This window comes from Marinobacter profundi (assembly GCF_002744715.1).
GTDB classification, from domain to species: domain Bacteria; phylum Pseudomonadota; class Gammaproteobacteria; order Pseudomonadales; family Oleiphilaceae; genus Marinobacter; species Marinobacter profundi.
This window is the reverse complement of sequence record NZ_KZ319373.1, coordinates 1-115,343: the sequence shown is the minus strand read 5'-3', so window position 1 is coordinate 115,343 and position 115,343 is coordinate 1. Positions and strand designations below refer to the sequence as shown.

Below are 115,343 nucleotides of genomic sequence, written 5' to 3'. Positions count from 1 at the left end.
GGGGATACCACCCAGGTGGACCTGCCCCGCGGCCAGAACTCCGGCCTGATCCATGCCGCCGGCGTACTAAGCAAGGTATCGGGCATCGGCTTTACCCGCTTCGAGTCGAAAGACGTGGTTCGTCACCCGCTGGTGCAGCGGATCGTCGAAGCCTATGACGCCTTTGACGACGGGAGTTCAACAAGCCGGTGAGCAAACTGACAGTTGACCTTCAGCGTACCCTGGAGGCACCGGGAATCCCGGCAGACAAGGACCTCGAAACCTGGGCAGCAACCGCCTGGCTCGGCGAGCATCCATCGGAAGTGACTATTCGTATTGTGGATACGGAAGAGAGCGCCGACCTCAACAGCCAGTACCGGGGCAAGAACGGGCCAACCAATGTGCTCTCCTTCCCATTTGAGGCGCCAGCCGGTATAACGGTTCCATTGGCCGGAGATCTGGTGATTTGCGCGCCAGTGGTTGAAAAAGAAGCCGCCGAACAGCATAAAGAACTGGCGGCCCACTGGGCCCACATGGTGGTGCACGGCATGTTGCACCTCCAGGGCTATGACCATATTGAAGATGACGATGCCGAGGTGATGGAAGACCTCGAGATCCGGCTGCTTGCGCAACTCGGATACGGCAACCCTTACGAAACAGAGGAAACGGAAAAAGACTCATGAGCGACGATCAGTCGAGTCGCAGTCAGGGCAGTCACAAGTCCTGGCTGGAGCGTATATCACAGGCCTTTTCCAGCGGGCCTGAGTCCCCGGAGGACGTGCTGGAAATCCTGCGTGAAGCGGAAGCGCAGAACATCATCGATGCCGATGCCATGAGCATTATCGAAGGTGCGATGCAGGTGGTCGACATGCGGGTGGATGAAATCATGATCCCCCGCTCCCAGATGGTCACCGTGAAAGCCTCGCAGGATCCGAAAAACTTCCTGAATGACATCATCGAGTCTGCCCACAGCCGTTTCCCCGTCATCGGGGACAGCCAGGATGACGTGATCGGCGTCCTGCTCGCCAAGGACCTGCTGCCCCTGGCGCTCAGCAACGACCTCAACTGGAACCATATCCGCGAGATTCTCCGCCCCCCCACCTTCATTCCCGAGAGCAAGCGGCTCAACCAGCTGCTCAAGGAATTCAAGGAAACCCGCAATCACATGGCCATTGTGGTGGATGAGTACGGCGGTACCGCCGGCCTGATCACCATCGAGGACGTGCTCGAACAGATCGTCGGCGAAATCGAGGACGAACACGATTTCGATGAAGAAACCCACATCAAGGCCCGCGATGACGGCACCTTTGCGGTCAAGGCGGTGACCCCGGTCGAGGACTTCAACGAATTCTTCCGCACCAAGCTGGACGAGGAGGAGTTCGACACCATCGGGGGCGTGGTTCTCAAGGAGTTCGGTCACCTGCCGCGACGGGGCGAATCGGTGGAGTTTGGCGGCTTCAGGTTCACCATCGCCAACGCCGACAACCGGGTGATCCGCCTGCTGCAGGTAGCCCGCAGCGAGTCGTAAAACCAATCGGGAATACCGCTTTGCAATCACCGCTCTCTACCAACCGCTGGCTGCGCGCGGCAACCCTCGTGGTTGCCGGCGCACTGCAAACCCTCACCCTGTCGCCCTTCGAGCTGTGGTGGCTCGGTCCGGTCTCGGTGCTGCTGATCCTGCTGGCCTGTATTCCGCTCGCGCCCGGGAAACTGTTTCGCGCCGGCTGGCTTGCCGGCATCGGTCTGTTCGGCTCCGGAGCCAGCTGGGTCTACGTCAGCATCAGCGAATATGGCAACACCTCGGTGCCCCTGGCGATCCTGCTCACCGTCATCTTTGTGGTCGGCCTTGGTCTGTTCCACGCCCTGGCGTTCTGGGCGTGGGGCAAGCTTGCCAGCACCAGCGCGGTACGACGGCTGATCCTGTTCCCGGCCATCTGGGTGCTCGGCGACTGGGTCCGTAGCTGGCTGCTCACCGGCTTCCCCTGGCTATACCTGGGCAATGCCCATGTGGACGGCCCGCTCGGTGGCTTTGCTCCGGTCATCGGCGTCCACGGTGTGACTTTCCTGGTTGTCGCCAGCGGGGCTGTCCTCTACGGCCTCTGGTGGCTGGTGAAGGAACAGCGCCGCGGTGCAGCGGGAGTCGCCGCCCTGCTCACCGCAACCCTCTGGCTCAGCGGCCCGGCCCTCAACAAGGTGGCCTGGACCACGCTCGACAGCGAGCCCACAACGTTTGCCTCCATGCAGGGCAATATCCCGCAGCAGATCAAGTGGGATCCCGATTTCCTGCGGGACCAGATCGTCATCTACCTGGGCCTGACCGAGGAGTTCTGGGAAACCGACCTGATCCTGTGGCCGGAAACCGCGATTCCCATTCCCCAGGACCAGGCCGGCAAGATCATCGAGTACATCGCCGGCGAACTGGGCGATCACAGCACGCTGATCACGGGCATTCCCTGGTACGGCTTCAGTGACCGCATTGAAGACTTCACTTTTCACAACAGCATCATGGCCATTGGCAACGGCAGCGGCACCTACCACAAGCAGAAACTGGTGCCTTTCGGTGAATACGTGCCGCTACAGCAGTATCTGCGGGGCCTGATTGGCTTCTTTGACCTGCCGATGTCGAGCTTCAGCCGGGGCCCCGAGAACCAGCCACCCCTGCAGGCCAATGGCAACGGCGTGATGCCATTTATCTGTTACGAAGTTGCCTACCCGGATTTCGTCGCCCGCAATGCCCGCAACGCCGGCCTGTTGCTCACCATCAGCAACGATGGCTGGTTCGGGGACTCCATTGGCCCGCTGCAACACCTGCAGATTGCCCGCATGCGGGCACTGGAAACCGGCCGTTACATGCTGCGCGGCACCAACAACGGCGTCACCGCCATCATTGACCAGAAAGGCCGGATTGCCGAAACCATCCCGCAGTTCACCCGCGCTACGCTGCAGGGCGAGGTTTTCTCGGCCTCCGGCAGCACTCCCTACATGCAGTCCGGCTCCTGGCCGGTGCTGACCCTGGCAATGATCCTGATTGTGTTCGTCAGGGAACGGGTCATTCCGCCGCGCGCCTAGACCGCGGCGGAAAGCCGCGGTCTCAGCTCTCCTTGCGGGGCCACTGGCTGGTGACACGCTCGTAGTAGTGGGAGCCGCAGGCCTCGCAGGGCTCAATATGACTGGTGGCGGTCAGGCAGCGCATGTGTCCGCAATTAAGGCACTGGAACATCCCGGCCGTCGCCACCTCGCCACTGATGTACTGGCCGACCTTGTGATCCTCCAGCTTCTGGTTCAGCTCCAGGGTGTCCAGCCGGGTCTGGTCCGCCACCGAGAACAGCATATCCGCCAGCTGATGCTCCAGCAGTGAGATATCCAGCTGCAACCATTCCTTCAGCCCCTCACCGGTTTCATCGACGAAGTGCATCAGGTGCTCCAGATCCCGCCGCAGGTAGGCACCGAGCAGATCGGCCTCCTCGCGAGTCATCTCCTCAAGCTCGTACTCCGCCTCCACGGCCTTATCCACTTCCTCTCGCAATGTATCGAGGCTGGTGTCCTGCATCAGCTTCAAGCGGGCCTGAACCCGCTCAAGCATCCGGTCATAGGCCTTGAGGGCCGTGCCAGACAGGTGATTGCGTTCCGGTTCTGTCATATTTGCTCTCCTGGAGACAACGGGTGACGATACGGGCCGGACCGGGGACAGACCCAAGGTCAGTCCCCGGGAAGCGCGGGCCTTATACTGCAAGTCTGGCACAGCTTGCGCGTTTTCGCAGACTACCTGTTAGGCCCCGTGTGCGTTAGAATGTGCGCCCCGCTCCGGACATCGTTTTGATACAGGGTTCTATTTTCCACACAAGGTAATTTCGGTAATGGCAGGAATGGACGAGCAATACAATCCGCAACAGGTTGAACAGGGTGCCCGCACTTTCTGGGAAGAAAACAACACGTTCACCGTGAAGGAAGAGCCCGGCAAGCCCAAGTACTACTGCCTGTCCATGTTCCCCTACCCCAGCGGCAAGCTGCACATGGGCCACGTCCGCAACTACACCATCGGCGACGTGATCTCCCGCTACCAGCGCATGCAGGGCAAAAACGTGATGCAGCCCATGGGCTGGGATGCGTTCGGCCTGCCCGCCGAGAATGCCGCCATTGCCAACAAGACCGCGCCGGCCAAGTGGACCTACGCCAACATCGAGTACATGAAGAACCAGCTCAAGCAGCTGGGCTTCGGTTATGACTGGAGCCGCGAACTGGCCACCTGCAAACCGGATTACTACCGCTGGGAGCAGTGGTTCTTCGCCCGCCTGTATGAAAAAGGGCTGGTGTACAAGAAGATGTCCACCGTGAACTGGGACCCGGTCGACCAGACCGTACTGGCCAACGAACAGGTGGTAGACGGTCGCGGCTGGCGCTCCGGCGCCCTGGTGGAGCAGAAGAAGATTCCCCAGTGGTTCATCCGCATTACCGATTATGCCGAAGAGCTGCTGAACGACCTGGACACGCTGGAAGACTGGCCGGAACAGGTCAAGACCATGCAGCGCAACTGGATCGGCAAATCCACCGGCGTGGAACTGAACTTCCCGCTGAAAGACCGTGAGGATGCCCTCACCGTGTACACCACCCGCCCGGACACCCTGATGGGGGTGACCTACATGGCGGTGGCGGCGGAGCATCCGTTGGCCAGGGCAGCGGCGGAGCGCTACGTGGAAGTGGCCGAGTTTGTCGACCAGTGCAAGAACAGCAAGGTGGCCGAGGCCGACATGGCCACCATGGAGAAGAAGGGTATCGATACCGGCTTCCGCGCCGTGCATCCGCTGACCCATGAAGAGATTCCGGTCTATGTGGCCAACTTCGTGCTGATGGACTACGGCACCGGTGCCCTGATGGCAGTGCCTGCCCACGACGAGCGCGACCATGAATTCGCCCTCAAGTACCACCTGCCGATCAAGCAGGTGATCGCACCGGCCGAGAACATCGAAGTGGACGTGCAGGAAAAGGCCTACACCGAGAAGGGTGTACTGGTGTCTTCCGGCAAGTACAACGGCCTGACCAGCGAAGATGCATTCAACGACATTGCTGAATACCTGGAAAGCAACGGCATTGGCAAACGAACCGTGAACTACCGCCTGCGGGACTGGGGCGTGTCACGGCAGCGTTACTGGGGTGCGCCCATCCCGATGATGACCCTGGCCGACGGCACCGAGCGTCCGGTTCCCGATGACCAGTTGCCGGTGTCGCTGCCGGAAGATGTGGAAATGGACGGCGTCCAGTCACCGATCAAGGCCGACCCCGAGTGGGCGAAGACCAGCTTCGACGGCCAGCCGGCGACCCTCGAAACCGACACCTTCGACACCTTCATGGAGTCGTCCTGGTACTACGCCCGCTTCTGCAGCCCCAATTACGACAAGGGCATGCTTGACCCGGCCGCGGCCAACTACTGGCTGCCAGTGGACCAGTACATCGGCGGTATCGAGCACGCCATCCTCCACCTGCTGTACGCCCGCTTCTTCCACAAGCTGCTGCGGGACGTGGGCCTGGTGACCAGCTCCGAGCCGTTCAACCGGCTGCTGTGCCAGGGCATGGTGCTCGCCGAAACCTATTACCGTGAAGACGACAAGGGCGGCAAGGTGTGGATTTCGCCCGCCGACGTCACCGTTGAACGGGACGACAAGGGCCAGCCGATCCAGGTGGTCCACAAGGTGGACGGCCAGCCGGTGACGGCCGGTGGCGTCACCAAGATGTCAAAATCCAAGAACAACGGGATCGACCCCCAGGCCATCATCGACCAGCACGGTGCGGATACCGTCCGCCTGTTCATGATGTTCGCGGCACCGCCCGAACAGTCCCTGGAGTGGTCTGACAGTGGCGTGGAAGGCGCCCACCGTTTCCTCAAGCGGCTGTGGCGACTGGTCAGCGAACACACCGCGGGCGGCCCCGCGCCAACCCTGAACATCGCCGAACTGGCTGATAGCCAGAAGGATCTGCGACGCAAGACCCACGAGACCATTGCCAAGGTCAGTGACGACGTCAGCCGCCGCCTGACCTTCAACACCGCCATTGCCGCGGTGATGGAACTGCTCAACGAGGTCAGCAAGCTGGGCGATAGCGAACCCCAGAGCCGCGCCGTGCGCCAGGAAGCCCTGAACGCCGCCGTGCTGATGTTGTCGCCGATCGCGCCCCATATCTGTCACACCCTGTGGCAGGCCCTCGGCCATGAAGAACCGGTGGTCGATGCGCGCTGGCCAGTGGCAGACGAGGCCGCGATGGTGCGCAGCCAGATCCAGGTTGTGCTGCAGGTCAACGGCAAGGTCCGCGCCAAGGCCGACGTACCGGCAGATATCGACAAGGCCGGGCTGGAGAAACTTGCCCTGGAGAACGAGAACGTCATCCGTTTTGTCGAGGACAAGACCGTTCGCAAGGTCATCGTCGTGCCGGGTAAACTGGTCAACGTCGTTGCCAACTAAGAAGCCAACCTGGCCACCAACCGCTGAGTCGCTGATATGACCAGACCGCTCCCGACCACTCGCACCCTGCTCGGCCTGCTCACGCTGGCCGGCCTGGCGGTGGTCGCGGGCTGTGGTTTCCAGCTCCGGGGCTCCGCCCCGGTTCCCGCAGCCCTGCAACCGCTGGCGGTTACCTGTGACAGCCAGGTTCCGGAACTGCTGTGTAACGATGTCCGGGAACAGCTGATCGGCGGTGATGTGGTGGTTGTGGAGCCGGAGCAGGCCGACTATGTGCTGCGGCTGCGGGAATTCCGCGAACAGCGCCGGGCCAGCGCCATCACCCTGCAGGCCTCGGCCGCAGAATACACCATCCGCCAGACCCTGCGGATGGATGTGCTGACCAGCGACCAGGTGCCGCTGATTGCCGACACCGAGCTCTCCAGCATCGAAACCTACCGCTATGACGAAGCCAACGTGCTGGCCAAGCAACGGGAAGAAGAGGCCCTGCGGGAATCCCTCTACCAACAGCTCGCCCAGCAGGTGATCTTCCGCCTGGCACCCCTGAATGCAACCCGGATCGAAGCCATCCGGGCGGCCAGCCGGGAATCCACCGGCGAGGCGGACAGCCGCCGATGAAGACCCAGCCGGCCCAGCTTCCGCAAGTGCTGAAAAAAGGCCTGGCTCCGGTGTACCTGGTGTCCGGTGACGAGCCCCTGCTGGTACAGGAATGCTGCGACCAGATTCGCCAGACCGCCCGGGAAGCAGGCTTCCAGGACCGGCTGACCTTCCATGCCGACCAGCAACTGGACTGGAACCGGGTGGGTGAGGAGTTCGGCGCCATGTCGCTGTTTGCCGAGCGGCGACGCATCGAAATCCACCTGCCCACCGGCAAGCTCGGCGACGGCCGCAACCTGTTGGAACGGGTACTGGCAGATCCCCCCGAAGACATCATCTTGATCCTGATCAGCGCCCGCCTCGACGCCGCCGAAATCCGGCGCAAGTGGTACAAGGAACTGCAGAACCACGGCGTTCACGTCACCGTTTGGCCGGTGGATGCCGACAAGTTCCCCGCCTGGTTGCAGCAACGGGCCCGCAGCCGCGGCCTGACCCTTACCCGCGGCGCCCTGGAGATGCTCACCGAGCGCCTTGAAGGCAACCTGCTGGCCGCGAGCCAGGAGATGGACCGGCTCGCCCTGTTGGCGCCGGGCCAGACGGTGGATGAGGAGATCGTCGAGCAGGCGGTGCAGAACAGCGCCCGTTTCAACAGTTTCGAACTGGTCACCGAACTGCTTACCGGCAATGCCGCCCACGCCAACAAGATCATCGGCGCCCTGGAGCAGGAAGGCGAAAACCCGCTGGGACTGCTCAGCGTGCTGACACGGGATCTCAACCTGGTTCTCGAACTCAAGCAGCTACAGGCCCGTCGCGAACCTTCGGCAAACTTCCTCAAGCAACACGGCGTTCGCCAGCCGCAGCGTGCCCGCGCCCTCGAAAGCGCCTCCCGCAAGCACAGCCGCCAGGCCCTGTACCAGGCGCTGCAGCTCTGCAGTGATACCGACCGGGCGACCAAGGGTTTCGCCGACCACACCCCCTGGTTTGCCCTGCGGGAGATGGCCACCCTGCTGGCAGCGCGCGCAGGAACTTGATCCTGCTCATGTTCTAACCAATCCCCCCTTGACACGTTTTTGCCGACGGGAGCATTGTAGGCTCACCATCAATCAAGGGAGGTGTTTGATATGAGTCTGCAAGAGGACCTGAAAAAACTGGCCGAGAAGGTTAAACAGTACCGCGACGAAGCCAAGGTTCAGTTACATCTGGCCAAGGAGGACGTCAAGGACGAGTGGGATGACCTCGAACAGGGCTGGGAGAAGTTCCGCCAGAAGCTCGACAGCATTGCCCACGACGCCCAGGAAACCTCGCAGGAAGCCGGCAACACCGTCCGTAAACTGGGCGAAGACCTGCGGGAAGGCTACGACCGGATCCGCAAGAAAACCAAGTGAACTGGCCGGTCATCTCCGAACGCCGGAGAAAACCGGAAAGGCCCTGTTAATCAGGGCCTGAGCATCACATTGCTGGGGTCAGCCCTGTTGATGTGTGCCGTAAAGATATGTGCCTTAGAGATATGTGCCATACTGATGAAAGTGTGAAGCTATCGTCACACCTTGCCGCGGATCGGCCCCGCTTCAATTAGCCACTGCTCAGCAAGGGACGCTGTACCTATTCCGCCCGGATGGGCCGGAATCAGTCCGAAAGGGACAAAAGTGAGTGAGACGGGGTAGTTGCCCGATCCGCCAGAGCCTGTCGTAACGATACGGGGTATCTTTGGCGTATGACTATCATGACCCGCTTGTTGCTCGCGTCCGCACTTGTTGCCCTTCCTCTGGCCGGTGCCAGCCAGAATACGCGCTTTTCCGACCCGGATACCGTCATCAAGGAGCAGTTCTGGGGGCAACTCTATCGCTCCGGCGGAACCAGCTTCTTCTGCAACAAGACTTTTACCAGCAAGGGCTTTTTGCTCACTGACGGTTACATCTACCCCCTCTCCCATGTCCGCTCGGCGCTGCGCTGCGGCACTCCCAGCCAGTGCAGCCAGGACCCGCGCTACCAGCAGATTGCCTCGGACCTGCACAACATCGTCCCGGTCCATGCCCGTATCGAACTGCGGCGGCGCAATGCCATTTACGAAGAACTGGATGACGGTATCGAGGTTCGGGAATGTGGTATTCGGGAAAGCGCCCAGTTCATGGAACCACCCGCCGGCGTGAAAGGCGACATTGCGCGGGCGGTCGGGTACATGGTGGATGCCTACAGCCTGCCCTGGGTAGGAGCTGACACAGTGTTCAAGGCTTGGAACGAGCAGGATCCGCCGGATGACCGGGAACTGACCCGCCATCGGCAAATTGTAGAATTGCAGGGTAATGAAAACCGGTTCGTCACCGACCCCGGAAGCCTGGCCAGGCTCTAGGCTCTGACACCGCCGCGGTAGATTGAGGCGGTGTCAGAGTGCTCAGACCGGCGTCAGAACTCTTCCGCGGTCAAGGCCATCATGGCATCGCTGCCACTGCGGATGCTCTCCGCCAGCGACACGGTTTTCGGCAGCAGGCGGTCGAAGTAGAATCGCGCGGTTTTCAGCTTGCCGCTGTAGAAACCGGAGCTGTCTCCCGCGGCCTTGGGCGCCGCCGCCTTGACGACCATCGCCCACATAAAGCCCAGTGCGGTGTAACCGAACAGGTCCAGGTACTCGACAGACGCCGCGCCTACCGCATCGGGGTTGCCTGCAGACTGCCCGATCACATGCTCGGTCACATCGGACAGACGTTCCAGCGCAGCAGCCAGGGACTCCAGGTACGGACGCAGGGTTTCATCGCTGCTGTTCTGCTCGATGAACGACGCCACGTCGGCGGCAAACAGCTCGTACAGCTGGCCCTGGCTGCCCACCACCTTGCGTCCCATCAGATCCAGCGCCTGGATACCGTTGGTGCCTTCGTAGATCTGGGTAATCCGGCAATCACGTACCAGCTGCTCCTGGCCCCACTCCCGGATGAAGCCGTGACCGCCAAACACTTGCTGGCCAATGATGCAGGCCTCGAGGCCGCGATCCGTCAGGAACGCCTTGGCGACCGGTGTCAGCAAGGCGACCATGCCTTCGGCGTGCTTGCGCTGCTCATCGTCCTGGGAGTACTTGGCGATGTCCAGCCAGCGTGCAACGTAGGTTGAGAACGTACGTCCACCTTCGACATAGCCTTTCATGGTCAGCAGCATGCGACGCACGTCCGGATGGACAATGATCGGATCCGCCGCCTTTTCCGGCTGCTGGGCACCGGTGGGCGCCCGGCTCTGGATACGCTCCAGGGCATATTCCCGGGCGCTTTGCAGGGAGGCCTCGGCGGCACCGATACCCTGGATACCCACCCCCAGGCGCTCGTAGTTCATCATGGTGAACATGGCGGCCAGGCCCTTGTTCTCCTCGCCCACCAGCCAGCCCCTGGCACCATCGAAGTTCATTACGCAGGTGGCAGAGCCCTTGATGCCCATCTTCTTCTCGATGGAGCCACAGCTGAAGCTGTTGCGCTCGCCGAGGGAGCCATCGTCAGCCACCATGAACTTGGGCACCAGGAACAGGGAAATGCCCTTCGGGCCCGCCGGAGCATCCGGCAGCTTGGCCAGCACCAGGTGGATGATGTTCTCCGCCATGTCGTGCTCACCCCAGGTAATGAAGATCTTGGTACCGGTGACACTGAAGGACCCGTCGCCATTGGGCTCGGCCTTGGTACGAATGATCCCGAGGTCGGTACCCGCATGGGGCTCAGTCAGATCCATGGCGCCGGACCAGACGCCGGAGTACATGTTAGGCAAATACTTTTCTTTCAGTTCCTGACTGCCGTGGGCATCCAGCGCCAGGCAAGCGCCGGCGGTCAACATCGGCGCCAGTCCGAACGCCATGTTGGCGCCCTGCATCATTTCCTCGAACTGTGCGACCAGGGTCTTCGGCATTCCCATGCCACCAAACTCCGGGTTACCGCCAAGCCCGTTCCAGCCACCTTCCACGATGGTCTGGTACGCTTCCTTGAACCCTTCCGGTGCAGTTACTTCACCGTCATTCCACTTGCTGCCCTGCTCATCGCCCTCGCGGTTCAGGGGTGCCAGCACGCTGCCCGAAATCTTGCCTGCTTCCTCCAGAATCGCATCAGCGGTTTCCGGGTCGACGTTTTCTGCCAGTTTCGGCAGCGAAGCCCACAGGGAAGCAGTATCGAAAACTTCGTTCAGTACAAAACGCATGTCACGTAAAGGCGCCTGATAATCAGCCATCTAAAAACTCTCCAGAGTCCAGTCAATCTTATGGGGTGCCGGGAACAGCCACCCCATCGGCTATGTGTCCGCAAGGAGCAAGGCCACGCCTGCGCCCCCTGATCAGGTTATTTTTATGCCGGCTATTCTACCTGAAAGCGGGCCACAACTCATAAACCCGCCGGAACACAGCTCAGCAAAAAGCCCGCCTCCGGGGAGAGCGGGCTTTCAGGGTTTTCGTCAGCGACCGCCTCAGAGGGCGAACGCTTCCTCGGGCATATCCAGCAGAGTGTCAGCGCCGGCCAGCATGGTTACGGCGTGAGTCCGGGACCGGGGCAGCATGCGGGTGAAGTAGAACCGCGCAGTCTGTACCTTGGCGTTGTAGAACATCTCCTCGCTGGTGCCTTCCGCCATCTTGTCGAGGGCGACCTTGGCCATCCGCGCCCACAGGTAGGCGAAGACCGCGTAGCCGGAGTACATCAGGTAGTCGACCGAGGCAGCACCGACTTCTTCCCGGTTCTTCATGGCGGCCATACCGATTTTGGTGGTCAGCTCGCCCCACTCCTTGTTGATCGCCGCCAGCGGCTCAACGAACTGCTTGAGCTGCTCGTTGTCGGCGTTTTCCTTGCAGAACAGATGAACCTGCTTGGTGAAGCCACGCAGGGACTCGCCCTGGGTCATCAGCACCTTGCGGCCCAACAGATCCAGCGCCTGGATGCCGGTGGTGCCTTCGTAGATCATGCCGATGCGGGCGTCACGCACGTTCTGCTCCATGCCCCACTCGGAGATAAATCCGTGACCGCCGAACACCTGCATACCCAGGTTAGCGGCTTCGTAGCCGATTTCGGTCAGGAATGCCTTGGCAATCGGCGTCAGGAAGCCGAGGGCTTCGTCTGCGGCCTTGCGGGCTTCTTCGGTCTTGCCGCTGTGCACAATGTCAGCCTGCTGGGCGGTCAGGTAGATCAGGGCGCGGGCGCCTTCGGCAACGGCCTTCTGGGTCAGCAGCATACGACGCACGTCAGGATGCACGATGATCGGGTCAGCAATGCCTTCCGGGTTCTTCGGACCACTCAGCGAACGCATGGCCAGACGGTCCTTGGCGTAGGCCAGCGAACCCTGGAAGCCCAGCTCGGCGGCACCCAGCCCCTGGATAGCGGTCCCGATACGGGCGGTGTTCATAAAGGTGAACATGCAGTTCAGGCCCTTGTTCTCCGGCCCGATCAGCCAGCCCTTGGCGCCGTCAAAGTTCATCACACAGGTAGCGTTGCCGTGGATACCCATCTTGTGCTCGATGGAGCCACAGGACACCGCGTTGCGCTCGCCGGCAGAACCGTCTTCGTTGGGCAGGCACTTGGGCACGATAAACAGGGAGATACCCTTGGTACCTTCCGGAGCACCCGGCAAACGGGCCAGCACGATATGGACGATGTTGTCGGCCATGTCATGTTCACCGGCCGAGATGAAAATCTTGGTGCCGGTGATGGCGTAGGTGCCATCGGCGTTGGGCTCGGCCTTGGTGCGCAGGGTACCCAGGTCGGAACCACAGTGCGGCTCGGTCAGGCACATGGTGCCGGTCCACTCGCCGCTGATCAGCTTGGTCAGATAGGTCTGCTTCTGCTCCTCGGTGCCGTGGGCTTCAATAGTGTTGGTGGCACCGTGGCTCAGGCCCGGGTACATACCCCAGGACCAGTTGGAGGTGCCTACCATTTCGCTCATGACCAGACCGAGTGAATGCGGCAGGCCCTGGCCACCGTAGTTGGGGTCGGCGGTCATGGACGGCCAGCCACCCTCGACGTACTGCTGGTAGGCTTCCTTGAACCCGGTCGGGGTCTTCACGCCGTCTTCACTCCAGGTGCAGCCTTCCCGGTCACCCACCTGGTTCAGCGGAGACAATACCTGCTCACAGAACTTGGCACCTTCCTGGATGATGGCGTCCACCATATCCGGAGTCGCATCTTCGGCACCTTCCAGACTGGCGTAGTGCTGTTCGCTGTCCAGCAGCTCGTTCATTACGAATTTGATGTCACGCAGGGGCGCTTTGTAATCAGGCATGGAATCCACCTCAACTGTACGGTCAGGACTGTAACGGGGTTACAGCTCGCTGCCTCGGGGTTTGCTCGGGTTGATCTGACGTTCACTCACCCATCACGGCATGGCGATGCGGCCGCAACGGGAATTAAACACTTGTTTGAAACATACGTTTGTAGGGCAGGGATTGTCAAGAGCCGGAATCAAAATTTGTCCACAGTTGCGACGACGTCACCGGGATGCAATCTGAGTGGGGGTGGCACCGTCAGGTCGGACTGAAGTCCGACCCTGGATGCGTGCTCGAGGGGACTGACCTCGGGGCTGTCCCCGAAATCCAACCTGAGGGGAGAGACAGGATAAGGTCGGACTGAAGTCCGACCCTGGTTGCATGCTCGAGGGGACTGACCTCGGGTCTGTCCCCGGGATGATTCAAACAGAGGTGGTTAGCTGCGATGCGGGGTTCAACGGTCCAGCAAGGGATCCAGCTGCAGGTGTTCCGCCAGTGTCAGCGGATCAGGCGCGGTTTGCCAGGGCAAGACGCCAAGGCACGGTGCCGGCAGGTGATCGACCAGATAGGCGAGGGTTTCCGCCTCACAACTCATCATCTCCTCGCGGGGGCGATTGGCCACCCACCCCGCCAGCGTCAGGCCGTCGTGACGGATCGCTTCTGCCGTCAGCAGGGCGTGATTGATACACCCCAGCTGCAACGGCACCACCAGAATCACGGGCATCTGCAGGGTCGCTGGCACCCGGGCATAGGTTTCCAGCTCGTTGAGCGGAACCCGCCAACCCCCGGCCCCTTCCACCAGCATCAGGTCCGCCGGCTTCAGCTGCAACCCGCGCACAAAGCCCACCAGCCGTTGCGCGCTGAGCTGACGCCCGGCCTGGGCAGCCGCAACGTGAGGTGCAATTGCCGGTTCCAGGGCAATCGGGTTGATCTGCTCGTAACTCAACGGCTCGGACATCGCCGCCTGCAGCATCAGCGCGTCTTCGTTTCGCAGCCCCTGCCCGGTTAGTTCACATCCCGACGCCACCGGCTTCATCCCGACGGTTCTGAGTCCCCGGCTGTTCGCCGCCTGCAGAATCGCCGCAGACACCAGCGTCTTGCCGACGCCGGTATCGGTGCCGGTCACGAAGAAAGTATTCCTTGCCATAGTGTCAACGTGCTCCTGAATCGGTCTGAATGGAATTGGCCGGCTTCCGGCCGATGATGTAACCCGCCGCATAACTCGCTTCGATTCCGCCCCGGGCAGCGCGGGGATAGACCTCGCACATACGCCGGATACGACCCGGAGCAGTCATCGTCGGCCGCCTGCCCTGCCCCTTGAAGCTGGCGCCCAGCGCCTTCAGCTCAGCGAGCAGGGCCGCGGGGCCCGGGTACTCCAGCACCACGGTTTCCCGCTGCAGCAGCGCCCCGGGGAAAGCCCGGCGCAGTGCCTCCTTCAGTACCAGCTCCGGCTCGAAGCGATTGATGTGGGGCTGCCCGGGGTCGGCCACTTCCCAGGCCAGGGCCAGCTCTCGCAGAGTGCCGTCAAGCAGGGTGGAACACAACAGGTGGCCACCGGGGCGCAGTACCCGCAGGCACTCCTCCAGCACCGGAATCGGATCCGGACACCACTGGATCATCAGATTACTGAACACCAGATCGAGGCTGGCGTCGGCAAACGGCAACTGACAGGCATCCGCAACCAGCCAGCGGATAGCCGGACTGCGCTGCCCGCGGGCATGGTCGATCATACCCGGCGAGAGGTCGACCCCGGTCACTCCGGTATCCGTGGGCAGCAGGCCCTGCAGCTGCGCGGTAAAATAACCGGTGCCACATCCCAGATCCACAATGTCAGTCAGATCGCCGGGGGTCGCATCCGCCAACCGCACCAGTAACTGGTGCCCCATGTGGCGCTGCAAACGGGCCGCACTGTCGTAACTGGCCGACGCCTCCCCGAAGTCCCGGGCAATGGTTGCAGAGGTGGTGTGAGTGGCCGGGGTGGTAGCAGCAGCGGAGGTGTGCGGCCACTGGTCGAGCATTGATTGCGGTCGGTTCATCAAACGGCCCCTCCTGGCAAGGTGGCAACAAAATCGGTCAATTCGGTCCGGACCCGGTCGAGGCTGCCCAGGCATGGCCAGTGCGCCATGCCCGATATCACCGCTGCGCGGGCCGTAGGCGGCAGCACCATCTCTGCCATCCGGGCACTCACCACCGGGTCCCGTTCACCGAACAGGTGCAGGGCCGGGATACCAACCTCTCGCCAGAGCTTCCGCTGATCGGTGTGCGCGAGCCACGTCAAACCTTTGTGCAGGGCCTCCGGCCCCAGCAGGCTCCCCCTGTGCAACCAGGGCGTCAGAGCAGCGCGGGCCGCGGACTCCTGACCGTCACCCCGTATCTGCAACCGCAGGAAACGCTGCCAGGCACGCGCCGGATTGTCGGCAAAGTCCGACACAAACTGCCGGAAAAGCGCTGGCTCCATTCCGAACGGCCAATCCGCCGTTTGGACAAAGCAGGGGAACCCCGCCAGCGTAACCAGCGCCCGCACCTGGTCCGGGTGTTGTTGCGCCACCGCCATGGCCACCTGGGCACCCATCGACCACCCCAGCCAGAGCCCGGGACCGGGATACCTCCGGGCGAGGGCGTCCGCCACCGCGCTGACACTGTCGCAGCCCAGCAGCAGCTCCTCGTCGAGGCTTACCACGGTGACCGGCCCCGGCCAGTCGTTCAGTACGGGCGCGACCATGGTCGCCTCCACCGCCCACCCGCCCAGCAGGATCGCCGGTAATTCCCCGGCACCGGCGACGGGCATTATCCGGCGCCCACCCGATCCGGGACTACCGGGGCGGCGGCAACAGACGAACTGTCGAGCAGACCACGGCAAGCGGCCAGTGCCGCCAGCAGTCGATCGAGGTCCTGGTCACTGTGGGCAGCACTGAACGTCACCCGCAACCGGGCCTCGCCTTCCGGAACCGTCGGCGGCCGAATGGCGGTGACCCAGATCCCGCGATCCTCCAGGGCACGGCTGAGCGCCAGGGCACGCCAGTTATCGCCCACCATGATGGGCTGAATGGGGGTTTCCGAAGCCATCAACCGGTAACCGAGGGCCGTCGCTTCCTGCCGGAAGCGGAGCACCAGCTGCTGCAGCCGCTGGCGCCGCACCCCGGCCCCGGCAATCAGATCAAGGCTGGCACAGGTAGCCGCCGCCAGCGCCGGCGGCATGGCGGTGGTGTAGATGTAGGTGCGTGCTTTCTGGACCAGGTAATCGGTCAGCAGCCGCGGGCCCGCAACAAAGGCACCACTGGTACCCACCGCCTTGCCCAGGGTGCCGATCAGCAACGGCACATCGTCTTCGGACAGGCCGAGCGCGGCTACGCTGCCCTGCCCGTCGGGCCCCAGGACCCCGATACCGTGAGCGTCATCGACCACCAGCAAGGCATCATGGGTACGGCAGAGTCGGGCCAGCTCACCCAGCGGAGCAACGTCACCGTCCATGCTGAACACGCCGTCCGTGACTACCAGCTTATGACCACCTGTCTGTGCCAGCATTTCCGCCAGGGCATCAACATCGCCGTGGGGATAACGGCGGACCTTCGCCCGACTGAGCACACAACCATCAATAATGGAGGCGTGATTCAAACGGTCGGAGAAGATGGTGTCGCCGCGTCCTGCCAGGGCAGAGATCACCCCGAGATTGGCCATATAACCGGTAGAGAAAAACAACGCCGAACTGCGACCGGTGAACTCCGCCAACCGCTCCTCCAGCTGATGATGGGCACGATGGTGACCACAGATCAGGTGGGATGACGCCCCCCCCAGCCCGGTGTCCGGCAAGGCCTCGCACAGGGCTCGGGTCAGGTCCGGGTGGCTGGCCAGGCCGAGATAGTCGTTGCTGCAAAACGACAGCAACGGCTTGCCATCGACGGTCAGGCCGGGCTGCTGCGGCCCCTCGACCAGGCGACGGGTACGATAGAGGCCGGCCTGCTTGCGGTCGGCCAGTTCCGCGGCAAAATCACGCAATGTTCATACCTCAATACCAGCAGCGGGCAGCGCCGGGGAATGCTCCGGCCTACCCCGTCATGGGTTACGCAATGGGGTTATGCAATGGGGCTACGCAGATTCACGGCTGGCGTCATAAAACAGGTGCCGGGTCTGCTGGTATTCCACGGCGTCAGCAATCGCCTCCACCTCCTGTTCTTCGGTACGGCACTGCTCCCGCTGCTCGGGCCGGATACCCAGTTTGCGGAACAGCGCCCGGTCCTTGTCAGCCTCCGGGTTCGCCGTGGTCAGCAGTTTCTCGCCATAGAAGATGGAATTCGCCCCGGCCAGGAAGCACAGTGCCTGCATCTGCTCATTCATTGTCTCGCGCCCGGCAGACAACCGCACATGGGATTCCGGCATCATGATCCGCGCCACCGCAATGGTGCGGACAAACTCGAACGGGTCCAGGTCCGCCACGTCTTCCATTGGTGTACCCGCCACCTTCACCAGCATATTGACCGGCACACTCTCCGGATGCTGCGGCAGGCTGGCCAGCTGAACCAGCAGTCCGGCCCGGTCATCGAGATCCTCACCCATGCCCATGATGCCGCCACAGCATACCTTCATGCCGGCGTTGCGAACGTTTTCCAAGGTGTCCAGACGGTCCTGGTAGGTGCGGGTAGTAATGATGTGGTTGTAGTACTTTTCCGAGGTATCGAGGTTGTGGTTGTAGTAATCGAGCCCGGCATCCGCCAGCGCCTGCGCCTGGTCCTCCCGCAGCATGCCGAGGGTCATGCAGGTTTCCAGCCCCAGGGACTTCACCTGTCGCACCATGTCGAGGACGTAGGGCATGTCCTTCTCCGCCGGGCTGCGCCAGGCGGCGCCCATGCAGAAACGGGAGGCCCCCTTGTCTTTCGCGGCCTTCGCCTCGGCCATCACCCGCTCCATTTCCAGCAGCTTTTCCTTCTCCAGGCCGGTGTTGTAATGGCCGCTCTGGGGGCAGTATTTGCAGTCTTCGGGACAGGCGCCGGTCTTGATGGACAACAGGGTGCTTACCTGCACCTCATTGGGATCGAAATGCTGGCGGTGAACAGTCTGGGCCCGGAACAGCAGGTCGTTGAACGGCAGTGCGAACAGGTCGCGGGCCTCTTGCAGGGTCCAGTCGTGACGAACGGGCGAGTGAGCTTGGGTGGCGGTCATGGAAAAGTCCTGTTAACTTGTCGGCTCTTCAAGGTTTACGGATGAACCGAATGATAAAGGGACTGCTTGCGCTGTCAACCTGTTTTCACTTCAAGGTTAACAGCCTTCGGACAACAAACCGGGCGTTGTGCGTTGCCTGCCTTGCCGGCAATGCCAGTTCCGGATTATGCCCGCCTTGCCGCGGGGACCTGCCGGTCAACCTCTGCCATTGCCGCAGCTGCGCCCTGCCCCTGGCCTTCCGTCCGTTCACGGACACCGGCGCCGGACCGCTGTGCGGCGAATGCCAGCAAAGTCCGCCGCCGTTTACCCGCGTGCTCGCTCCCTGGCGTTACCGCTACCCGGTTGACCGGATGATCCAGCGCTACAAATACCATGGTCAGCGGGCCTTTGCCGCGCCGCTGATTGACGGCTTCAACCACTACATTGCAGACCAGCTCAGCCAGCGACTCGCGGCTGCCCCGGACGTCCTGGTGCCTGCCCCCATGCACCCCGCCCGGCGACGCAAACGGGGATTCAACCAGGCCGAAGACCTGGCGGAACAGCTTGCCAGGCATACCGGGATCCGGATGGACAGCACCCTGGTGCAGCGAATCCGCAAGACTTCGGCCCAGTCGGCGTTGAGCCGGGAGCAGCGGCTGGCAAACCTGAGCGGAATCTTCCGGGTAACCGCCATGCCACCGGCACGGGTCGCCATCGTGGACGACGTGGTCACCACCGGAGCGACGGCCCGCGTCCTGACCACGGCGCTGCTCGACGCAGGGGCCCGGGAGGTTGAGGTCTGGGCCCTTGCCAGGACCCCGGGTTAGTTGCCGCAGGACCGGCCCTCAGCGCAGGCGCCGGGCTACCTCATCGGCGATGGCCAGACAGGCGGTAAGCCCGGGGGACTCAATGCCGAACAACTGGACCAGTCCCGGCAGGCCGTGGGTGTGCTCGTCCTGGATGACGAAATCGAAAAACCCGCCCTCCGGCCCCGTCAGCTTCGGCCGGACCCCGGCATAGGCAGGCTGCAGGCGGGCCGGATCCAGTGCCGGCCACCAGCGGCTGACCGCCTCGGCAAAGGCTTTGCCACGGGCCGGGTCAACGGTAAAGTCCGGGGCGTCGATCCACTCCACATCCGGACCGAAGCGGGCCTGGCCGGCAAGATCCAGGGTCAGGTGTACCCCGAGGCCGCCGGGTTCCGGCACCGGGTAGATCAGACTGGTAAACGGATGACGGCCGGAATAGCTGAAGTAAACACCGCGGGCATACCACAAACCCGGACAATGCTGCGGATCATAGCCCTGCCAGTGGCGGGCCAGCGGCACCGCATCCAGCCCGGCGGAGTTGACCACCCGGGTAGCGGCAATTTCACAGGGGCTCGCGCCCCCTACCGCCAGGATGTGACCCTGGCCGTCGCTGCGGGCCCCGGTAACCGGCGCCTGGCACACCAGCTGACCGCCGGCGGCCTCAAGGTCCGCCAGCAAAGCGGTCATCAGGCCATGACTGTCGACAATGCCGGTCTCCGGTGAATACAGGGCGGCCTCTGCCACCACGCCCGGCAGAGCGGCAGCAATATCGCTGCGGTCACGGGGGCTCAGCGGAACCCCGTTCGCGAGCGCCTGGTCAGCCAGGGTCGAAAGTGTTCCGGCCTGGCCGGCATCGGTGGCGATAATCCACTTGCCGGTCTTGCGCACACTGACCTGGCGCTGGCTGCAGTATTCGTAAAGCCGGATGCGCCCCTCCACGCACAGGCGGGCCTTGAGCGAGCCGGTGGGGTAATAGATGCCGGCATGAATCACTTCGCTGTTACGGGAAGACAGGCCCTCGCCAAATCTTGGCCCGGCCTCCAGCACAATTACTTCCTGGCCCTCTGCGGCCAGCGCCCGTGCGGTGGCCAGGCCCACCACTCCGGCTCCGATCACCACGGTGTCGGTTGTCAGTCGTTCTGTCTGCGTCACGGCAATACCCCTGTTTGGCTTGCAGAAAAGTATCGCAAAACTTTGCCGGCAAGGGAAAACCGCCCAACCTGCCGGGGCGGGAAGGTTATTCAGGGGGTACCGAAACCGTTATACTGTCGGCAATGCCGGATGGGTTTCCGGCGACTCCATGGACAAGGCGCGGAGCCTGGGAGACAGCAACGAGATGTCGGACAGAAAGCAGTTCGTGATTGTAATGCTGGTGGCCGCAGTGTTTGTCGGCTGGCTCGGCTGGCGGGGTTTCGAGGTTATTTCCCTCAACCGGACCTTGCAGGAAGACCGTACGGTGGCAAATTATCCCTATCAGCACCGGGTGCTGCGGGTTGAAGGCTCGACCGCAATCATGAGTTCGCTGCGATCCCACGACGTGTCGACCCGGGATGCCCTGATCACGCTCTTTCCCAGCATGCGGGATCTTGGTGAAAGCCACCGGGACTGGCAACGTGCGGAACGGGAACTGGCGCAGGTCCAGGCCCGGGCCGGCGACATCGTACTGCACGCCCCGGGGATCACCCGGATTCGCTGGGAACTTGACGACAACTGGTATCACCTGACCCATATGCAGTCCAATAACAGCCCCCGACGCTGACAGGCCTTTATGACCGAAACATCCAGCCATCCCTACGATGCCCTGACGCCCGACAGCATCCTCGACGCCATGGAAGCCGCCGGCTTCGTAATTAACGGCCGGCTCTTCGCCCTGAACAGTTACGAGAATCGGGTTTACCAGGTCGGTATCGAGGACTCGGTACCGGTGATCGCAAAATTCTACCGCCCGGGCCGCTGGAGCGAAGCCCAGATTCGCGAGGAGCACGATTTCACCCTCGAGCTGCTGGACGGCGATATGCCGGTGGTTGCACCGCTGGTGATGCCATCCGGTGACACCCTGGGCCGCCACGGCGACTTTTTCTTTGCGGTGTTCCCCCAGCGCGGCGGCCAGGCCCCGGACACCAGCACACCCGACACGCTGTACCGCCTGGGCCAGTGGCTCGGCCAGATGCATAACATCGGCGCCAAAAAGCCCTTTGCCAGCCGTTCCACGCTGGACATCCTCGAGGGTATCACCGGGAACAACCGCTACCTGATCGACGGCGGCTGGATACCGAAAGACCTGCAAGCCGCATGGAACAGCCTGATTCCGGACCTGCTGGCACACTGTGCCCGCCGCGTTGATGAAGCCGGCGAGACCGCCCTACTGCGCCTCCACGGTGACTGCCATGCCGGCAATATCCTGGTGCGCGAGGAACAGATGCTGTTTGTCGACCTGGACGACTGCCGCAGCGGGCCCGCCATCCAGGACCTCTGGTTACTGCTCAACGGGGACGAGATTACCCAGGGCCAGCAGTTCGCCGAACTCCTGGAAGGTTACGAGATGTTCCGCGATTTCAATCGCCGCGAGCGCCACCTGATCGAACCACTGCGCTGCTTCCGCCAGATCAACCATTGCGCCTGGCTGGCGCGGCGCTGGGAAGACCCCGCTTTCCCACGGTTCTTCCCCTGGTTTGGCCAGCCACGGTTCTGGTCTGACCAGATCCTGGCGTTGCGGGAGCAGCTTGCCGCCCTGCAGGCGCCACCTATCTCGATCCCCGGCCAGTACTGAGCCGCGGTCTGTCACTTTCAGCAACGGAGACTCCATGAGCCAGAACGAGGTCCGCTTTACCATTCGCAGCCTGCTTGCCACCGCCATCGGCGCCGTCATTGCCACGGTGGCCGTGCTGGAACTCAGTGGCAAGATCAGCCACTCCACAATCAAGGACAACGCAATCGGAGAGTTCACCGCCATCCACGTCGAGCCCGGTGAAACCTTTCGCATGTCGCCCAAGCCCTCGGAGCTCCATGCCGTTTGCGAACATGGCTACCTGGCCATCGCCGCCGACGCCGACCCGGAGTTCCGCGGCGTGCTCGTGGACTACAAGAATCGTGGTGTAAAATGCCAGTGATCGACAGCCCTGAGACCACCGACAGCCCTGAGACCACCGACAGCCCTGAGCCCACCGAGAGACCGGAGCCAGCATGAGCCACAACCCGACACCCCCGCAGCAGGAAACCGACCGACTGTTCGCCACGCCACGGGAGCCGGCGGACTTCCGTTTTGACGCCTCGGTAGCACGGGTGTTTCCGGACATGATCCGGCGCTCGGTGCCCGGCTATACCACCATCATTCCGATGATCGAGGTGATTACCGAGCAGTATGTGCAGCCGGGCAGCCATTGCTACGACCTTGGCTGTTCACTGGGAGCATCCACCCTTGCCATGCGCCACGGCATTCCCTACCGCGACTGCACCCTGGTCGGTGTCGACAACTCCAGCGCGATGATCGAACGCTGCGAGCATTACATTGCCCTGGACGATCACCCGCTACCGGTAACGCTGCTCTGCGAGGACATCCTCGACACCCCGATCCGGGATGCTTCGGTCACAACCCTGAACTTCACCCTGCAATTCGTGGCACCGGAACGGCGGGCGGCACTGCTGAGCCGGATAGCCGAAGGCACCCGCCCCGGCGGCGTGCTGATCCTGTCCGAAAAAATCCGTTTCGAATCGGCGGTGGAGCAAGACATCCAGACCCGCCTCCATCACGAGTTCAAGCGGGCCAATGGCTACTCTGACCTGGAGATCAGCCAGAAGCGCTCGGCCATCGAGCAGGTACTGATCCCCGAAACCCTGGCGGCCCACCGGGAACGCCTGCTGGCCGCCGGCTTCGAGCGGGTGATGGTGTGGTACCAGTGCTTCAACTTTGTCTCGATGCTGGCGATCAAGGCATCCTGATCCCAGAGTTCTGCATTACCGGAAGCTGACATGACGCGATTCGACTGGCAAGGCTGTTATCAAAAACTGTTCGACGAACTGGTTAAAGAAGGCCTGCAAGACTGGGAAGACCTGCTGCACCGGCAACTGGCCCAGCGTTTTGACGAAAACCCCCATGGTGACCTGCCCCGCTGGCTGGGCGCTCTGGCCACACTGCCGGCCCTCGCCAACGTCACCGGCGAAACCGACACCGCCGCCATTACCCTGCGCACCGGCCAACCGCTGTCGGACGCCGATGCGGAAGCGCTGGAGCAGGGTCTGCGAGGGTTGATGCCCTGGCGTAAGGGGCCCTTCGACTTTTTCGGGACCTACATCGATACCGAATGGCATTCCGACTGGAAATGGGACCGGGTGGCGCCCTATGTATCCGATCTCACCGGCCGCAAGGTGCTGGACGTCGGCTGCGGCTCCGGCTACCACTGCTGGCGCATGCACGGCGCCGGTGCCAGCCAGGTGATTGGCGTCGATCCCGGGTTGCTGTTCCTGTTCCAGTTCCTCAGTGTGAAGCAGTACTTGGGTGATGTCCCGGTGGACCTGCTGCCGCTGCGAATGGAAGACCTGCCGCCGGGCCTGAACTGGTTCGACACCACGTTTTCCATGGGTGTGCTTTACCATCGCCGCTCACCCCTCGATCACCTGCTGGAACTGAAAGATACCCTGCGCCCCGGCGGTGAGCTGGTGCTGGAAACTCTGGTGGTGGATGGCCCCGAGGGCTACAGCCTGATGCCGGAGGACCGCTATGGCCAGATGCGTAACGTCTGGTTTCTGCCCAGTTGTGACACGCTGATGCGCTGGCTTGACCGCACCGGCTTCCGTAATGCACGGGTGGTGGACGTGACCGAAACCACGACGGCGGAGCAGCGCACCACCGACTGGATGCGATTCCAGTCACTGCAGGACTTCCTGGACCCGGACGATCCGACAAAAACCATCGAGGGCTATCCGGGGCCGAAGCGGGCCACCGTCATTGCCGAAAAGCCCTGATAGAGAAGAGAAGAAAGCGACGGAAGTCATCTCCCGTCGCTTATTGGCGCCAGCCGTCGGCCAGTGCCGCTCAGCCGCCGAAGGGATGCCGCTTGATGATGGTTTCCACCCGGTCCGGTCCGGTCGAGATAATATCGATCGGCGCCTCGATCTGCTCTTCGATGAAGCGGATATAGGCCTTGGCATTGGCGGGCAGCTGCTCGATGCTGGTCAGGCCAACGGTGCTCTCGCTCCAGCCCGGCAATTCCTCGTAGACCGGCTCGATGTCAGCGTAGCTGTCGCAGCCAATGGGCGGACGGGTCATCTCGCCAGTCGGCGTCTTGTAACCCACACACACCTTGACGGTTTCCAGGCCATCGAGCACATCCAGCTTGGTCAGACAGATGCCGGACACGCTGTTGATCTGGATGGCATGACGCAGGGCTACGGCATCGAACCAGCCACAGCGGCGGGAGCGACCGGTGGTGGTACCCACTTCGTTACCCTTCACTGCCAGGTGGCTGCCCACCTCGTCAAACAGCTCCGTCGGGAACGGGCCGGAGCCCACGCGGGTGGTATAGGCCTTGGTAATGCCCAGCACGTAATCGAGGAACAACGGACCGAAGCCGGAACCGGTTGCGGTACCGCCTGCCGTGGTGTTGGACGAAGTTACGAACGGGTAGGTACCCAGGTCAATATCCAGCAGGGAGCCCTGGGCACCCTCAAACAGGATATGCTCACCACGCTTGCGGAAATCGTGCAGCAGGTCGGTCACATCGGCAGACATCGGCAGGATTTCCTCACCCATCGCCTTCAGGTCCGCAAGGGCCTGGTCCACGTCCACCGCCTCTTCCTTGAAGTACTCGGTCAGTACGAAGTTATGGTAGGACATGATGTCCCGCAGCTTGGCTTCGAAGGTGGCCAGGTTACACAGGTCGCCAACCCGCAGGCCGCGCCGCGACACTTTGTCCTCGTAGGCCGGGCCGATACCACGTCCGGTGGTGCCGATCTTGTCGATGCCCCGGGCACGCTCACGGGCCTGGTCGATGCGAACGTGGGTCGGCAGGATCAGCGGACAGGCCAGGCTGATCTTCAGCCGGTCACGGACTGCCACGCCACTGGCCTCCAGCTCACGGACTTCTTTCAGCAGCGCTTCCGGAGACAGCACCACGCCGTTACCGATCAGGCACTCGACATTCTCCCGCAGAATGCCGGACGGAATCAGGTGCAGCGCCGTCTTCTTGCCTTCAATCACCAGGGTATGGCCGGCATTGTGACCGCCCTGGAAGCGCACCACGGCAGCAACCTGGTCGGTCAGCAGGTCAACAATCTTGCCCTTACCTTCATCACCCCATTGGGTGCCCAGCACTACAACGTTTTTACCCATGTCTCTCTCTCAAAGCGGCCGCGCCCGATTGCACGCTAACGGCACAGTTACGAATTCGTGAATGGTTCCGGGGCCCGCAGGGACCTCAGGAAATTGGTTCCACAACCCATTGCCCGCCCTGCTGGACCAGAACCCGGTCACAGCCGCGGGTCGCGGGGTCGGTTTCGTCATCGGGCAAGGCCTGGATGACGGTATCAGTCAGCCGCAGGCTGGCAATCGCGGACGCCAGGGCCGGATCCTTGCTGACCGGCGCCCAGATTGCCCGGACCGGTTTGCGGGCCCGCTGGCCCAGGGAAACCAGGGCCCGGATGTCCAGGCTGAAACCGGTCGCCGGCCGGGCGCGACCAAAGTCGCCGCCGATAGCATCGTAACGGCCGCCCTTGGCCACCGCGTCACCATGGCCCGGAGCATAGGCGGCAAAAACCAGTCCGGTGTGATAGTTGTAGCCGCGAAGTTCGCAGAAGTCGAAACCGTAACCGACTTCCGGGAAATCCCGGGCCAGCATCGCAGCCACCCGCTCCAGCTGGTCCAGTGCCCGGATCAGGTTATCCGGCGCACCCTGCAGCACCTTGCGGGCCTCTGTCAGCGCTTCCGGGCCGCCGCTGATGCGTGCCAGCTCCCGCAGACGGCCGCCGGCAGAATCCGCCGCGCAGCCGCCCAGCAGCTCATCAAGTTCCGGTACCGACTTGCGGGCCATGGCGTCAAAGATCCGGTCTTCAGTATCACGGTCGAAACCGGCATCACCGATCAGTGACTCGTAGATTGCCACATGGGCGAGATCCAGGTGGATCCGCGGCATACCGGCCACCCGCAGGGCTTCCAGCATCAGGCTGATGACTTCCAGGTCCGCGGATTCGGACGCGCTGCCAAACAGTTCACAGCCGGCCTGGATCGGCGTCCGGCCGGTCAGCATATGGCGGGGCCGGGTATGCAGTACATGACCGGCATAGCACAGGCGGGTGACGCCGTCTTCACGCAGGGTGTGGGCGTCGATGCGGGCGGCCTGGGGCGTCATGTCGGCGCGCACCCCCATCATCCGGCCGGTCAGCTGGTCGGTGAGTTTGAAGGTTTGCAGCTCCAGATCATGGCCGGTGCCGGTAAACAGGGATTCGAGGTATTCGATCAGCGGCGGGATCACCAGCTGGTAGCCCCAGCGTTGGCAGGTGTCCATTACATCCCGGCGCAGTGATTCAATCTGTCCTGCCAGCGGCGGCAGGATATCTTCCACGCCATCCGGCAATAACCAGCGATCAGAAACTGTCATGCGATTCTAGTGTCCGTTTTGACCCCGGCGCTGACGCCAGTGCCGGAAATTCAAAGGATTGAGGGCCAGGCCCGTAGCAGTGCGGAAAAACCAGACCAAAACCGGCGGAATTTTACACTGTTGGCACACACAAAAAAACCGGAATACCCAAGGTATTCCGGTTTGTTTCACCCGCTGCGGTATTTACTGACCGCCCTGGGGGTCGTTCAGGAAGCGCAGGAACTGGCTGTCCGAGTCGATCACCATGATGTCGTCCTTGCTGGAGAACGCCTTCTGGTAAGCCTGCAGGCTCCGGTACAGGCTGTAGAACTCCTCGTCGGCACTGTAGGCGTCCGCATAGGTCCGGGCCGCCTGGCCGTCACCCTCACCGCGGGTTTCCTCGGCCTGGGCAAAGGCATTGGCCAGAACCACGGTGCGCTGACGATCGGCATCGGCACGGATACCCTCGGCCAGCTCGCGGCCACGGGAACGGAATTCCTGGGCCAGCTTCTCCCGCTCAGTGGCCATCCGGCGATAAACGTTCTCGCTTACCTGGCCCGGCAACTCGATGGCCTTCACGCGGATATCCACCACTTCAATACCGAACTCGGTGACCGAAGTTTCGTTCACCCGATCCCGCAGGGTGTGCATCAACTCATCACGCTGTCCGGACACCACCTCATGCATGGTACGGATACCGAACTCGTCCCGCAGACCGTTATCCACCCGGGATGACAGCAGCGACTGGGCACGGAACTCGTCACCACCGGTAGAACGGTAGAACTCATCCACATCGCGGATTTTCCAGGCGATGTAGGAATCCACATCCAGCGGCTTCTTCTCCACCGTCAGGTACTGACGGGACGGCAGATCGGTGGTCAGTACCCGGACATCGAACAGACGCACCTGGTCAACCACCGGCGCCTTGAAGTGGATACCCGCCTGGATGTCGGTCTCGATCAATTCGCCGAACCGCAACAGGACACCGCGGTGGGTTTCCGGAATGATGAACACGCTGGACCACACCAGCAGGACTACAATGAGGGCGCCTGCAAGACCCACTACGCCTTTAGGTCCCATGATTATCTCCCCCTCCGGGCGGTCGTATCCTGTCTGCTCTGCAGCTCACGGATGACCTGGTCAGTCAGTGATTGGATGTCGGGCTGGTCCGTACTGCCGGAACCATCGCTGGTACTGCCGGACTGGGCTGCGCCCTGGCGGTTGACCAGGCGATCAAGCGGCAGGTACATCATATTGTTGCTGCCCTCGGTATCCACCAGCACCTTGCTGGTTCTGGACAGCACACCCTCTACCGCATCCAGGTACATGCGCTCGCGGGTCACGGCGGGCGCTGTCTTGTACACCGCCAGCAGTTCCAGGTAACGGGCCGTCTCACCGCGGGCACGGTCGATCACTTCCTGCTTGTAGGCTTCGGCCTCTTCGATCATGCGCTGGGCGCGACCGCGAGCCTCCGGAACCACCTTGTTGCGGTAGGTTTCCGCCTCTTCCTTCAGCCGCTGCTCGTCCTCGCGGGCCCGCTGTACTTCACGGAACGCGTCCTGCACGGGCGCCGGGGGCTGGGTACTTTCAACGTTCACCCGCACGATTTCGAGGCCGGTGCCGTACTCCTCAAGAAACTTCTGCAGACGCTGCTCCACCCGGACACCGAGTTCGGCACGACCTTCCGTGAGCACCTGGTCGAGCACCGAGCTGCCCACTTCGTGGCGCAGCGCACTGTCGGTGGCAAAGGCCAGCGCCTCGTTGGAATCCCTGACGTTCAGCACGTAGTCCCGGGCGTTGGACACCCGATACTGGACCTGGAGATCCACCGACACCAGGTTTTCATCCTGGGTCAGCATCTGGCCGCGGGACTCCGCATTACGCACACTGGTGACCCGCACCTTGGTGACATCGTCAATCAGCGGCACCTTGAACCGGAGACCGGGATTTTCAGTACGGTTGTACTCGCCGAAGCGCAGCACCACCGCCCGCTCCTGTTCGTCCACTGTGTAGAAGGACTGGAAAATGACATAGCCAACAACAAGGATGCCGGCAATGGCCAGGATGGCCCCGAAGCCGCCACCGCTGCCGGAGGCGCCGTCACCGCCGGAGCCGGACTTGCCGCCCTTGCCGCCGAGGAGCTTGTTGAGCTTGTCGAGACCGCGCTTCAGTGCCTCGTCCAGGTCTGGCGGACCCTGATCATTGCCGCCACGACGACCACCGGTTCCCCAGGGATCGTTATCGTTGCGGTTACCACCCGGTTCATTCCAGGCCATAATTTTCTCCGTTCCAACTTGTTCGAATGGCTGCAAATACTAGGGATTTATCCCCGCCCCGGCAATAGCCGCGGGGTTTATTCGCCCCCGGCCACTTCGTCGGCGCTCAGGCGAATGTCTTCCGGTCTGACCCCGGCACGACTGAGCAGCTGACGCCAGTCCCGGTTCTGCAGACGAACTTCCACCACCGTATCACCGCTGTCGGTATGCCGCTCGCCCAGCACCGACCCGGTCTGATGCAGCAGCGCCCGCAGCTTGCCATCCTGCGGACCGAGCAGGACAAACTGGTGAATCACGTCTTCCGCCAGCCGTTCGACCATGGCGTCGAACAGTTCCGTCATACCGGCACCGCTCACCGCGGAAACCCAGACCCGTACCGGCACCCCGTTCTCGTCCCGGTCGATGCGCGGGGTGAAGTCCTCCAGCAGGTCAATCTTGTTGAACACCTGCATCATCGGCCGCTCGTCGGCGCCGATCTCGTGGAGCACTTCATGAACCTGCTCCATATTCTCATCCCGCCGCTCGTCATGGCAATCAATGACATGGAGCAGCAGTGACGCTTCGGTCGTTTCCTCCAGCGTGGCCCGGAAGGCCTCCACCAGCTTGTGGGGCAGATGGCGAATGAAGCCTACAGTATCGGCCATCACCACCGGCCCGATGTCCGGCAACTCAAGCCGCCGCAAGGTCGGATCGAGGGTCGCGAACAGCTGGTTTGCAGCATATACGCTGGAAGTTGTCATTCGGTTGAACAGGGTGGACTTGCCGGCGTTGGTGTAACCCACCAGGGAGATGGTGGGAATGTCCGCCCGCTGGCGGGCACGGCGCCCCTGATTCCGTTGCCGGCGCACTTTCTCGAGGCGACGGTGAATGGACTTGATGCGCTCACGCAACAACCGGCGGTCGGTCTCGAGCTGGGTCTCACCCGGACCGCGCAGGCCGATACCACCCTTCTGGCGCTCCAGGTGGGTCCAGCCCCGCACCAGACGGGTCGACATGTGCTCGAGCTGAGCCAACTCGACCTGGAGCTTGCCCTCGTGGGTGCGGGCGCGCTGGGCAAAGATATCGAGAATGACCCCGGTCCGGTCCAGCACCCGGCACTTGAGCTCCCGCTCAATGTTACGCTCCTGGCTGGGGCTCAGGGCGTGATTGAACAACACCACGTCTGCCTCATGCTGGATCACCGCCTCGTGGATTTCTTCCAGCTTGCCTTCGCCGACAAACAGCCGTGAGCTGGGCTGGTTGCGTTTGCCGGTAACCATGGCAACCGCTTCCACACCGGCCGAGCTGACCAGCTCGCGAAACTCGCCAGGATCTTCCGATTCATCGTGGGATGAGAAATCGATGTGAACCAGGACCGCCCGTTCACCTACATCTGGACGTTCAAACAAGGGCGCGCAACTCCGCAATTTTGGTGGGTGAATTAAACGCAAAGACCCGCGGGCCCGGCCACTCTGATGAGAGTATGACGGGAACGCGGGCTTCGGGAACTACCTGTAACCGACAATGATCCGCTGGATCAGTCCTCGGCTTCATTTTCTCCGGCCGGATTTTGCTGCGGAATGCGCACATTCCGGGCAGGCACGACGGTGGAGATGGCATGCTTGTATACCATCTGGCTGACAGTGTTCTTCAGCAGGATGACAAACTGGTCAAATGACTCGATCTGGCCCTGGAGCTTGATGCCATTCACGAGAAAGATGGAAACCGGAATGCGTTCCTTGCGCAAGGCGTTGAGGTAAGGGTCTTGTAAAGAGTGCCCTTTTGACATGTGTGTTCTCCTGTTAATTATTAATGCGGATCGTCATTGGTAAAACTAAATGTGGTTGCACGCCTGATAAATTTCAAGGCGGATTCAGCAATTTGCCCGTCACCCGAGTCGAGCCACTGTACATCGGGCCACTTCCGCAACCAGGTCAGCTGGCGCTTGGCCAGTTGCCGGGTCGCTGCAATACCTTGCGCCACAAAGCTGTCGTAGTCACACTCACCGGCCAGGTAGGACCAGGCCTGACGGTAACCAACGCAGCGCATGGAGGGCAGTTCGGGATTCAAGTCTCCCCGCGCCATCAGGGACCGGACTTCGTCCAGGAATCCCTGGTCGAGCATGGCCAGGAAGCGCTGGCGGATCCGGTCATGGAGGATCCGCCGCTCGGCAGGGGCGACTGCAAGCTGCACCACAGTATACGGAAGCGATGACGATTCGTCTGCCTGCCATTGGGTGAAATAGGGGTAATCCTTGATAACACTTTCGGCTACCCCGGACGAAGCCGCCACACCCTCGCCCTGCCAGAACCCGGAAATGGGCTTGCCGGTCAGTCGGATGACCTCCACTGCACGCATCAGGCGCTGGCGGTTGTTGGGATGAATACGGGCCGCAGCGATGGGATCCATGCGGGCCAGCTCGTCATGCAGCGCCTGCCAGCCGCGCTCCCCGGCTTCCGCCTCGATCTGCGCCCGCAATTCGCGACTGGCCGATGGCAGGTCCGACATGCCACTCAACAGGGCCTTGAAGTACATCATGGTGCCGCCCACCAGCAACGGAATACGGCCGGCACGGGTGATTTCCGCCATCTCCCGCAACGCATCGCGGCGAAAGTCCGCCGCGGAGTACCGTTCGGCCGGATCACAGATGTCGATCAGCCGGTGAGGAGCCCGGGCCAGCTCCTCCGCCGTTGGCTTGGCGGTGCCGATGTCCATGCCGCGGTAAATCATCGCGGAATCCACGCTGATGATGTCGCAGGGCAGCCGCTCGCACAGGCGAATGGCCAGATCGGTCTTGCCGGAGGCGGTCGGCCCCATCAGAAAAATGGCTGGTGGCAGCGCATTACCGTCCGCAGGTTTGCCAGCGGTCATCTCAGCGGCCCCGCAGGAACAGTTTGTCGAGCTCGGACAGCGTCACCAGGGTCCAGGTCGGCCGGCCATGGTTACATTGCCCGCTGCGCTCGGTCGCCTCCATGTCCCGCAGCAGCGAATTCATCTCCGGGATGGTGAGCTGGCGATTGGCCCGCACCGAACCGTGGCAGGCCATGGTGCCTAACAGCTCGTGGGTCATTGCCTCCACCCGGTCACTCTGACCATGCTCGATCAGATCCGCCAGCACATCCCGCACCAGCTGCTCGGTGTCTGCCCCTCGCAGCAGCGAGGGCACCTGGCGGACCGCAAGGGTTTCCGGGCCAATACGCTCCACCGCCAGACCGAGGCGCTGGAGCTCATCCTGGCAGGATTCCGCCAGGGCCGCCTCCTTCTGGCTCACCGCCAGCGAAACCGGCACCAGCAAGGGCTGGCTCTTGAGATCCTGGGCAGCCAGCGCGCGCTTCATGCGCTCGTAAGTGATGCGCTCATGGGCAGCATGCATATCCACCACAATCAGCCCCTGGCGGGTCTGGGCCAGGATGTAGATGCCATGGAGCTGGGCGATGGCATAACCCAGCGGCGGCTCCTCATCGCCGGAGACCGGCGGCGTGGGGCTGGCAACGGCGAGATCGGTCGCCGCCGGCATGGCCATGCTGTCGGCACCGGCCGCGCCACCGCCCTGGTTAAGGGACTTATAGAACGCCATCTGGTCCTGCGCCTGCCATTGCGGCTGGGGCGCACTGTAGCCTCCCCCCAGTGCCATCGCCGGCTGACGTGCCGCAGCGAGATCCGGTTGCGAGCCGAAACCGTCCCCCCGGGACGGGGCCTGGTTCTGGCCGGCTTCCCGGCCGAATGACTGGGCGACGGCACCGCGCAGGTGGTCATCCGGCCTTACCTCCGCCAGCGCCCGGTGCAGGGTCCGGAAAATGAAATCGTGCACCAGCCGGCCATCACGGAACCTCACCTCGTGCTTGGTGGGGTGTACATTGACATCCACTGTGGCGGGATCCACTTCCAGGTACAGCACGAACGCCGGGTGCCGATTGTTGTAGAGCACATCGCGATAGGCCTGGCGCACGGCGTGGGCCACCAGCTTGTCGCGGATCACCCGACCGTTGACGAAGAAGTACTGCAGGTCCGCCTGGCTGCGGGAAAATGTCGGCAGGGCCACCCAGCCCCACAACCGCAGGCCGGTAGCCTCGGCGTCGATAACCACGGCATTGTCGATGAACTGCTGGCCGCACAAAGCGCCGATCCGGCGCTCCCGGTCCAGGGGCGTCGCCGCGGGACGCAGGCTCTGTACCACCTTCTGATTGTGACGCAGGGTAAAGCCGGCATCGAAGCGGCTCAGCGCCTGGCGGCGCAGGCATTCTTCGACATGATTGAATTCGGTTTTCTCGGTGCGCAGGAATTTGCGGCGGGCGGGAGTGTTAAAGAACAGGTCCCGCACCTCCACCGTGGTGCCCACCGGATGGGCTGCCGGGGAAATCCGCGCATCCATCTCCCGGCCTTCCACCTCGACCCGGGCTGCAGCTTCCTGCTCCGCCGTCCTGGAGGTCAGCGCCAGCCGGGACACCGAGCTGATACTGGCCAACGCCTCGCCGCGAAAACCCAGGGAGGCCACCGCTTCAAGGTCATCAAGACTGGTGATTTTACTGGTAGCATGGCGGCTCAGTGCCAGCGGCAGATCCGCTTCTTCGATGCCGGAACCGTCATCACGCACCCGGATGAGTTTGGCGCCGCCCTGCTCGATATCAACATCGACCCGGACGGCGCCGGCGTCCAAGGCGTTTTCTACCAGCTCTTTGACCACCGACGCCGGGCGTTCGACTACCTCACCGGCGGCGATCTGGTTGGCAAGACGAGGGGAGAGTAACTTGATGCTGGCCATGGATCAGGGCTGCCTTTGCGCTTGGAGACCGGGTTTGCGAATCAGGATGGCGGTAACGGTTGCCCGCGCCCCGCATTCGCTAGCCCGCCATGATAACAGATGCACAAGCGCGCACTAACCCCGGGCAGCTTGCCGCCCTGACCACTGCCAGTGCAGCGGCATGGACCCGCCTGCAGCAGGCCCGCTCAGGAAGCCGGGATACGAATGGTCTGGCCCACGATAACCTGGTCATCGCTGAGCCCGTTATAGCGCATCAGCTCACTGACCGTGGTCCGGTTTTCCCGGGCCACCGCAGACAGGGTATCGCCGCGCCGGATACGGTACTGGTTAGCCGCGGAGCCATTACCACCCTGGCGTTTCTGCCACGCCAGCAGGGTTCCGGGGGGCGGAGTCTGGCTGAAATGTTCATTGATGCCGTCAAAAACCGCCCTCGCCACTTTCTGTTGATAGCGGCTGCTGGCCAGGTTCTTCTCCTCCTGGGGATTGGAGATGAATCCGGCTTCCACCAGGATGGAGGGGATATCCGGGGACTTCAGCACCACGAACGCTGCCTGTTCCACCCCTGATTTATGCAGGCTGGTCACCCGGCCAAGGCGATTAAGCACATGACCGCCGACACCGATACTGGAATTGATACTGGCGGTCATCGACAGATCCAGCAACACCCCGGCCAGCATGTCGTCCTTGCCATCAAGGGATACGCCACCGGAACCGCCGATCAGGTCCGAACGGTTCTCGCTTTTTGCCAGCCAGCGCGCCGTCTCACTGGTCGCCCCGCGCTGGGACAAGGCAAACACCGAGGCCCCGCGCGGTTGTGGAGTACGGAAGGCATCCGCATGAATCGAGACAAACAGATCGGCGTTGTGCTTGCGCGCCATCAGGGTGCGGCTGCGCAGGTCAATGTAATAATCCCCGGTCCGGGTCAGCTTGGCGGTATAACCCGGCTTCTGGTTAATCAGCTCGGCAATGGTCCTGGCCATGCGCAGCACCACGTCCTTCTCACGGGTGCCGCGAGGACCAATGGCGCCGGGATCTTCACCGCCATGACCGGCATCGATGACCACCACGACGTCACGTTTGCCGGCGTCGTTATCCGACAGCACCGGTTGCGGCGGCCGGACCGCTGCGCCACCGCCGCCCTCTTTGACCAGGTCAACCACCAGGCGGTGGCCATACTGCTGATTAGGCTCGAGCTGGAAACTGCGGGGTTTGATATCCGTTTCCAGGTCCAGCACCACCCGCAGGTCAGACCCGTTGCGGGGTGCACTGCGGATGCGCCTAATAGGACTGCCGGACAGATCAAGACGGTCGAAATCGGCTTTCAGCGAGGCATTGCTGATATCAATGACCAGCCTCGCCGGAGACGACAATGCAAACACCTTGTGATCGACGCTCGCCGAGGTATCCAGCACCAGTCGGGTGTGGTCCGGCGCAGGCCAGATCCGCGCACCTTCAACAGCACTCCCTGCATAGGCCGGCAACGCCAGCGCAACGGCCAGCGCCAGGCTTGTCAGGCAGCCGAGCCATCCTGACCCGCTGCGCCATTTCTTGCTGAACGATCTCATCTCATATACCCGCTCAATCGTGTCTCCTGACTGCCGCCCCGGGGCTCAGCCAGCGCTGTCCGGCGCTGCTGCAGACGCCAGCAAGTCCAGCACCCGCTGACCCGCGGCGGACCCCGCCAGCAACATTGCCTTCCGGCCGCGCCCCTGGCGCTGCAGGCGAACCACCAGGTCCGCCGGCGGCAGAATACCGGCACCCCGTTCTGCCCACTCGATCAGACAGACCGCAGCACCGCTGAAATAATCCCGGATCCCCATGTACTCAAGCTCTTCCGGATCGCCCAGTCGATAAAGATCAAAATGAAACGTGGGCGGCTGCAGGTGTTCGTAAGGCTCAACCAGGGTATAGGTGGGGCTCTTGACCGCCCCCTGATGCCCCAATCCCCGCATGAATCCGCGACTCAGGGTGGTTTTGCCCATCCCCAGGTTACCCTCAAGAAACAGTGTCAGGCCCTGACCGCTGGCAATGACCGCCCGGGCCAGCCGTCCACCCAGGGCAACCGTAGCCGCCTCGTCTGCCAGCTCAAGCTCCATTGCCTGTTCCGCCATAATTGTCACTCTCCGGCTCCCGGGTCGCACTCTGCACCCGCCACTTCCGCTGCAGCGAGCAGGGAAGGTATTGTCTTGATCATGTCCGTTGGCAACAGCCCCATGTACCCCTGCTGTTGCGAGGCCTGGCAGGCCGCCGCCAGATGCAGTGCAGCCGCCATGGCAGCCGCCTCCGGAGCGTCGCCCAGCTGCGCCAGCAGGCTGCCGGCGAGCCCGCTGAGCACATCACCCATCCCGCCCGTTGCCATGCCCGGATTGCTACCACTGATGATGATGGGTAACGCGCCCTCGGTGGCAATCACCGTCCCGGCACCTTTCAGCAGCACCGTACCGCCAAAACGCCGGGCCAGCGCCTGAACCGAGCCCAGCCGATCCGCCTCGATATCCGCCACACTGACGTCCAGCAACCGTGCAGCCTCTCCGGGATGAGGCGTCAACAGGTGATCCGTGGCACGCACCGGAACCCGCCGCGCCATCAGGTTCAGGGCATCGGCATCCAGCACCTGGGGCTTGCCGCTGGCCAGTACCTGCTGGAGCATCTGCTGCCCCCAGGCCCCCTGACCAATGCCCGGCCCACAAACCACGACCGAGGCCTTGTTCAGCAAGGGCGCCAGCTCAGAGCCATGAATCAGCCCCTGCACCATCACCGAGGGACAGCGGACCAGTGCCGCCGTGACATGCTCCGGGCGGGTGGCCAGGGTCACCAAACCGGCGCCGGAGCGCGCAGCAGCCTCGGCAGCCAGCAGCCCGGCACCACCGTAGCCGCGGTCTCCGGCGACAATCAGTACATGACCAAAGCGGCCCTTGTGGGCAGTTGCCGACCGCCGTGGCAGGCCTGCCTGAACACTGGCCCAGTCCAGCCGGCGAGCGACCGGTTGCTGGCCACTGCGACCGATCTGGTCCTCCGTATCCAGCGCCTCGAAGACCACGGCGCCGCAATATTCCGCACCCTGCCCGGTAAACAGACCGGCTTTCAGGGCAATAAACGTTACGGTGACGGACGCCCGCACCACCGCTCCCGGCGCAACTCCGGTGGTGGCATCCAGCCCGGAGGGCAGATCGATCGCCAGCACCGGTTGGCCAGCCAGGTTACAGCGGCGAATCAGCTCATCAAACGGGGCCCTTGGCGCGCCACTGGTACCTGTTCCGAGCATGGCGTCGACCACCAGGCCACAACGGGCAAAAACCGCATCCCGGGCCACCTCGTCAAGGTCGCTCCAGCGCTGCACCATGACGCCGTCAGCGATCGCCTTCTGATAGGCCGCGCGGGCATCCCCCTGTAACCGGTCCGGATCCGAAACCGCCACACAGTCCACTTTCATACCGTGGCGGCGGGCATTGGCCGCCACCAGGTAACCGTCGCCACCGTTGTTACCGGCACCACAAAGCACCAGCAACAAACCGGGCTCAGGCCAGACCCTCACCAGCTGCCGAAACGCCGCACTGGCGGCCCGTTGCATCAGATCGAAGCCGGGAACCCCCACTTGCTCAATGACATAGCGATCCACCGCCCGCACAGCATCGGCTGTGTAGAGCAACTCTGGTAAGCTGTAAACACCAGAACCCAGCATGCAGTGGTAGCCCCGCTACAGAATTCAGTTTAAAAATTATGTCCAGATCTCTGTAAAGCATAGCAAAAGCAGAAAAAAGGTCATAACTTAATCAAATTAAACTTGCCTTAGTTTGCACCATGACCAGACCCGACGACGACCAGCTAACCAATCTTCCCGAACAGATCCACCAATGGGCCCTGGAGCTGGGTTTCAGCGACACCGGCATCACCCTGCCGGACACCGGGCCCTACGCGGACCGCCTGCAGGCATGGCTGGCCAACGGCTTCCACGGTGAAATGTCCTACATGGCGGATCATGGCGACAAGCGCTACACCCCGGAATCACTGGTACCCGGGACGGCCCGGGTCATCAGTGTACGGATGGACTACCTGCCCTCCCCCGACCGGCCCCGGGACACCCTGACCGACCCGCAAAAAGCCTACATCTCACGCTATACCCTGGGGCGGGACTATCACAAGCTGATGCGCAAGCGCCTTGCCAGCCTTGCCCGACAGATCGACGACGCGGTATCCGGGTACGACTACCGGGCGTTCGTGGACAGTGCGCCAGTCCTGGAAAGAGGGCTCGCCCAGCGGGCCGGGCTGGGCTGGATTGGCAAGAACACCATGCTGCTGACCCGCAAGGCCGGCTCGTTTTTCTTTCTCGGGGAGATTTTCACCAGCGCGCCACTACCCCTGAGCGAGCCCTACGACAATGACCATTGCGGCCGCTGCAGCGCCTGCCTCGACCTCTGCCCGACCAACGCCTTTGCCGGCCCCCGGGTGCTGGATGCGCGACGCTGCATCAGTTACCTGACCATCGAGCTGAAGGGCAGCATCCCGGAAGAATTGCGGCCGCTGATGGGCAACCGGGTGTTCGGCTGTGACGACTGCCAGCTGGTGTGCCCGTGGAACCGCTTCAGCAAGCCCACGGCCGAAGCGGACTTCCAGCCCCGCCATGGCCTGGACAACAGCGAGCTGGCAGAGTTGTTCCTGTGGTCCGAGGCTACCTTCCTTAAACGCACGGAAGGCTCAGCCATCCGCCGCACCGGCTACGAAGGCTGGCTGCGCAACCTGGCGGTCGGCCTGGGCAATGCCCCTTCCATCATTCCGGTGATTGAGGCACTCAAGCAGCGGGCCGACTTCCCGTCTGAAATGGTGCGGGAGCACGTCCAATGGGCGCTTGCCCGCCACGGCTTATAACCGGAAGAAGTGCTCGCGATAGTGCTGTAACTCGGCGATGGAATCGCGAATGTCATCCAGCGCCAGATGTGAGCCCTTTTTCCTGACCCCCGCCAGCACGTCCGGCCGCCAGCGCCGGGCCAGCTCCTTAACCGTACTGACATCCAGGTTGCGGTAATGGAAGAAGCCTTCCAGCGCTGGCATGTACTTCACCAGAAAGCGGCGGTCCTGGCCGATGCTGTTACCGCACAGCGGCGACTGCCCGGGCTCGACATGCTGCTGCAGGAACGCCAGGGTCTGCTGCTCGGCTTCGGCCTCGGTAACCTTGCTGTCTTTGACCCGCCGGGTCAGCCCGCTCTCGCCATGGGTGCGGGTACACCATTCGTCCATCGCGTCCAGCAGGCTGTCCGGCTGATGAATGGCAATAACCGGCCCCTCCGCAATAATATTGAGCTCGGCATCGGTGACGATGGTGGCCATTTCGATAATGCGTTCTTTATCCGGATCGAGACCGGTCATTTCCAGGTCAATCCAGACCAGGCGGCTGGCGTCTGCCATGTTTTTCTCCAGGCTTTTCAAATTTGGCGGTGGGCGGCTGCAGGATGCGTTTCCCGGGGCACGCTACAAGCACATCCATGTGCGCTTGAGCTCCGGCCATCCATGGCCTCCGACAGCCCCGGGAAACGCATCCTGCAGCCACCCTGCGAATTTCTGTGCAGCCCGCCAGAGCGTACCAAAAGCAAGCTGCAGTTAAACGGTTAGGGTATGATGTCACACCAATACGCAAGCTGACATCAGGAATCACTGCAGACCTCTATGGCAAAACGGCGACTGAACAAACAGCAACAGTTTCGCATCCGCAAGATCCAGGACGAACGGGCGGCCCGGGCGGCCCGCAAGGAGCGGAAAATTGACGAACAACTGGAAGCCGGAGACCTAGGGGACGAGCAGGCAGGGTTAGTCATCGCTCACTTTGGCCAGCAACTGGACGTCGAAGCGCTGGAGGGCGAACGCAAGGGCCGGGTTGTGCGCTGTTTTGTGCGGGCCAACATCGACAGCCTGGTCACCGGAGACCGGGTCATCTGGCGGCCGGGTTCCGGCGAAACCGGGGTAATCGTGGCCCGCTCCGAGCGCATGTCGCTGCTGCAGCGACCCGACAACTTCGGTCAGCTCAAGCCGGTGGCGGCCAACATCGACCACATCATCCTGGTGATCGCGCCGGAACCGGAACCCCACGACAACCTGATTGACCGCTACCTGGTTGCCGCTGAAAACACCGGCATTCCGGCCGTGCTGCTGCTGAACAAGACCGACCTGATCAATGAATACAACCAACCCCTGATCGACGACCTGCTACAGCGCTATGAGAACCTGGGCTACCTGGTGGTGCGCACCTCTGCCAAAGCCTCCGGCAGCGAACCGGCCAGCGAGGTCCAGGATCTGGTACGTGGTCGCACCAGCGTCTTTGTCGGACAGTCGGGGGTAGGCAAGTCTTCCATCATCCAGACCCTGCTGCCCCATGAGTCCCTCAAGGTCGGCGCATTGTCGGAAAGTACCGGCAAGGGCACCCATACCACCACCACCGCCAAGCTGTTCCACCTCGACTGGGGCGGCGACCTGATCGACTCACCGGGTATCCGGGAGTTCGGCTTGTGGCATATGACGGCGAGGGAGATCGAATACGGCTTTCGCGAGATTCGCGACCTGATCGGGCACTGCAAATTCCGTAACTGCCGCCATCTGGGCGACCCCGGTTGCGCACTGGAAAAAGCCGAGCAGGAAGGCCGGATCAGCGCCGAGCGACTGCACAGCTTTCACCGTATCCTGCAGGATATGACCGAGCAGCAGGCCCGCGGGCTGGGGCCTGGGTGACGAAATACCGCACCTCAGGCCAGTTGCCCGCGTAGTGGATCATTTCAATTCTCCACACCGCCGCCGTTTTGCTAGAATGCCCGCCTTTGAGTCCACAGGATCCTTTGTAATGTTCGACAAGCTGTTTGTAATGAGCCAGTACCTGACACCCCAGCTCACGGTGTCCCGGCTGGCGGGTCGCCTGGCTGACAGTGACCGTTCGCCGGCGATGCTGCAACGGGTGATCCGCTGGTTCATTGGTCGTTACGGGGTAAATATGAGCGAAGCCCTGGAGTCTGATCCGGCCGCCTACAGCAGCTTCAACGCTTTCTTTACCCGTGCGCTCAAGCCCGGCCTGCGCCCGGTGGATCCCGATGCTGCAGTGCTGGTCAGTCCGGTAGATGGCGCAATCAGCCAGCTCGGCACCGTGACCCATGACCGGGTATTCCAGGCCAAGGGCCAGTCATTCAGCCTGGTGGAACTGCTTGGCGGCGACCACCAGCGGGCGGAGGATTTTGCCGAGGGGGAGTTTGCCACTATTTATCTGTCGCCCAAGGACTATCACCGCATCCATATGCCGCTGGCCGGCACCCTGCGGGAGATGGTGTATATCCCCGGCAAACTGTTTTCAGTGAATCCCGCGACTGCGGAAAATGTGCCGGACCTGTTTGCCCGCAACGAGCGGGTGGCAGCGATTTTCGACACCGAATTCGGCCCCATGGCGCTGGTGCTGGTTGGCGCGATGATTGTTGGCAGCGTGGAAACCACCTGGGCCGGCATTGTGGCACCGGGCACCGGCCTGGTCACCTCGACCCGCTACGACAGTGGCGCCGATGCCATCCGGTTTGCCAAGGGTGAGGAAATGGGGCGCTTCCGCCTCGGCTCCACCGTTGTCCTGGTCATGCCGAAGGGTGTGGTTAGCTGGAACGAAGACCAGAAGCCCGGCAAGACCGTACGCATGGGCGAGGCATTCGGCCGCAAAGCGGGCTGAGTTGCCTTATGCCGGCACGGTCGAGGCCGGCATTCGCACAACCCCGATCGGTCAGGCCCGCTCGAACGGAAAGGCGAGTACATCGGCGATATCCCGGGTACCCAACTTGAGCATCAGCAGGCGATCCAGCCCCAGCGCCACGCCGGCGCAGCACGGCATGCCGGCGGCCAGGGCTGCCAACAGGTTCTGGTCTGCAGGCATCTCCACCTTTCCGGCCCGCTTGCGGGCTGCATTATCCGCTGCAAAACGCCGCGCCTGCTCGTCCGGGTCAGTCAGTTCCCAGTAGCCGTTACACAACTCGATCCCGTTGACATAGAGTTCAAAGCGGTGCGCGACGGGATAGCCGTCGCCATCGGTCGAGACCCGCGCCAGCGCCGCCTGACTGGCCGGGTAATGGGTGATGAACGTCGGACCGGAGCGCCGCAAGGCAGGCTCCACGCAGTAACTCATTAACAGGTCCAGATAGCCGTCACGCGCCATGCCCGGAAACTCTGCCGGATCCAGCCACTCTTCGCAGCGACGGGCAATCTCCCGGTCGGTGGCCGCAAACGGATCGATACCGGCATACCGCCGCATCACGTCACGATAGCTGTGGATCTCCGGCCACTCGCACTCCAGCCAGCCGGACACCAGCCGTGCTACTTCGTCCATCAGGTCGCGGTCATCGAAATCCGGACGATACCACTCCAGCAGGGAGAATTCCGGATTGTGCCGGTTACCCCGCTCGCCGTCCCGAAACACCCGGGCCACCTGAAAGATGGGGCCGGAACCGGCAGCCAGCAGCCGCTTCATGTGATACTCAGGAGAGGTTTGCAACCAGGCCGTGGTCGCCGGGGCCGCGGCTACCGGCAACACGCAGGCACGCACGCTGTCGATGTTGAGGTCGGAGGCACCGTGGTGGCCGAGCACCGGCGTTTCCACCTCCAGCACGCCCCGCTGTGCAAAAAAGCCGCGCACCCAGGCAAGCTGGCGTGCACGGCTTTCAAGCGCCTCCCGGCTGGCGGTCGGCCGCCAGGCAGCGACATCGGTCATGGCCGGCGTCAGATCAGGAGCTCTTGACCCGGCTGACGTACTCGCCGGACCGGGTATCTACCTTAAGCACTTCGCCAATGGTGATAAACAATGGCACGCTGACCACAGCACCGGTGGACAGGGTTGCCGGCTTGGAGCCACCCTGGGCAGTGTCGCCTTTCATACCGGGATCGGTGTCTACCACTTCCAGCTCGACGAAGTTGGGCGGAGTGACCGACAGCGGTGCGCCGTTGTACAGGGTGACAGTATAAACGTCCTGCTCTTTCAGCCACTTGACCGCATCGCCAACAGCCTTGGCATCGGCCGCATACTGCTCGAAGGAACCATCCGTCAGCATGAAATGCCAGAATTCACCGTCGGTGTACAGGTACTCCATGTCCTGGTCCATCACATCCGCAGCTTCGAGGGATTCGCCGGACTTGAATGTCCGCTCCCAGACCCGGTTACTCATCAGGTTACGCAGCCTGACCCGGTTGAACGCCTGCCCTTTACCGGGCTTCACGAATTCGTTTTCCAGGATGACGCAGGGATCTCCGTCAAGCAAAACCTTAAGACCGCTGCGGAATTCGTTGGTAGAATATGAAGCCATGAAATTACCACCTGAAAAGATGCGTTATAAATGTCGAAGGTCGCTATGATACAGCGAACTCCTGCCCGTATAGAAGCCCGCCTTGCCAATAACGACAACCGCACCTGGCAACAACTGCTATCGGACTCGGTGACCACTCCGGAAGCGCTGCTGGCCGGACTCGGTCTTGATCCGGCGCGCTGGCTGGGTGGCGCGACCGCCGGCCACCGCCTGTTTCCGGTGCGGGTACCCGGGCCCTGGCTGGCACGGATCCGCCACGGTGACCCGGACGACCCGTTGTTACGCCAGGTGTTACCGCTGCACCAGGAACAGGAGCAGGTACCGGGCTATGTCCGTGATCCGCTGGACGAACTGGCGGCAACCCCCGCCACCGGACTGATCCGGAAATACCGCAGCCGGGCGCTGCTGATGATTACCGGCCAGTGCGCCATCAACTGCCGTTACTGCTTCCGGCGGCACTTCCCCTACGGCGAGCATCGCCTGGCCCCCGAGGAACGGGAACGTGCGCTGGCCGTGCTGCGGGCCGCCCCCGAGATCAACGAAGTCATCTTCAGCGGCGGCGACCCGCTGGCGGTGAGTGACCGCCTGCTGGCGCGCTGGATGGCGGAGCTGTCCGGCATTGCCAGCCTGCAACGGGTGAGAATCCACTCGCGGCTGCCAGTGGTCATTCCCCAGCGGGTATGCGACAGCCTGCTGGCGTGGATCCGGCAGAGCCGACTGCAGGTGGTTATGGTCCTGCACGTCAATCACCCGGCGGAAATTGACGATGAGGTACGGACTGCCCTGGCCCGATTGCGGGCAGCCGGGGTTACGCTGCTGAACCAGAGCGTTTTGCTCCAGGGGGTGAACGATGACGCCGCCCTGTTGGCGACCCTGAGTGAAACCCTGTTTGCCGCCGGCGTCCTGCCCTACTATCTTCATGCCTTCGACCCGGTAGCGGGCGCCCATCACTTCGATGTCAGTGACCAGCGCGCGCGGGCTCTGGCACGGGAACTGCAGGCTCGCCTGCCAGGATTCCTGGTCCCAAGACTGGTGCGGGAAATCCCCGGCCGGGACGGCAAGACCCCGCTCGACCTGGGACTCGAGGACGACGGCACAAGCGCTGAAGAGGCCAGGATGTCAAATCTTGTCAACTTGTGACACTGTCACTTTGAGCGCAGCGGCCCGCTCCTTTAAAGTCCCCGATATGATGCCCGTAAAACAGGCAGCGACACCGCGGACAACGGCGCCCGATAATAACGATTGCAAGCACTGACGAATGGCGTGAACACAAGGATGGCAAAACCGTGAAACCCGAACTGTATGTTCCGGAACAGAAAGCGACAACCCTGTCGTTTTGCGAGACCAGCCCGAAAGCGTTTCGGAGCTGGGTCAATGGCCTGCCCATGGCGAACATCGGCGAGGCGTCACGCCAGCTCTACCATGCCATCATCGAGCTCACTCACCTGTCGGCGCCACCGCAACAGCGACTCCAGCTGCTTGAGCTGATTCGCCCGAAAATCCATTTTGTCTGCAACGAGCTGTCACGCCACTACCTCGGACTGGCCGTCGCCCTGCCCGAGAAACAGCGCAAGATCGCCAATCTGTCCCAGGCGCTGCAGCTGCACTGCGCCAATGGCTACAAACTCTGCGTCCGCGACCTGCTGAAGGGCGGCATCAACGACCGGCAACGCCCGTTACTGGCAACCAGCTGCCACCGGGCCATCTCCGAACTGGCCGCCACCATCCTGCGGGCCCACCAGCTGTATTGTCCCAGCCCGGCGAGGAGCTGGCTGGAATGCCACCACCTCTATCGCTATGCGGTCCTGAACGGGCTCGCCGACCTCCCGGTGGAGGATGACACCCTGGTGCATCGCCGCTCCAGCAGTGTCAACGACTGCTACAAACGCATCCTGCTGCTGGGCTGCGCGCGTCCCAACCAGTTACGCCAGAACGAGCTGAACCAGGCCTACGATCTGTTTGAACAATGGACCGACCACGTTGCCTGCAGCCATGACCTGCGTGCCAGCGCCCTGTTCGTGGTGGATATGGACTGCGATGCGCCACCGGCCTATCGCAGCCTTCTCGACGAACCTCCTGGCGCGGACTACTACGGCTTCGACACCCACGACCTGTCCGAACGCATCGGAACGCATCTGCAAACCCTCAGCGACCATCGCCAGGCCCAACGGGACAGCGGTCTGTCATTGCCCGCCAGCGTTAACAACACCCTGCTGAGCCACCTGAGCCAGGCCCTCGGCATCCTGACCGAGCGCAACCACAACCGGATCACCACCCGCGGCTCGCTGCAGATCTGTGTCGGCCTGTCGGCCGCTCACTACTTCATCGCCGGGCAGAAATCGTTTAACGACTTCGTCAGCGGCAATGACAACCATGGGCCGCGGTTTGATGACAACGTGTTCCTGCAACCTGCCGGGCAGCCCCAGCAGGATGTCTGGGCCGAAGCCCACGATGCCGGTCCGGTCCGCACTGCCAGCCATGACACCGACGCCCCTATCCAGTTCCGCGGCAGCAAGGGTACCGCCGCTGCCGCCAGTAGCGCCAGGACTGAAACTGCTGCACCCGTCGCGCACGAGGCAACCCTGGTGAACGCCAGCCCGGGCGGCTACTGCGTGAGCTGGGACAACAGCATCCCCACCTCACTGCAGGCCGGTGAAATCCTCGGCATCCGTGAGCAGGCCAACCATCCGTGGAGCGTCGCCGTGGTACGCTGGATCCGCCATGTCCGCAACCAGGGCACCCAGGTCGGGATCGAACTGCTGGCACCCAGTGCATCGCCCTGCGGCGTCCGCCTGATCCAGAAAGTGGGCACCAACAGCGCCTACCTGCGGGGCCTGTTACTGCCGGAGATCCGTTCCGAAGACCAGCCGGCAACGCTGATCACTCCGCGGCTGCCGTTCCAGGCCGGCAGCAGGATCTCGCTGCTTCATGACGGCTTTGAAGACCAGGGCATGTTGTCGCGACAGGTGTCAGCGACCGGCAGCATCAGCCAGTTTGAACTCAAGCTGCAGAACCGCGAGCTGACCGGAATCGCAAAACCCGCCACCCCCCGCGATACCGTCAAGGGCACCAGCGAAGACGAGTTCGACTCGTTATGGCCTTCGCTCTGACCATCTGCACCAGACACCGGGGCGGCCCATGGCCGCCTGACTCCTCCCGGTACCGGCTTGAGGCCGCAACCAGTTCTCAGTTCCGCGACGGCAGACCATGGCAGGGGTTGTTATTGCCGAGCAACCCCTGCATCATTCATGCCTGAGTTACAGCCCGGCCTTCATCATTTCGGCGCCCGGAAGGTTCCTGCCTTGTTCTTGTGTTTCCAGCGCCAGCCGGCACAGCCATCGCGTTTCATGAGACTTCTGACGAATGCAGAAAAAGAATCCGACAGTTCACCTGCTCATCCTTGATCCGTCCCAGAACGATGCGGAAGCACTGGTCAGCCTGCTGCGCAATGCCGGGCGAGCGACCCGGGCGCACCGCATCACTTCCGAGGAAGACCTTGAGGAAGTGATCAAGACCGGCAACTGGGATCTGTTGCTGGCCAGGGATACCGAGCAGGAGTTCAGCGCGGAACAGGCGCTGGCAATGATCCGGCGGATGGACAAGGACATTCCGTTCATTCTGATGACCAGCAGCGAGAACCGGGAGCAGTCGGTCGCGTTCATCAAGGCCGGTGCCCAGGATACGGTGCCGTTCGACTACAGCGACCTGCTGGTGCTCAAGGTCAACCGCGAGCTCAACGCCCTGGAAGAGCGGCGCCGGCGCCGCATCCTCGATTCCCACCTGCGGGAAGCGGAACAACGCTGTCAGCTGCTGCTGGAAAGCTCGAAGGACGCCATTGCCTACATTAACGATGGCATGCACATCTATGCCAACCAGTCCTACATGGAGTTCCTCGGCTACGACGACATTGACGAGCTGATCTGCATACCTGTGCTCGACACCCTGACCCCGGACAGCCAGGAAAAATACAAGAGCTTCATGAAGGCCTTTGCCGAGTCGGGCGAGGACGGCAAGACCCTGAACTGCGTCGCCCGGCGCAGCGATGACCAGGAACTCAATGTGGTGATGGCAGTCTCCTCCGCCACCTACGATGGCGAAGCCTGTACCCAGATTGTGCTCCAGCCCGAGCACAGTGATGCCGAACTGGAGGAAAAACTGCGCCAGATCAGCAGCCAGGATCTGCTGACCGGGCTGTACAACCGCCAGTACCTGATGGATGCCCTGGCCGAAGCGATCGTCACCGCCGGCAAGACCAACCAGAACGGCGCGCTCGCCTACCTGGCGCTCGACAACTTCATGGCGCTCAAGGGCCAGGTGGGCATTGCCGGTTCCGACCTGCTTCTGGGCGACCTGGCCAACCTGCTGCAAAGTCTGGTCGGCGAACAGGGCACCCTCGCCCGGCTGAGCGACGACGCCTTCTGCATCCTGGCACAACCCTGCGACGACAAGACCATGGCAGGCCTGTGTGAACAGATACGCAAGAAACTCGAAGACCACCTGTTTGATATCAGCGGGCGAACAGCCCAGCTGACGGCCAGCATCGGTATCGCCGCGATCACCGAGAATTCGCCCAAGGCCGCAGACCTGCTCGGTCGCGCCCACATGGCATCCGCCGAAGTCCGCAAAAAGGAAGGCCATGAACGCGGCAACGGCATCGTGGTCTACAACCCTGCCGATTTCGAGACCCTCGACGAGGGCAACTCCATCGAAGCCATCCAGAAGGCCCTTGAGGAAAACCGCTTCCGCCTGCTGTTCCAGCCCATCATCAACCTGCGGGGCGAAGGTGAGGAGCATTACGAGGTGTTCCTGCGGATGCTCGACAAGGATGACAAGGAAGTGTCCCCCTACGACTTCCTGCCGCCGGCCGGGCCCTCGGACATGGCCATCAAGATCGACCGCTGGGTCATCCTGCAGACCATCCGGCAGCTGGCAGCCCACCGCACCAGCGGTCACGACACCCGGCTGATGATCAACGTCACCGGCGAGACCCTGCAGGACAAGACATTCAGCTCTTGGCTCAGCGTGGCACTGAAGGCCGCACGCCTGCCAGGTGACGCCCTGGTGTTTCAGTTCCGCGAAGGCGACGTCAACAACTACCTCAAGCAGGCGCGGGATTTCACCCGCTCGCTCCACGAGCTGCATTGCAAGGTGTCGGTCAGCCAGTTCGGCTGTGCCATCAACCCCTTCAACACGCTCAAGCATGTGGAGATGGACTACGTCAAAGTGGACGGCTCGTTCACCGAGGACCTGCAGAAGAGCGACGAAGGCAAGGCCCGCTTCAACGAACTGGTCAAGAGCCTGCAGAGCGCCGGCAAGCTGACCATTATTCCCCAGGTGGAAAGCGCCCAGACCATGGCCAGCCTGTGGCAGGCCGGAGTCAATTACATCCAGGGCTACTACGTCCAGGCACCGGTCCCCGAAATGAACTTCGATTTCGGGGACCAGTAACGGGACTGCACATCAGGCGGGGCAACGGCCGGCAGGCACCGGCCGTTGCTCAGCACTGCTGACTGTCGCTTTCGCGGAATCCGATCAGGTAGAGGATGGCGTCCAGCCCGAGGGTCGAGATGGAATGCCGGGCTGACTCCTTGACCAGAGGCTTGGCACGGAATGCCACTCCCAGGCCGGCCTGGCTCAGCATTGGCAGGTCGTTGGCACCATCGCCCACCGCGATCACCTGCTCCCGCGAGATGTGCTCGCGACCGGCAATCTCCAGCAGCAACTCTGCCTTGCGCTTGCCATCCACGATCTGGCCCGACACCCGCCCGGTCACCTTGCCGTTCTCGATTTCCAGCTCGTTGGCATAGACATAGTCGATGCCCAGCCGGGCCTGCAAATGCCGGGCAAAGTAGGTAAAGCCGCCGGAAAGGATCGCGGTACGGTAGCCCAGTGACTTGAGGCTGCGGATCAGGTGCTCGGCACCTTCGGTGAGCCGCAGGCGGCCGGCAATCCCCTCCAGGACCGACTCATCCAGCCCCCGCAGCAGCGCCAGGCGCTCGGCAAAGCTCTGACTGAAATCCAGCTCCCCCTGCATCGCCCGCTCGGTAATCTCGGCCACCTGGGGACCAACCCCTGCCTCCAGGGCCAGCTCGTCGATGACTTCCGCCTCGATCAGCGTGGAATCCATATCAAACACCACCAGCCGGCGGTTGCGGCGGAAAATGGAATCTTCCTGGAAGGCGATGTCGACGTTCATTTCCGCAGCGATATGGAGGAAGTCCGAGCGCAACTGCTCGAGGTCTTTCGGGGTGCCGCGGACCGAGAATTCGACACAGGCAATGCGGTTGTCGGCGGGATTCAGCGACGGCCGCGCCGACAGCCGGGTGATGTTGTCGATATTCAGGCCGTGGCGGGCGGTAATGGCCGACACCCGTGCAATCTGCTCGGCCTTGATGTCACGGGACAGCAGGGTCACGATGTAGCAGGCCCGGTTACGGCCTTCCGCCCACTGCTGGTACTCCGCCACGGTGATCGGTGCGAAGCGCACTTGCAGGTCAAGGGCGTGCAACCGGAACAGCAGGTCGCGGATCACCGGCGAGGTCTTGGACTCGTCAGGAATCTCCACCAGGATGCCCCAGGTGAGGTGATCGTGAATCACTGCCTGGCCGATATCGAGAATCCGGACATCGTAGCGGCCCATGATGCCGGTGATCTCCGAGGTGAGCCCGGGCTTGTCGCGCCCGGAGACATTAATCAGAACCAGTTCACTCACCGTCGGCCTGCTCCTCTGCATTGGCGCTGCTGGCAGCTTGAATCACCTCGACAGCGTCGACACGCTGGAGTCCGCGGGGCAGCTTGTGGCCGCGGCGGCCACGCTCACCCAGATAATGCTCGAGATCGCCGAACTGCAAGCCCATCTTGCGTTTACCGGCGCGGATCTCCAGCTGGTCGTCTTCACTGAACACCGCCACGGCCACCACGTACTCCTCGCGGTTCTGTACCCGCGCCGAGGGAATACTGATGATCTTGTTACCCTTGCCCTTGGCCAGCTCCGGCAGTTCGCCCAGGGGGAACACCAGCATCCGGCCTTCATTGGAGATCGCCCCCAGGTAGAGCGGCTTGTCACTCGCCGGAATCACCAGCGGCGCCATGATTTTCGCCCCCTTGGGCACGGAAACCACAGCCTTGCCATTACGGTTCTTGCTGATCATGTCGTTCAGCGATGCCACGAAGCCGTAACCGCCGTCCGTCACCAACAGCACCTTGCGGGACGGATCCCCCATCACCAGGCCGGCAAAGGTGGCGCCTGACGGTGGATTGATCCGGCCGGTCAGCGGCTCACCCTGCCCCCGTGCCGACGGCAGACTGTGGGCGATCAGTGAGTAGGCTCGGCCGGTGGAATCGAGGAAGATCGCCTGCTGGTTATTCCGGCCCCTGGCGGCCAGGGCGAAGCTGTCGCCCGCCTTGTAACTGAGCCCGGTCGGGTCAAGGTCGTGGCCCTTGCCGGCGCGCACCCAGCCTTTCTCGGACAGCACGACGGTAACCGGATCATTGGAGACCAGGTCGGTTTCGCTGAAGGCACGGGCCTCTTCCCGCTCGACGATCGGCGAACGACGGTCGTCACCGTAGGTTTCAGCGTCGGCCTGCAGTTCCGCCTTGATCAGCGCCCGCAGGCGCTCGTCCGAGCCCAGAATGGCCTGCAGCTCGTCACGCTCGGCAGACAGCTCGTCCTGTTCGCCACGGATCTTCATTTCCTCGAGCTTCGCCAGGTGGCGCAATTTCAGGTCGAGAATGGCTTCCGCCTGGTCTGATGACAACCCGAACCGCTCCATCAGCACGGGCTTGGGCTTGTCCTCGTTACGAATGATCGCAATCACCTCGTCGATATTGAGGTAGGCAATCAACAAGCCGTCGAGAATGTGCAGCCGCGCCAGCACCTTGTCGAGACGGTGCTGCAGGCGGCGGGTCACCGTGGCGCGGCGGAACGCCAGCCACTCGGACAGGATGGTGTGCAGCCCCTTGACCGCCGGCCGGCCATCATTGCCGATAACGTTGATATTGACCCGGTAGCTTTTTTCCAGATCCGTGCTGGCGAACAGGTGCGCCATCAGGCCATCGAGGTCCACCCGGCTGTTGCGGGGCACAATGACCAGGCGGGTCGGGTTTTCATGGTCGGACTCATCCCGCAGGTCGGTGACCATCGGCAGCTTCTTGGCCTGCATCTGTGCCGCAATCTGCTCCAGCACGCGGTTACCGGACACCTGGTGGGGCAGATCGGTAATCACCACTTCACCGTTCTCGCGAATCCAGCGGGCACGCATCCGCAGGGAGCCGCGGCCGGTCTCGTACATCTGGCGCAGATCCCGCCTGGGGGTAATGATCTCGGCACGGGTCGGGAAGTCCGGACCCTTGATATGTTCCAGCAGGTCGTCCACCGACGCTGCCGGATTGTCCAGCAGGCGGATCGAGGCGGCTGTCACCTCACGCACGTTGTGGGGCGGAATGTCGGTGGCCATGCCCACGGCGATGCCGGTGGTGCCGTTCAGCAACACATGGGGCAAGCGCGCGGGCAGCACGGAAGGCTCTTCCATGGTGCCGTCAAAGTTGGGCACCCAGTCAACCGTGCCCTGCCCCAGCTCACCCAGCAACACATCGGCGAAGGCAGCCAGGCGGGACTCGGTGTACCGCATGGCGGCAAAGGACTTGGGATCATCCGGCGAGCCCCAGTTGCCTTGACCGTCAACCAGCGGGTAGCGGTAGGAGAACGGCTGGGCCATCAGCACCATGGCTTCATAACAGGCACTGTCGCCGTGGGGATGGAACTTACCCAGCACATCACCCACGGTACGGGCCGACTTCTTGTACTTCGAGGAGGACTTCAGCCCCAGCTCCGACATGGCATAGATGATTCGGCGCTGGACCGGCTTCAGGCCGTCACCGACATTGGGGAGCGCCCGGTCAAGAATGACGTACATGGAGTAGTCGAGGTAGGCCTTCTCGGTGTAATCCCTTAGCGAAACCCGCTCAAAGCCTTCATCCGTCGTCTGAAACTCTGGCATGGATGCCCCTTGTTGACAGTTGTGAATTCCGAGGCCGCCGGGGGCCCTGTCTGGAGGCACATTATATGGAGGGTGGCGCGGATACACCAATCCCGCGATGGATTTCCAATAGCGGAATTCCCGAATGGAGGGGATGACGCCCTGGCCGTATTCTGGCTGGCCGGAATAGATGACCGTTTTGCAATGTATGGCCGGCTGTTTGCAGCCGGTACCAGTCAGCGATGAGAGCGGAAGACTATGATCACCAACATGAAAGCCTGTGGCTATGCGCTGATTACCGCACTGGTGAACGGCAGCCTGGCCCTGGCTCTGATGTTACTGGTGGAGTTTGCCGTCAGCGGCACTCTGTCAGTAACCGAACCCTACCTGTACGCCGGCCTGCTGGTTGGCCTGGTGGTATTTGTGGGGCAATTCCTGCGGCAGCGCCACATCTGCCGGACCGCCGATCGGCTACAGCAGGATCAGGCGGGCTAGGCCCCGGCACACAGCGCCGGGGCCCGGCGTCAGTTACTGACGCACACCTTCCACGGAAATGATAATCTCCACGGTTTCAGCGGCGGGCCCCAGATTCATCGGGATACCAAAATCCGCCAGCTTCAGCTCGGTTTCAGCCTCAAAGCCCATCCGGTAACCGCCCCAGGGATCTTCGCCGTGACCCAGCATCTCGGCATCCAGGGTTACCTCTTTGGTAACGCCACGCAGGGTCAGGTCGCCAATGATATCGGCCTCGCCGGCTTCGTCACCCAGCACAATGCGCTTGCTCTTGAAGGTGGCCTGGGCGAAATCGCTGACATGGAGAAAATCCTCGCTGCGCAGGTGCTTGTCACGCTCGGCATGGTTGGAGTCCACACTGGCGGTATCGATGGTCACCTGCACTGAGCTGTTCTCCGGATTTTCGGCATCGTAGACGAAGCTGCCGTCGAAGTCGTTGAAGCGGCCATACAGCCAGCTGTAGCCCAGGTGGGAAATCTTGAAGGTCACAAACTGGTGGGCGCCCTTGGTATCGAAGGCGTAAGTGCCACTATGAGTGTCAGCCTGGGCAGCGCCGGCAATAACCGACAGCGCAACAGCGGATGCGAGTAACGTTTTCTTCATGTCATTCTCCCTTTTTGATGAATCGCCCTTGATGAAAGGCGTAACAGTTAATCGTTAATGGTGAATTAATCCCGGGCATCAGCGCCCGAACATACGCCTGAGGGTCTGGTCCCGATCAAAGATGTGGTGCTTCAGCGCGGCGAGGGCGTGAGTGACAGCAAGCAGTACCAGCACCCAGGTGGACCAGTAATGGACGGCACCGGCGCTGTCTTCGAGGCCCTTGACCTGCCCCGTTACCGATGGCACACGGAACCAGCCGAACACATCGATAGCGGAGCCATCGGCAGTTGAAATCAGGTAACCGCTCACCATGGCTACAAAAATGAGTAGATAGAGCAGGCCGTGGGTCGCGTGGGCGGTCAGCACTTCCCAGCGCTTGTGGGTGGCCAGTGGGGCTGGCGTCCGGTTACCCCAGCGCCAGGCAAGGCGCCCGAGCATGACGATAAACAGCAGGATACCGATACTGCGATGGATATCCGGCCCCTTGCGGTACCAGGGATCATAGTAGCCCAGGTCCACCATGTAATAGCCCAGGCCAAACAGCCCGAATACCGCCAGCGCCACCAGCCAGTGCAATACCACACTGACGAGGCCGAAGCGGGACGATGTGTTCCTGACTTGCATTAAAAAAGACGCCTCCTTCCCTGGGTTGATTGGAACACCTACTTTAGGAACAGCGGCCCGCAAAGCCAACCGAAATGTTTTGGAGACAAGGTTCAGAAATTCTGATGATGACGCTGGTAGGCCTTTGGTCTTATGCGGATTTTACGGATTGCCGGGCTAGACCAGCGAGCTAAACTAAGTCCATCTTTACCACCCCCTTTCGGGATGTCATCGGAAACCGGCCAAAGCGAGGCACTGACATGGAAATCGAATTCGACGAACGCGTCGTTGTTCCCAGCAACAACTGATCACTCTGTACCCGCATCATGAAGCAACAACGGGACCCTTTCGGGTCCCGTTGTCGTTTCTGCGCCGGTCACCAGGCAATGTCATAGAGCACGGCAATTACCGCCACGGTTACCAGCCCGATAAACAGGTTCATCGGCAGCCCGACTTTCACAAAATCGGTAAAGCGGTAGCCTCCGGGACCAAATACCATCATGTTGGTCTGATAGCCCAGCGGCGTCGCAAAACTGGCGGAGGCCGCCATCATCACCGCGATGACGAACGGCTCCGGGGCAACTCCCAGCGACGAGGTCATCGACAAGACCACCGGGATAATCAGCACCGCCGCCGCATTGTTGGTGATCACTTCCGTCAGCACCGACACTGCGATGTAAATCAGGATCATGGTCAGCAAGGGATGGCCGCTGCTGAGCTGAAGGATGTTCTGTGCCAGCCAGGCCGCCGCGCCGGTCTCCTCGAGGGCCGCCCCCAGGGCGAATGATGCGGCGATAGTAAGAATGACCGGCACATCCACCGATTTCTGGGCCTGGGTCACCGAGCAGCAGCCGCTGATCATCATCAACGCCGCGCCGATCAGCGACGCGTTCAGCATACTGAGCACACCGCAGGCTGCCGCCCCCACCAGCACCACCAGGATGGCCCAGGACAACCAGGCACGATCGTGGCGTGGGGTTTCGGTTTCCAGGTCGTTGATCAGCAGGAAATCCTTGTTATAGCGCTGGCGGCTTACAAACGCCGGCCGCGCCTCCAGCAACAGCACGTCACCGGGCTTGAGGCGGATATTGCCGAGATTACCGGATACCCGCTCCCCACCCCGCGCCACCGCCAGCACCACCGCGCCGTAGCGGTCACGGAAACGGGCATCGCGAATGGTCATACCGAGCACATCGGACTGGGGCGACAGCGCGGCTTCCACCAGCCGGCGCTCGGCACGGTCCTTGGCAAGGCTGGGCTCATCATCATGTACCGACGGTACGATACCGTTGATCCGCAACAGGTCGGAAATGGCCTGGGTATCGCCGGCGAACACCAGCCGGTCACCACCGCGCAGGCGTTCCTCCGAGGGCACTGCCGTCACCACGCTGCCATCCCGTTCGATCTCCACCAGGTAAAGCCGCTCGAGCTCGCGCAGGCCCGCTTCACCTACCGACTTGCCGACCAGCGGGCCATCGAAGGCCACTGCCACTTCCAGGGTAAATTCCCGCATGGAACCGAATTTCTGCTGGTCCTTGCGATCCGGCAGGAACCGCGGCAGCACCAGCAACATGGCAGCGAGGCCAATAACCGCCACCGGCAGGCCGACAGCCGTGATGGAGAAAATGGAGAAGCCCTCATCCCCCGTCAGGTCCTTGTACAGGCCGTTGACAATCAGGTTGGTACTGGTGCCGATCAGTGTGAGGGTGCCCCCGAGGATGGCCGAGTAACTCAACGGAATCATCAGCTTGGACGGCGCAATACCAATCTTGCGGGACCAGGCATGGATGGCGGGGATCATGGTCGCCACCACCGGCGTATTGTTGAGGAAGCCACTGAGCAGGGACACCGGCAGGGCAATGCGCGCCTGCGCGCTGCGGATAGTGCCCGGGGAACGCAACAGGTGCTTGACCACCAGGTCGACGCCCCCGGAATGGTGGATCCCGGCCGCCACCACAAACAGTGCCACCACCGTGATCAGACCACTGTTACTGAAGCCGGCAAGGGTCTGGCTGGCATCGATGATGCCGCTGGCGCTCAGCACCACGAGGACTCCCATCATCACCAGATGGGGCCCAAACCGCCCTACACTCATCAGGATCAGCGCCGTCGCCGCGAGACCCAGAGAAAACCAGCCTTGCCAGTCCATGATGCCCTGCTTCCCAAAGGTAAAGCAGGGAGAATAACGCTTGTGCCGGAAACCTTAAAAGAATAAGAAATGCTTTTTAAAGCATCAGGAGGAATAAAAACTATTGAGTGCGAACGTCCGGGGACAGACCTCGGGTCTGTCCCCGCCGGTGTCAGACTGCCACGTCAGCCATGTTGCCGTAGGCTTCCAGCCAGGCACGGCGGTCGGAGGCGCGCTTTTTGCCCAGCAGCATATCCATGCGCTCGTCGGTGTCGTCGCCTTCTTCCAGGGTCAGCATTACCAGGCGCCGGGTATCCGGGGCCATGGTGGTCTCCCGCAGCTGCAGCGGGTTCATCTCGCCGAGGCCCTTGAAGCGGGTGACGGAGATCTTGCCCTTGCGGTTTTCGGCGGCAATGCGATCAAGGATGCCCTGCTTTTCGTGTTCGTCGAGGGCGTAGAAGGTTTCCTTGCCAAGGTCCACCCGGTACAGCGGCGGCATGGCGACAAACACATGGCCAGCCTGGACCAGCGGGCGGAAATGCTTGACGAACAGCGCACACAGCAAAGTGGCTATGTGCAGACCGTCGGAGTCCGCATCGGCAAGGATGCAGATTTTGTTGTAGCGCAGGCCGGTCAGATCGTCGGAGCTGGGATCTACTCCGATGGCGACCGCAATGTCGTGCACTTCCTGGGAGGCGAGAATCTCACCGGAATCCACTTCCCAGGTGTTGAGGATCTTGCCCCGCAGCGGCATGACCGCCTGGAACTCCCGGTCACGGGCCTGCTTGGCAGAACCGCCGGCAGAGTCCCCCTCCACCAGGAACAGCTCGGAGCGGGCGGTGTCGCCGCCGGAGCAATCGGCCAGCTTGCCGGGCAGCGCCGGGCCCGAGGTCACCTTCTTGCGGGCGACCTTCTTGCTGGCCCGCAAGCGGCGCTGGGCATTGCTGATAAACAGCTCGGCAAGCACCTCGGCAACATCGGTATGCTGGTTTAGCCACAGGCTGAAGGCATCCTTCACCACCCCGGAAACAAATGCCGCCGCCTCGCGGGACGACAGCCGCTCCTTGGTCTGACCGGAGAACTGCGGTTCCTGCATCTTGAATGACAGCACATAGCTGCAGCGGTCCCAGATATCCTCGGGCGACAGTTTCACGCCGCGGGGCAACAGGTTGCGGAACTCGCAGAACTCCCGCATGGCTTCCAGCAGGCCGGTTCGCAGGCCGTTGACGTGGGTGCCACCCTGGGCGGTCGGAATCAGGTTGACATAGCTTTCCATGACCGCTTCACCGCCTTCCGGCAGCCACTGGAGTGCCCAGTCTACGGCCTCCTTGTTGCCGGAGAAACTGCCGGTGAAGGGTTCGAGCGGCACCGCCTCGACATCCGCCAGGGCCATCCGCAGGTAGTCCCGCAAACCGTCCTCGTAGTACCACTCGTCCTTCTCGCCGGTCTTCTCCTGCAGGAAGGTAACGGTCAGCCCGGGGCAGAGTACCGCCTTGGCGCGCAGGTTATGGCGCAGACGGGTGGCGGAAAAATTAGGGCTGTCGAAATACTTCGGGTCCGGCATGAAGCGCAGCCGGGTACCGGTGTTGCGCTTGCCAACGGTGTCGACCACCTCCAGCTCGGTGGCCTTGTCGCCGTTGGCGAAGGTCATGCGGTGGAGCTGGCCGTCCCGCTTGATGAGCACTTCCAGGCTGGTGGACAGGGCGTTGACCACCGACACCCCCACCCCGTGCAGGCCACCGGAAAAATTGTAGTTACCCTCGGAGAACTTGCCGCCGGCATGGAGCCGCGTCAGGATCAGCTCGACACCCGGCACCCCTTCTTCCTTGTGAATATCCACCGGCATACCGCGACCGTCGTCCTCCACACTCAGGGAACCATCGGTGTGCAGGATTACGTCAATACGGCGGGCATGACCAGCCAGAGCCTCGTCGACACTGTTATCGATCACTTCCTGGGCAAGGTGGTTGGGGCGGCTGGTGTCGGTGTACATGCCCGGGCGCTTGCGGACCGGGTCCAGACCACTCAGGACTTCAATGGCGTCGGCATTGTACTGTTGCTGGCTCATAGGCGAGGAGCGACTCCGGGGGTGTTAATGTGAAACTCGCCCATAGCTTAGGGATTCGCCGGGAAAGTTCAACGATTGTTTTCTCACGGCGGGAACCCGGCCCGCTGGCCGGGCCGGATCAGAGTTCGCTGCGCTGACGGGTCAGAGTGGTCATGCCCTCGCCGGAAACTTCCAGTTCATCCCAGCCGTGCGGACTGACCGCGATGACGGCGCAGGGGGTGGTAAGGGCCTGGCTGACCATCGCCCCCGGCGCCGGGCGACGGACCTGCACCGTCAACCGCAGCGTATCCGAGGTAATCTCTGAGGCCGCCAGGGCCACGCCATAACCGCCACTGCGTTGCTGCCCCAGGCCAACCAGGACCAGGTGTTCGCGGCTGAAATCAACACTGCGCAGCGCGGCCAGTGTCATGGTGCGGGCCGGTAAACGCTCCAGGGCATTCACTGCGGAGGCATCCCGCAGGTAAACGAGTCCGGGCGCGGTCAGACCACAATGATCCGACGCGGTGATCTGGCGGGCCAGCGGCGCCCCGCCGGCGGTTTCGGTCCGGCTGGTTGCGCAACCCGCCACGGCCACCGCGAACAGCGCGCTGGCTACAAGATACTTCAACGTCACGTCCTGTCTCCCGTCATTACTGGGCCTTGCTGTTATTTCTGGGCCTTACTTTGCGTGACTGCGTTCTATGCTCACCAATGCAAGTCACCGTCCGATTACCGTTCGCCACGGGTGGCCCGGCCAGGGCCAGCCAAGCCCCCCACCGGCTCAGGGGGTCGGCGTGCTCCGCAGGGGTATCTTATCCGCTTCTGCCGGCAACACCCGGTAGCCTTCAAAGCCATAACGGGGTACTCCCAGGGCCGAAATGGTCGGTCGACGGAAACTGGTGCCCAGGGTGACACCACTGATCGGGTCAGCCCCGACGGTGATGATCTGCGGCAGTCCGTTCACCGGGTATTCCGCACAGGCCTCGCCGTTCTCGCAAATCAGGCCGTTGTTGTCCATATCGGTACCGGCCACCAGGAAATAGTCGCCCGGCGCCACAGTCTCGAAGGCAAAGCGATACTGGCCATCGACCGCGGTCACCACCTGTTGCTGGATGGTATCACGGCTGGCATCGGTACTGACCAGCAACACATAGTGCCGCCCGGCATCCGGGCTGTCGTCCGCCTGCCCCAGGCGCAGGGTGACCGGTATCCGCAAGGTACGATCGACGCTGTTGTCGGGGCTGTCATAGCTGATCAGGATGTCGGTGGAATACACCACCTCCGGATCCAGCCCTGCCGGATCCACCGATACACTCACCTGTGCAGGCGGTTGCTGTCCGACAGCCAGCTCCGGGCCGACGGTCAGCCACCCGGCATCCACCGTGACCGAGCGGATGACCGTTGTCTCACCGGAGGGATAGGTACTGAAGGCCAGCGACTGGCTGAGCACCAGGTCGGAGAACTGCAGCGCGGTCGGCGAGGGTGCCAGTACGGTCGGGATATTGCCGTCAAGGGCGGCGCTGACGGCTTTCAGGGCATCGATCAGTCCCGCGCCGTACTCGGTTGTGCTGCCCACCGGTTCCGTCAGATCACCGTTGCGCAACAGTGCAAAAAACTCGTCCGGTGTGAGCCCCGGCATTTCCGCCTTCATCAGGGCATAGACCCCGGCCACATGGGGGGCAGCCATGGAGGTGCCCTGCAGGCCGGCATAGCCTGGTACGAACACACCGCCGTCGTCACTGCCCCAGTTGCTGATAATCACATCAGCATTGCCGTCGAGGTTGGCGTCCCGGCTGGCATCGCCACCCGGTGCAACCAGGTCCACCGAGCCGCCAATATTGGAATAGGACGCCCGCACCTTGCCGGCATCCACCGCCCCTACCCCCACGACCCGGGCGAACGCCGCCGGATAAGTGAGCTCATCGGTGGCCTGGTTGCCCGCCGCCGCCACCAGCAGCTTGCCATTGGCGTAGGCTCCGTCGATGGCCGCGCTGAGTGCCGTGGTTGGCGCCAGCCCGCCCAGGCTCAGGTTGATGACGTCGACATCACTCTGCGCCCCGGCCCAGGTGATCGCGGCAATCAGGTCGTCGGAAGAACCGATGCCATCGCGGCCCAGCACCCGCACCGGAACCAGCGTCGCCCGGGGCGCCACGCCAATGCCGCCGATCGTGTTGTCGGTGGCAGCGGCGATACCGGCCACGTGGGTACCATGGAAGCTGCTGCTTTGCAGCTGCTGGTTTCCGGGGTCCGCCGGGTTGAGATCCCGGCCGGGCTGGTTGTCCAGGTCGAGGTCGCCGGTGACATAATCCAGAATTCGCGTGCTGGGCAGCACCACATTGCTGTTGGCATCGGGATGCCAGTTGCCGTAGGTATCCGGTGTCGAGCTGAACAGCCCGGTATCCAGCACCGCGATGCCCACTCCCGATCCGCCATCGGGTGCTGCCTGCCAGGCGACCGGCAGGTTGATCAGCGGGTAGTTCCATTGACGCAGATACAACGGATCATCATCGGGGATGACTGCCTGGGCCCGGTACAAATAGTTGGGTTCGGCACTGGCAACGCCGCTGTGCTGCTTCAGCTCAGCGATCCAGGCCAGGGTTTCCGCCTGCTGCCTGGCCCGTTCCGGCCCCGGCACAGCGAGTTGCCCCGGCCCCGGATTGCGCCGGACTCGCCAGGTATTCCCGCCGAGGTGCCGTACCTCGGCCGCTGCCAGGGCGCCCGCTACGGCCAGGCCCCGGGCTGAATCTCCGGCATAAAAGCTGCCGGCCTGCGTTGCCCCGTGTCCGGCGCCGGAAAGCGACGGGCCCGCAACAGACGGAGCGGTATAGATCACAATGGCTTCATCGGGGACAAATTCCGGTTCGCTGTAGGCGGTGTTCATTACGCTCGCCGCCCCTTCCGGAGCCACGGTCAGCACATAGCGGAACGGCCCGCCACCGGTGGTACTGACATGAACAACGTGAGGGCCGGCGTCGGCCTCGGACTGTTCGATAACGGTCAGAAAGGGAGGCGTACCGGCGGTCTCGACATCACTGTCGTAAAGAGTGGCCCCATTGCTACCGGCAATTTCAAGCCGAACGTCCGGCGCCGGCAAAGCGTCACTCTCGAACACCTGCAGGGCTACCCGGGAACCGGCTCCGAGATTGATCCGGAAATAGTCGTTACCGTCGGCCACGTAATTGAACTGGAACTCGTTCGTGCCGGCGTAGGTACCCGAGGTCGCACTCAGGTAACCGCCGACAATCGCCGAGGACGGCAGCGCCTGGGCGGTGGCCAGCGTGTTGTTCGCCAGTGCGTCACCGACCCGGAAATCGTCCGCGGTATCCGAGTCCACCCGGGTTCCGCTCTCGATGCTGATGGTGCCCGACAGGTCGGCCTGGATCACCGTGCTTCCGTCACTGTCTCCGCCGCCACTGCAACCGGCCATCAGCGTTGCCAGCGACAAGCCTCCGGCAACCAGCCGTCCTTTCATGTTTTTCATGCGTCCTTAAACCTTTTTCAACGACCAAACCCTGTTGGAGCAAGAATACACCAAAGATGTAAGCCCTGAGTTACAAGCATAGGAAAGTCTACGGTCATCGGGGGCCGGCGGATGCAAAAAACCAGATTACAGAGGTTGGGAGGGGGGAAGGCACGGGGACAGACCTCAGGTCTGCCCCCTCAAAGGTTACAAGTGCGCGGGGTCAGAGAGCGTAGAACAGCATCGGGACGAAGGCCACCAGCAGCAGGGTCGGTGCCATTACCGCCAGCGGCAGCAACAGACGCTCGTAGCGGTGCCAGACCGAGCCGGTGCGCTCTGCCGCCAATACTTCGGTCTCGCCCACCACCTGACGGGTCAGCAGGTGGTTCAGCGCCACCGGCGGGCTCAGGTAGCCCAACTCAAAGGCCACCAGGCAAACGATCCAGAAGTGCAGCGGGTCGATTCCCAGCTGGAAGGCCGGCTGGGCAATGGTGGCGGAAACCAGGATAACGGCACCGAACGGATCCATCACCATGCCGATGAAGGTCAGCATCACCACGATCACCAGCATCGCCAGCCAGGGGCTGCTCAGGTCTTCCGGGAAGATCGCATGGACGACATCCGAGCGCTCCAGGATACCGCCCAGGCAGATCGAGAACCCGATCAGCGCCAGCAACGCCCCGATATGGACCGCAGAATCACTGGCCGCCGCCGTACTGCGGATCCAGAAGGCATGGGAGCGGCTCTGGCCATCGTCGCGGCTGTCCTTGTTGGAATCCAGGAACACCAGCGCCAGCATCACCAGCGGCAGGATCAGCGGCGCGCTGTATTCGTTGAAGCTCAGGCCAAGCAGGACCCAGATCGCCACAATCACCAGGGCACCAACGGCGGCATAAGGCGCCAACGGCCGCAACTGGCGGAGAGACTCGGTGAATGCCCCGGGAGCCGGTCTCGGCTTCCAGTTACCCTCGGTCTTGCAGACAATCACCGAGAACAGCGTCGCCGACATGATGAATACCCAGAAACCCCAGTCATACATCTCGGTGGTGGTCACTTCCTTGTTCAGCGCAGCCACCACCACTATCAGCAGGCACGGATTGAGTACCACACCCAGACTGCCGGACATCGCCGTGGTCGCCAGGGACAGCTGACGACCGGCACCAGCCCGGCGCAGCTCGTCGTAAACCACACCACCGACCGCCAGGATAAAGATACCGGACGCACCGGTGAATGCCGTCGGGAACGCGGTGGCAAAGATCATCACCGAGGCCAGCAGCGGTGCCGGCAGCTGGTAGGGCTTGATCACATTCAGCAGCAGCTCGGGCAGCCGGGTCTGCTTGAGCGCCATCCCCACCAGCACATACAGGCCGATATTGATGAACATCGACGACAGGTTACTCATCATGCCGAAATAGATCGCCAGACCGGAGGAGTAGCCGTCGACAAAAAAGAAGTAGCTCATGGCAATCAGGCCCATGGAGCAGTACAGCGGGATCACCAGGCCCGAGGACAGCTGGAGGCTGCCCGCGCGCATCCGCTCCGGCACCCACACCAGGCGAACCACATTGATAGCCATGAACAGGACAAACACCGCCGACCAGGCGAACTGCAGGACTATGGTGCTTTCCGACCCCGGCGACGCGTTCAGCTTGCCCACATAACTGAGCAGGGACGTCACCATCAGGCCATTGACCACCAGCTGCACCAGCTGGCTGAAACGCCACTCCGCCCGGTTACGGGGCAACCGCAGGGCAATGTGGTCGGTATCCAGGGCCGCAATGGCGGCAGCCATCGCAAACATCGCAATGAACAGGAACTTGGTCAGTTCGATGTTATCGAGCAGGAACGTTGCCAGCCCCTGTTCAAAGGTTTTGAACACCCCCAGCGCCGCCGTAGCGTTCCGCTGGTTGATCTCGAACATCCGGTGCTTCTCTTCGCACAACTCGAGGTTACGCTGAAGGGATTGGCGAATGGCATCGGCATCGGGTGGCGAGCTGAACAGGTCATCGGGATCGGGCTTGTAGGCATCGATCCGTTGCTGAACTTCGGCGTCCACGTCCACGGCCAGGTCACAGGATGGCTCGGTGGCATCGGGGTCCAGCAGATAATAGTTCGGCCAGGTTTGCTCGCCCACCCAGAGAAGCCTGGAGTGAAGCGAATTGCCCATGCCAAGAAGCAGCGTGAATAGAAGGAGCAGTAGGAGGACCACGCCAATTACCCGGTGTACGGGGTACAGCGTCTTCGCCCTGGCCGCAGACAACACTCGCCAGATCATGTGGGTTCAGCCCTTGTTGATTATTATCCGGCGGGATGGACTCCCGCCGTCAATCTTCGCTTTGTCGAACTTACTCGCGGTTACCCGCCGTACACTCGGAGGCACCGGGGTTGGAGGCACAGCGGATCTTGCTCAGCAAGCCCATCATCTTGGGGTGATAGACTTTGGGCGCACCGGCCGCACCGTCACGCAGTTGCAGGCGGTTCTCACGGAACATTTCCTGGTAGCCCTGGATGTCCTTTTCCGGAATGCGAATCCACTTTTCTTCCGGAATGGCCTTCTCAAGGCGGGTGATCAGGTCCATGGCCTGGCCGTACATCCCCCAGGCAACTTCCCGGGATTTCTGGGCAGTATCGGCATCCAGCACGCCCTCTTTGGCGATCACCTGGATCGTCAGCTGGGCCAGCGGGTAGTCCACCACGCCGCCGTTCTCACCGATTCCCTTGTACAGCTCCAGCGCCTCGTAGGCGAATGCCGGGGCATACGCCGTATCCACGGAGCCGTTGTTGAACTTGCCGGCAAAGTTGGTGATGTCAGAGGGGACAACGGTCGCCTTGACGTGGTTCACCATGTGAATGGCGTCCTTCTGGTAGTCCAGCGTCGCCATGCGCTTGCCAGCCAGTTCGCCGGCGGTATCGATACTGCGGTCATTGACGAACAGGTAGCCCGCGCCGGCCGGGATGATGCCCAGCACTTCGTAGCCGTTTTCCTTCATCAGGGGCGCTGCCTTGGCCTGGGCCAGGGTTGCCAGTACCGTCTTGAGGTCGTCATAGGTCGGAATGGCGCCGACGGCACTGATGCTGCCGGTAAAGCGGTTGAACGGACGGGTACGCAAGTCAGTGGCGGCCACTGCGTCACACTGGCCGGCGTTGAAGTCACCCACCGCGACACCTTCGTCGGTGTAGGGCTTGAGTTCGAAGTCTACACCCTGAGCCTTCATTTCCAGGGCATAGTCCTTGACCATGTTGTAGACATCACCGTTAGCACCAATGACATCGAAAACGCACATCTTGACCGGGGCAGCGACGGCCAGCGGAGCGGCCGCAGTCAGTGCGAGAGCAGCAAGGGATTTACGGATCATAAGAGACCTCCGGGTCGTTCTTGTGTTTGTAAGGTTTAACGTCAGGGATTCTCGTCAGACCTGCTTACAGCAGGTCGTCCAGGCTCATGGTTTCCACTTCTTCACCAGCACGCTCAGGGCTGAGCTGGCCAAAGAATGTTCGCGGTGTACGGTAGCCGTAATTGGCCGTCCACTGTTTGTCCGAAGAGAACATGATCACGTCACGGGCTACCTCATCCACAAGGCGGTAGTCGTCCCATACCTCGATGGTGTTGTCTGCCTCGGCAAAACGGGCGATGACATCCTTCAGTACATCCGGACGACCGAAGGTTTCGGCAGCAACCGCTTCCAGCGCCATGGACGCCCGGAAGCCTTTCTCGATACTCAGCCGGGAGCTGTCCTCCAGCACCACCCAGGGGTCCGGTGCCAGGCTCGGACGGGTATCCGGAATCAGCAGCCACACCAGGGCGCGGATGGCATTGGGCAGCCCGCCCCACTTTTCGTTATCCAGGCACTGGGCAGCACGCTCGGCCTGGGGAGCGATGTTGCGGGGCACACCCGCCATGGATCCCGAGTTGGCATCATTGACGATGGCCTGCATGCCGGTCAGCAGACCCAGCATGAAGGTGAGCTCGTCCTGTTCCGCAAACAGGAAAGGACACTCGGCATTCTCGGCACCCGGATCGTATTCATAGGCCCGCATCGCGCGCTCAAACGACATCAGGCGGCGCTTGGCCACTTCGGCATTCATCCGCTTGGCCAGCTCCCGGGCATCCTTGGCGGCCGGCACGTTACCCTGGAAGTCCGCCCGCAGGTAATCGAGCTCCGCATCCCAGGCGCGGTATTCCGAACAATTGGCCGCCAGCAGCATCAGCAGCGAACCGGTGGTGTCGGGGGCATCCGTTACCCGGGAGAAGGAGTACAGCAAGGGGTCGACCCCTTCGCCGAGGGCACAGGCCATTTCCGGATCCGACATCTGCAACACATAGGGGGTTGCCTCGCCCTCCGAGTAGTTGGAAAGCACGATACCGGTTGTGGTGTAGATGGGGTTTGCAGAACAGCCAGCCAGCAGGCCAACGGCCACCAGGCCCAGCAGCCGGGTGCGCGCTTCTGCAACGTTGCGGGAAATTTCAGCCAGAGTAGAAATCATAGTTCGCCCTGTTTCACGTTGTTTTTATAGGTCGGGATGACAGCGATCAGGGTTGTATCACAGGCCTCCGGGCGAGTTCCGTGACCGGCAACCCACAGTGCCATTCCGTCTGCTCTTTCGACGGTGCAAGAATGCGATGAAAGTTGTCGGACAGAAATGGCTGTAATGCCGGGAAAACATGCCGATGAGGCCAATGGCCCGGGGAAGCGGGACAATGTTTCTGGTTAATTGACGTAAAACAAAGACATGGCGAGAAGTTCCAGGTTGCACAACCGTACCAGTGTCTGCGCAACAATCGCCGGAGACAGGAAAGCTGCCAACGGCCCGAAGGCCGTTCCTCAGCGGGACGCCAGCCGCATCATGGCCATCACCTGGTCAACCAGGTCCTCCAGGCCAAGCCCGCCATCGGGGCGGTACCAGGTCACGGTCCAGCTCAGGGCACCGGTCAGCATCCGCCGCACGATAAAGGGGTCCGCTTCAATTGCGCCCTCCGCTTTCAGCGCCTCCAGCACATCCAGCCAGAGCTGCTCGTAGATGTCACGCAGCGCCAGCACTTCCTCGCGGGGAGCGTCGGACAGGCTGCGCCATTCAAACACCAGCACCGCCATGGCCTCACCGGTCTGACCAACGATGGATTCCAGCTCGGCGAGGATCATCGCCCGCAACCTGGCCCGGCTGGTGTCTGCGGCATCTGCCGCCGCCCTCATTAGCGCGGTATTGAGGCGAACCGTCTCAACCATTACCGCCTTGAGAATCTCTTCCTTGGTACGAAAGTGATGGAACAGGCTGCCGGACTGGATACCGACGGCCGCCGCCAGGTCGCGCACGGTAGTGCGCTCATAACCCTTGTCCCGGAACAACCTGGCGGCCTCACGTAACAGGCGGCCACGGGCGCCGTTGGGGTCGGAGACCAGGTTGTCGGCCACCAGGGCATTGAGGATTTCGTCTCGGTTCACGGTCATTTCCAGCAGGCTGAGTGTGCTGACAATTCTACCTGCAAATTCCCTGTTTACAAACCAAGCGCTTGCTTGGTATTGTCATCGACATCGCTTGACACCCCTGCCTGTACCCCGTTCGGGGTCAGGCGTTTACCAGGAATAAGGCACAAACGATGGCTGTTTCCGACCCTGCTACTGCAAAAACCGTCCGTATTGGCTGCTCTGCCGCGTTCTGGGGCGACACCGAAACCGCTGCTGCGCAACTGGTCCGCAACGGCAATATCGACTACCTGGTGGCGGATTACCTGGCCGAAATCACCATGTCCATCATGGCCGGCCAGAAAATGAAAGATCCGTCCCAGGGGTATGCCCGGGACTTCGTGGAAACCGTCATGGGCCCCTTGCTGGGCGAGATCCGCGACAAGGGCATCCGGGTACTTGCCAATGCCGGCGGCGTCAATCCAGTGGCCTGTCGCGATGCGTTGCAGGCCCTCTGCGACAAGGCCGGCGTGAGCATGAACATTGCCCTGGTGCTGGGTGATGACCTGTTGATGAAGAAGAGCCAGCTCGGCAAGGCCGGCATCACGGAAATGACCACCGGCCAGCCCATGCCACCGATGATGGTCAGCCTCAACGCCTACCTGGGCGCACCCGGCCTGGTGGCTGCGCTGGAACAGGGTGCGGACATCGTGATCACGGGCCGGGTGGCGGACAGCGCGCTGGTGCTGGCGCCACTGGTGCACGAATTCGGCTGGCACTGGAACGACTACGACAAGCTGGCCCAGGGCAGCCTCGCCGGCCACCTGCTGGAGTGCGGCGCCCAGTCAACCGGCGGTAACTTCACTGACTGGCAGGATGTCGCCGATGGCTATGCCGAGATGGGCTTCCCCATCGCCGAGGTAAGCGCCAGCGGCGACTTTGTCATTACCAAACCAGAGGGCACCGGCGGCATGGTCAGCCGCGGTACAGTGGCGGAACAGCTGGTATACGAGATCGGCGACCCGCGCGCCTACCTGTTGCCGGATGTCACCTGTGATTTCACCGCGGTCACTCTGACCGAGACCGACCCCGACCGGGTCACCGTCCGGGGCGCCCGCGGTCTGCCGCCAACCGACAGCTACAAGGTTTCCGGTACCTGGCCGGACGGTTTCAAATGCACGGTGACCTTCCTGCTAGCGGGCATCGACGCTCCGGCCAAGGCACAGAAGGTGGCAGAAGCCATCCTGGCAAAAACGTCTGCCCTGTTCCGCGAACGCGGTTTACCGGACTACAGTGAAACCAGTATCGAACTGCTCGGCACCGAAACCACCTACGGTGCCCATGCCCGCGGCGCAGGCTGCCGGGAAGTGGTGGTAAAGATTGCCACGGCGCACCCCAACAAACAGGCCCTGGTGCTGTTCTCCCGGGAGATCGCCCAGGCGGCCACGGGCATGGCACCGGGGATTACCGGCATTGTCGGCGGGCGGCCCACGGTGTGGCCGAAGATCCGTCTTTTCTCCTGCCTGGTGCCAAAGAACGAGGTTTCGGTTTCGGTGGACATCGGCGGTGAGCGGCAGCTACTGGGCATCGCCACCGAAGGCGGGTTTGATCCGGGCCAGCTCGTCGAGCAGTCCCCCGGTACTGCCGCACCGGCCACCGACAACAGCGTTCCGCTGTTCCGGCTGGCCTGGGCGCGCAGTGGCGACAAGGGCGACCACAGCAACATCGGGGTGATTGCCCGCCGTCCGGAGTATCTGCCTTTTATCGAAGCGGCACTGACCGAAGCGGCGGTGGCCGGCTGGATGGCCCATACCCTGAACCCGGAAACCGGCAAGGTAACCCGCTGGGCACTGCCTGGCCTGCATGCCTTCAATTTCCTGCTGGAACACAGCCTGGGGGGCGGTGGTGTGGCGAGCCTGCGGATTGACCCCCAGGGCAAGGCATTTGCCCAGCAGCTTCTGGAGTTTCCGGTACCGGTTCCCGCTGACCTGGTCAAAGATTAATTAACAAGAACGCGCCCTCCGGGCGCCAAAGCTTCCCAACATTCGAAAAGGTCTTCAGCAAATGAGCTACCAATCAATCTTTCACCCCGACCTCTTTGCCGGCAAGGTCTTCATCGTCACCGGCGGTGGGTCCGGCATCGGCCGCTGTACTGCCCACGAACTTGCCGCCCTCGGTGCCCGTGTCGCCCTGGTGGGGCGCAAGGCCGAAAAAGTCGAGGCGATAAAGGCGGAAATCACCGAGGACGGCGGTATTGCGTCCGCCCACGTGTGTGATATCCGTGAGGAAGAATCGGTAAAGGCAACGGTCCAAGCCATCATTGCCGAGCATGGCGGACTGCACGGTCTGGTGAATAATGCCGGCGGCCAGTTCCAGGCCCCACTGACCGGCATCAACCAGAAAGGCTGGGAGACGGTGGTGCGCACCAATCTGACCGGGGGGTTCCTGATGGCCCGGGAGGCCTATACCCAGGCGCTGTCCCGAACCGGCGGCGCCATCGTCAACATCGTGGCCGATATGTGGGGTGGCATGCCGGGGATGGGCCACTCCGGAGCGGCGCGGGCCGGGATGGTGAATTTCACCCAGACGGCCGCCGTGGAATGGGGCGCATCCGGTGTGCGGGTGAACGCGGTGGCGCCAGGCTGGATCGCGTCCAGCGGCATGGACAACTACCCGGAGCATATGAAGCAGTGGATCCGCAGCCTGGGCGACCATGTCCCTATCAAGCGGATGGGCACCGAATCGGAAGTGAGCGCGGCCATCTGCTTCCTGCTGAGCCCGGGGGCTGCGTTTATCAGTGGTGACTGCCTGCGCATTGATGGAGCGGCGTCCCAGGGGGGCCGGGTCTGGCCACTGGCGAAAGCGAAAAACAACGAACCCTACAACGGTTTCCACCGCGCCATCACGCCGAAAGTGCTGAGCGACGACTGAGGAGCACATCATGCAGGTACTCGAATCCACCCTGAGCCCGCAGTCGGACGCCTTCCGCGCCAACGTCGCAGCCATGGAAGCCCACATCGCCAGCTTCCGCGAGGTGGAGCAGAAGGTACTGGACCTGGCCGAGGCGGCCCGTGACAAGTTCACCAAGCGGGGCAAACTGCTGCCCCGGGATCGCATCAACCGCCTGCTTGACCGGGGCACCCCGTTCCTGGAACTGTGCTCCCTGGCAGGTTACAAGATGCACGATGACAAGGACGGCAGCATGGCCGGCGGCGGTATCATTGCCGGCATCGGCATTGTCAGCGGCATCCGCTGCCTGGTGGTTGCCAGCAACAGCGCCATCAAAGGGGGCACCATTACCCCGGCCGGGCTGGACAAGACCCTGCGGCTGCAGCAGATCGCCCTGGAGAACAAACTCCCGGTGGTGTCGATGTCCGAAAGCGGCGGTGCCAACCTGAATTACGCCACCGATATCTTCGTCCAGGGCGCGCGTGGCTTCGCCAACCAGGCCAGGCTGTCGGCGGCGGGTATTCCCCAGGTCACCGTGGTCCACGGCAACGCCACTGCCGGCGGTGCCTACCAGCCCGGGCTGTCCGATTATGTGATCGCGGTGCGCAACAAGGCCAAGATCTTCCTCGCGGGCCCACCGCTACTGAAAGCTGCCACCGGCGAAATCGCCACCGATGAAGAACTCGGGGGTGCCGAAATGCACGCGACGGTGGCAGGCACGGCGGAATACCTGGCGGAGGACGACGCCGACGGCATCCGCCAGGCCCGCAACATCATGGAAGCCCTGCCCTGGAATGAGCAGCTGCCGCCATCGCGGGAGGTCAGTTGGGAGGACCCGCTCTACCCCATGGACGAATTGCTCGGCACCGTGCCCGCAGACGCCCGCAAACCCTACGACGTACGGGAAATTCTTGCCCGCATCGCCGACGGCTCGAAATTTCTCGATTTCAAGAACGAGTTCGACAACCAGACCGTGTGCGGCACCATCCGGATTGAAGGCCACGCCGTCGGCATCATCGGCAATAACGGCCCCATCACGCCCGCCGGCGCCGCCAAGGCGGCCCAGTTCATCCAGCTGTGTGACCAGGCCGGCACACCAATCCTGTTCCTGCACAACACGACAGGCTTCATGGTGGGCACCCATTCGGAACAGAATGGTGTGATCAAGCACGGCTCCAAGATGCTGCAGGCGGTTGCCAACTGCCGTGTCCCGAAAATCGCCATCGTCGTCGGCGGCTCCTACGGCGCCGGCAACTACGCCATGTGCGGCCGGGGGCTGGATCCGCGCTTCATCTTCGCCTGGCCCAACAGCCGGACCGCAGTCATGGGACCGGCCCAGGCCGGCAAGGTGATGCGCATCGTGGCAGAAGACAAACAGCGCCGCAGTGGCATCGAACCGGACCCGAAAACCCTCGACTTCCTCGAGCAGGCCACCGCCAAAAAGCTGGAAGCCGGCTCGACCGCACTGTTTGGCACCGCACGCCTGTGGGATGACGGACTGATCGACCCGCGGGACACCCGACGGGTGCTGGCACTGGTACTGAGCGTGTGCCGGGAGGCAAACGCCCGCCAGTTGCGACCCAACAGCTTTGGCGTGGCACGACTCTGAGCCAGGCAAATCTACCCCCTGGGGTAACCACAGGAGAGAACAAGAAATGATTTTCACCCCCGAACACGATGCCATCCGGAAAACCGTGCGTGACTTCGTCGAAAAAGAGATCAACCCCCATTGCGATGAGTGGGAAGAAGCCGGCGAATTCCCGATTCACGAGGTATTCAAGAAACTCGGTAACCTCGGCATCCTCGGCATCCAGAAGCCCGAGGCCTACGGTGGCATGGGCCTGGACTACAGCTACAACCTGGTGGCTGCCGAAGAACTCGGCATGGCCCACTGCGGCGGCGTCCCCCTCGCCATCGGCGTACAGACCGACATGTGCACCCCGGCCATCGCCCGCTTCGGCTCGGACGAACTCAAGCGCACGTTCCTCGCTCCGGCCATCGCCGGCGACATGGTGGGCTGTATCGGCGTCAGTGAAGTGGGGGCCGGCTCCGACGTCGCGGGCCTGAAGACGACTGCCCGCAAGGATGGTGACGATTACATCATCAACGGGTCAAAGATGTGGATCACCAACTCGCCCAAGGCGGATTTCATCTGCCTGCTGGCCAACACCTCCGACGATAAACCCCACAAGAACAAGTCCCTGATCGTGGTGCCCATGAACTCCCCGGGCATCACCTTCAGCAAGCACCTCAACAAGCTGGGCATGCGCTCCTCGGAAACCGCACAGATCTTCTTCGATGACGTCCGGGTACCCCAGCGCTACCGGATCGGCGCCGAGGGCACGGGCTTCATGATGCAGATGCTGCAGTTCCAGGAGGAACGGATGTGGGGTGCAGCCAACGTGATCAAGGCGCTGGAGAACTGCATCAGCCAGACCATTGACTACTGCCGCGAGCGCAAGACCTTCGGCCAGCCGTTGCTCGACAACCAGGTAATTCATTTCCGCCTGGCGGAGTTGCAGACCGAAGTGGAGGCGCTGCGGGCACTGACTTATCAGGCCTGTGAACTGCACATTCAGGGCAAGGACGTGACCAGGCTGGCTTCGATGGCCAAGCTGAAAGCCGGCCGCCTGGGCCGCGAGGTGACAGACGGCTGCCTGCAGTACTGGGGTGGCAACGGCTTCATGTGGGACAACCCGCTGTCGCGGGCATTCCGGGATGTGCGGCTGGTGTCCATTGGCGGCGGTGCCGACGAAATCATGCTCGGGATCATCTGCAAGATGATGGGTACCTTGCCTGGAAAGCGGCGGGGCTGACACCGGGGTCCGGGAGAAGGGACTTGCGGGCGGGACGGGATTCCGGGACACGCTTGCAAGTCCCCCAACATAGTTCGTGGAGTCAGAAATGGAACACTTACCACACTGCGAAACCCTGTTACTGGAGCGCAACGGCCCGGCCCTGCAGGTCACCCTCAACCGCCCCGAAGTACGCAACGCCATGAGCCTGCAAATGGTGGCCGAACTGGCGACCGTCTTCACCCGGGTCGAGCAGGACCCGACCATGCGCGCCGTCGTCATCCGCGGCGCCGGCGGCCACTTCTGCGCCGGTGGTGACATCAGGGACATGGCCGGCGCCCGCGGTCAGCAAGCCGGCGAAGGCCGGAACGATCCGTTCTACCAGCTCAACCGGGCCTTCGGCCAGATGATCCAGCAGGTCAACGAATCCTCCAGAATCGTCATCGCCGTCACCGAAGGCGCGGTCATGGGTGGCGGCTTCGGCCTCGCCTGCGTCTCCGACCTTGCCATCGCCGGGCCAACGGCAAAATTCGGCATGCCGGAAACCTCCCTGGGGGTCATTCCGGCCCAGATCGCCCCGTTCGTGGTCGAACGCATCGGCCTGACCCAGGCCCGCCGGCTGGCCTTGCTGGGACTGCGAATCGACGGCGCGGAAGCCTGTTCCCTCGGCATCGTCCACCAGGTCGCGGAATCCGAAGAACAGCTGACCGGGATGCTCGGCCAGGCCCTGGACCGGGTTCGCCTGTGCGCCCCCAACGCCACCGCCGAAACCAAAGCCCTGCTGCACCGGGTGGGCCACGAACCCATGAACCAATTGCTCGACAGCGCCGCCGAAAAATTCGCTGCTGCGATACGTGGGCCCGAAGGCACGGAAGGTACGTTAGCTTTCATGCAGAAAAGGCCACCAATCTGGGCAGGCAACGACTATTGATTGCGGAGCGAGGGGGCGGGGGAGCGTGGCCAGAAAATGTTGGAGGCCAGGGATGGCCGGAAACAAGCGCACATGGACGTGCTCGTAGCGGTTTTCTGGCCACGCTCCCCCGCCCCCTCGCGGACCTGCTCCCAAGCGAGAGAACAAGCACATGCTTAAAAAACTGTTAATAGCCAATCGCGGTGAAATCGCCGTGCGGGTAATCCGCACCGCCAAAGCCCTGGGTTACCGCACCGTCGCCGTCTACTCCGAAGCCGACGCCAACGCCCTCCACACCGAACTCGCCGACGAAGCCGTCTGCATCGGCCCGGCCCAGGTCTCCGCCTCCTACCTCAACATGGACGCCATACTCGACGCCGCCCGCAAAACCGGTGCCGACTGCATCCATCCCGGCTACGGTTTCCTGTCCGAAAACGCCGCCTTCGCCCAAGCCTGCAAAACTGCCGGCCTGGAATTTGTCGGGCCACCCGCCAGCGCCATCGAACTGATGGGCAGCAAACGGCGCTCAAAAATCGCCATGCAACAGGCGGGCGTCCCCGTGGTCCCCGGCTACGAAGGCAACAACGCCAGCGACCACGAACTCATCGAAGCCGCCCGCGACATCGGCTACCCGCTGATGATCAAAGCCTCTGCCGGGGGCGGCGGACGTGGCATGCGCCTGGTCGAGCAGGAAGACCAGCTGGTCGACAGCATCCAGCGGGCCCGCTCCGAAGCCCGCCAGGCCTTTGGAGACGACGAACTCATCCTCGAAAAGGCCGTCATCGAACCCCGCCATATCGAAATCCAGGTGTTCGCCGACCGTCATGGCAACGCCGTTTACCTGGGCGAACGGGACTGCTCCGTCCAGCGCCGCCACCAGAAAGTGGTGGAAGAAGCCCCCTCCCCCTTCGTAACCCCCGAACTGCGTGCCGCCATGGGCGACGCCGCTGTCAAAGCCGCCCTGGCCTGCAACTACGAAGGTGCCGGCACCGTGGAATTCCTGGTCGACAAAGACCGCAACTTCTACTTCCTCGAAATGAATACCCGCTTGCAGGTCGAGCATCCGGTCACCGAACTCATCACCGGCCAGGACCTGGTGGCCTGGCAACTGGCCGTTGCCGAAGGCCGCACGCTGCCCCTGCGCCAGGACCAGGTGCAGCTCAACGGCCATGCCATCGAAGTGCGCCTGTACGCCGAGGATCCGACCCACAGCTTTACCCCCCAAACCGGCCCGCTCCACGTGTTCGGGCCGGCAACCGGCGATGGCCTGCGTTTTGACAGCGGGGTTCGCTCCGGTGACACCGTCACCGCTCACTACGACCCCATGCTGGCCAAAGTCATCGCCTGGGGCCAGAACCGGGACGAATCCCGCCGGCGCCTGCTGCGCGCGCTGGAGGACACCACCGTATTCGGCGTCACCACCAACCGCTACTTCCTCGGACGTATCATTAGCCACGACAGCTTCGGCGCCGGCGAAGCCACCACCGCCTTCCTGCAACAGGCGTTCCGGGACGACCCGTCACTGGCCCCCCACCAGGTCTCCATGCGGGAGCTGGCACTGGCGGCCACCATTGCCAGCCATGGCCGATCGGGCCAGGATGGCTGGAGCAACGCCCCCGCCACCACCACCCCGATGACACTGGAGTGTGGCGGTCACCACTACCAGCTGCAGGTGCACAAGGCCGCCAACCAGCTGATCGTCAGCCATGGCGATGCCAACTACCGCCTCGTCCTGGAAAGCCAGCGCGATGGCCTGTTATGCATTATCGACAACGGGGTTCGTCACCGGTGCCAATACCACATCGCAGGTGATCACCTATATTTGCAGGCGTCCGGTCAGGCCGTGGCATTCCGGGACATTACCCACCAGCCCACGGCCGGTGCCCAGGCCCATGGCAGTGGCAAGGTTCGGGCATCAATGGACGGAGCGATCATCGAGGTCCTGGTCACCGCCGGCCAGCAAGTCCGACAGGGCGACCCGCTGCTGGTTCTGGAGGCCATGAAGATGGAGCATCCGGTCCGCGCTGACCGCGATGGCCGGGTTACCGGGGTACTGGCAGGCAAGGGCGACCAGGTCAAGCGCAGCCAGCTGCTGGTGGAAATCGCCGCTGACGCTGGTGAAGAGGGGGATCGATAACCCCCGATAACCGTGCCACAAACAGCCTTGCAACGAGTACCGGGCAGACGTTCACGTTCAATGACAATGAAAAAAGCGACCCCAACGGACAGCACCATGACTCAAGACAACGTATCGGCACGCGACATCGTTCGCCAGCTGCCCGGAGTGATCCGGCGCTTCCCTTCGATTGCCAGGGGCTACTATTACTACGCTGCCAAGAAAGAGACCCGGGAACTGACCCTGGGCACCCTGATTGAACGCAACGCCGGCAAATACCCCCACCGGCCGGCGATCCTGTTCGAGGACCGCAGCATCAGCTGGCAGGACTTCAACCACTGGGCCAACCGCATCGCCCACTTCCTCAGGGCCCAGGGCCTGGAAAAAGGCGATGCAATTGCGGTTTTTCTGGAAAACCGGCCGGAACTGCTTGCGGTGGTTGCCGGTGCCGCCAAGCTGGGAGTGGCCTGTGCCATGCTCAACACCTCCCAGAAGGGGCGGGTACTCGAACACAGCATCAACCTCATCGAACCCAAAATGGTGGTTGTCGGTGAGGAACTGATCGACAGCTTTGAAGGGGTCCGCAACGACCTTAAAACCAGCCACCCGACGCCGTTCCTGTTTCTGGCCGACGCCAATACCCTGAACATGTTCGGCGACGCCCCGGCGGGCTACGTCAACATGGCGGAAAAAGTCAGCGCCCACCGCGGCGTCAACCCCGAGCTGGGCGATCCGCCCAGGCTTGGTGACACCGCCATTTACCTGTTCACCTCCGGCACCACCGGCCTGCCCAAGGCCGCGCCCGGTTCGCACCGCAAGTTTATCAAGGCGTATGGCGGCTTCGGGCTGATGTCCCTGAGCATGGAGCCGGAAGACGTGCTCTACTGCACCCTGCCCCTGTACCACGGCACCGCGCTGCTGATCTGCTGGGGCTCGGTGATTGCCGGCGGCTCCGCCATCGCCCTGCGCCGCAAGTTCTCCGCCAGCGCCTTCTGGGACGACGTCCGGCGCTATCACGCCACCACCTTCGGTTACGTGGGCGAGCTCTGCCGCTACCTGCTCAACCAGCCCGCCAGTGACCAGGACCGGAACCACAGCCTCACCAAGATGATTGGCAACGGCCTGCGGCCATCGATCTGGAAGGAGTTCAAGGATCGCTTCGGCATCGACACGGTGGCCGAACTCTATGCTTCCAGCGAAGGCAACATCGGCTTCAGCAACTTCTTCAACATGGATAACACCGTCGGCTTCTCCACCGCGCCCTACAAACTGGTGCGGTTCCACGACGGCACCCGCGACCCGATCCGCAACCAGAAAGGGTTTATGGAGGAGGTCAGCAAGGGTGAGCCGGGGCTGCTGATTGGCGAGATCACCAAAAAGTGGTCCTTCGAGGGCTATACCCAGAAAGAGGCCACCGAAAAATCGATCCTGCGGGACGCCTTCAAGAAGGGTGACCAGTGGTTCAATACCGGCGATGTCCTGCGGGAAATCGGCTGCGGTCACCTGCAGTTTGTCGACCGCATGGGGGACACCTTCCGCTGGAAGGGTGAGAACGTCTCGACCACCGAAGTGGAGAACGTGATCGACGGCTCCGGCATGGTGGAGGAAGCCATCGTGTACGGCGTGGAGATCCCCCAGACCAATGGCAAAGCGGGCATGGTCACGCTGGTCCCACAGAATGCCGGTGCGGAACTCGATGTCGACCGGCTGTTCCGCTACCTCGCGGACAACCTGCCCCCCTACGCCATCCCGGTGTTTGTCCGGGTGACCCACGCCATCGAGAAAACCGGTACTTTCAAGTACCGCAAGGTGGACATGCAGAAGGTCGGATATTCCCTGAGCGCCGGCAGCAACGAGGAGGTCTATGCCTGGTTGCCGCGGACAGAGGGTTATACCCGGCTGACCCCGGAACGGGTGGCGGAGATTGACCAGGGCAAGTTGAGTTTCTGAGGCGGGACACCGCCCTGAGCGGGGGACAGACCTGAGCGGGGGACAGACCTCGGGTCTTTCCCCTGCCACGGGCTTAGCCAGATACCTTCAACACCACCTTCCCGGTAGCCCGGCGGCCGGTCAGCGCGCCCAGCGCCTGCTCGTACTGTTCGAAGGCGAACACTTCGGACACCTTCGGATCAATCTTGCCGTCCTGATACAGCTTCATCAGCTCCATCATGTTGCGCAGGCTCTCTTCCGGCTCCTTGCGGGTGAATGCGCCCCAGAACACGCCCACCACGGAACAGCCCTTGAGCAGCGTCAGGTTGGCGGGAATCTTCGGGATGTCACCGGCGGCAAAGCCGATGATCAGATGGCGACCGTTCCAGGCCATACCTCGCAGGGCCTGCTCGGTAAAATCACCGCCCACCGGGTCATAGATCACATCGACACCCTTGCCGTCGGTGATCCGTTTAATGGCATCCTTCAGGGGCTCCTCGCTGTAGTTCAGCAACTCATCGGCACCGGCCTGCTTCGCCACGGCAAGTTTGTCGGCGGTACTGGCTGCGGCAATCACGTGGGCGCCCATGGCCTTGCCCAACTCCACGGTGGCCAGGCCAACGCCGCCACTGGCACCGAGCACCAGCAGGGTTTCACCAGGCTTGAGGTTGGCCCGTTGCTTGAGAGCGTAATAGGAGGTGCCATAGACCATGGTAAACGCCGCCGCCTTTTCATCACTCATGCCCGGAGGAACCGGCAACAGGTTACTCTCCGGCACCGCGACTTCTTCTGCAAACGCGCCGTAACCGGTCAGCCCGGCAACACGGTCGCCTACTTTGTAACGGGTGACCTTGCTGCCCACCGCAATCACTTCACCGGCCATCTCACCGCCTGGAGAAAATGGCATCTCCGGCTTGATCTGGTACTTGCCTTCAATGATCAGGGTATCCGGGAAATTCAGGCCGGCAGCCCGAACCCGGACCAGGACGTCGCGCTCGCCCACCGCAGGGCTGGCAATTTCTTCGATGACGAGCTTGTCGGCAGGGCCGTATTCCTTGCAGAGAATGGCTTTCATGGAGGCTCCCTTTTTGTTGGATAGAGTCTTGTTGGATAGCGTCTTGTTGAACAGGATTGCGAGCTCGGTTGCCGCCCGTTTATGTGATATCCGTCAAGCTAAACACAGTCATGCCATGAAGCAAATAAAGTTCGCTTATCCGGCCGCATAAGTACCATTTATATACCCACGGAACTCACCGTGCCCGACCGTCACGTTACGCGACGACCCGCACCGGTTTACCTGCGTTCCGAGCCTCGCCGCGAGGATGAACTGAACCGCGTTTTCAGCTATCCTTCGCGCACTGAAACGGGCTTTGCCCGCGCTGTAGCTCTTTCATAACGGGTCCGGCATGTTCGATATCATCTACAGCCTTGAAATGCTTGGCGTCATCGCCTTTGCCATTTCCGGCATGATTGCTGCCAAATCAAAAAACATGGATCCGGTGGGGGTCTTCACCATTGGTTTCGTAACCGCACTGGGCGGCGGTACCCTGCGGGACCTGATGATGGACAACCACCCGCTGTACTGGATCAAGCACCAGGAGCAGCCCATCCTGATCCTCGGAATGGCCATCGTATTCAGTTACTGGACCCATGCCAGCCGCATCAAGGAAGCCCGCATCGTGCTGCCGGATGCCATCGGGCTCGGTATATTCACCATCCTTGGTGCCCAACTGGCGCTGGACCTGGGCCATTCCTGGTTCATTGCCTCCCTGCTGGGCGTGATGACCGGAACCTTCGGCGGGGCCCTGCGGGACACCCTGTGTAACGAGGTGCCGTTCATCTTCCGCAAGGACCAGATCTACGCGTCCATCTCGTTCGCCGGCTGCTGGCTGTATTTCATCTGCCAGTGGGCACTGGAGAGCGAGACCCTGGCCCTGAACATCGGGCTGCTGTTCATTGTGGTGGTCCGCCTGCTGGCGGTTCGCTTTGATATCCGGTTGCAGCGGGATCCCCACCAGGATCCGCAGCACTGACACTGACCCACTTTCCCAGACAACAGGCACCTTTAACAGGCACCTTTAACCGGCACCCCTGACAGGTAACCCGCGAGGCAGAGAACCGTCATGTTTGAAAAACTCTTCCAGCTCCAGGCCCACGGCACCACGGCTCGTAAAGAGGTGATCGCGGGTATCACCACTTTCCTGACCATGGCCTACATCATCGTGGTCAACCCCAGCATCCTGTCGGCCACCGGCATGGACTTCGGCGCGGTCTTCGTTGCCACCTGCCTGGCGGCCGCCATCGGCACCCTGATTATGGGCCTGTGGGCCAACTACCCGATAGCCCTGGCGCCGGGCATGGGCCTGAACGCCTTCTTCTCGTTCACCGTGGTGGGCAGCATGGGCTACAGCTGGCAGGTGGCACTGGGGGCGGTGTTCCTGTCCGGCGTGCTGTTTTTCCTGTTGAGCATCCTCCGGGTACGGGAATGGATCATCAACAGCATCCCCATGTCGCTGCGCTTTGGCATCTCCGCCGGCATCGGCTTCTTCCTGGCGCTGATCGCCCTGAAGAACGCCGGGGTGGTGGTTGACCACCCGGCCACGCTGGTGGGCCTCGGTGACATCAAAACCCCGGAAGCCCTGCTGTTCTTCGGTGGCTTTGTACTGATCTGTGCGCTGTCCTTCCGCCAGATCACCGGCTCGGTGATGATCGGCATCATTGCCGTAACCCTGGCCGCCATGGCGCTGGGTCTGGTGGAGTTCCAGGGCCTGGTGTCTGCACCACCCAGCCTTGCGCCCACCTTCATGCAGCTGGATATTGCCGGTGCGCTGAACGTCGGCATCATCAGTGTTATCTTCGCCTTCCTGTTCGTCGATCTGTTCGATACGTCCGGCACCCTGATCGGCGCAGCCCACAAGGGTGGCCTGCTGGACAAGGACGGCAAGCTGCCCCGTCTGGGCCGTGCGCTGATGTCGGATTCGGTGGCCACCATGTCCGGTGCCGCACTGGGTACCTCCACCACCACCAGTTACGTGGAATCCACCGCGGGTATCGCTGCGGGCGGCCGCACCGGCCTCACCGCGGTCGTCGTCGCCCTGCTGTTCCTCGCCTGCCTGGTGCTGTCGCCACTGGCCAGTGTCATTCCCGCCTACGCCACCGCCCCGGCCCTGCTCTACGTGGCGGTGCTGATGGCCAGTGGCCTCAAGCAGATTGAATGGGACGACATCACCGAGTCGGCGCCGGCCCTGATCACCGCACTGGCGATGCCACTGACGTTCTCCATTGCCAACGGCATTGCGCTCGGCTTCATCACCTACGCCATCCTCAAGGCACTGGCGGGACGCTGGTCCCAGCTGAATGCCAGCGTGGCGCTGATTGCGGTTCTGTTCATCCTGAAATTCATCTTTCTGGACGCGGCCTGAGGCCGCCTCCAGACCTGAAAAGCAGCAGGCAATTTATGGACTACTTTTCCGAGAGCATCAAAAAAGCCATCCGCACCGTACCGGACTGGCCCAAACCCGGCGTGGCGTTCCGTGATATCACCACGGTGTTGCAGGATCGCACTGCGTTCCGCAAGCTGATCGATGCCTTCGTGCACCGCTACCACGGCCAGCATATCGATGCGGTTGCCGCAGTGGATGCCCGCGGCTTCATCATCGGCTCGGCACTGGCCTACGAGCTGAATGCCGGGCTGGTACTGGTGCGCAAGAAGGGCAAGCTGCCCTTTGACACCCTGGTGGAAGACTACGAACTGGAGTACGGCACCGCGTCGGTGGAACTGCACAAGGACGCCTTCCGGCCCGGTGACAAGGTAGTGCTGGTGGACGACCTGATTGCCACCGGAGGCACCATGCTGGCAGCGTCGCGGCTGATCCGCCACATCGGTGCCGAGATTGTTGAAGTGGCGGCGATGATTGACCTGCCGGACCTGGGCGGCTCCGCCAGGCTGCGGGAAGAGGGCTTGCAGGTTTATACTGTCTGTTCCTTCGAAGGCGAATAAGAGCGCAGGGCATCTGCGCTCTCCAGGATCAAGGAGATCGCTATGCCTGATTACCAACACCACTGGAAGGACGGCACCCCCGTCCACCTGCCCTTGGGCAAGATCGTCTGCATCGGCCGCAACTATGCCGAGCACGCCAGGGAGCTCAATAACCCGGTTCCGGATGAGCCGCTGCTGTTTATCAAACCCTCCACGACAGCGGTCCACATCACCCGCCCCATCGACTTCCCCCGCGACCGCGGCGAGGTGCATTTTGAAACCGAACTGGCGGTACTGATCGGCCGGCCGCTTACCAACGCTTCGGCCAGCGAAGCGCAGAGCGCCATCCTCGGCTATGGCCTCGCCCTCGACCTGACCCTGCGCGACGTCCAGAGCAAGCTCAAGGAAAAAGGCCAACCCTGGGAGCGGGCCAAGGCCTTCGACGGTGCCTGCCCGCTGTCGCCGTTCGTGCCGGTGGAGAAACTGCAGCAGGACCACCTGGCCTTCACCATGGACATTGACGGCCAACGCCGTCAGAGTGGTGATACCCGCGACATGCTGAACCCCATCGTGCCGCTGATTGCCCACATGAGCAGTCACTTTACCCTGTTGCCGGGCGACGTGGTGCTAACCGGCACACCCAAGGGTGTGGGTGAGCTGAGGTCCGGCCAGACCCTGACACTGGAACTGGAAGATGCACTGTTCCTGCAGACCAAGGTGGTGTGACCGTCGTACAACGGCATAACCCCATTCCATTCAAGGACTCCCGGCAGGGCTATGAGCAAGAAACCGGTAACCTCACGCGGCGGGCGATTTCTCAAACTGGCCGGCATGACCGCCTCTGTGGCGGGACAGTATGCCGGGCAACGTGCCCGGCGCCTGATCCGCGGCGAAGATGACGGCGCCCGCAGCGAAAGCTATACCCGCATGGCCGACCAGATCGCCGATACCCTTGGCGAACTCAAGGGCGCGGTGATGAAGGTGGGGCAGATCGCGTCGCAGACCCAGGACTTTCTTCCCCTGGAATTCTCCGAAGCGCTGCAAAAGCTGCAAAAAGAAGCGCCGCCAATGGCCTTCGAGGTCATCGTCGGGCAGATCGAATCCGAGCTGGGCAAGCCGGTGGGGGAACTGTTCGAGTACCTGCAGGAGCAGCCCTATGCTGCTGCCTCCATCGGTCAGGTCCACCGCGCCCGCCTCCACAACGGCACCGATGTCATCGTCAAGGTGCAGTACCCTGGAGTGGACGAGTCCTGCGACTCCGACCTCAAACAGCTGAGGCTCGCCCTGAAGCTCGGCGGGCTGCTGAAAATGCCGAAAGAAGCCGTGGACCAGCTGTTCGGCGAGATCCGCGAACGGCTCAAGGAAGAGCTGGACTACGAGAACGAAGCCAATAACCTGCGGCTGTTCCGGGAGTTCCACAAGGATCAGCCCTGGGTCATCATCCCCTCGGTGATTGCCAGCCATTCCACCCGTCGGGTACTCACCCTCGAACTGGTGGAAGGGGATCACGTCAGCAAGGTTACCCCCGAGCATTACGACCAGGCCACCATCAACCTGATTGGCCACCGCATCTTCACCACCATGGCCGACCAGCTGTTCCGTTTCCGCTGCATCCACGGCGACCCCCACGCCGGCAACTTCGCCTACCGGCCTGACGGATCCATCATCATGTACGACTTCGGTTGCGTGAAGAAGCTCAAGCCGGAGATCGTCGAAGCCTACCGCAAGGCCCTGATCGCCGCACTGGCCGAAGACTACGAAGCTCTGGACCGCCACCTCATCGACCTTGGCGCCCGGGTAGAAAACCAGCCTGCAGTGGACGAAGCCTACTACGCCATGTGGCGGGATATCCTGATCCGCCCCTTCGACACCGAAGCCCCCTACGACTTCGCCGGGTCCGACCTCCACAAACACGTTGCGGCCAAGACCAGCACGGTGTTCAAGTACCTGGATTATTTCAAACCCCCGGTGGAAAGCATCTTCATCGACCGGATGATCGCCGGCCACTACTGGATGCTGAAAAGACTCGGGGTGCAGGCGGCTTTTCGTGCAGAACTGGAGAAATACCTGGCCGCAGGGGCAGACGGAGGACAGAGCTGAGGTCTGTCCCCCGGATCCAGAATCAGGGTTTTTGCTTCAGCAGATCCCGGATTTCCATCAACAACTGCTCCTGGGCCGACGGTGCCGGAGGTGCAGCCGGAGTTTCCGCTTCTTTCTTACGCCGACTGTTTAATGCTTTCACTACCAGGAAGACTGCAAACGCGACGATCACAAAATCGAAAACCGCCTGGATAAACATGCCGTAGCGCAATGTCACCGCTTCTGCGCCCTCCGTCGCCGCCCTCAGCGTGATGGCAAGGTTGGAGAAATCAATTCCACCGACCAGCATCCCCAGCGGAGGCATCACCACATCGGCCACGAAAGACGAGACGATTTTCCCGAAGGCCACACCGATGATGATCCCCACCGCCATGTCCACGACATTGCCCTTGACTGCAAACTCCTTGAATTCCTTCATCATGCTCATTGCGCACAACTCCTTGAATGCCAGACCGTATTGGCCCCATCAAAAGCCAGGGCACGCCAAAACCGGCGCATTCTGAGTGTAGTTTACAATCGGGGCCACTGCCCTGTGGCCGGCACGCAGCGGGAGGCACCCGGGCCCCGGGATGACAGCCAGGAGACCGCCGGTTCCCGGTACGGAAGTGCATGATGTGATAGGGTATTGCCATTGCACCCGGGAACCACTTGCGCATGCGTATCCGCGTTACCCATCAGAGAATCACCCTTTTTCTGCAACTGATCCTGCTTACCGAGGCCGTATTCGCGATCTGGGGGCAACGCTGGTTCACCGCATTCCTCACCGCCATGATCATTCTGATCACCTTTTTCCCGGTGCTGTTTGAGCGACGTTTCCGGATTCATATCCCGCCGGAACTCCAGTTGGCGGCCATCGGTTTTGTCTTCGCCTCGCTGTTTCTTGGCGAGATTCGCGACTACTACACCCGGTTCTGGTGGTGGGACATGGCACTTCACACCACGTCAGGCTTCCTGCTGGGCATTCTCGGCTTCCTGCTGGTCCACATCATGAACGAAACCGAGAAAATCCATGTGCACATGAATCCCGGTTTCGTGGCGTTTTTTGCCTTCATGTTCGCCCTCGGCGTTGGCGCCCTGTGGGAAATCTTCGAGTTCACCATGGACACTGCCTTCGGCATGAACATGCAGAAACCCATGCTGGGCGACCCCTCGGGGCTGACCGATACCATGTGGGACCTGATCGTGGATGGACTGGGCGCGCTGGTGATTTCGGTACTGGGCTGGCGCTACCTGAAGAACCCGGGAGGGAAGTCCTTTCTGGAGCGCTGGATTGACGCGTTTATTGAGCGTAATCCCAGATTTTTTCGGCGGTGACCCGGGGGGACAGGGGGGACCAGCCCCAAGGTCTGTCCCCGTGCCAGGTGAGATCAGGTGCTATCGCCCGAGGCTGGCCACCCACTCCGCCACACCCTCAGCCGCTCCTTTGCGGATGACCCGGGCGCGGGACACGGTGGCGGGCTCGCCGGGGTCGATCACGGTAATGGGCACATCGATATCCACCTCGTGCACCAGGCCTGCGGCCGGGTAGACCTGCAGCGAGGTGCCCACTATCAGCAGCTGGTCGGCGGTGCGGACAACCTCCGCTGCGGTCTCCAGCAATGGCACTTCCTCACCGAACCACACGATGTGGGGCCGCAACTGGGCGCCCCGCTCGCAGGTATCTCCCAGCTCAATGGGCTTGCAGCCAATGTCGTACACCAGCTCCGGATAACGGGTACTGCGGGCCTTGGTCAGTTCGCCATGAAGGTGAATCACGTTGCTGGAACCGCCGCGCTCATGGAGGTTGTCCACGTTCTGGGTCACGACGGTGACCCGGTAGCGCCGCTCCAGCTCCGCCAGCAGGCGGTGGGCGGGGTTGGGCTGGGCCGTTTCGAGCTGGCGCCGGCGGTCATTGTAGAACCGCAGCACCAGCTCAGGGTTACGGGCGAAGGCTTCGGGGGTGGCCACATCATAAACGCTGTGCTGCTCCCACAACCCGCCGTTGTCACGGAAAGTGGAAAGCCCGCTTTCGGCACTGATGCCGGCCCCGGTAAGCACTACGATATGGTCTTTCATCCGCCGCAATCCTAATCGAAAATCTTGCCCGGGTTCATGATGCCGTTGGGATCAAACACCTGCTTGATGCCCCTGAGGTAGGCAATTTCCGCCTCGCTGCGGGTGTACTGCAGGTAGGGCTTCTTGGTCATGCCAACACCGTGCTCGGCAGACACACTGCCCTGATAGCGCTCGACAATCTCGAACACCCATTTGTTGACCTGCTGGCACTTCTCGAAGAAGTCCTCCTTCGCCATGTCTTCCGGCTTGAGGATGTTCAGGTGCAGGTTGCCGTCGCCGATGTGGCCGAACCAGATGATCTCGAAGTCCGGATAGTGCTCGGTGACCACCGAATCGATCTCCTGGAGGAAGCCCGGCACCTTGGAAACCACCACGGAGATGTCGTTCTTGTAGGGAATCCGGGGGGCGATGGACTCGGAGATCCGCTCCCGCAACTGCCACAGGTTCCGGGCCTGGGTTTCGCTCTGGCTGATCACACCGTCAAGCACCCAGCCGTTTTCCACACACTGCTCGAACAGTGCCATGGCATCATCCATCACCTGGTCGGACACCGCCTCGAACTCCAGCAGGGCGTAGTAAGGCGCCTCGGTCTCGAACGGTGCCTGGACCTGGCCGTGGGCCAGCACATGGCCCATGGCCTGGTGGGAGAAGAACTCGTAGGCGGTCAGGTCCAGTTTCTTCTGGAATGCTTCGAGCACGTCCATGGTGTTTGTCAGATCATTCAGCCCCAGCACCAGTACGGTGAGATCATTCGGCTTGCGGGTCAGCTTCATGGTGGCTTCGGTAATGAAGCCCAGGGTGCCTTCCGCGCCAATGAACAGGTGGCGCAGATCGTACCCGGTGTTGTTCTTGGCAAGGTCTTTGTTCAGGTCGAGAACGTCGCCCTTGCCGGTCACCACTTTCAGACCCGCCACCCAGTCACGGCTCATGCCGTAACGGATCACCTTGATACCACCGGCGTTGGTGGACAGGTTGCCGCCAAGCTGGCTGGAACCGGCAGAGGCAAAGTCCACCGGATAATAAAGCCCGTTTTCCTCGGCAAAATTCTGCAACTGCTCGGTCACCACACCCGCCTGGCAGCGCACCGTACGGTCACTGGCGTTGAACTCGAGGACCTGGTTCATGTAATCGAATGCCACCACCACTTCACCGTTGGCCGCCACCGCGCCGGCACTCAGGCCGGTGCGACCGCCTGAAGGTACCAGGGCAACCTGATGCTCATTGGCGAACTTCACCACCGCCTGCACCTGCTCCGTGGTCTTGGGCAACACGATGGCCAGCGGCTTGGGCGGGTAGATCTTGGTCCAGTCCTTGCCGTAGTTTTCCAGGTCTGCCGGGTCGGTCAGCACCTTGCCGGGGCTGGCACCGTCACTCACCAGGGCCTTGAGGGAAGCAATGATCTGTTCGGAATTCATGGATACTCGGGTCTCGTCGATTGGGGCAGTTGATCCAGGCAATCTGATGCGCTGTGAAAATCTGCGTTTATGGTATCATACCGCCCCTGTTCTGTGAGCCTGCCAACCGCTGACGCAGTTGATGAACGACGGAATGCACTCACAGGTCACCTCACAGTCATACGACGCGACGAGAAGGTCTGGAAGCAAGCCCATGTCAAATACGTCTCTCGAAAAGAGCAAAATCCGGATCCTGCTGCTGGAAGGCGTGCATCAATCTGCCATTGATACCCTGAATGCTGCGGGCTACACCAACATCGAGTATCTGACCCACTCACTGGGCGAGGAAGAACTGATCGAGAAGATTGCCGACGCGCACTTCATCGGTATCCGCTCCCGCACCCAGCTGACGGCGAAAGTATTTGAAGCCGCCAACAAACTGGTGGCGGTGGGCTGTTTCTGTATCGGTACCAACCAGGTCGACCTGCAGGCGGCTACCCGTCGGGGTATTGCCGTATTCAACGCACCATTCTCCAACACCCGCAGTGTCGCGGAGCTGGTGCTGGCCCAGGCGATCCTGCTGCTGCGCGGCGTACCCGAGAAGAATGCCAAGGCCCACCGTGGCGAGTGGCTGAAGTCCGCCAAGAACAGCTACGAAATCCGTGGCAAGAAGCTGGGCATCATCGGCTACGGCAACATCGGCACCCAGTTCAGCGTACTGGCCGAAAGCCTGGGCATGGACGTGTACTTCTACGACGTGGTGTCCAAGCTGTCGATCGGCAATGCCACCCAGGTGGGCACCCTGCAGGAGCTGCTGAACATTGCTGACGTGGTGAGCCTGCATGTACCGGAAACCCCGGCGACCAAGTACATGTTCAAGGCCGAGCAGTTCGCCCAGATGAAGCCTGGCTCCATCCTGATGAACGCCTCCCGTGGCACCGTGGTGGACATTGACGCCCTGGCCGATGCCCTGCGCAGCGGCAAGCTGCTGGGTGCGGCGGTAGACGTATTCCCGGTCGAACCGAAGTCCAACGACGAAGAGTTCATCTCTCCGCTGCGCGAATTCGATAACGTGATCCTGACCCCGCACGTGGGCGGCTCCACTATCGAAGCCCAGGAGAACATCGGCCGCGAAGTGGCCGAGAAGCTGGCGATGTACAGCGACAACGGCACCTCGGTGTCTTCCGTCAACTTCCCGGAAGTTGCGCTGCCGTCACACCCGAACCAGCACCGCCTGCTGCACATCCACGAGAACGTGCCGGGGGTGATGTCCGAGATCAACCAGGTGTTCTCCGAGAACGGCATCAACATCTGCGGCCAGTACCTGCAAACCAAGGAAGACATCGGTTACGTGGTGATCGACGTGGACAAGGCCTATGGCGAGCTGGCGCTGGAGAAGCTGCGCCAGGTCAAGGGCACCATCCGCTGCCGGGTGCTGTTCTGAGCACCTGACACACTGCGTTAACCTGAAAAACCGCGGCCTGGCCGCGGTTTTTTTATGCCTGTAACGACCACTCTGCCGCACTCCGCCATTTACGTAGCCCCCTGCTCCGCGCCCTACACTCACCATTGATTAATTACATGCACATATCACACACATAAGTTAAGCAATGAACAACAATTCTATACACATCCCATCTTGCCGCTTATTCCCTGAGAGAATAACTTTATATCAACAATAACCGGGGGACAGCCGTGGCATTGGCACCCGTTATTGGATGCCACATCAGAAAGAGTGTCCGTCGATGATGAATACCTTGTTGCTTTATGTCGCAGATATCGCACATGCGTTGATGATGACTACCTGACACGAGACATCACAGGCAAACACCTTGATGGCCAGACCAGAAACATTTTCTAAAGAATGGTAGATAACAATGACAACTATTAATCAGATCTGTGAAAACATCGTGAATGACGTCAGTGACGCGCTGGGGGCTGCGATTGTCGACCTGGAGTCCGGCCTGCTGCTTGCCGTGGCACACAATGTGCCTTATTTCACGCAAAGCTACCTGGACGCCGTGGCTGCAGCCGCCGTCGACATGTTCCGTGGCAAGACCGTCAATACGGTAGAAAAGCTGATTGCATCCCAGCGCGGCACCGAGGTCAGGCAACTGGTGCAAGAGGTCCAGATGACCACTGAGAAGACCTTTCACTTCATGTCCGTTGTACCCGGTAAAACCAACTGCCTGATGGTTCTGATTACCGGCAAGAAAGCGAATCTCGGCATGGGCTGGGCAGCACTTCGCAGCGCCCTTCCCAAGGTCGCCCCCCTGTTGCCCTGAGACTGGGACCGGGCCAGACCGGCGCTCGCCGGCTCTGGCTCACTTTCCTGCTCTCAGGCGTCCGGCCAGCTGCGCCGGAAAGCCTTCTCGTGTCATATCGGCGATGGTTCGTTCCATGTCGTAATCAATGCAAAAGAACTCGAAGCAACCTTCTTCGGGATCAAATATCGCAAATTCGGCGCCCGCGCGGTTCCCGCGGGGCTGCCCCACCGATCCCGGACAGATCAGGCTGCGATTGGCACCCTGCAACGCAAAAACCGGCGCTTTGGTGTGATGATCGAAGCGGCCTTTTCGGTAGTAGACGCCAGCCAGATGAGTGTGACCATGCAGGCAGAAGCGAATGTCACGATCTTCCAGGTTCTGCAGATTGTCCTCGAAAGTCATGCGGTAGACGTAAGCATTAAAGTAGGTTTTATCCTGCGGGGCACCATGCACCGCAAGCCAGTCCGGCCCACGCAATGAGAGCGGTAGCGCACCAAGCCAGCGGCGGTCCTCCTGTGAGAGCCGCGGCACGGTCCAGTCAATGACCCACTTCGAAACCGGCGAAAAACCCGGCCCGGCCAGGCCCACTGCCGCGGCATGGTCATGATTGCCCTTGATGGCAAGCAGCCCCGAGCTCCGCAACCGCTCTATGCACTCGCCCGGATGCGGGCCATAGCCAACGCTATCCCCCAGCACGATCCCGGCTCGGATCGACATCCTCTCCAGATGCTCCAAGACAGCCTCCAGGGCGGGGAGGTTGGCGTGGATGTCCGCCAGGATAGCAACCCTGCCCGACTCCGGCGTAAACAGCTTCTCGGCCTCGATCGCACTGGATGCCGGGCGTTGCCCGGTCATTGGTGCTCCAGCGGAGGACTCCTGACTGCGTAGAGCCCCGATAATGCTCCCCAGCCTGGCTTCCTGGGCCTCATTGCCGGTAAAAAGGTCGCGCAGCTGCTCGGCGATCACTGACGCCCAGTGACTGCTGCCATAATACTGCTCGAGTGCGCGGCGAAGATTGCTGCCTATGGACTGAAACAGCGCCCGGGAAACACCTTCATACTGTCGCACCCAGACGCCAAGGGTGCTGGACAAACCGGCAAACTCATCCCAGTTGTAAATATCGTCATCGAGATAGAAGACCCGACCGGACGTATCCAGTCCGAAATTGGACAATCCGGCATCCAGCGACTTATCAAAGCCCTGCGCAATCCGGATGTAGATCTGGAAATAGTCCCGAAAAACGGACGCCAGCCTGGCAGTGTCGTGGCCCACGATAACTTGATGCAAAGGCTCGAGTACCGGGCAGGCGTTCCCGATCCAGCTCCGGTTGCCAGCCTTCAGTAAGATCCAGGTTTTCGAGGGGTGGTGGACACCGTACCTGCGCTCATTAGCGAGGGCCGATTCCACCCAGGCCCGGGATTTCTCCGGCGCCAGCCGGACGTTTTCGTGAATCTTGACGATTACTGATTCGGACCGAAAAATCCGGGTCCCCGGACGCCCGGTAAAAACGTCACCATGAACCAGTTTTTCCTGCCGGCCAGTCAATGCCCGGAGTATCTCGCCCACCGGGATCACCCGATGATCATCGATGGCGCCGAGCACCTCGATGTCCTCCGGCGCGACACTGCTGATCTGCTGTAACAACGGGCTTTGGGTGGTCACAATTTCGCTGTCTCTGTGCTCGCGCCAGTCTTCCGGCACCGGATCTGCATCCGGCACGCTGACCACAGAGATTAGCACCCGCCCCCGTCACCCGGAAGGCCTCTCGCACCTCCCGGGTAGCGGTCCGGGTTACCGGGGAACGCGCAGCAGCAGGTTGGGAGATCCGGCGTTGATGCCACTCAGCACATTGACGGTGGCCAGAGCATCCAGGTCACGACCGACCTGGTCCGGGGTCAGGCCCGGATAGCTGGCCAGCAGCAGAGCAACCGCGCCGGCGACATGGGGCGATGCCATCGAGGTGCCACTGATGGTGTTGATCTCGGCGTCGCTCTGGTACCAGGCCGCGGTGATATCGGAACCCGGCGCGAAAATATCGAGGCACGAGCCAAAGTTGGAGAACGACGAGCGCTCATCTTCACGGGTGGTACTTCCCACCGTGATAGCCTCCTGCACCCGATTGGGGGAGCCGTTACAGGCATCCGCATCGCTGTTCCCCGCGGCCACCACGAAGGTCACACCGGCCGCAACGGCACCCCGGACTGCGGCATCGAGAGCTTCTGAGTCACCGCCGCCCAGGGACATATTGGCAACGGCGGGCGCCCGATGGTTGGCCGCCACCCAGTCCACCCCGGCGATGACGTCGGCGTTACTGCCGGCACCGGAACAATCAAGCACCCGCACAGCAGCCACCGAGGCTGCCTTTGCGACACCGTAGGTGGTTCCGACCGCTGTGCTCGCCACATGGGTGCCATGGCCGTTGCAGTCCGTGGTGTCCGCCGGATCGGTCTCGCCGCCCACATTGAGCAGCGACCCGATCAGCGGCAGGCCGCCCAGCCCCAGCAGGCCGGTATCATTGACCGCAAAGTTGCGTCCCTCGATTACCCGGCCGGAAAACTCCTGGTGAGACGACCGCAGCCCGGTATCGATGATATAGACATTGGCACCGCTACCCGCGTTATCCGGATACTGGTAGACCTCATTGAGCGGCAGGAACGTCTGGTCTGAACGGTCCAGCCCCCAGGTCGCGCCGGTCTGGGTAGCACTTGCCAGCACCACCTGATCCGGCTCTATCGCGCGCACTCCCGGCAAGGAGGACAGCATGGCCGCCTGCTGCGCGGAGAGGCTAACCGCGGCGCCGGTCATGGCCGACTGATACAGGTGTACAATGCTGCCCCCGCCCACCGCCTGCAGCAGGGCGTTCACGCCGGCGCGGAGGTCGGCCAGCCCCAGTAGTTGCGGCAACGCCGGATCGAGGGTCACGATATAGCGGCCCGGCACAACATCACCCACTTTCACGGCCTCCGGGCTTGCCAGGGTATCGTCATTCAAAACGCCATCGAACAAACCGGCCTGGGCGGGAGTCGCCGCCAGCAGGGCAGCACTGAGACAGGTTGCGCTCAACATTCTTGTCAGCATCGGATTCGCTCCTATTCATTATTGTCGTCACGGGTTCGCATCGTCGCCCAGTAAAACGACTGAGGACCCGGTAACGTTCCGCGAAATAGCCCCGATCTCCATGCATAATGGGCCATATTCGGTCATTTTTCGCGAAGTTTAATGAATTGCTGACCCACAACAAAAAAAGCCCGCCTCCCGAATGCCGGTAGGCGGGCTTGTTCAGCGGCCGGAAGTCTCCGGCCGGTTGTTACTGCATCGGCACTCTTACTGCATCAGCATTTTTACTGCATCGGGACCAGGGTCAGCTCAACGCGGCGGTTCTGCTCGCGGCCGGCTGCGGTGTCGTTGGAGGCTACCGGGTAGCGCTCGCCGTAACCCACGGCACGGGTACGGGCCGGGGCAATGCCCTGATTGAGCAGGAAGTCACGCACGGAACCGGCACGTTGCTCACTGAGCAGCTGGTTGTAGCTGTCGGCGCCAGTGCTGTCGGTGTGGCCTTCAACCTGGATGATGGTCTTGTCGTACTCTTTCAGCACCAGGCTTACAGACTCCAGCGTGCCGGTGAATGACGGCTTGATGGAAGACTGGTTGGTGTCAAAGGTGATGTTGCCCGGCATGACCAGTTCGATCTGATCGCCGTTACGCACCACACGGACACCGGTACCTTCGAGCTTGCGACGCAGCTCGGCTTCCTGCTTGTCCATGTAGTAGCCAATACCACCACCCACGGCCGCACCGGCGGTGGCGCCAATCAGGGCACCCTTGCCGCGGTCGCTGCTGCTGGAGGTAGCCGCACCGATGGCGGCGCCACCCAGGGCACCGATAATGCTGCCTTTGGTGGCGCTGGAGGTTTTCTCTTCGCCAGTATACGGGTCATACGTCATACAACCGCTGAGGGCTACAGTGGCCACTGCGAATGCCAGAACAGTCTTCTTCACAATTGTTCTCCTGCAAATCGTCACTTTAATGTCAGCAAGCCTCCGAGAGAGCACCTGCATGGTCGTTGCTGAACGTGCCAATAATGGTATTGAACACCGTTGCCTGCAAATCCTGGGCTTCGTTCACCAGATGGTGACGCCCGTCCGGAATTCTGAGCTCCTCAACCGAGGAGAATTTGTTGCGGATAATCCGCAGGTTGTGCTGCCAGTCAACGGTGAGGTCCTTCTCACCCTGCACCACAGTGACCGGGAAGTCCACCGGTCGGGCGGACTCAATATGAGGCACCCATTGCCGTAATGCTGTGACCCAGTCCACATGAACCGCACGGGCCTGCAGCGGATCGTGCTCCCGCAGGAAACGCAGAAACCGCGAGTTACCGCTGTTCTCCCCAAACACCCGCCGCCAGCGGGTGATAAAGGGCCGCACCAGACTGTGCAGCACCTTCGCCCCCAGCCAGCCCGCAGGACGGACCAGCGGCGCCAGCAAGACCACCCGGCGAAACTCCGAGGTCTGCTGGTTGTGGTGGTTGGACAGCAGGTAGTCGATGAGGATGGCACCACCGGTGCTCTGCCCCACCGCATACCACGGCCCCGCCACTTTACCTTTCGCCCCCGCCATGACATCGCATAACACCGCCTGGTACTCGGTGAAGCTGCCGATGGCAGCCGGCGTTCCGCTGGACAGGCCATGGCCCGGCTGGTCATAGGCGAGCACGTCAAAGCCGGCGCCCAGGCAGCGGTCAATCAACTGGCTGTAGAGCCCTACGTGGTCAAAATACCCGTGCATGATAAACACGGTCCCCCGCTGGCTTCCTCCGGTCGATGCCGGCTGGCGGTAATAGTGAACCACCACCCGATGTCCGCCAGCCGCCAGGTAGCCCTGCTGGTAGCTGACTTGTGGATGCTCCACCCACAAATCCAGGCCGTAATACCGACAGTAAGCGGTTGCTTCCTCACCCGGCGCCCGTACTTCGGACGGATCGAAGGGTTTCAGCTTTGCAATCAAAGAGCTTCTGTCCCAGTCGGGTATGTCTATGTTATCTGTTTTCCAGTACACGTAGAGTTACACGCCTGTCATGAATCAAGTCATAAATGGGTTTATAGACTAGCATATCAGCTGCACCGGCAGGCGACTAAAGCCGCCTCCCGCTATCCTGCCACCTGAACGGAGTACCCAGATGCTGCAACACGTGTTGGAAGCCACCCTGCGCCAGACCATGCAACGGTTGGTGCGCCCCCTGCTGACACCCGCCGTGCCGGTGCGGGTACAGCGCATTCTGACACGCCAGGCCTACCGCAGCTCCATACCACCCCGGGGCTGTCACTTCGAGCAGAACAGCATCGCCGGCGTGCCGGTGACCCGCACCCGTTATGGCTCCGCCCAAACGGCTCCCTCGGGCCAGGTCATTCTCTATCTTCATGGTGGTGGCTATATCATCGGCTCTGCCACCACTCACCGCGGCATCACCGGCCACCTGGCCCGGGCATCGGGCGCGCTGGTGGTCACCCCGGATTACCGGCTGGCTCCGGAACACGTTTTTCCCGCGGCACTAGACGACGCCCTCGCGGTCTACCGCGGCCTGATCGGGGAGGGTTTCCCGCCGGCGGCCATTGCCGTTGCCGGCGACTCCGCTGGCGGGGGCCTGACCCTGGCGCTGGCGATGCGGCTGCGGGACGAAAATCTGCCGCTGCCCGGCTCGCTGGTGGTGTTTTCGCCCTGGACCGACCTGAGCCATAGCCAGCTTTACCGGCCCGACTGCGAACCGGTGTTGCAGGCCGAATGGATTGAGAAAGCGGCCCGGCTCTATTGCGGCAACGAGGCCCGCAGCAATCCACTGATCTCGCCGGTCTTTGGTGACCTGTCCGGACTGCCACCACTGCTGATCCAGGTGGGTAGCCAGGAAATCCTGCTCAACGACGCTACCCGCCTGGCGGAGACCGCCAAACAGCAGAACGTCGATACCACCCTGGAGATCTACAACAGCCTCTGGCACGTGTTCCAGGTGCATGCCGGTCAACTGAGTCGGGCCACCCGGGCCATCGAAACGGCCGGTAAACACATTCGCCGTCACATGCCACTGTGATCTGTCGTCACCGCGACATTCCGGTGCTCACCCCTGCAAGTGCGAGATATCCAGCTCGCCCCGAACCAGGGCATCCTTGCGGGCGCGGGACCAGCGTTTGAGCCGCCATTCCAGCCGCGACGCCTCGGCGCGATCGGCCACCGGGGCGCTGAACACCAGCTCCAGCGGCCCCTTGCCCCACAGGCTCCGTGCACCTTTCGGAGCGCCGGCCTGATGCTCGGCGAAGCGCCGGTCCACATCCGTGGTGATGCCGGTGTAGAGCGTGCCCCGCGCCGTGCGGATTATGTACAGATGCCAGCCCGTCACTGCGCCGCCTCCGCCAGTGCCCGCCGGCTGCCATGCTGCTGCAGCCAGAGCCCCGAGACAATCAGCACCAGGCCGATGTAGGTGGACGAGAGAATGGTCTCACCGAGAATCAGCGCGATGAAGACCAGTGACAGGAAAGGCGAGATGAAGATCAGGTTGCTCACCCGCGCAGTGTTTTCGGCCTTTTTCATCGCCCAGGACCAGAGCACAAACGCTATACCCATTTCGAAGACACCAACATACACCGCGGCGGCAAACCCGCTGCCGGCGTCAAAACGGAAGCCATCGGTCAGGCCGCAGATGGCCCAGATTACCGGCAGGCCGAACAGAAAGTTCAGCAGCAGCCCCACCACCGGATCGCGGCGGTCGCGGGTTGCAATAATCCAGTAGGACGCCCATATCAGGGTACTTCCGATGGCGAGACCAACCCCGAGCGGATCGGAGAATTCCAGGCCCAGCACGTCGCCTCGGGTGGCAATCACTACCACCCCGCTGTAACAGATCAGCCCGGCCACAATATCTGCCCGATGCAGCCGCTGGCCAAGAAAAGGGACCGACAGGTAGGCCAGCACCAATGCCCAGGTGTAGTTTATGGGCTGGGCCTCCTGGGCCGGCAGGCGATCAAAAGCTCCAAATAACAGGAAGTAATACAGACAGGGGTTGATCATCCCCATCGCCATGGACTGCATATACTGGCCGCGACTGAGGGCAAACACCTGCCGCCAGCGTCCCTGCACCACCAGCACCAGCGCCATGACTGCCACCGATGCCGTGCAGGCAATGGCCATCATCTGCACAGGCGACAGCTCCCGCAGCGCCAGTTTGAACGCTGTCGCCACCGTCGACCACAGCAGCACGGCACCAAGACCATACAGCATGGCCTGCTTCTGATCAGCGCTCACCAGTTTCCACCTCTCCCTCTCCCACTCCCACTCCCTTGCGCATCACCGTTCCTCCGGCCTCAAGCCAACGGTAGAGCGTACGGCGGTTGACTCCGAGAATCCCCGCCGCGCGCCGCTTGTTGCCGTCCACCGCAGCCATCACCCGGGCCACATAATCGTTCTGGAGCTGTTCCAGGGTGGGCCATTCTGCCAGACTCGCCGCCTCAAGTCCGGCGCGCGGGCTTGCCGCGGTGTCTGCTGTGGCTTGCCGTTGCCGTACCCGCGCCGGCAGGTGTTCAGGTTGCACCACACTGCCTTCGCAGAAGGTTACCGCCCGCTCGATGGCGCTGGACAACTCCCGCACGTTACCGGGAAAGGGGTAGTCGGTCAGGGTGACCAGGGTTGCCTCCGCCAGCTGCATCGGTCCGCGGCCATGACGCCGGGCCGCTTCCTGCAGAAAGTGCATGGCCAGCAGTTCCACATCGTCATTGCGCTCCCGCAGGGGCGGCACCGGAATTGCCAGGGTCTCCAGGCGATAGTAAAGATCCTCGCGAAACACCCCCCTGGCCACGGCATCCAGCAGGTCTACATGGGTAGCCGCCACCACGCGAACATCCACGCTCTCCTCTTGGTCAGAACCCACCGGCTTGATCGTACCTTCCTGCAGCACCCGCAGCAGCTTGGCCTGCAGCGGAAGCGGCATCTCGCCAATCTCGTCCAGCAACAGGGTGCCACCGTCGGCCTCGGCGAACAGCCCGTTGCGAGCCTGCCGGGCGCCGGTAAACGCCCCCGCCTCATGGCCGAAGAACTCGCTTTCCATCAGTTCCTGGGGAATACCCGCACAGTTCACCGCGACAAACGGTCGCTGCCGGCGGTCGCTTTCCCGGTGGATCGCACGGGCCACCAGCTCCTTGCCGGTGCCGCTCTCACCGTTTATCAGCACCGCCGCCGAACTCCGCGCCACCTGGCGGATTTCGGTGCGCAGCCGTTGCATCACCGGGCTTTCACCGATCAGCCCGAGTGAACCTCCCGCCTGTGCCTGGGAACGATAATGGGCCAGCTCGCTGGTCAGTGATGCCTGGTCAAGCAGGCGGCGCACCTTCAGCCGCAGATGATCCGTCGACAGCGGCTTGGTGAGGAAATCGTCGGCACCGGCCTTGAGCGCCTCAACCGCCTGGTCCACGGTGCCGAACGCAGTGATGATAATCAGCGGCACACGATGACCGGCGGCCTGCAAACGGGCCAGTAACGTCAGGCCGTCACCATCCGGCAGGCGCAGGTCAGACACCACCAGGTCAGGCAGTGCCGGCGTTATTGCCGCCACCGCCTCAGCCAGATTGCCGGCCGTGGTAACGCCATAGCCATCAAGCTCCAGTTCCTCTGCCAGCAGGGTCCGCAGGCTGACATCATCCTCAACGAGCAAAATGTGTGGGCTGGCCGCCATTACTGATCCTCCTGAGATTTAACGATTTTGGGCCAGAAAAGACTCATCCGGCAGCCTCCCAGGGGGCTGTCGCTGACCGCCGCACGCCCCCCATGTTCCTTGAGCACACTGCCCACTACTGCCAGCCCCAGGCCGGTGCCCTCGCCCGCCGGCCGGGTACTGAAAAACGGCTCGAAGACCTGGTTACGGTGGTCCGGGGCAATGCCGTCTCCGTCATCATCCACACACACCTCCCAGCAGTCCTCGTGCTCCCACAGGCAGACCTCCACCCGGCCCCGGGCTGCCTGGCAGGCATTGCGGATCACATTCAGGCAGGCCAGCTCGAGCCGGGTGGGCTCTGCCGCAATCTCCGCCCGTACCGCCAGCCCCTGCGTGGTGATCGCAGTGGCGCAGCAGCGCGCATCGTCACCCAGCCGGTTCAGCAGGCCGCGCAGCACCGCGGCAAGGTCGGTGGGCCGGCGGGAATCGGGCACATGGCGGAAGCAGTCCAGCAACTGCTGGATGATCCGGGTCATCCGGCTGACCTGATGGTCAATGTCGTCGAGATGGCGTTGCTGGCCCTCAGCCAGGCCACCGCGACGAAGAATCGCAGAGCGTCCCTGAATGACATTGAGCGGGGCGCCGAGCTCGTGCGCCACGCCACCGGCGACCCGCCCGATCATCGCCACTTTTTCCTGGTATTCCAGGCGGCGGGCCAGGTCACGCTCACGCTCCACCCGGGCGCGGATCTCCTGCTCGGCGAGGGTCATGCGCTCGCCCATGTCATGGAGGCCGTCATGGATCTGCCGTAATTCCCGTGGACCGGAAGCGGGCTCAAGCACACGCCAGCGCCCCGGCGTCATCCGCTCCATGATCACCAGCAGCCGGTTCACGTGGCGGCCCACCGTGCCATAGTGCCCCAGCACCACCACCAGGATGACCAGCACCGACAGCATCGACCAGATACTCACCGCCCAGATCCGGCTGGAGGCCAGCAGGCGATGGAAATCACTGCGCTTGCGGGTGATCTGCAACAGTCCCTGGATCCGTCCGTCATCCGCCACCAGGGGGGTGAACTGGGAAAACACCGACACCCCGTTGACCTGCCGGAACGCACCCCCGAGCTCGCCGCTGGCAATGGCCTTGCCGGCACTCTCGCTGCGGGTGACGTCGGTGTCGGCCACCCCCAGCGTCGCCACCAGTTCGCCACGGGCATCGAACACCGAAGCACCATAGACACGACCAATCCGGAAGATTGACTCAAGGGACTCCCCCATGACGATGTCATCGCCCTCCGACATTGCCTGGGACAAGGGGCCGCTGACCGCCCGGGCCACCAGTTCCAGGTCCTCCTGCAACCGCTGGTTGAGATTACGCTCCACGGCCGCCAGCCCCAGATAGATCGCCACCCCGCTGGCGATGATCAGCGGCACCACAATACTCAGCAGCAGGGTGAGCCGGAGCGAGCGGAAGGTCGGCAACTGCCCGAGCCTGCCCAGCAAGCGACGGTGGCCAGCAGTTTGCGTAGCGGTTTTGGCAGAGGGGGTGGCTGCGGCACAGTCACCGGTATCGACAGAGGGGGATGGGGGCGAAGACATGGCAGCAACTCCGACAAAGTGTCCCACACCAATGCCACATGTGGCATTTTGCCTCAAGTCAGATTACCGAACCTTAACTGAACAAAATTTTTAACTATCTGTTTTCAGTACATTTAATGACAAAACAACAAACTGGCACGGTACTTGTTTGGTCACTGCCACCAACAGCAATCGCTGACATTCGCAGTCGTTGAAAGAGAACGACGTTATTGCAAAGCAAGAGGAGATGTTATGAACAAACTTCTTACTTCCCTGACCGTATCCATGGCCCTGCTTGCTGCCGGTCCGGCTCTGGCCCAGCAAAACCCGAAACCCGCTGACCAGGGCTCCGGCTACAGCGAGCCCTCAGCCGCCGGCACCCAGGACACCAATTTCAATGACGAACAGCTGCGCAACTTCGTCGAAGCCCAGCAGGGCATCACCGAAATTCGCGACGAGTACATGGCCAAGATCGAAAAGGCGGGCTCCCAGGAAAAAGCCCAGGAGCTGCAGATGGAAGCCAACGATCAGATGGTAACGGTCATCAAGGACGCCGGACTGGATATCCCGACCTATAACTCCATTGCCACCGCGTACAACAGTGAGCCAAAGGTTCGCAACCGTGTTGACGCCCTGATGTAAGCCGGCATACCGGCCAGAAACTGCTGCAACTGTCACTTGCCCCGTTTTTACGGGGCTTTTTTGTGGGTTCGGTTACCCTTCAGTTACCCCGCCGCCCTGACCATGGCCAGCCGGTCAGGACACCGCAACGGGCACGGTGGTGAACTGCAGGCCTTCGGCAGTAAGCGCCTCGGCGCCGCGGCTGGTCAGTTCGGAGATAAAGCGGAACTGATCCCGCGGATCCAGCGGATAAGCCTTGATGAGGTAACGCATGCCGTGCTCGCTGTTACGGACATGCACCAGGATCGGTTGCCAGGTTTTTACCAGGGGGCTGGTGAACGCCACATCCCGCAGGAGCGCCATCACCCGCCGGACGTCGTGGCCCGGACGCAGGTGGAATTCCGTCACGCACATCAGGTTGTCGGAGCCGTCGTTGCCGTTGGCGATCAGTGCCGCCCACAGGGTGCTGTGGGGAATGATCACCACGTTGTCGTCCGGTGTCACAATCTCCGCCGCGCGGGTGCCGATAGAGCGGACTTCACCATACTTGCCATTGATCTCGATCCAGTCACCGGGTCGGTATGGCATCTCGTAGAGGGTAACGATCCCGGCTATCAGGCTGCTGACGTAGTCCTTGAAGGCAAAACCAAGCGCCAGGCCCAGGGCACCGAAAATGGCCACCATGTTCTCGAAGGACGGCTCGATCAGAATCGGCACCACCAGGATGATGGTCAGGATGATGATGAGCAGCCGCACCAGCGGTACCGAGGCCAGCAGATACAACTTCGGCTTGCCGCCCAGCTTGTGCGCCACCTTCGGCACAAACGTCTGCATCGCCATGATCACCAGGGACGCCACCACCACCAGGGCGAGGGCCTCCAGCAAGGCTTCCGAGGTCAGTGACGACAGTGCGCTTTTCAGTCCAAAGTCACCCATAGCTTACCCCTGTCAGAAATCATCGACCGGAAAACCCCGGGACTGCAGCTCCCGCCGGACCGCCGGATAACCCAGCGGCGTCACTTGCCAGTGCGTCCCGGAGCGTTCAACCAGATCGGCACGGGCCAGGGAATGGAGGGCCAGCTCCAGTTCCGGGGCATCAATCCCGGTGACGAGGTTTAACCGGTCCCGGGCCAACCCGTTGTGCAGCAGGATGGCGTGCAGGATCAGTAACAGATTGCGGGAACTGCCGGAGGGCACCACCGGCAGGCTCAGTTTGTCCAAGGACACCACCCAGCAGTCACAGGAACGGTGAGCCTTTGCCTTATTGTGACCGGCGGGTTTGGCGGCAGCGGGCGCGCCCTGAGTCTGCTGCGGTGTTTCCTGTTGCTGTTCCTGCTGTTGTTCCTGCTCCTGTTCCTTGCGATCCTCTTCCATCACCGCGTCTTCTGCCCGGGCCCGCAGGGAACGTTGCCAGATTGCGAGCGCCACTCCGGGGATACCCCTGGACAGCGCCGCCAGGTCCCGCAGGAACCGGCTGGCCCGGTGGTGATTACCGCCATCGTCGTCCGGTTCTCCCATCACCCAATGACCACTGTCGCCCATGCGGGCCCGCAGGGTCGGCTTGCGACCGCCGGAGGGCAGCGACGCCAGCCAGAGCTCCAGGGCCGGGCCATCAACCGGCGCCAGGGTCGCCGGCGCGAAATGCATCTCCGGCAGATAGCGGGCCCAGAACACCCAGCACCAACTGGAACATCCCACAATGCCATCACCGGCGCGCCCGTCGGCCAGGCGGGTCAGCAGTTCCCGCACCAGTGCCAGGCCGGCGCGGTGACGCAGCCAGAACTCCGCCAGTTCCGCCAGCACCCAGGGTTGATCCAGCGGCTGACTGTCCCACCAGCGCCCGGCCTCCTCTTCCGAGAGCAGCAGGTTGGTCGGGGGCTCGAGCAGGTGCCGGCCAGTATCGGAGGCGACCAGTTCCAGCTCCCGGCGAATCCCGGAAAACGGCGGTGTCACCAGAATGCGCGGCTGCCCCGACGGCAGGCCGTCTCCCCAGCACTGCTCCATCGCCCCGGCCAGCGCCGTTGCCCGCACCGCCTGATCGGGCTCGGGAGCCACCCGTGCCAGCCGTTTGCCGCTGAGTACCGGCATGTCATCCAGGTTTTCGAATGCCTGCTCATGGGGCGCCATGTTCTCCCACAACCGGCTCCAGACATGGCGAATGGCATCGCGGATGGAGCGCCTGACCGACGTCTCGGGCAGCCGCCAGTCACTCAGGCCGATCATGCCCCCCGGCAACGCGGGGCTGCGGTTCTCTGTTGTTTCTTCTGCCGCCAACCACCTTCTCCTTGCGAGGGGACAACCCCGGCGTTATTCCACCACCAGCCAGTCTGAGCGCAGGCTGGCGTCGAGGCAGCCTGGCCGGCACACCTCCGCCATCATGGCGTCAAGCCGCTGGTCAAAACCCCAGGGCGGATTGACCACCAGCATGCCGGACCCGACCATACCCCGCTCCGGCGGCGTATCCAGCATAACCTCGTTGCGCCACACCTTGCGGACCGGACCACCCAGGATGCCATCCAGCAGGGCCTGATGCAGCCCGGACGTCAACAGGGGATACCAAATAAGATAGACGCCATGACGGCATTTCTGCCACGCCTTTTGAACAGTCCGGGCGACATCGGCGTACTCGGACTTGATCTCGTAGGAGGGATCGGTCAGCACCAGCAACCGGGGCTCTGCCGGCGGCAGGCAACGCAGCAGCCCCTGCAGGCCGTCTTCCCGCCGCACGCGCACCGCCCCGGATCTTGCCCAGTCATCAAGGCGATCGCCTTCCGAAGGATGCAGTTCGAAGGCGGTGAACGAATCCTGCGGCCTGCGCCCCCGCAGGAACCACTCGGGGGACCCCGGATAACGCTGTACCCGCTCCCGGTTGCCGTTCAGATCCCGCAACGGGGCCAGCATGGCCTGCCAGTCATCCGAAACCAGCCGCTCCCGCACCGACCACACCCGCTGGATACCGGAATCCGCTTCCGCCGTCTTGCGGGCGCGTTCGCTGTCCAGGTCGTAAAGGGCACTGCCGGCATGGGTATCAAAACAGGCAATCGGGGTTTTCTTGGCCTGCATCATGGCCAGTGCCAGGGTCAGTGCGGCGTGCTTCTGCACATCCGCAAAGTTGCCGGCGTGGAAGGCGTGTAAATAACTCAGCATATCGGGCTCCTGCTCTCAGGGGCCCATTAAGCCGCACTCTGCCGGAGCAGGCAAGCGGTGCGGGCGGGCCGGCGACTGCCCGCGGGGTACCGGACAGGCATTGCCAGCGACCGGTCAAACCCCCATAATACAAACGCTAATTACTCTCATTTATTTTTAGATAAAGCCTGAACCCACCCACCAGCAATGGAGCGCTTTCATGTCCACCCGGTTTCACCCACTGCCTTTAACCCTGGCTGTTTCAGCCCTGGCCTTCGCCGGCTGCAGTAACATACCTTGGGCCAGCGCCCCGGCAGAGCCCGCCACCAAAGCCTCGGTTGTAGAGCATTACGCCACGCTGGCCCACGCCAGCTACGAGGATGCCCTGACAACCGCGCGGGCACTGGACGCTGCAACCGACCGGCTGATTGCCGAACCCACCACGGCCAACCTGACTGCGGCCCGACAGGCCTGGCTTGCAGCCCGCGTACCCTACCAGCAAACCGAGGTATTCCGGTTCGGTAACACGGTGGTAGACGACTGGGAAGGCCAGCTGAATGCCTGGCCACTGGACGAAGGCCTGATCGATTACGTCAGGGCGGACGACTACCAGCATGAACTGGGCAATGCCGGCGCCACCGCCAATATCATTGCCAGTCACCGCCTCACCGTCGGTGGCGAAACCCTCGACGTCGCGCAACTGACCCCGGAACTGCTGGCCAGACTGAACGAAGTGGGCGGCTCCGAGGCCAACGTGGCCACCGGCTATCACGCGGTGGAATTCCTGCTCTGGGGGCAGGACCTGAACGGTTTCAACAACGGTGCGGGTGAGCGACCGGTTACCGACTACGCCCGGGGATCTGACTGCACCCACGGAAACTGCGAACGTCGCGGCCAGTACCTGGATGCCGTGACCGACCTGCTGGTTGCCGACCTCGAATGGATGGTCGCCCAGTGGGCTGAAGGTAATGACGGTAACTACCGTGCCCGGCTGACTGCCGCCAGTGCCGACGAAGGCATCCAGAAGATGCTGTTTGGCATGGGGTCACTGTCCCTCGGCGAGCTGGCCGGCGAACGCATGAAAGTCGCCCTGGAAGCCAACTCCTATGAAGATGAGCATGACTGCTTCAGTGACAACACCCACAACTCCCACTACTACAACGGCCAGGGCATCCAGAACGTCTACACCGGAACCTACCGTCGCGTCGATGGCAGACTGGTCAGCGGCCCGTCCCTGTCGGACCTGGTAGAACAGGCCAATCCGCAACTGGATGAGCAACTGAACAGCCAGCTGGACGCTTCCATGGAGGCACTGGGGCTGATGAAAGCCCATGCCGAGAGCAGTCAGCACCCGATGGCGTTTGACACCATGATTGCCCCGGGCAACACCCAGGGCGCCGAGATCGTCAATAACGCAATCCTCGCACTGGTGCAGCAGACCGGCTCCATCGAGCAGGCGGCCCGGGAGCTCGGCATCGCGGCCCTGGCGCCGGACGATGCCGGCCACGCGTTCTGACCCGATGCGATCCCTGATCATCACCGGCGCCCTGGCCCTCGCCAGCGCGCCCTCTGTTGCCGAACCGCTTCAGCCTGCCCTCGCGGCGCCGACCCATGCAGGTTTTCCGCTGCAGGTCAGCCCGCTGAGTGGCGGCGAGGGTACCGTTGAGCAGGCGGACACCAACGCCTATTCGCTGCCCCAGGCCAACCTGTCGATGACCCGGCGGCTGGACTTCAGCGTCGGTAACAGCTTCTTCCGCAACCCCTGGGTGGAAGCCCCGGCCAGCACCGACGCCCGCGACGGCCTCGGCCCGCTGTTCAACACCAACTCGTGCCAGGGCTGTCACATCAAGGATGGCCGCGGTCACCCCCCGGCCGCTGGCGAATTCCCGGTGTCCCTGTTCCTGAGACTTGCCGTGCCAGCCGACCCGGAGCAGGACGCGGAAGTTCTGCGCCAACACGGCTTTAAACCCGCGCCCGTCTACGGCAGCCAGTTACAGACCGCCGCCCTGCCCGCCGCCAAGCCGGAAGCGGACCTGGTCACTGACTGGCAGCCGGTGCAGGAAACCCTTGCCGACGGTACGGTTATAGAGCTTCGCAAGCCGGTGTATCGCATCGAGAATCCGAACTATGGTCCGTTGCCGGACGATCTGCTGGTTTCGCCGCGAGTGGCGCCTCAAATGATCGGCATGGGGCTACTTGAGGCCATTCCCCTTGTGGACCTGAAGGCCCTGGCAGACCCGAACGATACAGACAACGACGGCATCTCCGGAAAGCTCAATCAGGTCTGGGACCTGGCCACCCGGCAGACCCTGCCCGGCCGCTTTGGCTGGAAAGCCGCTGAGCCGGATGTACACCAGCAAAGTATGGGCGCCTTTGCCGGCGACATGGGCCTGACCTCGTCCATCAAACCCGCCACCGATTGCACACCAGAGCAACAGTGTGGGCGTTTTACCCATGGCGGCGAACCGGAAGTCAGCGACAAAGTCGCTCACTTTGTCACCTTCTACGCCAGAAGCCTGGCCGTGCCCGCCCGTCGTGACCCGGACTCCGAATCCGTCCGGAAGGGCGCCCGGCTGTTCAACGAAATTCGCTGTGCCAGCTGCCATACCCCGAAACACCAGACCGGTGAGGTGGCAGACCGCCCCGACCTGAGCAACCAGACCATCTGGCCCTACACCGACCTGCTGCTCCACGACATGGGCCCTGCGCTGGCCGATGGCCGGGACGAATTCCTGGCCAGTGGCAACGAGTGGCGCACGCCGCCACTCTGGGGCATCGGGTTAGCCCAGGTCGTTAATCCGCAAGCCGGCTTCCTGCACGACGGCCGAGCCCGAACGCTGGAAGAGGCGATCCTGTGGCACGGTGGTGAAGCCCGGCCCGCGGCGGACCGTTTCCGGCAGATGCCAGCGCCAGACCGCACGGCCCTGCTCGATTTTCTGAATTCACTCTGAGGATCCGTAATGCATCCGATCACCAGACTGTTATGCGCCTCCGCCCTCGTCACGTGCTCAACCGTCGTCGTGGCGAACGCCGCCGACACCGGGGCCCGCACGCACTGGCACCAGGCCATTCAGAGCGGCTATGAGTCGCTGGCAACCGACGCGGCTGAGCTGGCTACTGTCGCAACCGGTTATTGCAACGAGCCAACACCTGAAAGCCGGGAGCGACTGCAAAGCGCCTGGCTCGACGCCTTTCTGGCCTGGCAACGGGTACGCTATGTCAATTTTGGTCCGGTGGAGAACAGCAACCTGTCCTGGCAGTTCCAGTTCTGGCCAGATCCGAAAAACCTGGTTGCACGCAAGGCGAGTTACCTGCTCGGCACCGACGAGCCGGTCACCGACGAAGTGATCGAGCAATCGGGCGTGGCGGTCCAGGGCTTTCCCATGGTCGAGTACCTGTTATTCGACGAACAGCTGAATGGCAGTGAAAATGCCCTTCCCGCTACCAGGAACTGTGAGGTACTGACAGCAGTAACGCGGCATATGAGCAGTAACAGCCGGACCCTGGCCGACAACTGGACGGCTTTCAAACCCCACTATCTCGAAACCGCCCAGTACCGGGATGCCACCATCAAAGCCGGCATGACGGCGCTCGAGATTCTGGAAGAACGCCGGCTGGCCCAACCCATGGGACTCAGGGGTAACGGCAAAAGAAACCCGTACATCACCGACGCCTGGCGCAGTGGCAACAGCCTGATGGGGGTGGAGGCTACCATAGTGGGTCTGCAACAGCAGTTTTTGCCGGGGCTGGTGACCTTGCTGGAAGCCGGCGGCAATCTTGCTCTCGCCGAACGTATCCGCCACCAGTTCGCCAGCGTGACAGAAAACTTTCCGCAGGCCCACGTACCGGTGACAAACCTGCTGGGCGACGACAGTCAGTTCCGGCTTTTGCAAAACCTGTATGTTGACGTTTCCCAGCTGACCACTCTGGTCAACGACGAGGCTGCCGTGGCTTTGGGGGTCGTTCGCGGCTTTAACTCCAGCGACGGTGATTAAACGGACAACCTCATGCAGATCAATCGAAGAACACTGCTGAAAACCACCCTCGCAGGCGGCCTGGCCGCCAGCCTGACGGGTTGTTCCCTGCTGCCGCGAAAAACCGGCCACCAACCGGAGCGCTATTCCGGTGCCATCGGCCTGCCGGATGGCAGCTTCGGGGTCAGCACCTTCGACCGGCGAGGCGACATCCTGTGGCAGGCACCCGTCGACACCCGTTGCCACAGCGGCTGCCATCGACCGGGACAACAGGACATCCTGTTCTCCGAACGCCGCCCCGGCTGGTCGTTCTATGTGTTCGATGCACACAACGGCAACCGCCGGCAGCGGATCAAGGCCGAGGCCGGGGAGCACTTCGTCGGCCACGGCGTGTTTTCACCTGATGGTCGCTGGCTGTACGCCACGGCCAGCCGGTACGAACAGGGCGAAGGCATTGTCGCCGTCTACGATGCCGAGCAAGGCTACCGGCGGATCAACACCTTCGAGCTGTCCGGTATCGGGCCGCACCAGATTACCCTGCATCCGGACGGCAACACCCTGGTGATCGGCCTGGGCGGCATCCTCACCCATCCGGACTACGACCGCATCAAGCTCAACCTGGATACCATGGAACCAGCGCTGATCCTGATGGACCGGCGCAGCGGGCAGGTTGTCGGCCGCTTTTCACCGACCCACCACCAACAAAGCATCCGCCATGTGGACGTCAGCCGGGATGGCAAAATCTATGCGGCCTACCAGCATCAGGGCCCGCTTTACCAGACACCCCCCTTACTGGCCCGGATCGAGAACCAGCAGCTGCGTGAATACCGGTTTGATGACGACACCCAGGCGTCGCTGGCCAACTACATCGCCAGCGTGGTTGCCCACCCGGAGAACGATCTGGTGGCGGCGGCCTCCCCTGTTGGCGGCACCGCCATCATTTTTCGCGGCAGCACGGGCGAGTTGGTGTCACGGGCGGCCATTACCGATTGCGCCGGCGTACAGGCTTTGGCGGGCGGCGATTTCCTGATCTCCTCAGGACAAGGCAAACTGGTGCGCCTGGCCGCCCATCAGCCGCCCCGGGAACTGGCCAGCCTGCCGGTCTGCTGGGACCACCACCTGGTCTGAGCCGAACCTCAACGCGCCCCGGCTTAAGGGCAACCCGTGTAACTGGTATGCTTGGCAAACAATTTCCCGGAGGGCGGCCACTTGCCAGCGACCAAAACCGACACCATCGACCAGCTCTACGGCCTGATTGCCAACGAAGAAGACGCCCGCGCCTGTACCGATATTCCGGACAGTGCCTGCCGCGAGGTACCCCGCAACTTCTTCCTGATCCTGGCCAGCAATGTCCTCACCAAACTGGGTGACCTGCTGATCAGCCCGAAAACCGTGCTGGCCTGGTTACTGGGTGCCGTAGGCGCCCCGGCTCTGGTGGCGTGGCTGGTGCCGATCCGGGAATCCGGTTCCATGGTGCCACAAATGGCCATCGGCGCCTGGGTGCGCCGCAAGCCGGTGCGCAAGTGGTTCTGGACCCTGGGCAGCTTTGGGCAGGCAATAAGCGTGGCTGCCATGGCCGCCAGCGTCTGGTTTCTGGAAGGTTACACCGCCGGTTACGGAGTGGTTGGCGGGCTGATCGTGTTTTCCCTGGCCCGGGGCTTCTGCTCAGTGGCGATGAAGGACGTTCAGGGCAAGTGCATTCCCAAAGGTCGCCGCGGCCGCCTGTCGGGCCTGGCCACTACCATTGGTGGCACGGCAACCGTGGTGCTTACAGTGCTGCTGTTCTGGAACCGGGGCGAGCCTTCGGTGGCCTTTTACGCCGCCCTGCTACTGATAGCGGCGCTGATGTGGGTCATTGCCGGGCTGCTGTTTGCCTCGGTGGCCGAGTACGATGGCGAAACCGGCGGTGGCGGCAACGCCCTCGGCGAAGCCGTGCGCAGCCTCAGCCTGCTGCGGGACGACCCGCCCTTCCGCCACTTCGTGATTACCCGGGCACTGCTGCTGTGCTCCGCCCTCGCTTCACCCTACTTTGTGGTGCTGGCCCAGAAGCAGGCCGACAGCGGCTGGCTGCTGGGAGTTTTCCTGCTTGCCAGCAGCCTGGCCAGCTCAGTCAGCGCCAGCGTCTGGGGCTGGATGGCCGATGCCTCGAGCCGCCGGGTGATGATCCGCGGTGGCGCCCTGGCCGCCCTGGTGTGCCTGGTGACCGGACTGATTGCGCTGTTTAGCGGCGAACAGGCCATCAGCATCTGGCTGTATCCCGCTGCGTTCTTTGTGCTGGGCATTGCCCATGCCGGCGTGCGCCTGGGCCGCAAGACCTATCTGGTGGACATGGCCGGAGGCAATAAACGGACGGATTACACCGCGGTGAGCAACTCGGTGATCGGCCTCCTGCTGTTGGTGACAGGAGGCCTGACTGCACTGCTCGGCCTGGTCTCGGAAGCGGCAGTCATCCTCGCACTGGGCCTGATGGGCACCGCCGGCGTGGTTTCGGCCCTGCGGCTTGAAGAGGTGAGCGGCTGACCCCGGACGGTCACACCGCCGGGCTTGCCGCCGGTAATGGCCGGCGACCACCCCAGACAATGACCAGCGCCGCCAGTACATTCAGCAGCCCTCCCAGCAGGAGGGCAGGACCATAGCTGCCAAAGGCCTCGCGAAGTACACCGAATAACGTGGGGCCGACAGACATGGCAAGTTGATTCAGGGTTGCCGCAAGACCAAAAACGACACCAAAGGAGGCCGCACCGAATTCCCGCCGGATAATCATCGGGGCCAGTGTGGTCACATTACCCATGGTCAGTCCGTACACAATGCTCAGCCCCATCAGCGACCAGGGCCCCGGAAACAGCGCCATCCCGGCCACAGACACCGCCGCCAGCAGCAGCACGCCGGCCCCGGTACGGCGGACATCCAGGTAATCCGCATAGCGTGCCAGCAGGAGTCGCCCGACAAAGGCGGCGACGGCCGCAGCAAACACCGCCGACGCCGCCCCACTCACGCCCAGCGCCGGAATCGCAATGCTCACATGGTGACTTACAAAGCCGACCTGAACCATCAATCCCAACCCAAAGGCCAGCGCATGGCTACGGAACTGGCGGGTGGCCAGAGCCTTCCGCAACCCCCAGGCACCGCTGTTAAATGGCTGCCCGGGCGGGGCCGCACCTTCACCCGATATCCCCACTGGCCCGAGACCATCCGGATTTTCGCCGATGTCCTGTGGTCGCGTTTTCAGGACGAAGGCGGCCAGTGGCCAGATCACCATCAAGGCGACCGCCGCAGCGATCAGGCCGGTCGTCTGGAAGCCCCACAGGCGGATCCCGCCCACCAGCAAGGGCGTACCGATCATGCCACCAATGCTGCCTCCCAGCATGGCGGTCGACATGGCCCGGCCCTGAAATCGCTCGAACCAGGGCGCCAGGGTACTACCAACCGTGTTGGTCGACAGGCACGCCATACCCGTACCCAGCACCAGGAAAACGGCATAGAGCTGCCACAGCTCCCGACAGTGCGGCATCAGTCCCACTGCCAGCGCCATGGCCAGGCCGCCGGTCGCAACCACCAGGCGGGGCCCGCGACGGGTGATGGCACGGCCAACGCTGACCATCAGCAGGGCGCTGAAGACGAAAGCGGTGGTCACCCCGGCCGACACCGTGCCAATGGAGAACCCGCGGGTGTCAGTCAGGGCGTAGACGTAGACACCCATGCCAAATATACCAAGGGACCAACTGATGGTGACCAGCAGCGTACAGGCGGCAACGATCCACCAGCCATAGAACATCGGTTTCATAAATACTCCCGTGAAAACACAGAATCCTGCCAACCCTGGACTTGAATTATATGACCGGTCGTCTTAAATTATCAACACGCGCCTGAGCGACCAACAACCGACGAAACCGCCCATGCAGGCTATTGCCGACAAGCATTTCCCATGGGCGGCGTTTAGAATGATCAATCGTTTACGGATCTGTGAGCCTGGTTAATGGAAGCACAATCTACCGGCGCCCGCCGAGGGCCCAAACCCAAGCCAGATGTGCGGGACAACCTGCTGCGTGCGGGTGTAGAGCTGTTCCACGCCCGCGGATACACGGCGACCGGCATCAAGGACATCGTGGCCGCCGCCCATGTCCCCAAGGGGTCGTTTTACAATTACTTCGATAACAAGGAGACCTTCGGGACCGAGGTTATCGACTTCTTTTTCGAGCGCCGGCTGCCGAAAATCCAGGCACTGCTGAGCAACCCCGACGCGCCTCCCCTGGAACGGCTGCGGCACTACTTCGAACTGCGGATCGACGGCTCCCGGGCAAGTGGCTACGTCAGGGGCTGCCTGCTGGGAAACTTCAGCCTGGAGGTTGCCGATCAGAGCCCGTTGATGCGGGAGCGGCTGGCCGTTCACTTCCGGACCTGGAGCCAGCTGCTGGAAACCTGCATCGAGGAGGCCCGGCGCACTGGCGCTCTTACCACCCCGCTGCCGCCATCGGTGCTGGCCCGGTTTATCCTGAACAGCTGGGAAGGCGCGCTGCTGCGCATGCGGGCGGAAAAGAGCGACCGCCCGCTGAATGAATTCATGACCGTGGTGTTCGGTACGGTACTGGTGTGAACGGCGTTACCGCAGCGGGAAACAGGAACCGGGACTGAGAAATCGTGAAAGCCCGGCAAATCTCATTACCCGGACTATAGTTATAAAAACGTCTTACCCTGCAAAGGACCGGAATTAAACCGGATTGTCGGGAACCCGACCTTTGCCTTATCCGTTTGAACTGACAATGGACGGAAAACAAGACGACAGGGACGTGTCGATTCGTAATGTTGTTGTTGATTCCAGAGTAAGGATTAAACATGCGAGCGAACACAGCGGAACAGCCGTCGGATGGTCTATCAACTCCCCATCCGGAAATCCAACCCTCCATCCTCCCCCGCCATCGCCGGGGCCGCGTCGCCGTCGCGGTTCTGTTACTTTTTGCCGGCCTGGCTGCCGTAAGCTGGGTTGGCGGTGAGTACCGCCATAGCGGGGAGGCTTTGCAGATTTCCTATCCGGCGGGTGATGAAGTGCGGAGTCGCTCAGGGAAATAGGCTCTCGCCTGATTAAACAGAGGCCCATACCTTCAGGGCGACAAGATCAGGCAAAGAAAAGGGCCGGCGAACCGGCCCTTCCATGAAACCCTCAGTAAATTAAGGGGTCAGCACTTCTATTTTACTTGCACAAACTGCACTCACCTGAATTTGCTCGAGTGCGGACACAAGAATAGAACTGCTATAGATCTGAACTGTGTCGAATCGTTTGCTGGTTTGCAGCAACAGATATGTTGTTTCATTGCCATCGAACAGGCCTGACAATCCAAGCAAATCAAGATCTGCATTAATGCCGCCACCACTGTCTTCCTGAACGACGCCGTCCAGAAGCGTCCGAACCGCAATGGAGCCTCCCAGCAAATCCAACTGCAGCAATTCAGGGCTCTCATTAAACGCAACGCCAATTACGTTAGCAGCTGGGTAAGCGAAGCCCGTTGTTGCAGCTACATTCAATCTGACCTCTGACGGAATCAAGAATCCCAGCAGACTTGTATTTGAGATCGTGGCAAAGTCCGTCAATGGTAGATTGACTACATTGGCTGGATTTTCAACGTCACACGTCAGATCTCCCAGCAGAGCGGAGCCAAGGCACGCACTTGAGTCAAACTCGGCAGTTGCCGCGATCAACGGGTCAGATGAAAGCATCGGCTCAAACTGCTCACCACTGATACCACACTCATAAAGTGCATTATCAACGGCATCACAGGCGTCGCCAAGGTTATCACCATCCGAGTCCAGCTGATCTGTATTCGCCACAGACGGACAATTGTCGCCACCAAGTTCGACCGGAATATTCAAATAGGTCAACGGATACTTGTCATCAACCGTGTCATTGTCCTGATCGGTATCACAGGCATCCCCTTCGCTGTCGCCATCGATATTTGACTGAGTCGGATTAGCTACAGTCGGACAATTGTCCCCGGTAACAACACCATCACCATCCGCATCAACTGGAGTTAATCCGTCTGTTTCACAGGCGTCGCCAACGCCATCAGTGTCATCATCCTCTTGAAGCGGATTCGGCTCCAACGGACAGTTGTCGCCGGGATCGCTGGCATCTAACGGATCCTTGACAGAGAATGTGCCATCTCCATTATCGATCTTATCGTCGACGCCATCATTATCGGCATCGGTGTCGCAAGCATCGCCCACGTTGTCACCGTCGCGGTCTGCCTGGTCCGGGTTTGCAACCAATGGGCAATTGTCATTGCCGTCCAGGGTTGGATCCAGGTCAGTGAAAACACCATCACCGCTACCCTGTTTGTCCGGTACACCATCTCCATCAGCATCCGTATCACAGGCATCACCCTTCAGATCCGCGTCTACATTGGACTGGTCCGTATTCGGAGTGCGAGGGCAATTATCTGCAAAGTTCAAGATAGTGTCGTTGTCAAAATCCTGATCATTGGATATTTCTGGATCGCACGCATCGTCGATGCCATCCGCATCGACGTCAACACCGTCATTAACAGTATCCGGACAGGAATCCTCGTTATCCGGAATACCATCGCCATCCGCGTCGAACACAAGTGTGTCACCGCCGATAGAGCCACTCGTTCCTAAATCACTATCCGACTTACACCCCGCCAGCGACAGCAACGCCGCCACGAGCACAATCAAAGGCCAGTTCAGTTTTTTCAGCTTCATCACAAACTCCCTCTACTGCTCACTCGGAGACAACGTTGAATTCGACACGACGGTTGCGCTCGCGGCCTTCGTCGGTGTCGTTGCTGCGGATCGGCTGGGATTCTCCATAGCCGCGGGCGGTCAGCTGATCGGGCTCAACGCCCAGGTCGATCAGGTAGTCGCGGACGGCATCGGCACGCTGCTGCGACAGTTGCTGGTTGTAGGCTTCGGCACCGACGCTGTCGGTGTGGCCGGCAAGCTCCACTTTCATGTCCGGCTGTCCCTTGAGGGCGTCGCCGGCGCGGACCAGGATGTCCTTGGCGTTGGCGGTCAGGCGGTTCGAGTTGAACTCGAAGGTGACGCCACGCAGCACCACGGTCTGCTTCTGATCGGTTTTGACACAGCCCACGGAATCCACTTCCAGGCCTTCGAGGGTATTCGGGCACTGGTCGACACCATCAACCACGCCGTCGTTGTCGGAGTCGGCAAAGCCCTGTTCCACCACGATGGGTTTCTCGATAACCGTGGTCTTCTCGACAATCTGGGTACGGGTTGCACCGATCGGCACGGTAACACCCAGGCTGAAATGGAGGTCGGAGAAATTGTCGTCAAAGGAATCGTAGAGGTAACGGGCATCGCCCCGCAGCCGGATACCGGACTGGGTCAGCGGCGAGGTCATCACGCCGAGACCGGCGTTGGCAAATCCGCCAAACTCGCTTGAGCGGTTATTCGCGACATCGTTGCGGGAGACGCCGCCACCTATGAGCGCATAGGGCGTAAAGCTGGCGTCGGCAAAGAACCGGTACGCCAGGTCAACGCCCAGCCCCTGCTGGTAGTAATCGGTGCCACCCGCCACGCCGGTTTCAATTACCCCGGAATAGAACTGGGGCTCCAGCCACCAGTGGCGGTCAAGACGGATACCATACAGGGCGCGAACAGCCGTGCCGTATTCATCGGTACGATCTTCATCCGGCTCGATGTACACCCCCATCAATGTGAATTCGCTGGTGTGCTGGACGCTCTCCGCGAGGACGCTGCTGCCAGCTCCCGCAAGCAACGCTCCAGCTACCGCCACATACAACGTTTTCCTTGGTTTTTGCATCCGCCGTTTCTCCTTCTCGGGTTGGCTCGGCACTGAGTAATATCCGGTTATAACGTTAGATTAAGATAAATTCATCAACAGGTGGTTGGCCCGATAAGCAAAGATCTGTGTCAGAGAGGCCAGACTCTGGCTGGGAGGGATAAATAAACTGGAACCATTCTCGTTTAACGATCGTGTCATCGTGTTAGCCGCTTTTTTACCTCTTATTTAGGGAGACTCTGAATAAGTCTCGAAATCAGAGATAATACGGCCATCGCCA

The 115,343-nt window shown here is 62.0% G+C and carries 98 protein-coding genes (1 of these 98 running past the window's edge); 45 read left to right on the top strand and 53 right to left on the bottom strand.

Annotated elements, in window-relative coordinates; genetic code table 11:
• The 4 genes in view from CLH61_RS13715 to lnt are tightly spaced (at most 20 nt apart) and all read left to right on the top strand, a layout consistent with a single transcriptional unit that may run on beyond the window.
• Nucleotides 1-192: the final stretch of a PhoH family protein gene (locus CLH61_RS13715; protein ID WP_099615323.1), read on the top strand. The gene continues 792 nt to the left of window position 1, outside the view; only the last 192 of its 984 coding nucleotides appear in the window; its start codon lies off the left edge, out of view; it ends in the stop codon at nucleotides 190-192.
• On the top strand, nucleotides 189-662 hold the full coding sequence (ybeY, locus tag CLH61_RS13710) for an rRNA maturation RNase YbeY (protein WP_099615322.1): 474 nt from the start codon (nucleotides 189-191) through the stop codon (nucleotides 660-662). The genes CLH61_RS13715 and ybeY overlap by 4 nt, the downstream gene beginning before the upstream one ends.
• Nucleotides 659-1,507 (top strand): HlyC/CorC family transporter, encoded by an 849-nt coding sequence (locus CLH61_RS13705; RefSeq protein ID WP_099615321.1) that lies wholly within the window; start codon nucleotides 659-661, stop codon nucleotides 1,505-1,507. The genes ybeY and CLH61_RS13705 overlap by 4 nt, the downstream gene beginning before the upstream one ends.
• Nucleotides 1,508-1,527: 20 nt before the next feature.
• The gene (gene lnt / locus CLH61_RS13700; RefSeq protein WP_228152644.1) at nucleotides 1,528-3,048 is read left to right on the top strand and encodes an apolipoprotein N-acyltransferase; all 1,521 of its coding nucleotides are present in this window, start codon (nucleotides 1,528-1,530) and stop codon (nucleotides 3,046-3,048) included.
• Nucleotides 3,049-3,070: 22 nt separating this feature from the next.
• Here lnt and CLH61_RS13695 read toward each other — a convergent pair whose 3' ends face one another.
• Nucleotides 3,071-3,619, bottom strand: a complete 549-nt coding sequence (locus tag CLH61_RS13695; RefSeq protein ID WP_099615319.1) for a zinc ribbon-containing protein — start codon at nucleotides 3,617-3,619, stop codon at nucleotides 3,071-3,073.
• Nucleotides 3,620-3,845: 226 nt separating this feature from the next.
• Between CLH61_RS13695 and leuS the strand changes: the two genes are divergently transcribed.
• The 5 genes from leuS to CLH61_RS13670 all read left to right on the top strand — a co-directional run bounded on the left by leuS (nucleotide 3,846) and on the right by CLH61_RS13670 (nucleotide 9,375).
• The gene (gene leuS, locus CLH61_RS13690) at nucleotides 3,846-6,431 is read left to right on the top strand and encodes a leucine--tRNA ligase (protein WP_099615415.1); all 2,586 of its coding nucleotides are present in this window, start codon (nucleotides 3,846-3,848) and stop codon (nucleotides 6,429-6,431) included.
• Between the two features lie 36 nt (nucleotides 6,432-6,467).
• Nucleotides 6,468-7,046, top strand: a complete 579-nt coding sequence (locus CLH61_RS13685; RefSeq protein WP_099615318.1) for an LPS-assembly lipoprotein LptE — start codon at nucleotides 6,468-6,470, stop codon at nucleotides 7,044-7,046.
• A complete protein-coding gene (holA, locus tag CLH61_RS13680; RefSeq protein ID WP_099615317.1) occupies nucleotides 7,043-8,056 on the top strand; it encodes a DNA polymerase III subunit delta in 1,014 nt (337 codons plus the stop codon). The genes CLH61_RS13685 and holA overlap by 4 nt, the downstream gene beginning before the upstream one ends.
• 90 nt (nucleotides 8,057-8,146) lie before the next feature.
• Entirely contained in the window at nucleotides 8,147-8,410 is a 264-nt protein-coding gene (locus tag CLH61_RS13675) for a hypothetical protein (protein WP_099615316.1), read from the top strand.
• A 329-nt stretch (nucleotides 8,411-8,739) separates the two neighbouring features.
• Entirely contained in the window at nucleotides 8,740-9,375 is a 636-nt protein-coding gene (locus CLH61_RS13670; RefSeq protein ID WP_322868257.1) for an endonuclease, read from the top strand.
• Nucleotides 9,376-9,428: 53 nt separating this feature from the next.
• Here CLH61_RS13670 and CLH61_RS13665 read toward each other — a convergent pair whose 3' ends face one another.
• From CLH61_RS13665 to bioB, 7 genes are all read right to left on the bottom strand, one after another.
• A complete protein-coding gene (locus CLH61_RS13665) occupies nucleotides 9,429-11,219 on the bottom strand; it encodes an acyl-CoA dehydrogenase C-terminal domain-containing protein (RefSeq protein WP_099615315.1) in 1,791 nt (596 codons plus the stop codon).
• A 231-nt stretch (nucleotides 11,220-11,450) separates the two neighbouring features.
• Entirely contained in the window at nucleotides 11,451-13,250 is a 1,800-nt protein-coding gene (locus tag CLH61_RS13660; RefSeq protein ID WP_099615314.1) for an acyl-CoA dehydrogenase C-terminal domain-containing protein, read from the bottom strand.
• Between the two features lie 437 nt (nucleotides 13,251-13,687).
• Nucleotides 13,688-14,380: a dethiobiotin synthase gene (bioD, locus tag CLH61_RS13655; protein ID WP_099615313.1), complete on the bottom strand. Its 693-nt coding sequence runs from the start codon at nucleotides 14,378-14,380 to the stop codon at nucleotides 13,688-13,690.
• 4 nt (nucleotides 14,381-14,384) lie between these two features.
• Complete coding sequence (gene bioC, locus CLH61_RS13650; protein WP_228152643.1) at nucleotides 14,385-15,269, bottom strand: malonyl-ACP O-methyltransferase BioC; 885 nt, start codon at nucleotides 15,267-15,269, stop codon at nucleotides 14,385-14,387.
• A complete protein-coding gene (locus CLH61_RS13645; RefSeq protein ID WP_099615311.1) occupies nucleotides 15,269-16,021 on the bottom strand; it encodes an alpha/beta fold hydrolase in 753 nt (250 codons plus the stop codon). Before CLH61_RS13645 ends, bioC begins: the two co-directional genes overlap by 1 nt.
• Nucleotides 16,021-17,229 (bottom strand): 8-amino-7-oxononanoate synthase, encoded by a 1,209-nt coding sequence (bioF, locus tag CLH61_RS13640; RefSeq protein WP_099615310.1) that lies wholly within the window; start codon nucleotides 17,227-17,229, stop codon nucleotides 16,021-16,023. The genes CLH61_RS13645 and bioF overlap by 1 nt, the downstream gene beginning before the upstream one ends.
• A gap of 90 nt (nucleotides 17,230-17,319) precedes the next feature.
• On the bottom strand, nucleotides 17,320-18,390 hold the full coding sequence (gene bioB, locus CLH61_RS13635; RefSeq protein ID WP_099615309.1) for a biotin synthase BioB: 1,071 nt from the start codon (nucleotides 18,388-18,390) through the stop codon (nucleotides 17,320-17,322).
• Between the two features lie 41 nt (nucleotides 18,391-18,431).
• Here bioB and CLH61_RS13630 point away from each other — a divergent pair, with 41 nt between their 5' ends.
• A complete protein-coding gene (locus tag CLH61_RS13630; protein WP_228152641.1) occupies nucleotides 18,432-19,196 on the top strand; it encodes a ComF family protein in 765 nt (254 codons plus the stop codon).
• An 18-nt stretch (nucleotides 19,197-19,214) separates the two neighbouring features.
• On the opposite strand, the gene CLH61_RS13625 is transcribed toward CLH61_RS13630, so the two are convergent.
• The gene (locus CLH61_RS13625) at nucleotides 19,215-20,327 is read right to left on the bottom strand and encodes an NAD(P)/FAD-dependent oxidoreductase (RefSeq protein WP_099615307.1); all 1,113 of its coding nucleotides are present in this window, start codon (nucleotides 20,325-20,327) and stop codon (nucleotides 19,215-19,217) included.
• Nucleotides 20,328-20,511: 184 nt separating this feature from the next.
• Between CLH61_RS13625 and CLH61_RS13620 the strand changes: the two genes are divergently transcribed.
• The 5 genes from CLH61_RS13620 (at nucleotide 20,512) to cmoB (ending at nucleotide 24,137) form a co-directional block, all read left to right on the top strand.
• Nucleotides 20,512-20,934, top strand: coding sequence for a hypothetical protein (locus CLH61_RS13620; protein ID WP_099615413.1), 423 nt, complete (start codon nucleotides 20,512-20,514; stop codon nucleotides 20,932-20,934).
• A gap of 9 nt (nucleotides 20,935-20,943) precedes the next feature.
• Nucleotides 20,944-21,945, top strand: coding sequence for a serine/threonine protein kinase (locus CLH61_RS13615; protein WP_099615306.1), 1,002 nt, complete (start codon nucleotides 20,944-20,946; stop codon nucleotides 21,943-21,945).
• A gap of 34 nt (nucleotides 21,946-21,979) precedes the next feature.
• Nucleotides 21,980-22,285 (top strand): PA3694 family proteiin, encoded by a 306-nt coding sequence (locus tag CLH61_RS13610; RefSeq protein WP_099615305.1) that lies wholly within the window; start codon nucleotides 21,980-21,982, stop codon nucleotides 22,283-22,285.
• A gap of 73 nt (nucleotides 22,286-22,358) precedes the next feature.
• The gene (cmoA, locus tag CLH61_RS13605) at nucleotides 22,359-23,114 is read left to right on the top strand and encodes a carboxy-S-adenosyl-L-methionine synthase CmoA (RefSeq protein ID WP_099615304.1); all 756 of its coding nucleotides are present in this window, start codon (nucleotides 22,359-22,361) and stop codon (nucleotides 23,112-23,114) included.
• 30 nt (nucleotides 23,115-23,144) lie between these two features.
• On the top strand, nucleotides 23,145-24,137 hold the full coding sequence (gene cmoB, locus CLH61_RS13600; RefSeq protein ID WP_099615303.1) for a tRNA 5-methoxyuridine(34)/uridine 5-oxyacetic acid(34) synthase CmoB: 993 nt from the start codon (nucleotides 23,145-23,147) through the stop codon (nucleotides 24,135-24,137).
• Between the two features lie 70 nt (nucleotides 24,138-24,207).
• Here cmoB and CLH61_RS13595 read toward each other — a convergent pair whose 3' ends face one another.
• The 11 genes from CLH61_RS13595 to CLH61_RS13545 all read right to left on the bottom strand — a co-directional run bounded on the left by CLH61_RS13595 (nucleotide 24,208) and on the right by CLH61_RS13545 (nucleotide 37,445).
• The gene (locus tag CLH61_RS13595) at nucleotides 24,208-25,503 is read right to left on the bottom strand and encodes an adenylosuccinate synthase (RefSeq protein WP_099615302.1); all 1,296 of its coding nucleotides are present in this window, start codon (nucleotides 25,501-25,503) and stop codon (nucleotides 24,208-24,210) included.
• Between the two features lie 85 nt (nucleotides 25,504-25,588).
• On the bottom strand, nucleotides 25,589-26,767 hold the full coding sequence (locus CLH61_RS13590) for an ATP phosphoribosyltransferase regulatory subunit (protein ID WP_099615301.1): 1,179 nt from the start codon (nucleotides 26,765-26,767) through the stop codon (nucleotides 25,589-25,591).
• 183 nt (nucleotides 26,768-26,950) lie between these two features.
• The gene (hflC, locus tag CLH61_RS13585; RefSeq protein ID WP_099615300.1) at nucleotides 26,951-27,826 is read right to left on the bottom strand and encodes a protease modulator HflC; all 876 of its coding nucleotides are present in this window, start codon (nucleotides 27,824-27,826) and stop codon (nucleotides 26,951-26,953) included.
• A 2-nt stretch (nucleotides 27,827-27,828) separates the two neighbouring features.
• Nucleotides 27,829-29,022: an FtsH protease activity modulator HflK gene (gene hflK / locus CLH61_RS13580; protein ID WP_099615299.1), complete on the bottom strand. Its 1,194-nt coding sequence runs from the start codon at nucleotides 29,020-29,022 to the stop codon at nucleotides 27,829-27,831.
• 77 nt (nucleotides 29,023-29,099) lie between these two features.
• Entirely contained in the window at nucleotides 29,100-30,410 is a 1,311-nt protein-coding gene (gene hflX / locus CLH61_RS13575) for a ribosome rescue GTPase HflX (protein WP_099615298.1), read from the bottom strand.
• A gap of 128 nt (nucleotides 30,411-30,538) precedes the next feature.
• Nucleotides 30,539-30,790, bottom strand: a complete 252-nt coding sequence (gene hfq / locus CLH61_RS13570) for an RNA chaperone Hfq (protein ID WP_099615297.1) — start codon at nucleotides 30,788-30,790, stop codon at nucleotides 30,539-30,541.
• 20 nt (nucleotides 30,791-30,810) lie between these two features.
• A complete protein-coding gene (gene miaA, locus CLH61_RS13565; protein ID WP_099615296.1) occupies nucleotides 30,811-31,872 on the bottom strand; it encodes a tRNA (adenosine(37)-N6)-dimethylallyltransferase MiaA in 1,062 nt (353 codons plus the stop codon).
• A gap of 1 nt (nucleotide 31,873) precedes the next feature.
• The gene (mutL, locus tag CLH61_RS13560; protein ID WP_099615295.1) at nucleotides 31,874-33,763 is read right to left on the bottom strand and encodes a DNA mismatch repair endonuclease MutL; all 1,890 of its coding nucleotides are present in this window, start codon (nucleotides 33,761-33,763) and stop codon (nucleotides 31,874-31,876) included.
• Nucleotides 33,764-33,948: 185 nt separating this feature from the next.
• On the bottom strand, nucleotides 33,949-35,328 hold the full coding sequence (locus CLH61_RS13555; protein WP_099615294.1) for an N-acetylmuramoyl-L-alanine amidase: 1,380 nt from the start codon (nucleotides 35,326-35,328) through the stop codon (nucleotides 33,949-33,951).
• A gap of 45 nt (nucleotides 35,329-35,373) precedes the next feature.
• The gene (tsaE, locus tag CLH61_RS13550; protein ID WP_099615293.1) at nucleotides 35,374-35,874 is read right to left on the bottom strand and encodes a tRNA (adenosine(37)-N6)-threonylcarbamoyltransferase complex ATPase subunit type 1 TsaE; all 501 of its coding nucleotides are present in this window, start codon (nucleotides 35,872-35,874) and stop codon (nucleotides 35,374-35,376) included.
• Nucleotides 35,875-35,879: 5 nt separating this feature from the next.
• Nucleotides 35,880-37,445 (bottom strand): NAD(P)H-hydrate dehydratase, encoded by a 1,566-nt coding sequence (locus CLH61_RS13545; protein ID WP_099615292.1) that lies wholly within the window; start codon nucleotides 37,443-37,445, stop codon nucleotides 35,880-35,882.
• Between the two features lie 119 nt (nucleotides 37,446-37,564).
• On the opposite strand from CLH61_RS13545, the gene queG reads away from it, so the two are divergent.
• Entirely contained in the window at nucleotides 37,565-38,629 is a 1,065-nt protein-coding gene (queG, locus tag CLH61_RS13540; RefSeq protein WP_099615291.1) for a tRNA epoxyqueuosine(34) reductase QueG, read from the top strand.
• Here the strand turns inward: queG and orn are convergent.
• A complete protein-coding gene (gene orn / locus CLH61_RS13535; protein ID WP_099615290.1) occupies nucleotides 38,624-39,166 on the bottom strand; it encodes an oligoribonuclease in 543 nt (180 codons plus the stop codon). The genes queG and orn overlap by 6 nt on opposite strands.
• A gap of 258 nt (nucleotides 39,167-39,424) precedes the next feature.
• Between orn and rsgA the strand changes: the two genes are divergently transcribed.
• The gene (gene rsgA / locus CLH61_RS13530) at nucleotides 39,425-40,480 is read left to right on the top strand and encodes a small ribosomal subunit biogenesis GTPase RsgA (RefSeq protein WP_099615289.1); all 1,056 of its coding nucleotides are present in this window, start codon (nucleotides 39,425-39,427) and stop codon (nucleotides 40,478-40,480) included.
• Nucleotides 40,481-40,589: 109 nt separating this feature from the next.
• Complete coding sequence (gene asd / locus CLH61_RS13525) at nucleotides 40,590-41,450, top strand: archaetidylserine decarboxylase (protein WP_099615288.1); 861 nt, start codon at nucleotides 40,590-40,592, stop codon at nucleotides 41,448-41,450.
• Between the two features lie 51 nt (nucleotides 41,451-41,501).
• On the opposite strand, the gene epmA is transcribed toward asd, so the two are convergent.
• Nucleotides 41,502-42,482, bottom strand: coding sequence for an EF-P lysine aminoacylase EpmA (epmA, locus tag CLH61_RS13520; RefSeq protein WP_099615287.1), 981 nt, complete (start codon nucleotides 42,480-42,482; stop codon nucleotides 41,502-41,504).
• Between the two features lie 13 nt (nucleotides 42,483-42,495).
• Nucleotides 42,496-43,071: an elongation factor P gene (gene efp / locus CLH61_RS13515; protein ID WP_099615286.1), complete on the bottom strand. Its 576-nt coding sequence runs from the start codon at nucleotides 43,069-43,071 to the stop codon at nucleotides 42,496-42,498.
• A gap of 45 nt (nucleotides 43,072-43,116) precedes the next feature.
• Here efp and epmB point away from each other — a divergent pair, with 45 nt between their 5' ends.
• The 3 genes from epmB (at nucleotide 43,117) to CLH61_RS13500 (ending at nucleotide 48,519) form a co-directional block, all read left to right on the top strand.
• Nucleotides 43,117-44,211, top strand: a complete 1,095-nt coding sequence (epmB, locus tag CLH61_RS13510) for an EF-P beta-lysylation protein EpmB (RefSeq protein ID WP_099615412.1) — start codon at nucleotides 43,117-43,119, stop codon at nucleotides 44,209-44,211.
• 146 nt (nucleotides 44,212-44,357) lie between these two features.
• Entirely contained in the window at nucleotides 44,358-46,181 is a 1,824-nt protein-coding gene (locus CLH61_RS13505) for a GTPase (RefSeq protein WP_228152640.1), read from the top strand.
• Nucleotides 46,182-46,434: 253 nt separating this feature from the next.
• Entirely contained in the window at nucleotides 46,435-48,519 is a 2,085-nt protein-coding gene (locus CLH61_RS13500; RefSeq protein ID WP_099615284.1) for an EAL domain-containing response regulator, read from the top strand.
• A 49-nt stretch (nucleotides 48,520-48,568) separates the two neighbouring features.
• Here CLH61_RS13500 and serB read toward each other — a convergent pair whose 3' ends face one another.
• Both serB and parC read right to left on the bottom strand, forming a co-directional pair.
• Nucleotides 48,569-49,783 (bottom strand): phosphoserine phosphatase SerB, encoded by a 1,215-nt coding sequence (gene serB / locus CLH61_RS13495; protein ID WP_099615283.1) that lies wholly within the window; start codon nucleotides 49,781-49,783, stop codon nucleotides 48,569-48,571.
• The gene (gene parC / locus CLH61_RS13490; RefSeq protein WP_099615282.1) at nucleotides 49,776-52,070 is read right to left on the bottom strand and encodes a DNA topoisomerase IV subunit A; all 2,295 of its coding nucleotides are present in this window, start codon (nucleotides 52,068-52,070) and stop codon (nucleotides 49,776-49,778) included. The genes serB and parC overlap by 8 nt, the downstream gene beginning before the upstream one ends.
• Nucleotides 52,071-52,307: 237 nt before the next feature.
• Here parC and CLH61_RS13485 point away from each other — a divergent pair, with 237 nt between their 5' ends.
• Nucleotides 52,308-52,544, top strand: coding sequence for a hypothetical protein (locus tag CLH61_RS13485; RefSeq protein WP_099615281.1), 237 nt, complete (start codon nucleotides 52,308-52,310; stop codon nucleotides 52,542-52,544).
• Between the two features lie 33 nt (nucleotides 52,545-52,577).
• Here CLH61_RS13485 and CLH61_RS13480 read toward each other — a convergent pair whose 3' ends face one another.
• The 10 genes from CLH61_RS13480 to CLH61_RS13435 form a co-directional block, all read right to left on the bottom strand.
• Complete coding sequence (locus CLH61_RS13480) at nucleotides 52,578-53,165, bottom strand: YceI family protein (RefSeq protein ID WP_099615280.1); 588 nt, start codon at nucleotides 53,163-53,165, stop codon at nucleotides 52,578-52,580.
• Between the two features lie 78 nt (nucleotides 53,166-53,243).
• Nucleotides 53,244-53,789, bottom strand: coding sequence for a cytochrome b (locus CLH61_RS13475; protein WP_099615279.1), 546 nt, complete (start codon nucleotides 53,787-53,789; stop codon nucleotides 53,244-53,246).
• 355 nt (nucleotides 53,790-54,144) lie between these two features.
• Nucleotides 54,145-55,917 (bottom strand): SLC13 family permease, encoded by a 1,773-nt coding sequence (locus tag CLH61_RS13470; protein ID WP_099615278.1) that lies wholly within the window; start codon nucleotides 55,915-55,917, stop codon nucleotides 54,145-54,147.
• 151 nt (nucleotides 55,918-56,068) lie between these two features.
• Nucleotides 56,069-57,964, bottom strand: coding sequence for a DNA topoisomerase IV subunit B (gene parE / locus CLH61_RS13465; protein ID WP_099615277.1), 1,896 nt, complete (start codon nucleotides 57,962-57,964; stop codon nucleotides 56,069-56,071).
• Between the two features lie 118 nt (nucleotides 57,965-58,082).
• The gene (locus tag CLH61_RS13460) at nucleotides 58,083-58,577 is read right to left on the bottom strand and encodes a protease complex subunit PrcB family protein (protein ID WP_143752155.1); all 495 of its coding nucleotides are present in this window, start codon (nucleotides 58,575-58,577) and stop codon (nucleotides 58,083-58,085) included.
• 147 nt (nucleotides 58,578-58,724) lie between these two features.
• Nucleotides 58,725-61,424 (bottom strand): S8 family serine peptidase, encoded by a 2,700-nt coding sequence (locus tag CLH61_RS13455; RefSeq protein ID WP_099615275.1) that lies wholly within the window; start codon nucleotides 61,422-61,424, stop codon nucleotides 58,725-58,727.
• Between the two features lie 202 nt (nucleotides 61,425-61,626).
• The gene (locus CLH61_RS13450) at nucleotides 61,627-63,678 is read right to left on the bottom strand and encodes a TRAP transporter large permease subunit (RefSeq protein WP_099615274.1); all 2,052 of its coding nucleotides are present in this window, start codon (nucleotides 63,676-63,678) and stop codon (nucleotides 61,627-61,629) included.
• Nucleotides 63,679-63,748: 70 nt separating this feature from the next.
• Entirely contained in the window at nucleotides 63,749-64,759 is a 1,011-nt protein-coding gene (locus CLH61_RS13445; protein WP_099615273.1) for a putative solute-binding protein, read from the bottom strand.
• Between the two features lie 64 nt (nucleotides 64,760-64,823).
• Nucleotides 64,824-65,888 (bottom strand): hypothetical protein, encoded by a 1,065-nt coding sequence (locus CLH61_RS13440; protein WP_099615272.1) that lies wholly within the window; start codon nucleotides 65,886-65,888, stop codon nucleotides 64,824-64,826.
• 338 nt (nucleotides 65,889-66,226) lie between these two features.
• Nucleotides 66,227-66,844 (bottom strand): TetR/AcrR family transcriptional regulator, encoded by a 618-nt coding sequence (locus tag CLH61_RS13435; RefSeq protein WP_407657586.1) that lies wholly within the window; start codon nucleotides 66,842-66,844, stop codon nucleotides 66,227-66,229.
• 155 nt (nucleotides 66,845-66,999) lie between these two features.
• Here CLH61_RS13435 and CLH61_RS13430 point away from each other — a divergent pair, with 155 nt between their 5' ends.
• From CLH61_RS13430 to CLH61_RS13400, 7 genes are all read left to right on the top strand, one after another.
• Nucleotides 67,000-68,808: an acyclic terpene utilization AtuA family protein gene (locus CLH61_RS13430; RefSeq protein ID WP_099615270.1), complete on the top strand. Its 1,809-nt coding sequence runs from the start codon at nucleotides 67,000-67,002 to the stop codon at nucleotides 68,806-68,808.
• Between the two features lie 61 nt (nucleotides 68,809-68,869).
• On the top strand, nucleotides 68,870-69,736 hold the full coding sequence (locus CLH61_RS13425) for an SDR family oxidoreductase (protein ID WP_099615269.1): 867 nt from the start codon (nucleotides 68,870-68,872) through the stop codon (nucleotides 69,734-69,736).
• 10 nt (nucleotides 69,737-69,746) lie between these two features.
• Nucleotides 69,747-71,363, top strand: coding sequence for an acyl-CoA carboxylase subunit beta (locus CLH61_RS13420; RefSeq protein ID WP_099615268.1), 1,617 nt, complete (start codon nucleotides 69,747-69,749; stop codon nucleotides 71,361-71,363).
• 46 nt (nucleotides 71,364-71,409) lie between these two features.
• Nucleotides 71,410-72,570 (top strand): acyl-CoA dehydrogenase family protein, encoded by a 1,161-nt coding sequence (locus CLH61_RS13415; protein ID WP_099615267.1) that lies wholly within the window; start codon nucleotides 71,410-71,412, stop codon nucleotides 72,568-72,570.
• Nucleotides 72,571-72,658: 88 nt separating this feature from the next.
• Nucleotides 72,659-73,480, top strand: coding sequence for an enoyl-CoA hydratase/isomerase family protein (locus tag CLH61_RS13410; protein WP_099615266.1), 822 nt, complete (start codon nucleotides 72,659-72,661; stop codon nucleotides 73,478-73,480).
• 151 nt (nucleotides 73,481-73,631) lie between these two features.
• Entirely contained in the window at nucleotides 73,632-75,596 is a 1,965-nt protein-coding gene (locus CLH61_RS13405; protein WP_099615265.1) for an acetyl/propionyl/methylcrotonyl-CoA carboxylase subunit alpha, read from the top strand.
• Nucleotides 75,597-75,692: 96 nt separating this feature from the next.
• A complete protein-coding gene (locus CLH61_RS13400) occupies nucleotides 75,693-77,525 on the top strand; it encodes a long-chain-acyl-CoA synthetase (RefSeq protein ID WP_099615264.1) in 1,833 nt (610 codons plus the stop codon).
• 73 nt (nucleotides 77,526-77,598) lie between these two features.
• On the opposite strand, the gene CLH61_RS13395 is transcribed toward CLH61_RS13400, so the two are convergent.
• Entirely contained in the window at nucleotides 77,599-78,579 is a 981-nt protein-coding gene (locus CLH61_RS13395; RefSeq protein ID WP_099615263.1) for an NADPH:quinone oxidoreductase family protein, read from the bottom strand.
• Between the two features lie 331 nt (nucleotides 78,580-78,910).
• On the opposite strand from CLH61_RS13395, the gene CLH61_RS13390 reads away from it, so the two are divergent.
• From CLH61_RS13390 to CLH61_RS13370, 5 genes are all read left to right on the top strand, one after another.
• The gene (locus tag CLH61_RS13390) at nucleotides 78,911-79,537 is read left to right on the top strand and encodes a trimeric intracellular cation channel family protein (protein ID WP_099615262.1); all 627 of its coding nucleotides are present in this window, start codon (nucleotides 78,911-78,913) and stop codon (nucleotides 79,535-79,537) included.
• A 90-nt stretch (nucleotides 79,538-79,627) separates the two neighbouring features.
• A complete protein-coding gene (locus CLH61_RS13385; RefSeq protein ID WP_099615261.1) occupies nucleotides 79,628-80,926 on the top strand; it encodes an NCS2 family permease in 1,299 nt (432 codons plus the stop codon).
• 35 nt (nucleotides 80,927-80,961) lie between these two features.
• Nucleotides 80,962-81,504: an adenine phosphoribosyltransferase gene (locus tag CLH61_RS13380; RefSeq protein ID WP_099615260.1), complete on the top strand. Its 543-nt coding sequence runs from the start codon at nucleotides 80,962-80,964 to the stop codon at nucleotides 81,502-81,504.
• A 42-nt stretch (nucleotides 81,505-81,546) separates the two neighbouring features.
• Complete coding sequence (locus tag CLH61_RS13375; RefSeq protein ID WP_099615259.1) at nucleotides 81,547-82,209, top strand: fumarylacetoacetate hydrolase family protein; 663 nt, start codon at nucleotides 81,547-81,549, stop codon at nucleotides 82,207-82,209.
• 51 nt (nucleotides 82,210-82,260) lie between these two features.
• Nucleotides 82,261-83,583 carry an ABC1 kinase family protein gene (locus tag CLH61_RS13370; RefSeq protein WP_099615258.1) on the top strand — a complete coding sequence of 441 codons (1,323 nt, stop codon included), beginning with the start codon at nucleotides 82,261-82,263 and terminating at the stop codon, nucleotides 83,581-83,583.
• A gap of 22 nt (nucleotides 83,584-83,605) precedes the next feature.
• Here the strand turns inward: CLH61_RS13370 and mscL are convergent, their stop codons facing one another.
• Entirely contained in the window at nucleotides 83,606-84,010 is a 405-nt protein-coding gene (mscL, locus tag CLH61_RS13365) for a large-conductance mechanosensitive channel protein MscL (protein WP_099615257.1), read from the bottom strand.
• A gap of 227 nt (nucleotides 84,011-84,237) precedes the next feature.
• Here mscL and CLH61_RS13360 point away from each other — a divergent pair, with 227 nt between their 5' ends.
• A complete protein-coding gene (locus CLH61_RS13360; RefSeq protein WP_099615256.1) occupies nucleotides 84,238-84,897 on the top strand; it encodes a DUF2238 domain-containing protein in 660 nt (219 codons plus the stop codon).
• Between the two features lie 60 nt (nucleotides 84,898-84,957).
• Here the strand turns inward: CLH61_RS13360 and CLH61_RS13355 are convergent, their stop codons facing one another.
• Nucleotides 84,958-85,638, bottom strand: a complete 681-nt coding sequence (locus tag CLH61_RS13355) for an SIR2 family NAD-dependent protein deacylase (RefSeq protein ID WP_099615255.1) — start codon at nucleotides 85,636-85,638, stop codon at nucleotides 84,958-84,960.
• 11 nt (nucleotides 85,639-85,649) lie between these two features.
• Nucleotides 85,650-87,053: an FAD-binding oxidoreductase gene (locus tag CLH61_RS13350; protein ID WP_099615254.1), complete on the bottom strand. Its 1,404-nt coding sequence runs from the start codon at nucleotides 87,051-87,053 to the stop codon at nucleotides 85,650-85,652.
• 193 nt (nucleotides 87,054-87,246) lie between these two features.
• Here CLH61_RS13350 and serA point away from each other — a divergent pair, with 193 nt between their 5' ends.
• Nucleotides 87,247-88,476, top strand: coding sequence for a phosphoglycerate dehydrogenase (serA, locus tag CLH61_RS13345; RefSeq protein ID WP_099615253.1), 1,230 nt, complete (start codon nucleotides 87,247-87,249; stop codon nucleotides 88,474-88,476).
• A gap of 433 nt (nucleotides 88,477-88,909) precedes the next feature.
• Nucleotides 88,910-89,317 (top strand): hypothetical protein, encoded by a 408-nt coding sequence (locus CLH61_RS13340; protein WP_099615252.1) that lies wholly within the window; start codon nucleotides 88,910-88,912, stop codon nucleotides 89,315-89,317.
• 39 nt (nucleotides 89,318-89,356) lie between these two features.
• On the opposite strand, the gene CLH61_RS13335 is transcribed toward CLH61_RS13340, so the two are convergent.
• From CLH61_RS13335 to CLH61_RS13320, 4 genes are all read right to left on the bottom strand, one after another.
• Entirely contained in the window at nucleotides 89,357-91,000 is a 1,644-nt protein-coding gene (locus CLH61_RS13335) for a metallophosphoesterase family protein (protein ID WP_143752153.1), read from the bottom strand.
• A 90-nt stretch (nucleotides 91,001-91,090) separates the two neighbouring features.
• Entirely contained in the window at nucleotides 91,091-92,377 is a 1,287-nt protein-coding gene (locus tag CLH61_RS13330) for a S8 family peptidase (RefSeq protein ID WP_099615250.1), read from the bottom strand.
• Between the two features lie 263 nt (nucleotides 92,378-92,640).
• Nucleotides 92,641-93,297, bottom strand: coding sequence for a YiaD family glycine zipper/OmpA-like lipoprotein (locus CLH61_RS13325; RefSeq protein ID WP_099615249.1), 657 nt, complete (start codon nucleotides 93,295-93,297; stop codon nucleotides 92,641-92,643).
• Between the two features lie 31 nt (nucleotides 93,298-93,328).
• Nucleotides 93,329-94,354, bottom strand: coding sequence for an alpha/beta hydrolase (locus tag CLH61_RS13320; RefSeq protein WP_099615248.1), 1,026 nt, complete (start codon nucleotides 94,352-94,354; stop codon nucleotides 93,329-93,331).
• A gap of 121 nt (nucleotides 94,355-94,475) precedes the next feature.
• Between CLH61_RS13320 and CLH61_RS13315 the strand changes: the two genes are divergently transcribed.
• Nucleotides 94,476-95,381 carry an alpha/beta hydrolase gene (locus CLH61_RS13315; RefSeq protein WP_099615247.1) on the top strand — a complete coding sequence of 302 codons (906 nt, stop codon included), beginning with the start codon at nucleotides 94,476-94,478 and terminating at the stop codon, nucleotides 95,379-95,381.
• Nucleotides 95,382-95,408: 27 nt separating this feature from the next.
• On the opposite strand, the gene CLH61_RS13310 is transcribed toward CLH61_RS13315, so the two are convergent.
• The 4 genes from CLH61_RS13310 to CLH61_RS13295 are packed head-to-tail and all read right to left on the bottom strand — an operon-like array spanning nucleotide 95,409 to nucleotide 99,589.
• Nucleotides 95,409-95,687 (bottom strand): GIY-YIG nuclease family protein, encoded by a 279-nt coding sequence (locus CLH61_RS13310; RefSeq protein ID WP_099615246.1) that lies wholly within the window; start codon nucleotides 95,685-95,687, stop codon nucleotides 95,409-95,411.
• Nucleotides 95,684-96,565 (bottom strand): DMT family transporter, encoded by an 882-nt coding sequence (locus tag CLH61_RS13305; protein WP_099615411.1) that lies wholly within the window; start codon nucleotides 96,563-96,565, stop codon nucleotides 95,684-95,686. The genes CLH61_RS13310 and CLH61_RS13305 overlap by 4 nt, the downstream gene beginning before the upstream one ends.
• A 13-nt stretch (nucleotides 96,566-96,578) precedes the next feature.
• Nucleotides 96,579-98,012, bottom strand: coding sequence for a sigma-54-dependent transcriptional regulator (locus CLH61_RS13300; protein WP_099615245.1), 1,434 nt, complete (start codon nucleotides 98,010-98,012; stop codon nucleotides 96,579-96,581).
• Nucleotides 98,012-99,589 (bottom strand): ATP-binding protein, encoded by a 1,578-nt coding sequence (locus tag CLH61_RS13295; protein WP_099615244.1) that lies wholly within the window; start codon nucleotides 99,587-99,589, stop codon nucleotides 98,012-98,014. Before CLH61_RS13295 ends, CLH61_RS13300 begins: the two co-directional genes overlap by 1 nt.
• Nucleotides 99,590-99,820: 231 nt before the next feature.
• Here CLH61_RS13295 and CLH61_RS13290 point away from each other — a divergent pair, with 231 nt between their 5' ends.
• Nucleotides 99,821-100,210: a DUF4168 domain-containing protein gene (locus CLH61_RS13290; protein WP_099615243.1), complete on the top strand. Its 390-nt coding sequence runs from the start codon at nucleotides 99,821-99,823 to the stop codon at nucleotides 100,208-100,210.
• Nucleotides 100,211-100,324: 114 nt separating this feature from the next.
• Here CLH61_RS13290 and CLH61_RS13285 read toward each other — a convergent pair whose 3' ends face one another.
• Genes CLH61_RS13285 through CLH61_RS13275 form a run of 3 tightly spaced genes read right to left on the bottom strand, consistent with a single transcriptional unit; the run spans nucleotide 100,325 to nucleotide 103,336 of the window.
• On the bottom strand, nucleotides 100,325-101,125 hold the full coding sequence (locus tag CLH61_RS13285; RefSeq protein ID WP_099615242.1) for a mechanosensitive ion channel family protein: 801 nt from the start codon (nucleotides 101,123-101,125) through the stop codon (nucleotides 100,325-100,327).
• A 12-nt stretch (nucleotides 101,126-101,137) separates the two neighbouring features.
• Nucleotides 101,138-102,463 carry a hypothetical protein gene (locus tag CLH61_RS13280; protein ID WP_228152639.1) on the bottom strand — a complete coding sequence of 442 codons (1,326 nt, stop codon included), beginning with the start codon at nucleotides 102,461-102,463 and terminating at the stop codon, nucleotides 101,138-101,140.
• A 33-nt stretch (nucleotides 102,464-102,496) separates the two neighbouring features.
• Complete coding sequence (locus CLH61_RS13275; RefSeq protein WP_099615241.1) at nucleotides 102,497-103,336, bottom strand: 23S rRNA (adenine(2030)-N(6))-methyltransferase RlmJ; 840 nt, start codon at nucleotides 103,334-103,336, stop codon at nucleotides 102,497-102,499.
• Between the two features lie 199 nt (nucleotides 103,337-103,535).
• Here CLH61_RS13275 and CLH61_RS13270 point away from each other — a divergent pair, with 199 nt between their 5' ends.
• From CLH61_RS13270 to CLH61_RS13250, 5 genes are all read left to right on the top strand, one after another.
• The gene (locus tag CLH61_RS13270; RefSeq protein WP_099615240.1) at nucleotides 103,536-104,831 is read left to right on the top strand and encodes an imelysin family protein; all 1,296 of its coding nucleotides are present in this window, start codon (nucleotides 103,536-103,538) and stop codon (nucleotides 104,829-104,831) included.
• Between the two features lie 4 nt (nucleotides 104,832-104,835).
• Nucleotides 104,836-106,266: a di-heme oxidoreductase family protein gene (locus tag CLH61_RS13265; protein WP_099615239.1), complete on the top strand. Its 1,431-nt coding sequence runs from the start codon at nucleotides 104,836-104,838 to the stop codon at nucleotides 106,264-106,266.
• 9 nt (nucleotides 106,267-106,275) lie between these two features.
• The gene (locus CLH61_RS13260) at nucleotides 106,276-107,310 is read left to right on the top strand and encodes an imelysin family protein (protein ID WP_099615238.1); all 1,035 of its coding nucleotides are present in this window, start codon (nucleotides 106,276-106,278) and stop codon (nucleotides 107,308-107,310) included.
• 12 nt (nucleotides 107,311-107,322) lie between these two features.
• The gene (locus CLH61_RS13255) at nucleotides 107,323-108,417 is read left to right on the top strand and encodes a DUF1513 domain-containing protein (RefSeq protein ID WP_099615237.1); all 1,095 of its coding nucleotides are present in this window, start codon (nucleotides 107,323-107,325) and stop codon (nucleotides 108,415-108,417) included.
• Nucleotides 108,418-108,498: 81 nt separating this feature from the next.
• The gene (locus CLH61_RS13250) at nucleotides 108,499-109,809 is read left to right on the top strand and encodes an MFS transporter (protein WP_099615236.1); all 1,311 of its coding nucleotides are present in this window, start codon (nucleotides 108,499-108,501) and stop codon (nucleotides 109,807-109,809) included.
• A 10-nt stretch (nucleotides 109,810-109,819) separates the two neighbouring features.
• Here the strand turns inward: CLH61_RS13250 and CLH61_RS13245 are convergent, their stop codons facing one another.
• Nucleotides 109,820-111,073 carry an MFS transporter gene (locus CLH61_RS13245; RefSeq protein WP_099615235.1) on the bottom strand — a complete coding sequence of 418 codons (1,254 nt, stop codon included), beginning with the start codon at nucleotides 111,071-111,073 and terminating at the stop codon, nucleotides 109,820-109,822.
• 192 nt (nucleotides 111,074-111,265) lie between these two features.
• Between CLH61_RS13245 and CLH61_RS13240 the strand changes: the two genes are divergently transcribed.
• Nucleotides 111,266-111,883, top strand: a complete 618-nt coding sequence (locus CLH61_RS13240) for a TetR/AcrR family transcriptional regulator (protein WP_099615234.1) — start codon at nucleotides 111,266-111,268, stop codon at nucleotides 111,881-111,883.
• Nucleotides 111,884-112,455: 572 nt separating this feature from the next.
• Here CLH61_RS13240 and CLH61_RS18355 read toward each other — a convergent pair.
• Together CLH61_RS18355 and CLH61_RS13230 are read right to left on the bottom strand one after the other, a co-directional pair.
• Complete coding sequence (locus CLH61_RS18355; RefSeq protein ID WP_143752152.1) at nucleotides 112,456-114,003, bottom strand: thrombospondin type 3 repeat-containing protein; 1,548 nt, start codon at nucleotides 114,001-114,003, stop codon at nucleotides 112,456-112,458.
• 19 nt (nucleotides 114,004-114,022) lie between these two features.
• Nucleotides 114,023-115,084 (bottom strand): OmpA family protein, encoded by a 1,062-nt coding sequence (locus CLH61_RS13230; protein ID WP_099615233.1) that lies wholly within the window; start codon nucleotides 115,082-115,084, stop codon nucleotides 114,023-114,025.
• Between the last annotated feature and the right edge of the window lie 259 nt (nucleotides 115,085-115,343).

Coding starts and splice junctions, on each gene's coding strand:
- CLH61_RS13705 (WP_099615321.1), top strand. CDS start 659: ATGAGCGACGATCAGTCGAGTCGCAGTCAGGGCAGTCACAAGTCCTGG.
- CLH61_RS13695 (WP_099615319.1), bottom strand. CDS start 3,619: ATGACAGAACCGGAACGCAATCACCTGTCTGGCACGGCCCTCAAGGCC.
- leuS (WP_099615415.1), top strand. CDS start 3,846: ATGGACGAGCAATACAATCCGCAACAGGTTGAACAGGGTGCCCGCACT.
- CLH61_RS13685 (WP_099615318.1), top strand. CDS start 6,468: ATGACCAGACCGCTCCCGACCACTCGCACCCTGCTCGGCCTGCTCACG.
- holA (WP_099615317.1), top strand. CDS start 7,043: ATGAAGACCCAGCCGGCCCAGCTTCCGCAAGTGCTGAAAAAAGGCCTG.
- CLH61_RS13675 (WP_099615316.1), top strand. CDS start 8,147: ATGAGTCTGCAAGAGGACCTGAAAAAACTGGCCGAGAAGGTTAAACAG.
- CLH61_RS13670 (WP_322868257.1), top strand. CDS start 8,740: ATGACTATCATGACCCGCTTGTTGCTCGCGTCCGCACTTGTTGCCCTT.
- CLH61_RS13665 (WP_099615315.1), bottom strand. CDS start 11,219: ATGGCTGATTATCAGGCGCCTTTACGTGACATGCGTTTTGTACTGAAC.
- CLH61_RS13660 (WP_099615314.1), bottom strand. CDS start 13,250: ATGCCTGATTACAAAGCGCCCCTGCGTGACATCAAATTCGTAATGAAC.
- bioD (WP_099615313.1), bottom strand. CDS start 14,380: ATGGCAAGGAATACTTTCTTCGTGACCGGCACCGATACCGGCGTCGGC.
- bioC (WP_228152643.1), bottom strand. CDS start 15,269: ATGAACCGACCGCAATCAATGCTCGACCAGTGGCCGCACACCTCCGCT.
- CLH61_RS13645 (WP_099615311.1), bottom strand. CDS start 16,021: ATGCCCGTCGCCGGTGCCGGGGAATTACCGGCGATCCTGCTGGGCGGG.
- bioB (WP_099615309.1), bottom strand. CDS start 18,390: ATGACCGCCACCCAAGCTCACTCGCCCGTTCGTCACGACTGGACCCTG.
- CLH61_RS13630 (WP_228152641.1), top strand. CDS start 18,432: ATGAACCGAATGATAAAGGGACTGCTTGCGCTGTCAACCTGTTTTCAC.
- CLH61_RS13620 (WP_099615413.1), top strand. CDS start 20,512: ATGTCGGACAGAAAGCAGTTCGTGATTGTAATGCTGGTGGCCGCAGTG.
- CLH61_RS13615 (WP_099615306.1), top strand. CDS start 20,944: ATGACCGAAACATCCAGCCATCCCTACGATGCCCTGACGCCCGACAGC.
- CLH61_RS13610 (WP_099615305.1), top strand. CDS start 21,980: ATGAGCCAGAACGAGGTCCGCTTTACCATTCGCAGCCTGCTTGCCACC.
- cmoA (WP_099615304.1), top strand. CDS start 22,359: ATGAGCCACAACCCGACACCCCCGCAGCAGGAAACCGACCGACTGTTC.
- cmoB (WP_099615303.1), top strand. CDS start 23,145: ATGACGCGATTCGACTGGCAAGGCTGTTATCAAAAACTGTTCGACGAA.
- CLH61_RS13595 (WP_099615302.1), bottom strand. CDS start 25,503: ATGGGTAAAAACGTTGTAGTGCTGGGCACCCAATGGGGTGATGAAGGT.
- CLH61_RS13590 (WP_099615301.1), bottom strand. CDS start 26,767: ATGACAGTTTCTGATCGCTGGTTATTGCCGGATGGCGTGGAAGATATC.
- hflC (WP_099615300.1), bottom strand. CDS start 27,826: ATGGGACCTAAAGGCGTAGTGGGTCTTGCAGGCGCCCTCATTGTAGTC.
- hflK (WP_099615299.1), bottom strand. CDS start 29,022: ATGGCCTGGAATGAACCGGGTGGTAACCGCAACGATAACGATCCCTGG.
- hfq (WP_099615297.1), bottom strand. CDS start 30,790: ATGTCAAAAGGGCACTCTTTACAAGACCCTTACCTCAACGCCTTGCGC.
- miaA (WP_099615296.1), bottom strand. CDS start 31,872: ATGACCGCTGGCAAACCTGCGGACGGTAATGCGCTGCCACCAGCCATT.
- mutL (WP_099615295.1), bottom strand. CDS start 33,763: ATGGCCAGCATCAAGTTACTCTCCCCTCGTCTTGCCAACCAGATCGCC.
- CLH61_RS13555 (WP_099615294.1), bottom strand. CDS start 35,328: ATGAGATCGTTCAGCAAGAAATGGCGCAGCGGGTCAGGATGGCTCGGC.
- tsaE (WP_099615293.1), bottom strand. CDS start 35,874: ATGGCGGAACAGGCAATGGAGCTTGAGCTGGCAGACGAGGCGGCTACG.
- CLH61_RS13545 (WP_099615292.1), bottom strand. CDS start 37,445: ATGCTGGGTTCTGGTGTTTACAGCTTACCAGAGTTGCTCTACACAGCC.
- queG (WP_099615291.1), top strand. CDS start 37,565: ATGACCAGACCCGACGACGACCAGCTAACCAATCTTCCCGAACAGATC.
- orn (WP_099615290.1), bottom strand. CDS start 39,166: ATGGCAGACGCCAGCCGCCTGGTCTGGATTGACCTGGAAATGACCGGT.
- rsgA (WP_099615289.1), top strand. CDS start 39,425: ATGGCAAAACGGCGACTGAACAAACAGCAACAGTTTCGCATCCGCAAG.
- asd (WP_099615288.1), top strand. CDS start 40,590: ATGTTCGACAAGCTGTTTGTAATGAGCCAGTACCTGACACCCCAGCTC.
- epmA (WP_099615287.1), bottom strand. CDS start 42,482: ATGACCGATGTCGCTGCCTGGCGGCCGACCGCCAGCCGGGAGGCGCTT.
- efp (WP_099615286.1), bottom strand. CDS start 43,071: ATGGCTTCATATTCTACCAACGAATTCCGCAGCGGTCTTAAGGTTTTG.
- epmB (WP_099615412.1), top strand. CDS start 43,117: ATGATACAGCGAACTCCTGCCCGTATAGAAGCCCGCCTTGCCAATAAC.
- CLH61_RS13500 (WP_099615284.1), top strand. CDS start 46,435: ATGCAGAAAAAGAATCCGACAGTTCACCTGCTCATCCTTGATCCGTCC.
- parC (WP_099615282.1), bottom strand. CDS start 52,070: ATGCCAGAGTTTCAGACGACGGATGAAGGCTTTGAGCGGGTTTCGCTA.
- CLH61_RS13485 (WP_099615281.1), top strand. CDS start 52,308: ATGATCACCAACATGAAAGCCTGTGGCTATGCGCTGATTACCGCACTG.
- CLH61_RS13480 (WP_099615280.1), bottom strand. CDS start 53,165: ATGAAGAAAACGTTACTCGCATCCGCTGTTGCGCTGTCGGTTATTGCC.
- CLH61_RS13475 (WP_099615279.1), bottom strand. CDS start 53,789: ATGCAAGTCAGGAACACATCGTCCCGCTTCGGCCTCGTCAGTGTGGTA.
- CLH61_RS13470 (WP_099615278.1), bottom strand. CDS start 55,917: ATGGACTGGCAAGGCTGGTTTTCTCTGGGTCTCGCGGCGACGGCGCTG.
- parE (WP_099615277.1), bottom strand. CDS start 57,964: ATGAGCCAGCAACAGTACAATGCCGACGCCATTGAAGTCCTGAGTGGT.
- CLH61_RS13455 (WP_099615275.1), bottom strand. CDS start 61,424: ATGAAAAACATGAAAGGACGGCTGGTTGCCGGAGGCTTGTCGCTGGCA.
- CLH61_RS13450 (WP_099615274.1), bottom strand. CDS start 63,678: ATGATCTGGCGAGTGTTGTCTGCGGCCAGGGCGAAGACGCTGTACCCC.
- CLH61_RS13445 (WP_099615273.1), bottom strand. CDS start 64,759: ATGATCCGTAAATCCCTTGCTGCTCTCGCACTGACTGCGGCCGCTCCG.
- CLH61_RS13440 (WP_099615272.1), bottom strand. CDS start 65,888: ATGATTTCTACTCTGGCTGAAATTTCCCGCAACGTTGCAGAAGCGCGC.
- CLH61_RS13430 (WP_099615270.1), top strand. CDS start 67,000: ATGGCTGTTTCCGACCCTGCTACTGCAAAAACCGTCCGTATTGGCTGC.
- CLH61_RS13425 (WP_099615269.1), top strand. CDS start 68,870: ATGAGCTACCAATCAATCTTTCACCCCGACCTCTTTGCCGGCAAGGTC.
- CLH61_RS13420 (WP_099615268.1), top strand. CDS start 69,747: ATGCAGGTACTCGAATCCACCCTGAGCCCGCAGTCGGACGCCTTCCGC.
- CLH61_RS13415 (WP_099615267.1), top strand. CDS start 71,410: ATGATTTTCACCCCCGAACACGATGCCATCCGGAAAACCGTGCGTGAC.
- CLH61_RS13410 (WP_099615266.1), top strand. CDS start 72,659: ATGGAACACTTACCACACTGCGAAACCCTGTTACTGGAGCGCAACGGC.
- CLH61_RS13405 (WP_099615265.1), top strand. CDS start 73,632: ATGCTTAAAAAACTGTTAATAGCCAATCGCGGTGAAATCGCCGTGCGG.
- CLH61_RS13400 (WP_099615264.1), top strand. CDS start 75,693: ATGACTCAAGACAACGTATCGGCACGCGACATCGTTCGCCAGCTGCCC.
- CLH61_RS13395 (WP_099615263.1), bottom strand. CDS start 78,579: ATGAAAGCCATTCTCTGCAAGGAATACGGCCCTGCCGACAAGCTCGTC.
- CLH61_RS13390 (WP_099615262.1), top strand. CDS start 78,911: ATGTTCGATATCATCTACAGCCTTGAAATGCTTGGCGTCATCGCCTTT.
- CLH61_RS13385 (WP_099615261.1), top strand. CDS start 79,628: ATGTTTGAAAAACTCTTCCAGCTCCAGGCCCACGGCACCACGGCTCGT.
- CLH61_RS13380 (WP_099615260.1), top strand. CDS start 80,962: ATGGACTACTTTTCCGAGAGCATCAAAAAAGCCATCCGCACCGTACCG.
- CLH61_RS13375 (WP_099615259.1), top strand. CDS start 81,547: ATGCCTGATTACCAACACCACTGGAAGGACGGCACCCCCGTCCACCTG.
- CLH61_RS13370 (WP_099615258.1), top strand. CDS start 82,261: ATGAGCAAGAAACCGGTAACCTCACGCGGCGGGCGATTTCTCAAACTG.
- mscL (WP_099615257.1), bottom strand. CDS start 84,010: ATGAGCATGATGAAGGAATTCAAGGAGTTTGCAGTCAAGGGCAATGTC.
- CLH61_RS13360 (WP_099615256.1), top strand. CDS start 84,238: ATGCGTATCCGCGTTACCCATCAGAGAATCACCCTTTTTCTGCAACTG.
- CLH61_RS13355 (WP_099615255.1), bottom strand. CDS start 85,638: ATGAAAGACCATATCGTAGTGCTTACCGGGGCCGGCATCAGTGCCGAA.
- CLH61_RS13350 (WP_099615254.1), bottom strand. CDS start 87,053: ATGAATTCCGAACAGATCATTGCTTCCCTCAAGGCCCTGGTGAGTGAC.
- serA (WP_099615253.1), top strand. CDS start 87,247: ATGTCAAATACGTCTCTCGAAAAGAGCAAAATCCGGATCCTGCTGCTG.
- CLH61_RS13340 (WP_099615252.1), top strand. CDS start 88,910: ATGACAACTATTAATCAGATCTGTGAAAACATCGTGAATGACGTCAGT.
- CLH61_RS13330 (WP_099615250.1), bottom strand. CDS start 92,377: ATGCTGACAAGAATGTTGAGCGCAACCTGTCTCAGTGCTGCCCTGCTG.
- CLH61_RS13315 (WP_099615247.1), top strand. CDS start 94,476: ATGCTGCAACACGTGTTGGAAGCCACCCTGCGCCAGACCATGCAACGG.
- CLH61_RS13305 (WP_099615411.1), bottom strand. CDS start 96,565: ATGCTGTATGGTCTTGGTGCCGTGCTGCTGTGGTCGACGGTGGCGACA.
- CLH61_RS13300 (WP_099615245.1), bottom strand. CDS start 98,012: ATGGCGGCCAGCCCACACATTTTGCTCGTTGAGGATGATGTCAGCCTG.
- CLH61_RS13295 (WP_099615244.1), bottom strand. CDS start 99,589: ATGTCTTCGCCCCCATCCCCCTCTGTCGATACCGGTGACTGTGCCGCA.
- CLH61_RS13290 (WP_099615243.1), top strand. CDS start 99,821: ATGAACAAACTTCTTACTTCCCTGACCGTATCCATGGCCCTGCTTGCT.
- CLH61_RS13285 (WP_099615242.1), bottom strand. CDS start 101,125: ATGGGTGACTTTGGACTGAAAAGCGCACTGTCGTCACTGACCTCGGAA.
- CLH61_RS13275 (WP_099615241.1), bottom strand. CDS start 103,336: ATGCTGAGTTATTTACACGCCTTCCACGCCGGCAACTTTGCGGATGTG.
- CLH61_RS13270 (WP_099615240.1), top strand. CDS start 103,536: ATGTCCACCCGGTTTCACCCACTGCCTTTAACCCTGGCTGTTTCAGCC.
- CLH61_RS13265 (WP_099615239.1), top strand. CDS start 104,836: ATGCGATCCCTGATCATCACCGGCGCCCTGGCCCTCGCCAGCGCGCCC.
- CLH61_RS13260 (WP_099615238.1), top strand. CDS start 106,276: ATGCATCCGATCACCAGACTGTTATGCGCCTCCGCCCTCGTCACGTGC.
- CLH61_RS13255 (WP_099615237.1), top strand. CDS start 107,323: ATGCAGATCAATCGAAGAACACTGCTGAAAACCACCCTCGCAGGCGGC.
- CLH61_RS13245 (WP_099615235.1), bottom strand. CDS start 111,073: ATGAAACCGATGTTCTATGGCTGGTGGATCGTTGCCGCCTGTACGCTG.
- CLH61_RS13240 (WP_099615234.1), top strand. CDS start 111,266: ATGGAAGCACAATCTACCGGCGCCCGCCGAGGGCCCAAACCCAAGCCA.
- CLH61_RS18355 (WP_143752152.1), bottom strand. CDS start 114,003: ATGAAGCTGAAAAAACTGAACTGGCCTTTGATTGTGCTCGTGGCGGCG.
- CLH61_RS13230 (WP_099615233.1), bottom strand. CDS start 115,084: ATGCAAAAACCAAGGAAAACGTTGTATGTGGCGGTAGCTGGAGCGTTG.